The organism is Agrobacterium sp. 22-210-1 (assembly GCF_053522525.1).
The window spans coordinates 970,996-1,086,338 of record NZ_JBNWCI010000002.1; the positions used below are offsets into that span (position 1 = coordinate 970,996).

Here is a 115,343-nt window from a genome sequence, read left to right on the forward strand (position 1 = left end):
CGGCGATGGCGCAAGCACTCGTGACGTGATCGAGCGCGGCTTTGTAGGCGGCATCCCCGTCACCCTTTCGGATCGCCTCAACAATCTTTTCCATCTGCGCCGGACCGTCGGTGTCCCGGCTTTTCGTCTTGATGGTCATGGAGCGCAGGTGGTTGATCCGAACCGTCAGCAGATTGACGACGCCCCAGGCGACATGCCGGTCGATCTTGCTGAACAGCGTCTGGTAAAAGGACGAAGTATGCGCCAGCACGCCCGGCATATCCTTCGCAACATAACTTTCGCGGATGTGCCTCAGCGAAACTTCCAGCGCCTCGACGATGGCGGGATCGCGACGTTCGGCGCAAAGGCGCGCCGCCATTCCCTCCAGCGCACCGCGAATTTCGTAAATCTGCTTGGCCTCATCGAGATCGAGCAGCGCGACCATCGGACCCTTGTTCGGCAGGTTCGCCACCAGCCCTTCGGATTCCAGATGCCGCAGAACCTCGCGCACGATGGTGCGGGAAACACCGAGCTGGGCACAGAGATCACGCTCCACGAGACGGTCTCCCGGACGGAAGTACCCGTTCACGATGGCGTCCCGCACCTTGTCGAGCGCGAGTTCCCTCAGCGTCTTCGTCGGACGTTCAACGCGAATGGCAGTTCCCTGCAAAGCACCGGTCATGGTATCACCTCGTCTGGCACATCCCGCCTGCGCTCGCCGCACGCAGAAGCGGGTTCTGGCTCTTGATATTATGGCGTACCAACTTATTTAGCCGCGCATCATGTTTATGGCAACAGCAGACGTGCGGCAGGACCGCCTGCCGTAGCGCCATAAAACCTTATCCCATTCTTTCCGAGGCATAGGAGCCGGGACCGGGAAGAAACACCACGGTTCGACTGCCGTTGATGAAGGTGCGATGGTGGATATGCGCGTGAATGGCGCGCGCCAGCACCTGCGCTTCCACATCGCGGCCAAGCGACACGTAGTCTTCCGCACTCTGGGCGTGGGTGATGCGCACGATATCCTGCTCGATGATCGGGCCTTCGTCCAGATCCGCAGTCACATAGTGCGCAGTCGCACCGATCAGCTTCACGCCGCGCTGATAAGCCTGCTTGTAGGGGTTGGCGCCCTTGAAGGATGGCAGGAAGGAGTGGTGGATATTGATGATCTTTCCCGACATCGCCTCGCACATCCTGTCGGAAAGCACCTGCATGTAACGGGCGAGCACGATGAGTTCCGTTCCGGTGCTTTCGGCGATATCCATGATCCGGGCTTCGGCCTGCGGCTTGTTTTCCTTGGTCACCGGAATGTGGTGGAAGGGAATGTCGTGGTTGACGACGACCTTCTGGTAATCGAAGTGATTGGAGACGACGCCAACAATATCGATCGGCAGAGCCCCGATACGCCAGCGGTACAGCAGGTCATTCAGGCAGTGGCCGAAGCGCGAGACCATCAGCAGAACCTTCATCCGCTCGGACTGGTCGTGCAACGCCACCTCCATGCCGAATTTTTCGGAGATCGGCGCAAGCCCGGCCATGAGCGCATCGCGCTTTGCCCCCTCTTCGGAGATAAATCCCACACGCATGAAGAAGCGGCCCGTACCCAGATCGTCGAACTGCGAGCTGTCGACGATGTTGCACCCTTTGTCGGCCAGAAAGCCGGAAAGGGCGGCGACGATGCCACGGGTGGACTTGCATGTTACGGTCAGGACGAAATTCGTCATCTGGCGTTCTCTCTGTCATCAATAAGGGAAAAACCCGCGCTGTTTGACGAGCGCGGGAAGGGCCGCAAGGGCGGCGGGGAAAACCGAACTCAGACGTCGAGCGTGGTCTGATGCTCCCAGGCGGTGAACTGCGCGCAATAGCTGTTCCACTCACCCTGCTTGAGCTTGAGATAGGCTTTGGAGAATTCGACGCCCAGCGCCTGCTGCAATTCCGCATCCTTCTCATATTCGCGCAGCGCATCGAGAAGATTGAGCGGCAGCTTCGGGGCATCCGTGACCTTGTGACCCTCGCGATACATGTCGATATCGTAGTGCGGACCGGGATCGGCCTTGGAGCGGACACCGGAGAGGCCGGCGGCGATGATGATGGCCTGCAGCAGATAGGGGTTCACCGCTCCATCCGGCAGGCGCAGTTCGAACCGCCCCGGCCCAGGCACGCGCACCATATGGGTGCGGTTGTTGCCGGTCCAGGTGACCGTGTTCGGCGCCCAGGTCGCGCCCGAGATGGTGCGCGGTGCGTTGATGCGCTTGTAGGAATTGACCGTCGGATTGGTAACCGCTGCAAGAGCCGACGCATGTTTCATGATACCGCCAAGAAACGTCTTGCCTTTGGCGGAAAGCCCAAAAGGCATTGCCTTGTCGGCAAAGGCGTTGACCTTGCCTTCAAGGTCCCAGACCGAAATATGGGCATGGCAGCCATTGCCGGTCAGCCCCTTGAACGGTTTCGGCATGAAGGTGGCGCGCAGCCCATGCTTTTCAGCAACCGATTTGACCATGAACTTGAAGAAGGAATGTTTGTCGGCGGTCTGCAGCGCATCATCATATTCCCAGTTCATCTCGAACTGGCCATTCGCATCCTCATGGTCGTTCTGGTAGGGCTTCCAGCCCAGCTCCAGCATGTAATCGCAAATCTCGGCGATCACATCGTAACGGCGCATCACCGCCTGCTGGTCGTAGCACGGCTTTTCCGCCGTGTCGTATTCGTCGGAGATTTTCGCGCCATCCGGCGAGATCAGGAAAAATTCCGGCTCCACACCGGTCTTGACCCTTAACCCCTCGCCCGCTGCTTCCGCGATGAGTTTTTTCAGGACCACACGCGGCGCCTGTTCCACCGGCTGGTCTTCCATGACGCAATCGGCAGCGACCCAGGCGACATCCTTTTTCCAGGGCAGCTGGATGACCGACGAAGCATCGGGCAAGGCGAAAAGATCAGGATGGGCCGGCGTCAGATCGAACCAAGTGGCGAAACCGGCAAAACCTGCGCCGCCCTTCTGCATATCGGCGATCGCTTCTGCCGGAACCAGCTTGGCGCGCTGGCCGCCGAAGAGATCGGTATAGCTGATCATGAAATATTTGATGCCCTTTTCGGCAGCAAATTTGGAGAGGTCCAGTGTCACGTCATTCCCCTTTTTTTGGTATCAGACACTTCATCGAAAAAAGACGGACACATCCTCCCAAATGCGTCCGTCCGATCTTTTTGTTTTAAAAGCTGCCTTTCCCCGGGAACCAGTTTGTTCCCGCCAGCGGAACCTGCGCCATTGCCGCAGCCTCCATCGTCAGCGCCACCAGATCTTCCGGCTCCAGATTGTGGAGATGGTTCTTGCCGCAGGCGCGCGCGATGGTCTGCGCCTCCAGCGTCATGACCTTCAGATAATTGGCAAGGCGGCGGCCGGCGGCGACGGGATCGAGGCGAGCGGCAAGCTCCGGGTCCTGCGTGGTGATGCCGGCGGGGTCTTTGCCCTCATGCCAGTCATCATAAGCGCCTGCTGTTGTGCCGAGCTTCTGATATTCTGCTTCCCAATGCGGATCATTATCGCCGAGCGCCACCAGCGCCGCCGTTCCAATCGCAACCGCATCGGCGCCGAGCGCCAGCGCCTTGGCGACATCAGCACCCGAACGGATACCGCCGGAGACGATGAGCTGCACCTTGCGGTGCATGCCGAGATCCTGAAGCGCCTGCACGGCGGGGCGAATGCAGGCAAGCGTGGGCATGCCAACATTTTCGATGAAGACATCCTGCGTGGCGGCCGTGCCGCCCTGCATGCCATCAAGTACCACCACATCGGCACCGGCCTTCACCGCCAGCGCCGTGTCGTAATAGGGCCGCGCGCCGCCGACCTTGATGTAGATCGGCTTTTCCCAGTCGGTAATTTCGCGCAGTTCGAGGATCTTGATTTCGAGATCATCAGGGCCGGTCCAGTCAGGGTGACGGCAGGCGGAGCGCTGGTCGATGCCTTTCGGCAGATTGCGCATATTGGCGACGCGGTCGGAAATCTTCTGGCCAAGCAACATGCCGCCGCCGCCCGGTTTCGCGCCCTGGCCGACAACGACCTCGATGGCGTCCGCACGGCGCAGGTCTTTCGGGTTCATGCCATAACGCGAGGGCAGATACTGGTAAACCAGCGTCTGGCTGTGGCCGCGCTCCTCATCCGTCATGCCGCCATCGCCCGTCGTGGTGGATGTGCCGGCGATTGTCGCGCCACGGCCGAGCGCTTCCTTGGCGTTGCCTGACAGAGCGCCAAAGCTCATGCCTGCAATGGTGATCGGCGTTTTCAGCGTGATCGGCTTTTTGGCGAAGCGCGTGCCGAGTGTCACGGTCGTATCGCATTTCTCGCGATAGCCTTCGAGCGGATAACGCGAGATGGACGCGCCGAGAAACAGGAGGTCGTCGAAATGCGGCACCTTGCGCTTGGTGCCCGCACCGCGAATATCATAGATGCCGGTCGCAGCCGCGCGGCGGATTTCCGCCAGCGTATGGTCGTCGAATGTCGCGGATTTGCGCGGCGGGGTGAAGGGGTTGTGATAGCTCATCGGAAAATCCCTCGCCTCAATACGCGTCGGCGTTGTCGATGTTGAAATTGTAGAGCGTGCGGGCCGAGCCGTAGCGTTTGAACTCGTTGGGGCTAACATCGGTAACGCCGGCCTTTTCCAGAAGTTCGGCAAGCTTCTCCAGATGTTCAGGCCGCATTTCCTTCTCGATGCAATCGGCACCCAGGCTCTTCACGGAACCGCGCACGAAAAGCTTCGCTTCATAAAGGGAATCGCCCAGCGCATCGCCCGCATCGCCGCAGACGACGAGATGACCGGACTGGCCCATGAAGGCGGACATATGGCCGATATTGCCCTTCACGACGATATCGATGCCCTTCATGGAAATGCCGCAGCGGGAAGCGGCATTGCCCCTGATGACCAGAAGCCCGCCGCGACCGGTCGCGCCGGCATATTGCGAGGCGTCGCCCTCGATGACGACCGTGCCGGACATCATGTTCTCAGCGACACCCGGCCCGGCCGAGCCGTGCACGGTGACGGTGCCGCCATCATTCATGCCGGCGCAATAATAACCAACCGAACCGTGGACATCGACCGTCACAGGACTGTCGATACCGACCGCGACGGCATGATGGCCGCGCGGATTGACGACTTCGAATTCGGTGTCGTTCGCGCCCGAGGAAAGGCCGTGGAGCGCCTTGTTGAGTTCACGCAATGGCGTGTGAGAGAGATCGAAAACTGGCATGGATTATGACTTTCGCAATATACGCCGATGAACGGGTCTCAGGCGGCCTTTTCATGGTCCCAGAAATAGACGGTCGCCGGTTCAGGCTCCCAGACACGGGCATTTTCGATGCCGGGCAGATTGACCAGCGCGCGATATTCGGAGCCGAAAGCGACATATTGATCGGTCTCGGCCATGACAGCCGGCTTGCAGGCGATGGGATCACGCACCACGCCGAAACCGGATTTGGTACCGACGACGAAGGTGAAGAAACCGTCGAGGTCATCGAGCGCGCCGGTCAGCGCCTCGCCCAGATCCTTGCCCTTGGCCATTTCCGCCGTGAGATAGGCGGCGGCCACTTCCGAGTCGTTCTGGGTCTCGAAGCTCATGCCCTCGCGCACCAGTTCGCGGCGCAGATTATTGTGGTTGGAGAGCGAGCCATTATGCACCAGGCACTGGTCGGCGCCGGTGGAAAAGGGATGCGCACCAAGCGTCGTCACCGCCGATTCCGTCGCCATGCGGGTATGGCCGATGCCGTGGGTGCCCGCCATGGAGCGCACGTCGAAACGGGTGACGACATCCTTCGGAAGACCGGTTTCCTTGTAGATTTCGACGCTGTCGCCGGAACCCATCACGCGCACATTCGGGCGGATTGCGGAAAGAACCGCGCGGATCCCGTCCAGCTTTTCGGCGGGAATATCGAGGACCGCATGAGTGCTTTTCACCGTGATCACGGCATCGACGCCGCTTTCCTTCAGCGCTTCGGCGAGGCCGGAAAAATCGGCAGCCGGATCGGCCGACTGTATGGTCACTTTCGCCCGGCCATCGGCAACACTTCCGTAGATCGCGATGCCGGCGGAATCCGGGCCGCGATCGGTCATCGTGACCAGCATATCCGAAAGCAGCTGACCCAGCTGCGGTTCAAGGCTTTTGTCTTTCAGGAATAGTCCAACAATGCCGCACATCGACAGGCACCTCCATTCGTTTCTGAATGAAGGGCTAACATATGAAATTCCATTCCGTCAACTAACAGGAATATTTTTTTCTTCTAAGGCAAACTATCAATCATTGCCCAGCCGCCTTTGCGGATAGGAAATGATCGACAGATAACGGGCGGGAAGCTTCACCAATTCCTCCGGCCCGTGCGGCGCATCGGCGTCAAAAAACAGGCTGTCGCCGGCCTGCATGGTGAAAAGCTGCTCGCCGTGGCGGTAAACCACTTCGCCTTCCAGCATGTAGAGAAACTCCATGCCCTCATGCTGAAAGGTCGGAAACACATCCGAATCCTTGGTAAGCGTGATGAGATAGGGCTCGACGGTGACGCCGCTGGTATTGTTGTCGATATGGCCGAGCAGGCTGTATTGATGACCGGCGCGAGTGCCTCTGCGGTCAATGTTCACGCCCTGCCCCGCCTTGACGAAGGTGGCGCTGCGCGGTTCCTCGAAACCGCGGAAGAAGGCCGTGATCGGCACCCCCAGCGCCTTGGAGAGCGTCTGCAACGTGGTGAGCGACGGGGAGATATTGCCGTTTTCGATCTTGGAGAGCATGCCCACGGAAACGCCGGTGGCGGATGCGAGATCGGTAACCGTGATACCGAGCTTCTTGCGATAGGCGCGCACCTCATGGCCGATCGCCATTTCCAGATTGTTGACCCTCGGCTCACGAACGGCATGCGGATCCTGCGACAGGAACTGCGCTTGTTCGGTCTTGGGGGTGTCCTTCGCCATGGGGTTCTCCGGCATTATCGTGTTTTCTCTTCCTTACAGGAAAACTATTTTAATTCGGAGGAAATCTTTATCCGCAGTGCATTCGGTGTGTGACCAAAGCGAGCCTTGAAGCTTCCTGAAAAATGCCCCGCACTGGAGAAGCCTGTCGCGAAGGCAACTTCCGCGATGGAAAGAGGACTTTGCTCCAGAAGTCGCCGGGCGTGATCGAGGCGGATCGCGCGGTATGTTTCCAGAAACGTCGTTTTCAGATGGGTTGCGAAAAGCCGGTCGAGGTGGCGCGCGCTGGTTCCCGCCAGTTTCGCCATGGTCTGCCGGTCGAGCGGGCTTTCGATGGTCGTCTCCATTTTTTCCAGCACGGTCAGCAGGGCCGGATGGTTGGTGCCATGGCGTTCCGCCGAGGAGCCACGCTGCGGCGCGCCGGGTTCGGCCACCGCCGTGTGCAGATACCAGTCGCTGACGCGCCTTGCGAAATGAGCACCCATTCTCTGCGAGATCATCGCATGCATCATGTCGAGGGGGGCAACGCCGCCGGCGCAGGTGATGCGGTCTCCATCGAAAACAAACCGCGCCTGTCGGGGCGTGAGATGGCCGAAGGCCTCTTTCAGCACCGGCGCATGCTCCCAGTGAATCGTGAAATCGCGGTTTTCCAGCAATCCCGCCGCTGCCAGCACATAGGCGCCGCTGGAAATGCCCCCAATCCTGACACCCTGCCGCGCCAGCCGCCGTAACGTCCCGTAGGAATTTTCCGCAACGGTCCAGTCCTGCGGTCCGCCGCCCGCGCAGACGAAAATCGTGTGGCATCGCTCCCCTGCGGCGGCGAGTGCCTCGCAGCCAACAATGATGCCGGACGAACTCCTGACGGCTTCCCCGTCGAAAGACAGGGGAACCACGTCGTAAAGATCGGTTCCGGCGATCAGATTGGCGGCCCGTAGCGGCTCCGCCGCCGAGGCGTAGGACATCAACGCGAAATTCGTAACCAGGATGAAACCAATGCGCTGGGCGTTCTTCTGCTCGATTGTCGTCATGTCTCTTTTTTAAATCATAATGTCCCTAATCTGCAATGATCTTTCGAACGACGCCGATAAGCTTGCACGATATCGTTCGAGGTACGCCAGATGCGCTATTCCGCCTTTTCCATTTTCAAGAACGGCCTTTTTGGCAACAAAGCGTGGAAACCCGCCTGGCGGGATGTGTCGCCGAAACCGCATTATGACGTCATCATCGTTGGCGGCGGCGGGCATGGGCTGGCGACAGCCTATTATCTCGCCAAGGAATTCGGCGTCACCAATGTCGCTGTGCTGGAGAAAAACTACATCGGCTCCGGCAATGTCGGCCGCAACACCACAATCATCCGCTCCAATTACCTGCTGCCGGGCAACAACCCATTCTACGAGCTCTCGATGAAGCTGTGGGAAGGGCTGGAGCAGGATTTCAATTTCAACGCCATGGTTTCCCAGCGGGGCGTGCTGAACCTCTTCCATTCGGATGCGCAGCGCGATGCCTATACAAGGCGCGGCAATGCCATGCGGCTGCACGGTGTCGATGCCGAACTTCTGGATCGCGGCTCGGTCAAGGCAATGCTGCCGTTTCTCGATTTCGACAATGCCCGCTTTCCAGTTCAGGGCGGGTTGCTGCAAAGGCGCGGCGGCACCGTGCGGCATGATGCCGTGGCCTGGGGTTATGCACGCGGTGCAGACAGCCGAGGCGTCGATATTATCCAGGGCTGCGAAGTGACGGGCATTCGCCGCGAAAACGGCAGTGTCGTGGGTGTCGAGACCAACAGGGGTTTCATCGGCTGCGGCAAGCTGGCGCTGGCGGCAGCCGGCAACTCATCGCAGGTGGCCGCCATGGCCGGGCTGAAACTGCCGATCGAAAGCCATGTGCTGCAGGCTTTCGTCTCGGAAGGCCTGAAACCCTTCATCGATGGCGTCGTCACCTTTGGCGCAGGCCATTTTTACGTTTCGCAATCGGACAAGGGCGGCCTCGTTTTCGGTGGCGATATAGACGGCTACAATTCCTATGCCCAGCGCGGCAATCTTGCGACAGTCGAACATGTGGCGGAAGCCGGCAAGGCGATGATACCGGCACTTTCCCGCGTCCGGGTTCTGCGCTCCTGGGGCGGCATCATGGATATGTCAATGGACGGTTCACCGATCATCGACCAAACCCCAATCGACAATCTCTACCTGAATGCCGGCTGGTGTTACGGCGGCTTCAAGGCGACGCCCGCTTCCGGTTTCTGCTTCGCCCATCTTCTCGCACGCGGCACACCGCAGGAAACGGCGACCGCATTTCGGCTGGATCGTTTCCGGCGTGGATACCTCATCGATGAAAAGGGCCAGGGCGCCCAGCCCAACCTTCACTAAATCTGTAGCGGGATTTCAGGCGAAAAACCGCTCACACTTTTCGCCATCCCGCTATCTGGCGGATCAAGGACATCTGAAATGGCAAGTCTCGTGCCCTGCCCGCATTGCGGGCAAAGACCCAAGGAAGAATTCACCATCAAGGGTGCCGCCTTTCAGCGGCCGGCGGCGGATGCCGGCGCCGATGAATGGTTCGATTATGTCTATCTGCGCGACAATCCGCGCGGCGCCTATGAGGAATATTGGCACCATACCTCCGGTTGCCGCCGCTGGCTGGTCGTCGCCCGCGACACGATCACCCATGAGATATCCGCCTGCCGAGATGCCGCTGGAGAGAAGGAAGTGACAAGCCCATGACATCCAGCCGCCTGAAGACCGGCGGTCTGATTGACCGCACCCAGCCGCGTTCCTTCACCTTCGATGGCAAGGTGATGCAGGGTTTCGAAGGCGACAGCCTCGCCTCCGCCCTGCTCGCCAATGGCCAGCAACTCGTCGGCCGCAGCTTCAAATACCACCGCCCGCGCGGCATATTGACGGCGGGTGCCGCCGAGCCGAACGCCCTGATGACCATCGGCAGCGGTGGCCGTACCGAACCGAACACGCGCGCCACCATGCAGGAGCTTTATGCCGGGCTGGAAGCGAGAAGCCAGAACCGCTGGCCCTCACTCGATTTCGATATCGGCGCATTGACCGGCCTTCTTTCGCCCTTCCTCGGCGCGGGTTTCTATTACAAGACCTTCATGTGGCCCGCCGCCTTCTGGGAAAAAATCTACGAGCCCTTCATCCGCAAAGCCGCCGGTCTCGGCAAGGCGAGTTACGAGGCGGATCCGGATACCTATGACAAATGCTGGGCGCATTGCGATCTGCTGGTGATCGGTTCCGGCGCGGCGGGGCTGGCCGCTGCCCTTGCTGCAGGACGTCATGGTGCGCGCGTCATCATTGTCGATGAACATTCCATGGCAGGCGGCGGGCTCCTTTCCGAAACCGCGACAATCGGCGGCAAGAGCGCTGCCGATTTCGCGGCGCAATGTGTCGCCGAACTCGAAGCCTTGCCGAATGTGACGGTGCTGACGCGCACCACTGCCTTCGGCTGGTACGACGGCAATGTCTTCGGCGCGCTGGAGCGTGTGCAAAAACATGTGGCCCACCCGCAAGCGCATGTGCCGGTGGAGCGCCTGTGGCGCATCGTCGCCAAGCGTGCGCTGCTCGCCACCGGCACGGAAGAACGGCCGCTGGTCTTCGGGGGCAATGATATTCCCGGCGTGATGATGGCCGGCGCCATGCGCAGTTATCTCAACCATTATGCCGTAAGCCCCGGCACGGCGACGGCGATTTTCACCACCAACGACAGCGGTTATGCGCTCGCCCGCGATCTGGAAGCACAGGGTGTCACCCTCGCCGCCATCATCGATAGTCGCGAGCAGGGTAATTTGGGCTACGAAGGCAAGGCGCGTGTTATCAAAGGTGGAGTCGTCTCGAATGCAAAAGGCGGCAAGGCGCTGTCCACCATAGAGATTTATGCTAATGGCCGCACGGAGAACATGAATATCGATGCGCTGGCCATGTCGGGCGGTTTCAGCCCCATCATCCATCTTGCCTGCCATCGCGGTGGAAAACCGGTCTGGTCAGAAGACAATGTTGCCTTCCTTGCACCCGCCAGTCTCAAGGGGCTCGAACTCGCCGGAGCGGTGTCCGCGATAAACGGCATCGCCGCCTGCCTTGAGGATGGCGCGCGAAAGGGCGCGGCGCTTGCGCAGGATCTCGGTTTTGCAGCGACCACAACGACATTCGGCGTCGTGGAAAACGATGTTGTCGCCCGGCCCGCAAAGGCGCTCTGGTCCATCCCCGGCATCAAGGCCAAAGCTTTTGTCGATTACCAGAATGATGTCCATCGCAAGGATCTTGGCCTTGCCGTCAACGAAGGTTACGGCCATGTCGAACTGGCCAAGCGTTATACAACAAACGGCATGGCGACCGATCAGGGCAAGCTTTCCAACGTCAATGCCATCGGGCTGCTGGCCGAGGCGCGCGGCGTTTCCCCGGCGGATGTCGGCACCACCACCTTCCGGCCGTTCTATACGCCCGTCTCCTTTGGCGCACTGACGGGAGCCTATCACGGCCAGCATTTCCAGCCTGTGCGCAAATCGCCGCTGCATGGCTGGGCCGAAAAGAATGGGGCCATCTTCGTTGAAACCGGGCTCTGGTATCGCTCCTCCTGGTTTCCCCGCAGCGGTGAAAACGGCTGGCGGGAAAGCGTTGACCGCGAAGTTCTGAATGTGCGCGAAAATGCCGGCCTCTGCGATGTATCGATGCTCGGCAAAATCGAGATTTGCGGCAAGGACGCCGCCGAATTCCTCAACCGGGTTTATTGCAACGCTTTCCTGAAACTGCCGGTCGGCAAGGCGCGATATGGCCTGATGCTGCGTGAAGATGGCATGATCTATGATGACGGCACCACCAGCCGGCTGGAGGAAAACCGTTTCTTCATGACGACCACCACGGCCTATGCGGCAGGCGTCATGAACCATCTGGAATTCTGCGCCCAGACGCTCTGGCCGGATCTCGACGTGCGGCTTGCCTCCGTCACCGACCAATGGGCGCAGATGGCGATTGCCGGACCGAAGGCGCGTACCATTCTGCAGAGAATCCTCGATGAGGATATTTCCGATGAGGCCTTCCCCTTTCTTGCGGCCAAAGAAATCTCGCTGTTTGGCGGGCAATTGCACGGGCGCCTGTTCCGGATTTCCTTCTCCGGCGAACTGGCCTACGAGCTCGCCGTCCCCGCCGGTTACGGTGAAAGCATTGCCGATGCGCTGATGGAGGCGGGCAAGTCCGAGAACATCATGCCTTATGGCGTTGAGGCACTCGGTGTGCTGCGCATCGAAAAGGGCCACGTCACCCATAACGAGATCAATGGCACGGTGGTGCCCGCCGATCTCGGCTTTGCCAAAATGGTCTCTGCCACCAAGGCCGATTTCATCGGCCGGCGGATGCTGGAGCGCGAGGGGCTTTCCGCCGCCGACCGTCCGAGCCTCATCGGCGTCGTGCCGCTTGATAAAAACCAGTCCTTCCGCACCGGCTCGCATATTCTTGCGAAGGATGCAGCGGCAACGCTGGAAAACGATCAGGGTTATGTGACCTCCAGCGCGTTCTCACCCCATCTCGGTTCCACCATCGGCCTCGCCCTCGTCAAGAATGGCCCCGCGCGGGATGGCGAGGAAGTCGTGGTCTGGAACGGTCTGCGCAATGAATTCACCGCCGCGCGCCTGTGCAATCCGGTTTTCTTCGACCCTGAGAACGAGAAGCTCCATGTCTGATTTCAAGCCTGATTTCAAATCTGGTTTCCGGCCGACCCTGCGCCCGATGCTGGGCAAAAAGGGAGCAATTGCTTCCACCACCATCAAGCTCTCTCCCCTGCCGGAAGCCGCAATCATCCATGTGCTGGCCGCGCCCGGTGCAGCGGATATGGAAGTCCGCCTGTCCAGTCTCGCAAAAGGCGATGTGCGGGCGGTCTCTCCCGGCCAGTGGTTCATCGTCGGCGAACAGCCGCTCTCTCACGTGGACATGAAGACGTTTCTTGCGGCGCTTGAACCGCAGGCAACGGGTGTGGACCAGAGCCAGGGGCGCGTACGAATCCGAATCGAAGGCAGAATGGCCGAGCGGGTGCTGGCAAAAGGAACGGCGGTCGATCTTTCCATCGCCGCTTTTCCGGTGGGACGCTCCGCCACGACGCTGATCGGCCATATCGCCGCCCATCTCACCCGGCTTGACGGGCAGGTGTTCGAAGTCATCGTTTTGCGCGGTTTTGCCGAAAGCCTGTGGGACGATCTTGCCCGGATGAGCCTCGAATTCCAGTGATCCTATTGGCTATGTCCAGATGCTTTCGGGCGTCAGGATTTCAAACGGAACGATCCGCTGTTCGACGGAGGATGTGTCCCCATTCTCGACGCGCCGTAACATCACATCGATCAATTGCTGCGGCATCCTGTCGAGGGGAAGCGGCAGCGAGGCGGTAATCAGCCCTTCGTTCAGGCCCTTGCGCGTTTCCGGGCCGATATCGTTGCAGACGATCTTTATGCCGCGCTGCCTTTCCACCGGTAATTCCCGAAGTGCCCGAAGAACGCCGGATATACCACCACCATTGACATAGATCCCCCGGAGGCCGGGTTCAGCAGCGATCATGTCGCGGATGATAACATAGGCATTTTCAGGCTCTTCGAAAGTTAGCAGCGTTTCCGCCACCTGCAATTCAGGTGTGTTCTCGCGCATGTAAGAGCGGAAGCTGGCATCCGAAACATCCTGACACTGATAGCGGTTGCTGCCGATCAGCGGCACGACCACACCCTCGCCCTTCACCGTCTGGCTGAGGAACCATGCCGCAGTCCGACCGCGTTTCCAACTGTCGGTTCCGACGAAACCCGCGCGGCTCGCCGCCGATAGATCGGACACGTAAGTTACCACCGGAACCCCCATGCCCCGCAGCTCGTCGATCGCCTGGCTGACGAGCGGATGATCGGCCGTCACCACCGCAATGGCGCTGCAGGTTTTCCCCATCTTCAGGAGATTGGCGGAAACGGCCTCGGGCGAAAGATCGTCCTCGAAAACCACATCCGGCTCGATAACGCTGTCCGGCCTCTGGCGTGCAGCGGCGACGATCCCTTCCGCCCACAACCGGTAGAGCGGCCGATGGGATTGCTGCAGCAGGAAACCGAGCCTGTAGTGGGGCATGGCCTCACGACGCCGGTCCTTGATGGTGCCGAGACCATAAAAACCGATCTCCTCTGCAGCCTTGAGAATCTGGTCGATCGTATCCTGACGCACGGCGGTCGAACCGTGCAGCAGCCGGTTGACCGTGGAGATGCTGACGCCGGCGGCTTTCGCAAGATCGGTAATGGTGGGTCGGTTCATGGCGCCTCACAATTGTATCATCGATGAATGACACGGAATGATATGAAATGCAACATTAAATGAAATATAAATTCCATTCTCAGGAAAATGAAAGATATAAATCATCTTGTCATTTTGGCCCATCGGGAGAATGGGCAGGGAGGAAACAATGGCATATTTCAAGAAATTTCTTATAGCGGGCGCGGCATCGCTGTTGATGGCATGCGGCGCATCTGCGGCCAACATCGCCGTTGTCGGCGGTAAAAACGATGATGCGTTCTGGAACCTCATCAAAAAGGGCGTGGATGACGCGCGCCTCGTGGTCGAGGCGAATGGCGGCAAGGTCAATTACCTGCGTCTGCAGACCTATGACAATTTCGCGCCGGATGTCGTGCAGCTGATCCAGACCGCCATCAGCCAGAAGGTCGATGGTCTCGTCATTCCGAACTGGGTGCCGGAAGGCGAGGACCCGGCGATCCGCGAAGCCATCAAGTCCGGCATCAAGGTCATTCTCATGAATGCCGGCGGCCATGAAAAGGCGAAGGAACTCGGTGCGATCAACTATGTCGGCTCCGACGAATATCTGGCGGGCGTCGCCGGTGGCGAATATTTCGCCAAGCAGGGCAAGAAGAACGTCATCTGCGTCAACACCGTCCCGGGCGCCGCCAATCTCGAAGCCAGATGCAAGGGTGTTCTGGACGGCATCACCAAGGCCGGCGGCAGCGGCAAGCAGCTGCCGCTGCCCGCCACCAGCTTTGGCGATGCCACCGCGGTCGCCGAGGCGATCAAGGCGACGCTGCTTCAGGACAGCAAGATTGACGGCGTCCTCACCATTTCGGCGGGTGACGCGGATTCAGCCGCCATTGGCGTGATGCAGGCCGGCAAAACCGAAACGGCCCTGCTCGGCACCTTCGACCTCAACCAGTCCGGCCTCGACCGCATCAAGGACGGGACACAGGGTTTTGCAATCGACCAGCAGCCCTATCTGCAATCGCTGCTGGCGGTGACGCTTCTCGCCTCAGCCATCGATTTCGGAACCGATCTGCCGACCGCGCCGGTGCTGACCGGCCCCAACATCGTCGACAAATCCAACATCCAGGCCACGCTTGCCGGCGTCGCCAAGGGTGCGCGCTGAGCGATGATCCGCGCCCGATCCCGACACCCGGCAATGCCGGCGTTCGGGATCGGCAGGCAAGGGCATCCCCGCAAAACCCAGGGTCAATAGTGGAGTGAACGACGTGAAAAATCTCTCTTTGGGCGACCTTCTGCGTCGCCCGGAATCAGGTGCCTTTCTTGGCCTTGTTTTTGTTCTTGCCTTCTTTGTTGTCTTCGGCAGCATCGAATTCCTGAAACCGGCCGGCGCGGCAAGCTGGCTGAATGTCGCCGCCAATCTCGGCATTGTTGCCATTCCCGTCGGGTTGCTGATGATTTCCGGCGAGCTGGATATTTCCATCGGCGCTATGATCCCGGCCGGCGCGCTGACGGTCGCCATCATCACCGGTTATTATGGCATGCCGATCTGGCTTGGCATCATCGGCGCGCTTGGCCTTGGAGTGCTCGTCGGGCTGATCAACGGCTTTCTGGTGATACGGACCGTGGTGCCGTCACTGATCGTCACCCTCGGCACGCTGTTTGCGGTGCAGGGGCTGATCCTCGGCTTTTCCGTGCTGCTGACCGGCACAACCAGCGTGGCGCTCAGCCCCGCCCAATCCGGCCCCATCGCCAAATTCCTGTTCGGACAGTTTATCGGCGGCAGTTTTCAGGTGAGCATCATCTGGTGGCTACTGCTGACGGCGATCTATATCTTCTACGTCCATTATTCACCCTTCGGAAACTGGATTTTCGCCATGGGCGGCGACCGCGTGAGCGCCCGCAACGCCGGTATTCCCACTGACAAGCTGACGGTGACGCTTTTTGTCCTTTCCTCCGTCAGCGCCTCCTTCGTCGGTGTCTGTCAGGCGATCCTCTTCAATGTCGCCCAGGTTTCGGCCGGCATGACCTTCATCTTCAACTCCATCATCGCGGTCGTCGTGGGCGGGGTGCTGCTGACCGGCGGCTTCGGTTCGGTGATCGGCATATTTCTCGGCACCATCACCTTCGCCATCGTCAATCAGGGCATTTATTTCACCGCCTTTGACCGCAACTGGTCGAGCCTCATCATCGGCGTCATGCTGCTTTTGGCAGTGCTGATGAACAACACCTTCCGCGTGATGGCGCTCACCTATTCGCCGAAGAAGAAGTGAGGCAAGACGATGTCGACACCCATTCTCGAACTTAGAAACGTCAATAAATCCTTCGGCCCCATCGATGTTCTTCACGATATCTCGCTGAAGGTGCGCGCCGGCGAGGTGCTCTGCCTGCTTGGCGACAATGGCGCTGGAAAATCCACGCTGATCAAGACGCTGGCCGGCGTCTACCAGCCCAGTTCCGGCGAAGTGCTGATGGATGGAAAGCCGGTCGATTTCGACGGGCCGCGCGATGCGCAGCGCATGGGCATTTCCACCGTACACCAGTTCGGCGGAACCTTTCCGCTGATGAGCATTGGTCGCTCTTTCTTCATCGGCGCGGAACCGACCAAGGGTTTCTGGCCTTTCCGGATCTACGACCGCAAGAGAGCAAACGAAATCGCCGTCAAGGCGGTGCAGGAGTTTGGCATCACCCGCATCGATGACGGCGACCGCCTGATCGGCGGGCTCTCGGGCGGTGAGCGGCAATCACTCGCCATCGCCCGCGCGGTGCATTTTGGTGCACGCGTTCTGATCCTCGATGAGCCGACAGCGGCGCTGGGCGTGAAACAGGCGTCCCATGTCCTGCGCATCGTGCTGGAAGCGCGCAAGCGGGGCATCGCAGTGATCTTCATCACCCATCAGGTCACCCATGCGATTGCCGTCGGCGACCATTTCGCCGTGCTCATTCGCGGCGCGGTCGCCGCCAATTTCCGCAAGGGTGAAAAATCCCGCGAGGAAATCACCGATCTGATGGCCGGCGGTGAAGCGCTCGCCGACCTCGGCGCGGAGGTGGAAAATTACATGGCCAGCCATGACGGCCATCCGCCGCAGCCACCCTCGAATTAAGACATAAAGCAAGGATCAAGACCGATGAAGATCGCCATCGACCCCCACATGCATCGTTTCACCAGCCTCGATGAGCTTCCGGCCAAAGTGAAGGAACTCGGCTACGACTGGATCGAACTCAGCCCGCGCGCGGATTTCCTCGAATGGTTCAAGGCGCCGCGCGTCTTTCCCGAGCGGATCAGGTCTTTCAAGAAGGCGCTGAAGGACGCCGATGTCGGCATCGCCTCTTTGCTGCCCATGTATCGCTGGGCTTCCAATGATGAGACCGAACGGCAGGCGGCAGTGAAACACTGGAAGCGCGCCATCGAGATCGCCATCGAACTGGAGGTCGACACGATGAATTCCGAATTCGGCCGCGGACCGCATCCCGACAAGGGGTCATGTTATTGCTGCCATACCGGCTCGATGATCGAGGCCTGCGAGGATGCATGGTGGCGCTCGATGGAAGAGCTGGTGCCGATCTTCGAGCGCGAGAACATCAACCTGCATGTCGAGCCGCATCCCGAGGACTGGTGCGAGACATTGCAGCCGGCGCTGGACATCATCCGCACGGTCAATTCGAAGAATGTGAAGTTCCTCTATTGCGCACCGCACACCTTCTATTTCGGCGACGACACCAAGGCGATGCTGCGCGAAGCGAAGGATGTGCTGGCGCATGTGCATGTGGGCGACACCTTCAACCACAAGGCCAGCTCCGGGCTTCGCTATATCCTCAATCCGCCGGGCACACAGGCGCGGGTGCACCAGCACCTGAATATTGGCCAGGGCGAGGTGCCGTGGGACGATTTCTTCGGCACGCTCGCTGAAATCGGCTTCGACGGCATCATGACCTCCTGCGTCTTCGCCTGGGAGGACAGGGCCGATGAATCGAGCCGGTTCATGCGCGCCAAAATGCAGGACTATATCGACCTCTATTTCAAGAAATGACGCGGCAAACCGGCGCTGAGCCCGAGGCGGACCCCGCCTCCCGCCGCGGCCATTCGCAACATCAAATGGAAAGACGACTGACATGATCAACGGAGAAAGACTGATTTCGCGCCCGCTGCGCTGGGCCATGGTGGGCGGCGGACGCACGGGACAGGTGGGCTACAAGCACCGCACCGGCGCCCTGCGCGACGGCAACTACCAGCTCGTCGCGGGCGCCTTCGACCTCGATGCCGAACGAGGCAGAGACTTCGGCGTCAATCTCGGCGTGGCGGCGGAACGCTGCTATGCGGACTACAAGGCGCTGATTGCCGGCGAGACGACGCGCGAAGACGGTGTGGACGTCGTCTCCATCGCCACCCCCAATTTCACCCATTACGAGATCACCAAGGCCTGCCTTGAAGCCGGACTGCATGTCATCTGCGAAAAACCGCTGTTCTTCACCGTGGCGGAATGCGAAGAAGTGGCGCGGCTGGCCGAACAGAAGGGCCTCATCGTCGGCGTCACCTATGGCTTTACCGGGCATCCGCTCGTCCATCAGATGGCTGCCATGGTCAAAAAGGGAATGCTGGGCGACATCCGTATCGTCGACCTGCAATATACCCATGGTTTCAATGCCGGCGACGATGTGGGCGCGGGAGAGGCCGTCAAATGGCGCACCAACCCACGCACTGCCGGCCCGACCTTCGTGCTGGGCGATATCGGCACGCATCTCTATTATCTCTCGGAAGTCGTGCTGCCGCATATGAAGGTGGAACGGCTGCTCTGCGACCGCAAGGCCTTCATCCCCACGCGCGCGCCGCTGGAAGACCACGCCACCGTCCTGATGCATTATGACAATGGCGCGCGCGGCCGCCTCTGGGTCTCCTCCGTCAATGCCGGCAATATGGGGTCGCAGCGTTACCGTTTCGTCGGCTCCAAGGCGTCGCTCGAATGGTCCGATTCCCATCCCGACCAGCTGATCTACGAAGTTCAGGGCGAACCCGGCCGCATCATGCACCATGGCATGCCCTATCTGGAACAGGAAAGCCTCGCCATCGACCGCATGGGCGCGCTGCATACTGAAGGTCTCGGGGACAGCTGGTCGAACATCTATCTCTGGATCGCCCAGGCGATCGACGCGGCAAATCGCAGCGATCAGGCTTTCCTGAAAACCCACCATTATCCCGGCATCACGGCTGGCACGGAAGGCGTCCGCTGGTTGGAAAACTGCGTCCGTTCGGCCGATGCCGGCGCCGCCTGGGTCGACTTCGCATAACCAGTTTGGGGGCGCGCCGGACCACTCTCCCGTCCTCCTCCTCCTCAAGCGCGTCCCCATGCCTTTTTAGAAAGACGACACGATGAAACTCGCAATTTGTACCGACGTCATGGCAAACCTGCCCTTCACCGAAATGCTCGACAAATGTGTCGCGCTCGGCGTCGAGGGCATCGAGATGACTGGCGGCGGCTGGTCCAGCGGCCCACATTTCCGGGCGGACGAACTTCTGGCGGACAAGGGGCTGCTCAAGTCCAAACTAAAGGAAATCGAGGCCCGCGGCCTCGAGATCGCCGCGCTGAATTGCTCTGCCAATCCGCTCGATCCCGGCGATATGGGCAAGCGCCACCTGAGGGAAATGCAGGATACGGTTCGGTTGGCGGGCGAAATCGGCGTGACGAAGATCGTCACCATGTCCGGTCTGCCGGAGGCTGCACCCGGCGACACGGTGCCGAACTGGCTCGTGTACACCAAGAGCTGGCCGAACGAGATGCCGGAGCGCGACCGTTACCAGTGGGAAGACCGCGCCTTCCCACTCTGGCACGGGCTCGTGAAGCTCGCCAAGGAAGCGGGCGTTGAAAAATATGCGCTCGAGAATTTCTCGGCCATGCTCGTCTGGAACCCGGAAACCCTGTTTCGCCTGCGCAACGAGGTTGGCCCGACGGTCGGCATGAATCTCGATCCGTCGCACCTGATGTGGATGGGAGCCGACCCCATCGCCTCTGCCCGAGCCCTCGGCAGCGCGATCCACCATTGCCATGGCAAGGACACCCGCATCGAACGCGGCCTGGCGGATGTGAACGGTCTGCTGGAGCTGAAAGAGGTGACTGACGTCGCCAACCGCAGCTGGAACTATGTGGCTGTCGGTGCCGGCCATGACCTGCAATGGTGGAAGGAATTTTTCTCCGTGGTACGCATGGCCGGTTACAATGGCTGGGTGAGTCTCGAAATGGAGGATTTCACTATGTCCACCGAGGCAGGCATCCAGTCCTCCATCGATGCCCTGCAAGCCACCATCAGCCGCTGAAGCTAAGCCCCGGGCCGCAGAACGCGGCCCGGCACCAATCGCGCCACGAGGATGCCATGACCAACCCGATCACCATTACCACCGCTCCCTGCTGCTGGGGCGTCGATGACGTCAAAAATCCCCATCTGCCCCATTGGGAAAAGGTGCTGGATGAGGCGAATGCCGCCGGTTTCGGCGGGCTGGAACTTGGCCCCTATGGCTATCTGCCGCTCGATCTCAGCCGCGTTTCGCAGGCGCTGGACGAGCGCGGCCTTAAGATCGTTGCCGGCACGATCTTCGACGACCTGGTCTCACCTGACAACCGCGACAACCTGCTGCGCCAGACCGACGAAATCTGCGCGCTGATCACTCGCCTGCCAAAACCGGAAACCCATGCCGGCCAGCGTTTTCCCGCCCCCTATCTGACGGTCATGGACTGGGGCCATGACGAACGCGACTACGCCGCCGGCCATTCCGATCGCGCACCGCGCCTCGATAAAGCCGCATGGCGGGGGATGGTCGAAAACATCCGTGCCATCGCAACGCTCGCCCGCGACACATACGGCGTGCGTGCCACCATTCATCCGCATGCCGGCGGCTACATCGAATTTGCCGATGAGTTGCAGCAGATCGTTGAGGACATTCCCGCCGATCTCGCGGGCCTGTGCCTCGATACCGGCCATATGGCCTATTCCGGCATGGACCCCGTCACCGCGCTTCGCCGCTATTGGGACCGTGTCGACTATATTCATTTCAAGGATATCGACGCTGCGGTTTTCGAGGAGGTGATGGCAGAACGCATCCGCTTCTTCGACGCCTGCGCCAAGGGCGTCATGTGCCCGATCGGCCGCGGCTCTATCGATTACCCAGCCATTCGCAGCCTTCTGACGGAACTCGGTTACGGCGGTTACATCACCATCGAGCAGGAACGCGACCCGCGCAACGCCGGCAGCATTCTGGATGACCTTGCAGCCAGCAGGGTGTTTCTTGCCAAAAGCGGTTTCTGAACCGAACGGAGTAAAACCGTGACGCTTCGCGAGAAGTCGAGCCAACACACTACGGCAATCGAAATAATGGTCGTTTCCGGCACATAAGATGCCCTCAGCCTAAAAAGACATGCATTTATCCGTCACATCCATGTAAAAGCCACATTGGAATATGAGCTGAAGTTGCAAGACAATTTTAGCCTTGGTTGGCAATACCTCTGGGCAAACCCAAGGTGCGCACCCATAAGCTGAAGCGATCGTTTTCTTTGTATTTTCATGGTGATACGATGATGACCCGCCGCCAGACACTGCTTTTTGCCGCGGCTGCCACCGCCGGCCTTTCGTCCTCGGCCCAACAGGGCAGGACAGCAGGTCCGTCAGCCCGTGCCGCCGGTTTTTGGTATCCTGAGGAAACCGAACCACATGAACGCACTTTCATGCAGTGGCCGGTGAACCCTGCCGTGCATGACGATCCCGATTTTCTTGACGATCTTCAGAAAACCATCGCGAAAATCGCCAACACCATAGCCGAATTTGAGCCCGTCGTGATGCTGGCCGCAGCGCAGCACCATGGTGCAATCCGTAAACAGGTGTCGCGCAACGTCGACTTATGGGACATTCCGACGGATGATCTGTGGTGTCGCGATTCCGGGCCGTCCTTTGTTGTGGATGGCAAGGGTGGGCTCGCCATCACGCAGTTCAACTTCAACGGCTGGGGCAACAAGCAAACCCACAATGCCGACGGAAAGATTGCCGCGCGGATAGCCGAACGTATGGGCCTTTCGATTTTTGACGCAGGGCTGGTGGGCGAGGCTGGAGGAGTGGAAACCGACGGCCATGGCACCTTGATCGCCCATGAAAGCAGCTTCATCAATATCAATCGCAACCGGGGCGACAAGGCCGAAATCGAACGGCTGCTGCTCGACACGATGGGCGCGCGCAAGATGTTGTGGGCACCCGGAATCATCGGTGCCGATATCACCGATTACCACATCGATGCACTCGCCCGTTTCGTCAAGCCCGGCCAATTGCTGATCCAGATGGGAGACAAGATCGACCACGATGATCCGTGGTCGATCGCCGCCTTCGAAACCCATGACATTCTGGCCGCAGCCACCGATGCCGAGGGTCGAAAGCTGGACATGGTCATTTTGCCGGAACCCTACGACATTCGTGCTGACAGCGCCGATTTCGTATCTTCCTATGTCAATTATTATGTCTGCAACGGTGCGGTCATCGCCGCTGAATTCGGCGACCGGGAAGCCGACGAACGAGCCGCAGCCATTCTTGGCAAGCTTTATCCCGGCCGTGAGATCATCACGTTAAATATCGACCCGGTGGGTGAGGTAGGCGGCGGCATCCATTGCGCCACCCATGAGCAACCTAAAGTCTGATCACGCGCGGCTCATGTGCCTTTGACGGCCAGATGTATGGGAAGATCGAAGGCGGCAGGAAAATGGCGCCGATGACTAAAATGACTTCGACGCCACTCAACCAATCCACTGGCAAGAACCGGCACTTAGACCTTCAGGCTTCGACAGGCTCGTGAACATCATCCAGAAGAAAATGCACGATCACATAACGAGTCGTGTATTTCTGACCGCTGTCGGACACGCTCTCGACGCTGCCACCGTCGGAGGGATGCCATTTCTGGTAATGAGGGTTGTTGGCAATCAGCGTAATCGCCTTGCCCGAAAGCCGGCCGTTCAACCGATAGCGAGCTTCTGCCAGGGGCCAAATCTTCTCAAAATCCTGTTGGCTGATACGGGCTTTCAAGGCTCTTCTGGATATCGTTTCCCCGGGGGAACCATCTTTGTGCTCCATCGATGGAATATGCAGGTCAACCTCTTCCGCGCCGTCCAGCAGAAAGGCAAATTCGTCTGGCCACATCCGTCTCACGTATCGCTCCTCCCAAAGCTCGCCGTCCTTTACGACACAATTATGATAGCGCCTCCACCGCGAGAGGCAATGGCGGATATGAACCTGCGCGTGCCTGCGTCCCCCCTGTTCTTCCAGATCGATGCCGCGTGATCTCCAATTGTTATCGAAGATCACGCATCGGATGCCCTTGCATGGCATCGATCTTCACTAGGGGACGACGCATCCTCCCATCAACGGCTTCATATAGTCCGGAGGCATGGAAGTGCCGAGTATGGACATAGCCATTTCCAGCAGCATCAAAGATAGCATAAGTTCAAAAAATCGCGGGAAAACCTTGCTTGCCCAAGGCAAATTATGGCGGAGAGGGTGGAAGTCATTTCACCTCCACATATTAATCATGCACTTGTAATTATTATGCTTTTTATATTTCTATCAAGATTTAAAGTACCAAAAAATGTACCAAATTAATCAGGTCGCGTGAACTCCCAATACCAGCATTGAGTGACCTGCAACGCCGGCAGGAAACACTGAATTGCGATGTGAACGGAAGGTTATGAGCACAATACGCGGATTCGCCAGATATTGGACGATGTTTTCGTAATATATTAGCGTGTAGGCGATCATAACGCTTATGTAAGCGCATTATAAACGCAAACCATTATTCCATCAGCATGTACCAGTCTCGAATAGCCAATTTAAGACGAATAGCTTCTTCCTCTGGCAGAAAATTACAATGCGCTATGGGGCCACGCACAAGGTTCAAACGGTTGATTACTCTTAAGACACGGCTGCGAGTGGCATTGGAAAACATGCCGGAGAAAACATCCCAGTTCTCCTTCAGTATTTCGCCTAGTTCACCAAAGGTGGTGTAGTCCAGCATTCTGTCCGACCGGGGTGGAAGACCTTCTGCAGCCTCTTTGTCACTGTTCTTCTGCGCGTTATCTCGCACAAATTGGGGCACCGCTGTATGCCACCAGTCAGAACCTTTTCCCTCAACCATAGTCGCTTCGATAAGGTCTCGGATGTCATTTTCCAAAGCATAAAATAGCTTGTAGAATTCGCTCATACGCTCGGCATCCGCCAAGGTTTCAAAATCAACCTGCCGTAAGTACTCGTTTACTAAAGAGTCTGCCTGAGTTTCCAAGGCCCCACGTGCATTGCCAACTCTGTTCGATGTGAACGTAGCTCGAAGCTCTCTCGTGATCACCGCGTTCTTCAAAATGAACAACTCGATCTCGCGGTCGTCGCTCATCGCAGCAAGTTCTCTCTCAGACTTTTGAAAATGGCATTGAAAACCGCAATGTTCTCCGTTTCGGGTAATATAATGTTTAGTTGATAGGACAGTCCTAGTTTGAGTTTAGTTCCACTATGGTCTACGGCGCCTTGTTGTGATGTAGCGATGTCATCAGATTTTTCAACAACAGCTTTGCTCGGTTCACCATCGATAAAAGCTTTGATTGCCTCAAAAGTCGCATGCATTTGCCTGATAACTGGGTCATTTCTCTTCAGACCTGTTATTTCCACTAATACGTCTTTGATAGCGCCTTCATCAGCTCGGTAAATGTATTCGTTCCGCTTGAACAACTCACCAAATGAATTTTTCAACGCTTCATAAGCTGCTTGGCTTCTGCCACCTTCCGTTTTAAATTTCGAATATAATGCAGTAGGCGTACCGTCGGCACCAATAAACTGCATCTTCTTGAAGAGAGGTGGAACGGCACGAGAGGCGCCGCCGCGGATACCCAGAATTGTTTCCATAAAATTTGGATTAAACTTATCTGGGCGTTCGGCAGTGATTATCGTTTCGAGTGCCTTTTTGAATATCCCCGGTGAGGCTGTATAGGGTACACCGCCCTTTATCTCACGACGCTCCGTCTTTTCACTATTCCCGCTTGGAGGGTCAGCGGCAGCAGCAGTCGTCTTATCAGGTGAGTCTGCGTCTTTCGCCATTTGGGTCCTTTTCGTTTGTCACAGTGGTACGTTGATTTAGCGATCCTACAAGCAGAAGTTTTAAAGTAACTTCTATATCGACATCACAGAGCGCGTTGAGGACATTAAAGCCCAATCATCTGCTCTACCTATCGCGTTCACATCTAACGTCCGCACACCTTGATATTCATAAGACTAGCACTTCAATCTGAACATCAAACTTTCAGAGGCAAACCCTCGGAGCAACAGAGATATACAAAATGAAAACGATAGAAAAGTAAATTGCCTATTGCGCGTTAAACGGGCATATGCATTTTTACATTTACAGTTGAACATTAACTAATCAACCATAATCGCATTGAGCAACCGTATGAAGATCACTAAATCCTTATCCATAATTGATGAGCCAAAAGTCGTTGCGCGATTGGCAAAATTCGAGATTATTGGGCTATTTGGGCAGTTTAGTTACGAGATACCGCTCCAGATCGAGGAGCATGTCACAGCATTTATAGCGCCAAATGGGACAGGAAAGACGCTTTGCCTTAGGTTGATCGAGGCGCTTTTCTCAAAAAGGTGGTAACTCTTCTTAGAAGTTGATTTTGATCAGGCCGTCTATACATTCACTGATGGCTCGATAGTCGACGTGCGAAGAAAGCCCAAAACTGGCGAAAGCGATACGAAAATTTCTGTTTCGCTACGTGGGGCTAAAGGCAAAGCGGCGTGGTCCCCCCGGACCAACGAAGCCAAAAGAGTTGCACATGTCGAGCGCTATCTTCCATTTCTTACGCGTATCGGCCCGGAACGTTGGCGGCATGACCATTCTGGTCGGGTAATGAAGCTCGATGAAATCATTGATGAATTCGGCGAACGCTTGCCTGATGATTTGATCGAGCAATTTTACGGCGCATTGCCGAGCGAACTATCAATACTACTCGGCATCGAGTGCAAACTAATTGAAACGCAGCGTCTTCTTATTCTACATGAGCAAAATAGTGGTTATTACTACGACCAACCGCCAAGAAAGACAACATCAAATCTTGCCATTACTCGTAAATCAGAGAAAATCAAGCAAATTATTGCAGCGCAGATCAATGCTTATGCGACTCTTTCACAATCATTAGATCGTTCGTTCCCACGTCGAGTTATCAGTCAGGACAGCAACGTAAGCCCCGAAGGTCTCACTGATGTTTTGGCTGGCCTTGACGATAAACGTAAAGAACTGATGGCAGCAGGCATTCTCGACACAGAAACAGATGAGCCCGTTGAGCTTCCAGAGGGGCCCTTGAAGCGAGAAGTTGCAAGTGTACTTCACGTTTACGCAGAGGATACAAAGAAAAAACTAGCTTCACTATCTGACCTGCTCGCCAAGATTAAGCTCTTCAAAAAGCTCATAGATAAGCGCTTTGTTACGAAAGACGTCACAATCAACCGTAAGAACGGCATAGATGTTCGCTCTGGCGAGCGTGAAATCCCCCTAGAAAAACTTTCGTCTGGCGAGCAGCATCAGCTCGTTCTTTTCTTCGAGATGCTCTTCGAAATTAAAAAGAACTCGCTCATTTTGATAGATGAACCAGAGCTGTCTTTACACGTTGCTTGGCAAAGACAGTTCATAGGCGATCTTCTCAGCATAATTAAGCTTAATAAGTTTGACGTTATACTCGCCACTCATTCTCCTCAGCTTATTGGGGAGTGGGAGGAACTAGTAGTTGAGCTTGGCGACGTGGATGAGCTGTCAGAATTTAGCTACGAGGAAGAGGAAGAAAATCCAAAGTGAGCCTTTCAATACAAAGACATATGACCGGGCCAATGGTTGCCAGACACATTAGGATGGAAAGACAAAGCGATAAGTCTAGATCCATTGTCATGGTTGAAGGCGGCACTGACATAAAGCGTTTTAAGCAATATGTCGATAACAGCAAATGTATATTAGTAAACTGTTGGGGAAGGCCCAAAGCTCTAGAAGCGGTTTCTTTGCTTCAGCAAAAGCCACCGGCCGGTATTATCGCGATTCTTGACGCTGATTTCGACCGGATGCTCAACCGACTATCTAAGGACGTACGAGTTGTTTACTCTGACAGGCACGACTTCGATCTTGATTGGATAACACCTGATATTCTGGGTTTGTATTTAGAGCAAGTGGGCGAAGATAGCAAAGTAGTAGCACACGGAGGAGCGTCAGCGATCTTTGATAAGATTGTTGATGGCCTGCGCCCGATTTCATCGGCTCGACATCTAAATGCCAAACGCCTCATTCCATACAAAGTATCTCACTTGAATGCCGGCGATTATTTTTTGAACTTTTCCGTGAGATTGGATCGGTATATCGACGATCTCATAGGAAAAGCGACTATTAACGAGCAACAGAAGAAAGAATTAAGGGTTGCGATTGAGAGTAATGCTCAAGGTAACCATGATCTTCTCCAATTCACTAATGGTCATGATTTTCACTGCGCGTTAGGTGCCTCCCTCCGATGCGAATTAGGTGCCCGAAAGGAGGCGCAGAGCTATGGAAGTGAATGTGAACTCCACTTTCGGTTAGTATTTAATAATGATAAATTTAAAGAGACGAAGCTTTATAAAAGTATATTAAGCTGGGAGAATACAAACAACGGATTTTTTGTATTGAAAGATGAGCTTCGCCCTTCGCCGTCTTCAGGAAAAACGGTGCAGTAACGTCTGGAAGAGGAATTCCTAGTTTTTACCCCGCTCCAATGCGCCGCGGATTGAGGTACGGCTCTATTTTGTGACACAAGAAATAATCACCAAGGCCCCTCCGGTCTGACCGTACCACTCATCCGCGTGTTTCTTACAATCCTGAACGGACTTAACCTCCGGATATCCCTTGGCGCCGCCCTCATGATGACAGTCCGTGTAAAATCCCTCTTGAACGCCCTTCTTAGCCGTCGAATAGAGTTTTCTCTGCTGTGCGGCTGTGGTGGCAATTTCAACAATGTTGTCTAGCTCTGCCTCGCCCTCGTCGGTTGGGAAACATACGTAGACTGAAGGTTCAATCGTTGACGCCTCAACGGAGGTGGCCATTAAACCAAGGACGATCGCTGCATAAACGGTAGCTTTTTTCATTAATATCTCTCCTCATGGGTGCGTTTTCTCTGAAACTATGAATGAAGATGCCGCCCATCAATCTGCCAGTTTGGCGGGGGAGATATTCACGTTTCCCAAAGTGTAGCCATTGACGATACCTTTGCAGGTGATCAAATGGCCCGCGGCCAGTTGCCTGATCCTCTTTGCCTCGTTGTCATCGGACGGTCTGATTTTACAGAAAATCGCGATCTTACCCTGACTGGACGTCTGGATGACAAATTCCTCGTTCCGCTGCGAGACGTCCCAGACCGGCAGCTTCCACGCCACCAGCTTTCCGCGATAGGAATCCTTGATCTCGTTCTTCTGGACCTCGGTAAGTCCTGAAAAAAATGACAGTGCATTCACCAGATCGTCAGGAGGCGTGGTGCTGACCGGGGTCTCGTCCAAAACCTCTCTACCGGGGCTACCCGCGCCTTGAACGCCGATGAATGACGAAAGGATGAGACCCAAAAGGCTTCCAAAAACCGGCAAGCCAAGACCAACGATCACAATCCAGAACAATGATTTCCAGAAGAGCTTCATTTTGCTTCTGCGACAGTCGCTTTCTTTGCGCCGAAGACAGCAAGAATGCCGCCGATGAAAGCGAGGGCCATGAAAATGGCGACGAGGGTTCCACCCAGAACCGCTCCAAGGATTGCACTGACGATAAGCAATCCACCGGGAGTTTTGCTCGTCGCTCCCATGGCAACGGCCCCAAAGATATCGTGAGGAACGAGAAGAGGATACCGCCCCATCCTAAACCGACGACGGTAGATGCACCGTCGGCTTCCAGTCCAGCCCCGATACCACCGACGAACAATGTTATCGCTGCGGCAAGAATGCCGAAAATACCTGCGATGAGTGCGATAATTCCGCCTGCTTTTTGCATTGTTTGAAATCCTGATAAGTTAGTTTGAAGAAGGGCGATGGCCGACGTTGGCGATACCAGCCCAGCCGTTTTTGCCCAGAAACGATTGCTTGACGTCACCCAGCTTGACCGTCATTTTTTGCCGGGGAGCAAGCTTCGCTTCAACGTTTTGATCGGCAGGTGCACCGTCAACGAACAAACCTGTATTGGTATAAATCGCCACAGGTTCACGCGTATCGTTTTCGATTGTTACGGTCATGGACGCGTCCTCGAATTTCGGCCGTGCCATCATGTTAATTCTTTGAAGCTGCTGCTGAAGCGTTGAATAGGCTTCGGCGTTGAAGCGTACGACGATGAAGTTTGATTTGTCTTCTTTAAAAGTGCTGAAATGCAGCAGGAATTTCCCCGGCTCTACCTCGGGAGAGGTAGGTGCATCAAGGACTGTTCTTGCCTTGATCAGCATCCTGTCGTTGATGCTTCCGGAAATATCTTCACATCCAATCAGGCTTGCATTTTCGAATACTGACGCGACGGCATCAACGATCATTTTGCCTTCTGGCTTCGCGCACTGCTTATCAATCCCGGACTCGAGGACTTCGATTGTGATATCAACGGGAACGCTTTTTCCGTGCGTCTCAATCATTCCCTGAATGTCGCTGGTGTACAGCGTTGCTGTTACGTTCTGATCGCAACCGGACAAGGCAATTCCGGCGAGGAAGGGGTAGATGTATTTCGTTCTTTTCAGCATTGCTCATCCCAAGTGCTACTTCTGGCTTCAAATTTTGCGACGCGAACGCACCGACGGCATCGCTAGGGGTTGATCCACATTCTTTCCGATATCTGCTTTTGTTCGCTGCCCACGGCGTTGGCATAGATTGACGTGATCTCAATCGCTGAGTGGCCCATCCATTTTGACAGCATGTTCAAGGGAACACCGGAAGAGATGGCATTCACGCCATAACCGTGTCTCAGACCTTTGGGAGACGATTGCGGACCAGATGCTATTCCGGCATCTGTCATCACCGATTTGACGTATCGCCACCCTGTCGCTCTCGACCACGGCCACAGGCGACGATCCAGCTTTCCCGGCCGACGAATTTGATGGACAAGTTCAAGTGTGTTCAGAAGCTGTGAAGGGACCGGCACGGCTCGAAACACGCCGGAGCGTCGTTTCTTCAGAGTCTCGAAGATGACCGTCTCATTTTCGAGATCGATCCGGTCAACGGTCAGGTTGAGAGCCTCGGAAATACGGCATCCGGTAAAGTGCAGCGTTTCGCAGAAAGAACGGATCGCTCCGGGTCGTTTGATGGCGGCTTTCAGGAAAGCCTGTCGCTCTGACGAGGTAAGATAAAGTCGTTTTCCATTGCAATCATTGATCATTGCTGAGGTATTCCTTTACGTCTTGAAACACTTTATCAAGACGATAGATCGTGTAAACATCTGATTTTACCGTATAAATTAGATATTTTTTGGATTTATGAAGGACGCCAACTGCAACTGAACTTGCAGGATTATTGATATTTTTTGATCAACATTATTTTCGTTCATCATCCGATCTCACTTAAAAACATTGCCTTTGAAACCGAATAGATAATTTTGTTTCAGGAATGCTTTGAGCGAGCAAAATCTGAAATAGTTGTTGAAGAAGAGGTCGAAAGCCGCACTTCGCTGATCGAAACACTTCTTATACGAGGTGTTTCGAAATACCCAATCAGGGGTTGACTATTTGGTGCCGCAGGATATGAAAACGGCTAAATTGTGAAACCGAATTATCTATAGTGTTTCACGTTTCAATCCCGATAAAAGCAGGAGCCACGGGCTCCAAGTAACTTTCTTTCGATACGAACCGGGATTTTTGATCGGCTTTCCCTTATCAATCTACCGAACGCTACCTTTACGTTCGACTAGTGATTGTTGTGCAGCGATAATGTATGACCAAACAGGTTCCGGGATAGGGCAATTTCCGCCTGAATGAGGGAGAAACATGGAAAATCAGATATATGAAGCGGATCTCGACGGCGTGCTTCCGGATCCCGAGACCACACCGCTGAGAGATAGAAAGGTTGTCACCCAGCCATATGACCTTGCAATTGATGCGATTGTTGGACAGGTGAAATCGTCAATTCTCTTTCTCCGTCCTTTGAGTTCTCGACCAAAGTTTCAGCGCCAATACGTCTGGTCCGATACCTTAGCCTCGCGATTAGTCGAATCTGTCTTATTAAATGTTCCGATACCGCCGTGTTATCTTTCCGAAAACGAGGAGAGTGAACTCGATGTAATCGACGGTCAGCAACGAATATATTCGCTTTACAGATTTGTGGAAAACCAGTTTGCGTTGAAGGGGCTTGAGGCGCTTCCAGAGTTCGATAACAAGAGATTTTTTGAATTGCCAAGCAAAGAGCAGCGTAAGTTGCGAACGCACACACTCCGGTGCGTGGTTATCACAAATGAATCTCATCCCGAGATAAAGTTCGACGTATTTGAGCGCCTCAACACGAGCACTATGCCGTTAAATGCCCAAGAATTAAGAAATTGCGTATCCCGGGGTACCCTTAACGATCTGCTCGCGGAGTTGTCTTTCGACAAGAACTGGCTGTCTATTCGGGGCCGGAAGGCTCCCGATAGTCGGCTCGCTGACGAGGAAATGATCCTTCGTTTCTTTTCTTTCCAAATTCAACAGCTAAGCAGCTACAAAACTCCTCTCAAACATTGGCTAAATGATGCCGCAAAGGCTGGCAGAAAACTAGCTGATCATGAAATCGCTGATTTAAGAAGAAAGTGGCATTCAGCGATCTCCTCCTCGCTGACATGGTTTAGCCCAAAGACCTGCTTCCGTCGCCCTGATGGCACAGCAATAAATCGAGCGCTGTTCGATTTGACGATGTTTACCGCGAGTCGAGTAGATCAGCCCCTTGCTTTCGAGAAAGCTCCCGAATTTAGAGCGACCTACGTCGATCTTTGTGAAAATGAAGAGTTTCAAGACTTAATCAGTCGATCCGTGGACCATAAAAAAAGAACTGAACGTCGTTTCGAGATGTGGTTGCAACGCATGGCCCAGATTGGTTTATAATGACACGGTACACTCCGATTTACCGCGAGTTTGCCTCACGTATCGAAGAAGTTTCTTTACTTCGTAAGAAAGCAGCAAAGCTGGAGCGCTCAAAGAATTCGTTCGCTCATGGCCCAGAAATTAGTGCTCTTTGTAGAGCTTCAGTTGTTTTGCTGTCCAGTCACATAGAGGCATATATTAAGGAACTGGGAGAGCATACTCTCGACACTGCTCACCGTGTCGGAGTTTCCAGAAGTCAAATGGCGCCCCAATTTTTTTACTACGTTTCAAAGGATCGTATTGAGAATATACGTGGCAGTAGTCAACCAGACTCAATAGCAAAACACGTGCAGATTTTTTTCGAAACCGATGCGCCGTTCTGGCAAGTTGACGGTCCCTTACATGGTCCAATTTCGTCCAGCGACTTCAACTCTGGTTTCTCAAATCCAAAATTCGATAAAATCAAGGCTTATTTCGGCAGGTTTGGATACGCAGATTTTAGGCTTGATTTTATGCGCTTACTCACAAGGCGTGGACCAATCTTAGAAACCGGAATTGATACGATTGTTGATACTAGGAACGCCATTGCGCATGGAGATCCTTCTGCAACTAAGACCCCGGGGGAAGTTAAAGAGATGGAAGCGACAGCAAAAGAGTTCTGTAGAGCAGTAGATAATGTATTCTCGGTTTGGTGCAGAAACTCAATCTGCAAAATTCGGTAGTAGTAATCAATCAGCCTGCCACGCCGTTTCCATAAAAAGGGTAAATCTCCGCATCCAAATCCGGATACGACCAAAACGTCTTATCGATCCTCGCCTCTCGAAGAGTCTGGCGAGGATATTTTGACGCATAGGTCATCAGCGGCGTAACAGAGCCAAGTTGCGGCTCGAACTTGATTATATCGATGCCGGTAATGCGACTGTCGTTGGCTTCTTTCAGGACCCCGCTTTTCCTCAGCTTCTCAAACTCCGCCTGAGTGTCAGGATGAACGAGAAGCAAGGCATGGATATGCGGTATCTGAAACACCTTTGGAGCCATTTTGTAGCGGCTTCCTTCGACATCAAGGAAGGCCATGCTGAACGGCTGTAGCAGAGGTTTCTTGTTGAATTTTGGACCCAGCAGCTTCTTGCTGACGTTCAGGTGCCATTTCCTGTAGGCATCGAAAATCGCCTTGGTTTGAACAGGAGATTTTTCGTTGGCGATCTTGCAGATATCGGGTTTAAAATGGACTGTAATAAAGAACAGGTGATTATAAAAATGACTTAAGGATGCCTTACGGCATACATGCTTGACCTGAAGGTCAAACATGTATTTTTCATTAAATACTTGCTCTATAAAGAGGGAGAAAGAAGAGTCTAGACTATATTTAGAAGATTTATCCATATGATTTTATAATATATCCTATAAGTTATTCTATATTTAGAATATAATAAACAATTGGACCCGCTCGGCTCATCGCTCGAGTCCATCTAATAGCCACAATAAGACAGGCAGTCGAGGGCAAACTCACCCAAACACTACCTTTGCACGCATAACGTGTGCCGTCTATTATGTTATTTTAAAGGGGGGTGGATCAGGCCGCCTCAAGCCATAAAGGCCGGGTGTTTTCCCTTAATTCCTTGGCCTTTTTCCAATAAAAGTTGACCAAACGAACAATCTTCGGGTCTGAGTTTTTATGGGCCGTATTTCCTAACGAATACAACCCTTGGATGAACCACTCGAGTTCATCCTCATTCAAATCTGATTTCATTTTTAGGGATTTTGTCTAGCCGGATAGACTCTTTAAACTAACGGCAGTCATGCCTAAGCATCAGATTGAATATATTGTATTTATTGAAAAAAGTAAACCGTTATTTCCAGTCGGATTCGAGATTTTTGAGGTATTCGAGTGTGCTGGCGAGATCGTATCCCGTACCGTAACTTGCACCGATCATTGTGTTCTTGTGACCCATCAGGAAATTTTGCAGTTCCTCAGGAATCTTGTGCTTTCTCATCCGGTCCTTGAACATGTGCCGGAGACTGTAAACCGAGTGATCGTCAGTTTCGAGAAGCTTGTTCGTCTTCAGGTGCTTCATCAACACGGCTGACAGGGCGTCGGCCCCTGTTGGTCTCCTATATGCCGGAAAGCCCTCCGGGTTCGCCTGAAACGCCTTGAGGGCGTGGCCGATGAGGGGAATAGTTCGGCCACGATGATCGGTTTTGAGTTGTCGGTACTTGTTGGCCTGAACGACGATATGAGGAATTTCGGCATCTAGCCGAATTTCTGTCGCGTCCAGACCGATAATTTCCTTCGGTCCGCAACCGGTATCGATCATGGCGAAGAGTGCACCTCTGGCTTCGTCATTCAACGTCGCGAATGGATCACCTCGCAGCCAGTTCTGCTTGATGAACTCAAGCGAAAAGACAGGACGCGAGTTCTTCTTCCCCTTCAGCCGAATACCGGCGAAGGGATTGCTCATTTCGAGATCCATGTTCTCGATATAAAAGGTGATGATTTTGCGAAGGTGCATGATCGTCTTGTTGGCACTTTCGGCGGTGAGCTTACCTTTTTCAACAATCCCGATCAGGTGTGATTTGTATTCGTTTGCAGTCGAACGTTTGATTTCCTCCAGGGGAATGTCAGATCCGGCAAAATCCCTGAACCGCTTGACGGCGGCCTTGACCGGGCTTTGGCTTTTGCTGGCCTCCCGCGTGGTTTTTCCGATCATGTCCACTCGGGTATGTTCCTCGTAAAATTCGAGGACGTTCTGGATGGTAACAAGGTCCGGCAGCGACCCGAACAGTGCACTCATTTCCATGCCGGTGGGACGGCCAAGGGTTTCCCATTTTGCGAGACGTTTCATCATCGATCGCATGTCAGCTTTTTCCATCAGGTCATCGGCTGACTTGTAAGGGAGGTTGAACTCCTTTGCCTTGTTTTTCAGCTCTGCGAGAGACGGCATTTTTCGGCTCGACAAGGGGATGCCGTTTCTCAACTGTTCCAGAATATTTTCGTATTTGCTGTGAAGTTCACCGTAACGGAAGGTCGCCTTGACGGGATCGCGGGTCCTCAGCGATTCCTTGAATTCGGACTTTCGCCCGGCAAGCAATCGGAGCTGTGCGGGAATCGGGCGTCGATAGACGAAATTACCGTCACCACGGAGATACAGATATCGAGCTTCGAAGCCGGGAAGACGAGCTTTGTTCATCCACTTTTTGTACCAATAATTGTACCAAAAGTAAATTGCCGTACGATAAAATCGTGTAAAAACAATATGCTAGTAGGATTTTATGGCGGAGAGGGTGGGACTCTTCCCCAATTACAGCAAATCCAAGGGTTTCCGCCAACTCTCTGACGGAAAAGCCCGATTCCGATACTTCGAGCGATACATTGCGCGATACATTTTGGCAAGTCGACGTTTTTCGGGCGTTGTCTGACCTGATTTAATCTCGCGCTCGGGATGATCGTGGAGCCTGTCCGGCTCAGACCGGTGGCATTCTTCGTTTGCTGAGTGCTGCCTTGACCTGCGGCGGGTGCCACCTGCCCTTTGCCAGCCTGCGACGCACCTGCTGCGCGTGCGTATCGGCATCCAGCGGGCGCTTTGCCTTGTGTCGCGTTGCGTTGCAGAACCGACAGGCCGCCACGATGTTGGCCGCGACGTCCTTGCCGCCATCTCTTCTCGCCTCAACATGCTCGGCAGTGCATTGAAACCGCTTTGCCAGACCTGGCGAAATTCCATAGCGCACGATGAACTCCTGTGGGTTGGTGTCCCACATCGGCCGTTCACAATAGAAGCATCGTCCGCCTTGGCGCTGCGTAGCCTGCTTTCTCAGATTTTTCAGTTTGTTTTTTGATGGCATGAGTCCACGTCCTTTGCTTCATTGCTGAAGCGGACGTGCAATGGCCGGATACGGCCACCCCTCAGTTGGGAGGAAATCCTCGCACAAGACGACGTATACATACGTCACTCCGCAGTCTTTGAACGGTACGAGCGCCTTATTGGACATTTCGCTGACGAGTTAAAACTCCAGGCGAGCAAATCGTCTCGCCTCCATTCGACCTCAGCTTAACAAAAGTTCAGTGGGGATCAAGTCCAGGATTTGCGCCGTCCCGATCGGGAGGATTTCCCAGATGGATGGGGCTCCTTACTCTTCGGTAAGTTTTCATGGATTCTTTAAAATTCTTCCTGTACGGTAAGCGCAACATGGGGAAGGCTATATCATGATCCGTTCGGCCGCAGAATTCGGCGCACTTGTCCGCGAACACAGGAAAAAGCAGGGATGGACGCAAACCCAGCTCGCCGAGCGTTGTGGGACCGGTGAACGCTTCATCGTCGATCTGGAGAACGGTAAGCCCAGCTGCCAACTCGAAAAGTCGCTTATAGCGGCACGAACGGTCGGCATCGATCTCGGCGACCTGAAATCCGCAGCACCGCCGCCTGCGTCGGAAGCCGACGACGATCTCGGCTACCTGCCCCGTTTCTCCTGATCAGGCGTCGTCATGACCACGATTTTCTACGAGACCTGGCCCGTTGCTCATCTCATCGACCGCGATGGGATTTCGCTCGCCTATGAATCAAGCTGGGAACAACGGGCTTCGGCCTTCCCGATCTCGCTGACCATGCCCCTGCGATCCGGCACATACGGTGCTGAGCAGGTCATGCCCTGGCTTGCCAATCTTCTTCCGGAAACACACCTCTCCGAGATCGGTCAGCAGTTGAAGGTCTCGCCTCAGGACGTTGTCGGTCTTCTCACCCGCCTCGGCCGTGATACCGCCGGGGCCTTTTCGATCGGCGAACCGCGCCGAGACGGAAATAATTTCCGCGTCGTGCCGGATGAGGCGGCGCTCGAGCGCATTTTGAACGAACTGCCAGAGCGACCTTTCCTGGTCGGAGAGCAGGGCGTGTCGATGTCGTTGGCAGGCGTGCAGGACAAGCTGCCGGTCTACCTTGATGCGGATGGTAAGATCGCGATTCCCGTCGATGGCACGCCATCCACGCATATTCTGAAGCCCGACATCAGACGCCTGACCTGCAGTGTTCATAATGAAGCCTTCTGCATGACCCTCGCCAGGTTGTGCGAACTGGAGACGGCTGAGGTGACGACCGGTCGAGCCGGCAAGCGAGACTATCTGCTGGTCAAGCGCTATGACCGCATCGCCGACGCCCAGGGAACGATCCGCCGGATTCATCAGGAAGATTTCTGCCAGCTGCTCGGCCTGTTCCCGTCGGAAAAATACGAGCGGACTGGACTTGGCCAGCGGGGCGGCGCATCCCTCGCGCAGATGTTTGACGCGCTGGCGCGTTACGTTTCCCCCGCCGAAAGAGTGACGCTGCTCGACGCTGTCATTTTCAACGTTTTGATTTGCAACTCAGACTCCCACGCCAAGAACTATTCCGTTCTCGTCGGTGCCGCCGGAACAGCCAAACTCGCGCCGCTCTACGACCTGATGTGCGCGGCAGTCTACAAGCAGGTTGACCAGTCTCTCCCACAGCAGATCGCGACAAAGAGCAATGCCAACGAACTTCACGGCAATGACTGGCGGCAATTCGCATCGGCTGTTGGCCTCAGCCCTGCTGTCGTGACAAAACGGGTACGGGAGCTCTCCGACAGGGTTGCCTCAAAGCTCGAAGAGGCACTGGGGGAAACAGAGCACTATCCCTCTTTTCATCGAGATTTTGGGGTGAACATCCTGTTTCTCATTCGCAAGAGGTGCCAGCGGATAGGGCGACAGACTGGCGGGTAGCCCGTATTTGCCCCGCCTCGAGCTTTGAGTTCGGTTGGAGACAAGACAGAGGGTGGACTGATCTTGTTGGCTCCAAAAGCTATTCCGCGCGTGGTGGGGTGGAACCGGATTTTCCGAAGCAGCGGTGAAAAACGGGTTGCTTGGTCGTTGTCGATGAAAAGGTTTCGCGATCAATCGCAAACACGGCATTTGGGACGCGCTGCCTGGCTAGCAGAGGCGTCCGCGCCATACCCAAGAACACTGACAACAACCTTGTGGTGCATTAGTCGTTCCTTGATTGAAAATAATTTCAGAAAAAATGCGCACCGGAATCATTGAACAATTTCCGTCTCAAAATGGGAATAAATTCGGAGACTTTGCAGTTTACTATTGCTTTTCAATGCGTTGACAATGACGGTTGTAACGACTTTCGAAATTACATGTCATCATTATCTCACGGTCGCTAACGAAGACCGGATGAAATATGGAGATAAGAAGACATGGCGAAATACACGCAAAAGAAGATCGCTGCCAAGCTGGCGGCGAAGGCCGCGACCGACGCTGACGAGATCAGCCCGGAGCAGGAAGGCGAACTGAAAGCACTCGGCGAAGGTATCCTGTCGCTCGGACGCCGAACGACCGAGCAGGCCCTCGAACTCGGCGGCTACCTCGCGCGAGCAAAATCCATTCTTCCGGAGAGGGCGTTTGGCGCATGGGTGAAGGCCATCTGCAAGTTCACGTCGAAGACCGCGCGCAACCATGTCGCTGTCTACGAGAAGCTTTCCGATTACAGGGAGAGGCTGGTAGCGGCCAGCGTCGCACCGACAACGCTCTTCGTCCTCGCCTATGCGGACAAGGCGAAGGTAGAAAGCGTATTGATGGCGATCGAGGCCGGAGAGGAGCTCACCGTCGCCCAGGTCAAGGCGATGGTCGGGGTGGCCGCGAAGAAGAAGGTCGCTTCCTCCGACGACGCGCTCAATGTCGGCGGCCTCGCTGGCTTGCGTAAGGCCGCCGAGTTGAAGACCACGCAGGACGTTGACCAGTTCCACGGGCTGATGTCCGCCATCCTCAAGCGAGTGGAAAAGGCCATGGAGCCGTTTGCCAAGAGCAGGGCGGTGAAGAAGGGGATGCTCCAGGAGGCGATTGTGTACGATTGCCGTCACGCCCACGATCTTCTCAATAGCATCGCCGCGCCGATGAAGGCGGAGTTGGTTGCGCATGTGAACTGGCGGCCGGCACGTCTGCCTGAGGGCAGCGCGTGGCGGAAGGTGCAGGCGCTGCTTCACCGTATGGGCGGCGTCGACGGTTGGCCTGATCGGACCGAGTTTGTCGGCTGGCTTCGGGACGAGGTCATTCCGGCGCTACGCTTCGTGGTTCATGGGGAGGCGCTGACCTCGATGGAGGAGGAACCGGAGATCGCCGATGCGAGTGATCAGCTCGCAGCGCAGGAACAGGAAGGGGCCAGCGAATGGATGCAAACGGGAGAAGAAGCGACGCTGGCTCAGATCAACAGGGTATTCAATGGATTGATCGCGCCGACATCACCTACGGGCAAATCCCAGGAGCGCCGGTCCGTACCCTCGGCCGTTGCGGCGTAACGATCCCGGCAAAGACGACACCCATGGCCCCGCTCGCGCGGGGCTATTTTTTGTCCGCTGGCTGCCGCGTGTCCCGTTAACCATACCAGGGCTCTTTGTTCCGGATGCGTTCTGACCGGCTTGCCGGACACGATTCTCCGGGCTATGTCGACCCATATCTGCTTCGCTTCCGAACGGGAAGCTTCCCCGTCTCCTGATCCTGTTGATGACCGTGCGTCGCCGCGGCGCCGGTTGGCATGCTGTGAGCTCGCGCACGTCTCCGGTCTGGCGCTCGCCTGATCTCATTCAACTGATTGTCCCTGACTTCGAACGCGGCTTCGTTTGAAGCCAGCCGGCCACCGGATGCGGAAATCATTTCCGCGTCGGAGGTCGCGCGCTTGAAGTTTGAGGGCAGATCGCCACGTCAGCAGGAGCAGTACCATGACGACTATTCTATCCAGTGCGCCTGGCGCGCCAACCTATCCGCATGCCGCCGATCTCGACGCCCTTCAGCCGCGCTTCGAAGTCCTCATCGACGAGCTTTCGTCGCAACCGTTCTCGGCCGGCGCTCTTTCCAAGGCGCTTGCCGACGGTGTCTCTGACGCGGCCGCGATCCTGCGCGCCATTCCCATCCAGGAAGGGCGGCTGCTCGAGCGCGGGATTGGGATCATCGCCGACCTTAACCCGGACCTCGTGGTGCTGACGCAAAATCTACGGCTGCCGGTTACGAAGACAGCGCTCGAGTTGGTCGAGAAAAACGATCCGAAACACTTTCGATCGCTGACGCTCGATGCGGATACGGGCGGACGCAAAACCTATACGCCGGACTTGGTCATCGTGAACCGCAAGACGAAGCTTGCACACGTCATCGACGTCAAGCGTAGCCTCGGCTCGTACGAGGTCTCACGTATCAATGAGCTGAAGAGCCGCATGCTGGCCGCAGCCCTCGTCGTTCCCGATCTCCTCTACCGCGATCATCATCGGCTGGTGGCCGAAGAAGTTCGTGTCGTCATCCTGAACGCGGAAAACCAGCGCTCCGACATCGCCGGCGGCGTCTGGCCACTTAGTGATCTCGATCATCTCGTCGAGATCGGCGGGGCGGGGAAGGCGATCGGCATGCTGCGCGAACGCTTCCATGGTCGGATCGACGAGAACTGGAAGCTGGCTCGGAATGTCTTTGCCGAACCGAAGGAAGAACGAGTCCGTCGCGGTGCCTCGGCGGACATCATTGACGCGAACGGAAACGAGGTGTGTGACCCAGGCCCGATCACCGAGGTCCCTCAGCCAGCGGGTCGTGGCCAAATCCGTGTCGGCTTCGCCCGTATCCCACGGACCGGCACGGGCTGAGCAGCCCGCTCACGTTCCTTTCCCCTTTCTGTTCCATTCGTTCACGCCGAACCGTGCTGTTCGGCGACAGGAGACGTCTGTCATGAGCCGACACCCTTCCAACGTGATCCCTTTCCCAAACAACCCTGCGCACCAGGTACCTTTGACACCGAAGCCATCCAGCCGGCTGAAGCGACTGGCGAAGTTGCAGGATGTTACGAGCGCCGGCGTGACTTCCGGGTCACAAGCCATTCCACAGGCCATGGCCATGTGCGCGGCAACGTCCGATGCCTTGCCCGATCCGGCGATCGTCGCCCAGGTCGTGATTGGCTTCGCCCGACGCAAGGGGATCGCCATGACCAGCGTCCCGAAAATCTTCCGTGAGCAACTCTTCACGCTTTGCGCGGCCGGCGACCCGACGGCGCGGATGTTACGCGAGTGGCTCGAGGGCAATCGCAAGCTGCTGGACGTCAATGGGATGCCGACACCTCACGGTATTCATGGAACGGAGGAGGGCGTCTGATGGAAACCCTGACTGATCGCATCACGCGCTACCTTCTGGCCCGCATCCGCCGGCTGGCCATCCTCGATCTTTACGAGCGCGCCTCAGTCGTCGGATTGCTGGAGGCGGACTTCATCGTGGCTGGGGATGAGACGACCGGCACGGTGTGGCGCGGTTCGGATCAATCCTTGCGATTGCTCGACGCCGATCCGGTCAAGGCGCGCGCCGAGATCATGCGGCGTCTCGGGAAAGCGCCATACAGGACGACGACAATCGACGTGCTGATTCAGGACATTCCAGGAGAACCGCCCCATGAAAACGTCCGTTCCACCCCGAAAGACAGGACCGATCGGGAAGACCGTGCCGCAGGCCGCCGCCCGAAATCGGGACCTGTCGCTGCATCGAGCGCTTCTGAAGCACCATCGGCGTCCAGCAAATTCCTGGCGCTGCTTCGTGAGCAGCTTGCTCCGCCGAGCGTCGCCCATGTCGCTGTCGCCCTGCTGGTCGCCCGTGCGGTTGGCTCAAGCGTTCCCGACTTGTTGGCCCTGTCGGCCGTCCTTCGGAACCCTGGAGCCTTCGTGCTGATCAAAGCGCCGGTTGGCCGTTTCGAACGCCGCTTCGGTCTGATGCTCGAGGACGGCCTGATCGTTCCTTGCTGGACCAAGCTCGAAGACGTCCATCGCAGCAGCCCGCTCTCGGACGGATACGGTGATCGCCGCCGGGTCAAGACCCGCAAGACGATCAAGACACTCGCCGGCACCGATGTGCCGAAGGCGGTAGAGCGGTCGTTGAGCCGGTTCCTCGTGGATGTTCTGCTGGAGCGGTCAGCGCCCGTGGTTCTTGCCGATGAGACAAAGACCGCGCTTCCGCCCTTTGTGTCGATGACGGCCGATCTCGTTTTCGAGAGCGGTGGCCTCGATCATGAACTGATCGCGGAACTCCTGCAGACGTGTTGCGGTATCGCGCCGAAGCAGTCGCTGCGGCAGATGGAGAAGATGGCGCTTGATCTTGAAGGTCTCTCGATCGACGCGCTGGCGTTGGCAATTCGTCCCGGGCGCGGTCTCGAACACATCCTGTCGATCCTCGAAGTCCTCGGCGAACGGGCGCGATCCGCTGACAAGTCGGGCGATGACGATGATGACGGCCGCGGCTCCGGGCGCGGCAGCGATCGGTCGGGGCGGCCGAAGGTCAAGAGCCGCTTCCTGATCAAGGACGGTGATGACCCACCAAAATCCGTGGATGGGATCGATGTCGTTCAGCCGGAGAAGTCGGCGGAGACATCCGGGAAAGAGAGCAGCGGTAGCGCATCCGCTGGTCCGGCTAATCCGGAACACAGCCGGCTGCGTCAGCTGCGGGTCGAGACGCTCTTGGGTTATGGCGAGGCACGCGACTGGGCGCTCGACCTCAAGATCGACCTTCAGCTCTGGCGCGACGGTAGGCTGGCCTGGAGCGAGATGAGTACGAAACTTCTCCTGTCGGGACCGCCCGGTACGGGCAAGACGACCTATGCCCGCGCGCTTTGCAACAGTTTGCAGGTTCCGCTGCTGGTGACGTCTGTAGCCTCCTGGCTTGAGCCTGGTTATCTCGGTGACGTTCTCAAGCGCATGTCCAAGGCCTTCGAACTGGCACGGGAAAATGCTCCGGTCATCCTGTTCATCGACGAAATCGACAACATCGGAAGCCGGTCGGCAGGTCGACGAGAGCAGCATGATGACTACTGGCGCTCGCTGATCAACCGGCTACTTGAGCTTCTCGATGGAACCGCAAAGACCGATGGTGTCATCGTCGTTGCGGCGACAAACCTCCCCGAAAAGATCGATCCGGCACTGTTGCGATCCGGACGATTGGAAAAGCATGTTGCGATCCCCCTGCCGGATACGGAGGCGCTGGTCGGCATCCTCGCTCACCATCTCGGAGCTGATCTGGCTGGTGTGTTGGCATCTGCGCCGTCTGGCAGCCCCCAAACGATCGAAGCGACACGGCAGCGCCATGCCGATGTCGGCAGTGATGCGGACGTCATTGACCAATCCAACAGAGGAGCGCCCCACAATGTCTGAGCCGATCCACACGATCGCAACAACACAGCCCCATGAACTTCGACGGCTGGCTTTGCTGGCAACCGGCAGCACCGGAGCCGACATCGAACGACTTGTTCGTGAGGTTCGCAGGAAAACCAGAAGACAACAGCGGTCGCCGACCTGGGGCGATCTTGAGCATGCCTTGCTGGCCGGCCAGGTGAAACTCTCGGACGATGTGCGCTGGCGCACCTCCATCCACGAGGTCGGTCATGCGATCGCCTTCTGTGACATGGGGATCGCAGAGGTCATTACCGCAAGCATCGGGATCGGAGGAATGGGGCAGGTGGTCAGCCGGCAAGGTCAACATCTCCCGCAGACGCAGGACTGGCTGATGCGCAGCATCGCCTGCATGCTGGCCGGGCGGACGGCAGAGCTGCTGATCTTTGGCGACACGGTGGCCGGGGCAGGTGGATACGGTGATAGCGATCTGGCCAGGGCCACCGAACATGCGGTCGCCGCCGAGACCCGGCTCGGGTTCTCCGATCATCAGCCGTTGCTCTATCGGTCAGTGGCGGGAAGCATCAACGAGCTCAGTCTCGACCGGCAGCTGGCTGACCGGGTCAACAGTCGATTGATGGAAGCCGAAGCGATGGCACGCAGTCTGCTGGAGAACAGGCGGGACGCGCTGGTCGCCATCGCCACGCGGTTGAAGGACGTCGGGGTCATGACGGGCGAGGAGATCACGCGCCTGCTCATCGCATCCCCCGGTCCACCGGCCTGACGAAACCGGACGGGGAGCTCTGAAGCCGCGATTCCTGCCGGCACCACTGCGATTCACCGTTCCCGAATGCCGATTCCGAAGTCGCGGAAATCGATTCCGATCTGTGGCAGTTCGATTCCCGCCCCGGTACCAGCATCGTTGGGACGAGTTCGGGTGACCTGCCATCGGCAGCCGTCGGAGGTTCGTAGGCTGCAAGAGGCCGATGACGCGGTGCATCGCGTGACCCTCGATGCCTCACCACAATCTAGCCGCAGAGCTGGTTGGACAGGCCTCAGGGTACGTTATCGAGAGTTATGATGCTGTCCACCCCCGAAGTCGGCATCTCAACGTGGCTGCAATGCGCTTCACGCCTGATCAAGTCTTCTGCAAATCAACACCCATCAGATCAAAGCACCACACCTTGGTCTACGTTTCGGGCAACTCGAAACACATCATCTCAATTTACCCTTCCGCGATTCCTATCCCACATTTGTCGTTGCCAAAGTCGCGATCGGCGATTCCGGCAGATTGCGTTTGCAGGCCGCGCACCGTCCGGCTGGCGATTGGAGACGATCCGGCCCTCCCTGTCCGAAATGTCAACACAGGCAGCCCCGCTTGTTCCTTGCGTGGCCGGCACCGAGGCTGAGGCTCCACAACAAGGAGACAGGCAATGCCCCGGAAATCGAAGAAACAACGCAGTGCAGAACAAGTCGCCCGGCAGCAGCGGGTGAGGGATGCGGCCAAGGCCAGACGTCGGCCGTCTCGTGACGATCTGGCGAGGGTGCTGCTCTGGCAAATGATCACGGCCGCTCAGGGACGGAAAGATGCGCGGGTCGCCCTGGACAAGCTCTCCGAAGCCATCGTCGGCGAGCTGGAACGCCAGGGTTTTGATGTCCGGGAAAGCGAGGATGTCTTCGAAGAGCTTGCCGATCGTTATGTCGATGGTTTCGTTCCCTTCCGTCCCAAACGTCATCTGATGCCTGTCTAGCTGTCGCTCTGTCGGCATTCTCCTGCAAACGCTGTTTTGTTCTATACCCCCGTCCTCTCCCCATTACTCTTGATCACGGCGTTTGCAGAGGAATCGAAAAAACAGAGTCGTATCCTTCGGGCGGCAGCACGGACCTTAGAAGAGGTGCAGCCAATTCCGTGAGTGCTACCTTGCCTAGAAACAGGCTTGTGTAAGCGGTTGAAATAGATAAGTTTCATCGCATGATGGGAGACGCGGGAAACTTTGCTTTTCTAGCCGGAAACAGTCCGCAGCTTGCGCGGCTGGGTTCACTTGCCGAGCGCTATTTTCACGACGACCCGCCGACGTCCCTGGTGAAGCTACGCCAATTCGCTGAACTCGTCGCAAAGGACGTCGCCGCCCGCCAGGCGCTTCTGACAACTGACCGTATGTCGTTTGATGAAGTGCTGAGCGTTTTGCGCGCGCGCTCAGTTCTTCAGCGAGAGGTCGCCGAATATTTCTATCATCTGAAGCGTGCGGGCAATCTGGCTGCCCACGAAGACCGGGGCACCAGAAGCGATGCCTTGACTGCTCTCAAAGTTGCACGCGCCATCGGAGCGTGGTTCCACCAATCTTATGGGAATGCGCCGTCGTTTCGACCGGGTCCCTTCGTCCCACCTTCGCCACCCGCAGATGCCAGTGAAGCTCTGCGGCAGGAAATTGAACGTCTCCAAAAGGTCGTCACGGAAAGCACGCATGCTGAGGCCAAGGCACGGCTGGCGGCGCAGCAGGCAGAGGAGGCGCGCCGGGCACTGGAAGGCAGAGCCGCCGCCGAGGCGCAGGATCGGGCTTTCTGGGAAGCGCAGGCGCAGGAAACCGAAGCGGCCCTGCGGGACGCCGAGCGGGTTCTTGCCGAAACACAGGCCCGTGCCGCAGCCATGCCTGCCCAGCAACTTGACCTATTGGCTGAAGCGGCGGCGAGAAGCGCCGACCATATCGAGATCGACGAAGCGACGACGCGTGTCCTCATTGATGAGCAGTTGCGATCAGCCGGTTGGAAGGCAGATACTGCGCTACTACGCCATGGAAACGGAACACGCCCGGGCCAAGCTGAAGCCATTGCGATTGCCGAATGGCCGACGGACAGCGGTCCCGTCGATTACGCCCTGTTTATCGATGGCCGCTGCGTCGGTGTCATCGAAGCGAAGCGACAAATCCGGGATGTGCCGGGCCGTCTCGGTCAGGCGAAACGCTATGGCCTTGGCATCAAGTTGACTCCAGATGAGCAAGTCCCCGACAGCCCGTGGATCGATGGTCTTGATCAATTCCGCGTCCCCTTCATGTTTGTCACCAACGGGCGGCCCTATGTGAAGCAGCTCGCGACGAAATCGGGCACGTGGTTTTGGGATGCCCGAACTAAAGCGCCGCCGAGAGCACTGGCAGAATGGTTTTCCCCGCGAGACCTGATCGAGCGTCTGGAGCAGGATGTTTCTGACACCAACCCAGGCTTTGCGGACCGGGAGATTGGCGTCACCGGCCTTCGACCCTACCAGCAGGAAGCGATTCACGCCGTCGAAGACGCGATTGGACAGGGACAGGACCACATCCTGCTTGCCATGGCGACCGGTACAGGAAAAACCCGGCTTGCGATTGCCCTGATGTACGAACTCCTTCGTGCCAAGCGCTTTCGCCGCATCCTCTTTCTGGTGGACCGCAACGCGCTCGGGCGTCAGACGCTTGATGCTATGAGCACGACGGATACCAGTGGTTTCCTCAAGTTCGATCAGGTCTTTCCCGTTGCCGAAATGGCGCGCAAGCTGCCTGAGGCGACGGACCGCGTGCAGGTGGCAACCGTCCAGGCCATGATCCGGCGCATTTTCGACGACCCCAACGCCGAGCGACCGACCCCTGGAACCTACGATCTCATCATCGTGGACGAAGCCCATCGCGGCTACACGCTGGATGCGGAGCTGCGTGAGGATGACCTCGGCTTTCGTAATCTGGATGACTACCTCTCAGCTTATCGCCGTGTCCTCGATTATTTCGACTCCACCAAGATAGCGCTCACCGCCACGCCCGCCTTCCACACCCGGGAAATCTTTGGCGCGCCGGTCTTCCGTTATGGCTACCGGCAGGCGGTGATCGACGGTTATCTGATCGACCATCGCCCGCCGCGCCGCATCACCACCGCGCTCAGCCAAACCGGTATCTCCTTCGACAAAGGCGAAGAAGTCAACATCATCGATCCTCACACGGGCCAGGTCGATCTGTTCGATCTGGACGATCATGTGGATTTCGAGGTCTCCGAGTTCAACAAGAAGGTCTACACCCGCGCCTTCAACCGGGCGGTAGCCGCCGCTGTAGCGGCGGAGTGTCCGCCCGACCAGCCGGGCAAGACCCTGCTGTTTGCTGCGCGGGACGACCATGCGGATATCCTTGTCGAGGAACTGCGTGCAGCACTCGTCGAGGAATACGGTCCTCAGCCCCATGATCTCGTCGAGAAGATCACCGGGTCCGTCGATAAACCCGGAGACCGGATCAAGGCCTTCAAGAACGATCCGCGGCCCAAATATGTGGTCACCGTCGACCTTCTCTCGACGGGTATTGACGTGCCGGCTATCACAAATCTTGTCTTTGTCCGCCGCGTCAACAGCCGCATTCTCTACGACCAGATGATTGGCCGTGCCACCCGTCGCTGCGATGAGATCGGCAAGGAATATTTCCGCATCTTCGACGCCGTCGATATCTACGCGAACCTGCAGGAGGTGACGGATATGCGGCCGGTCGTGGTTGATCCCACCTTGAGTTTCGCGACGCTGGTCGGTGATCTCAACCGGGCGACCACCGATGAGGATCGTGCCTTCGTCCGTGACCAGATCGTGGTGAAGCTTCGCCAGCGGTTGAAACGGATCGATGACGATCAGCGGGAACGACTGGAGACGGTCCTCGGGCCTCTGGAGCCCTTGGTGGAGCGCCTGAAATCTGCGCCGCCCGCAGAGACCGCCGCCCTGTTCCAGCAATACCCCGCGCTGACGACTATCCTGGATGCGTCCCGCAAGGGCGTCCGTGGCGATGGCATCTATATTTCCGAACACGAGGACGAATTGATCTCGGTGGAGGACGATTTTGGCGGCAAGGCAAGCCCGGTCGATTACATCGAAAGCTTCGAGACGTTTGTTCGCAGCAACATGAACGCCATTCCCGCCATGGTCGCCGCCACCCAGCGTCCACGCGAGCTGACGCGCAAGGAGCTGAAGGAGCTGGCGATCCGGCTGGATGCGGAAGGGTTTTCCGAAGCCCGCCTCAGGCGTGCCTACGGCAGCGCCCGCAATGCTGATATCGCCGCCCATATCATCGGCTTCGTGCGCCAGGCAGCACTCGGCGATCCGCTGGTGCCCTACGAGACGCGCGTTGAAAACGGCGTGGAGAAGATGTTGGCAAGCCGGGCCTGGAGCCAGAAGCAGAAGCAATGGCTGACCCGTATCGGCCGCGCCCTGAAGGCTCAGCCGATCAGCGATCCCGAAATCCTGTCCGAACCGCTGTTTGCACAGGCCGGCGGGTTCGACATGGTGGACCGGGAGTTCGATTCCGGGCTAGGAGATGTGCTCAAGGATTTGAATGCCGCCATCTGGGATGGCGGCCAGGTAGCCTGACGAAAGTTTGCCATGAACCCCTCTGCCGATCTCGTGAACAAGCTCTGGCGTCTCTGTGCTCTGCTGCGCAAGGACGGCGTCACATATCAGCAATATGTCACGGAGCTGACCTATCTGCTGTTCCTGAAGATGGCGTCAGAGCAGAAGGACGAAAGCCGCATCCCGGAGCAATACCGCTGGGGCGCGCTGAAATCGGCCAGTGAAACCGAAGTGCTGCAACGCTACCGGCAGGCGCTGATCGATCTCGGCGACGGCACCAAGATCGCCGACCGCTCCGTGGTCGCCATCTTCCAGAATGCCGCCACCATCGTGCGCGAGCCCGCCAACCTGCGCAAGCTAATCGACGCCATCGACGGGCTGCATTGGTTCAGCGAGGAGCGCGACCGGTTTGGCGACGCCTACGAGGGCCTCCTGCAAAAGATGGCGGAAGAGACCAAGCGGGGCGCCGGTCAGTATTTCACGCCGCGCGTGCTAATCGAGGTCATGGTGGAGCTGATGAAGCCGCAGCCGGGCGAGGTCATCCAGGACCCAGCCGCCGGCACCGGCGGTTTTCTGATCGCCGCCAACAGCTATATGAAAGAGAAGACCGACGATTATTTTGCCCTGTCACCTAAGCAGCAGGCGTTCCAGCTGCAGGACGCATTGCGCGGCGTGGAAAACGTGCCGGACACCTTCCGCCTGCTGCTGATGAACCTGCATCTGCATGCCATCGACCCCAACCATATCGACCTCGCCGATACGCTGAGCCCGCGCGGCTCGGAGACAAAGTTCAAGAATGCCAATCTCATCCTCACCAATCCGCCCTTCGGACCCGCCGGCGGTCCGCCAACCCGCGACGACCTGACGATCACCGATCGTGTTTCGTCCTACCAGTTGCCCTTCGTTGAACATTGCATCCGCGCTCTGAAGCTGGGCGGCCGCGCCGCTGTCGTCGTGCCGGATAACGTGCTGTTTGATGATGGGCGCGGCAAGGAGCTGCGCCGCCGGCTGATGAGCTGGTGCAATCTGCACACCATCCTGCGTCTGCCGACCGGCATTTTTTATGCGCAAGGCGTCAAGACCAACGTGCTGTTCTTCACCCGCGCCACCGAGGAAGCGCCGATGGAGGATGCGACGAAAGCAGTGTGGATTTACGACGCCCGTTCCGGCGCGCCCTCCTATGGCAAGACCAATGCCTTCAAGGCTGCTGACCTCGAAGCCTTCGTAACCGCCTTCGGCGAAGACCCCAACGGTGCCTCGCCGCGTGAAGATCAGGGCGAAACCGGCCGTTTCCGCAGCTTCACCCGCGAGGAGATTACCACTCGTGGCGACAATCTCGATATCACTTGGTTGAAGGATACCAGCACGGAGGCCGAGGACGGGCTGGAGACGCCGGAAGATATTGTGCTTGCCATCGAGGGCCATCTGAAATCGGCGCTGGAGGAAATTGCGGCGCTGATGGCGGAACTGGAGGGAGGTGCGATTGAGTTGGTGGTACCGGAGGCAGCGGAGTAATGAGCGGAAGGGCAGCAACAGACCGCGTACTGCGGGGTCGCTTCGGCATTTCCGTGAATGATCCAGGGCATCCGACACCCCCGGGATGGGTTCGCACACCATTGACCGATATTGCCGACCTCGGGACAGGACATACGCCAAGTAGAAATCATCCGGAGTATTGGGACGGGGATGTTCCCTGGATCGGAATTCGCGATGCTGGCGCTCATCATGGAGGAATTATCAACACGACCGCTCAAACGATAACGCCGCTTGGGCTGGAAAATTCGTCGGCAAGGCTGTTGCCGAAAGAAACCGTCTGCCTCTCCCGAACAGCGTCAGTCGGCTACGTCGTCAAGATGGGCCGCGACATGGCGACTAGCCAGGATTTTGTTACATGGAGTTGTAGTCAGGCGCTTGATCCGGACTTTCTAATGTCCGCCCTCTTGGCAGAAGGGGACGATATTAGGAAGTTTGGAGAGGGATCGACACACACCACGATTTACTTCCCTGCGGTCAAGGCATTTCATCTCGACTTGCCTCCCATAACGGAACAACGCCGGATCGTTGCAAAGCTGGATGCGCTGACCGCCCGCATCGCTCGAGCCCGTGCGGAGCTGGATCGGGTGCCAAGACTCGCCGAGCACTTGCGGATTAAAGCGATAAGGCGGGAGTTCGCCCTCCACGATGAGTGTGAGATATCTGCGCTAGAAAGCCTTTGCCGAATAGGTACTGGTTCAACACCAAAACGTGGAGACGTCCGGTACTACGAGGGTGGAAGCATTCCTTGGATTACATCCGGTGCCGTAAACGATAGGTCAATCACGCAGCCATCCGAGCTAATAACCAACGCGGCGATCACAGAGACAAATTGCAAGGTGTTTCCGGCGGGTTCGCTTGTCGTTGCACTCTACGGTGAGGGAAAAACTCGAGGAAAAGTGGCCGAAATGCAGATCGCTGCGGCGACAAATCAAGCGTTGGCGGTCTTGCATTCTTTTGACCGATCTCGGATCGAGCCGGATTGGATCAGAATATTTCTGGAAGCAAGATACGAAGAGACACGGTTGGAAGCAGCGGGCGGTGTGCAACCGAATCTAAATCTAGGAATTATCAAAGCTATTCTAATACCGGTGCCGACATTATCCGCGCAACGCGCCGGCATTGAACGGGTGACAGAGTTGCGAGCGCGCGCCGACCGCCTCGAAGCCGAAGCCGCCCGCGCCCGCAAACTTCTCGACCGGCTGGAATCCGCCATCCTTGCCAAGGCCTTTCGCGGCGAGCTGGTGCCGCAGGACCCGAGGGACGAGCCGGCGGAAAAGCTCCTGGAGCGCATCCGTGCAGAACGTGATGCTGCGCCGAAGCCGAAACGCGGCCGCCGCGCCGCCTCCTGACCTCGGACAAGATCATGCCCATTCCCGATTACCAGTCCCTCATGCTTCCAGTCTTGCGGCTTGCCGCTAACGGCGAAACGCGCGTGCCGGAGGCGGCGAACAAGCTTGCCGATCAGCTCGGCCTTTCCGTTGAGGAGCGAGAGGAGATGCTGCCCAGCGGACGGCAGCGCCTGCTGCACAACCGCCTGCACTGGGCAAAATTCTATATGACCAGGGCGGGCCTGATCGACAGCCCGGCGCGCGGTCGTTTCGTGGCAAGCGATCTAGGCCGCAAACTCCTCGAAACCAAGCCCGCCTCCATCAACGTCGATACGCTGAAAGCCTATCCGGCATTCGTCGAATTCTACGCCTCCAGCAAATCCGGCTCCGGCAGTCCGGATGCGGCCGCAATCGGTGCGGGCGAGGCCATCGATGCGACCACCTCCGCCACGCCGGAGGAACAGATTGATGCCGCGCAAGCGCTCTTGAATCAGGCCCTGAAGGCGGACCTGCTGCAACGCATTCTGGCGCAGAGCCCAACCTTCTTCGAGCGCGCCATCGTCGATCTTCTGGTCGGCATGGGCTATGGCGGCAGTCACGAGGATGCGGCCCGACGGCTTGGCAAGACAGGGGACGGCGGCATCGACGGCGTGATCGATGAGGACCGCCTCGGCCTCGACCGCATCTATGTCCAAGCCAAGCGCTACGCCGCACATGTCGGCGTCGGCCGACCAGAGGTGCAAGGTTTCGTCGGCAGCCTCGTCGGCTTCGGCGCAACCAAGGGCGTCTTCGTCACCACATCAAGCTTCAGCACGCCCGCTAAGGATTTCGTCCGCCATCTCCCCCAGCGCATCGTCCTGATCGACGGCGACCGCCTCGCCGACCTTATGATCGAACACGGCGTTGGTGTCCGCGTGGCGCGCACGGTGGACGTAAAGCGGCTGGACGAGGACTTCTTCGTCGAGGAGTAATCGCGTGCTATAGCTGGAAATGCGGAAATCATTTCCGCATTCCAGCAGGTAAGACAGTCTACTCTGCGGCGATGGTCAGTTCGGCTTCGGCCTCGTCGCCTTCGACCTCGGCACTCTCAGGCAAGCCAGATTGTAGGCAGAACCATATCCTCGAACAGGTGCTCGATGAGAAGCACGCCAACATCCTTGCGCTGGCAGCCGAGTTGGGGAAAACAAAGGGTAAGAAGCCGGAGCTGAAGCTGTAGGGCTATGTCGGGCTCATTATTAGCGTCACGTCATCTGGCGTCATCGGCTCGTTCCCGCGCTTATCAAACTTTGAATGATAAATTCGGTTTCGTATGCCGATTTCAGCCACGATCTGGTCCACGTCTGATTTGCCGCCTTCCTTCAAGGCAGACCGGACGATTGCTGAAGTCGCGGCGCGATAATACTCCGCTGCGTTGATGATGACCGATTCAAGATAAGTCGGCGTGCGCCCGGAGTGAACCAACTGGTTACGGGCCCGATATATGCGGTGTATCTGCCAAGTGACACGATTGAGATGGTCGGTCAGCGCATCGTGCACTTTCTTAGGTGTGCCGTAGTCAGAGTGAAGCTTCCACGTCCGATGTAGCGCAAGCGGATTATTTGCGATCAAAGCGCACAGTTCCGTGCGCAGGCCTTCATGCTCAGGAAGCATGATCAATTTGGCAAAGGCGTTTGCTGCATCCGGCGTGCGGGATGGCTCGGCCCGCCATATCAGATCAAGAAAGCGGCGTCGGTAAATGACCAACAGCCCGTTGTAGACTGCCGCCATTTGCCGACGCGCATGCCGGTAGGCTATGCAGGGTGCAATCAGCTCGTTGTAGTGAACGATACGGGGAACATCCCGCGGATCGCTCAGAAGCACTTCGAAAGCCGACCACAGCGAAATCAACTGATTTTCGGGATTGGTAGAATTGGTGGCAAGGGCTGCGGTGTTAATGGAACTCAGAAGCCGTTCTGTTGAAGGAGCATCAAAGCTGGAATTGATGGCTTTCGCATGGTTGGCGATGCTCCGCCAGCGAGGCATACGCGAACGATTATAAGCCGGAAACCTTAGCATAAACTCGTTCCTGCCGACGCTGATTCCTGACTGAGCGCGAGGACGGGTGACATACATCCTGTCACCCCAGTCGCAATGCATGCCGTGAGGGTCAAGAAACGCGATAGCACGGTGCGAGCTGAGTGACTGGTATGCCTCATTCGCTGCGCCGTGCGGGTCAAGCTGCTCTGTCTCAAATTGTGTAAAAGACGGCGTTTGGCGGAAATTGGGGTTTCTGGTGAGCGCTGTGCTCTGAGCCGGCGTGAGGCGGCTGTTGTCATGGACGATGAAGTTCGATGCCACCAGATAATTGCTCAGTTCCTGCGTCACAGTCGCGTAGACAAGGAATTTTTTTTGCTTGCAGTCAAATTCCCTAAAGAATTTCGAGACTTTGGCCGCGCCCATGCGCTGGACCGGGTTGTCAAAGAAGTAGGCGTTTAGCGTCTGCAAAACATGTCCACGAAGGTAGCCAGCGTTGATCAGAAAACTGCAATAGAAGCCAGTCAGTTTTCGCAGGTTGATCGCGTCCCTCTGTCGACCAATCGATTCAACAATCTGCTGCTCAACGGTCTCCTTGTAAGTTGCGCCGACGAGTTTCATGATCAGCTTTAGGTGAGAAGCGAAGAGATCGAGCGGAAAGTTCGTTTTGGCTTTCTGGGCGACCACCGCCTTCAGGGACTTGATCTCAGATTCGGCTAACAGCCTAGCTACGGGGTCTTTGTCCAGCGACCAGTCGATTTCATCCATTATTGGATGCAATGTCGCCACGGGTATTCTGCCTCGCCTCACATCGTCCACCAGCACCAATGCTTCCTTCATTCGGGCTAGGGTATCGAGGGAGTAGACGCGGAAGCTCTCGAATGTGTTGGGCGTCAGCATCTCGCGCATCAGCTGCGCAAACATCAAGATCGATCGGTTGCCCTGAGTATCGGGCCAAGGATTAGTAGGTAGGCGCATCTGCGACTCACTTAGGTATGAGAAGTTGTAGAAACATAGCTGCGGGCTTTACTTTTGCGCTAGGCACCCTGACCGCCGATAAACAGCTTTTTCAGACGATTGACGCTGCACCAAGTTCCGATGACTCGTAGCTGCCAACTCTCCTTCATCGAACCACGATCCCCAGTGTTTCGTACTCCGCCCGGAACCGGGGGAATGCTCGGAACGCTTAATAAACACAGTTCTATCGCTGGTTCATTGACGGATAACCGTTGAATCGCAACCGTCCCGCGGACTGTTGTACAACACCGTCGTACACGAGTATCAGGTGATCGAGATTTGAAAGCCTCTCAACGGCTTGGAAATGGGCTGAACCCTTAGCCGGGAATCACGCTTCGGAGGGGCGCACGACCTAAGCACCTTTAATCTTACGTCCTCGCGTGCGTTCCTCCCTGGCCAACTTATCAAAATCCAGCCCCCGATATGGAGACAGATCGATGTCGGGAAGCGGCATGTATGCAATCTGTCGAGCTTTCGTTTCGGTCAACGTTTTGAAACCATAGAGCTCATGCTCATCTGCACCGAGTTCGTGGCCGGCCTGCAGTTTTCGATCACGGGTTTCGATGCCTTCGTCGCCGGAGGTTGAAATGAAGCCGCCCCTCAGGGAATGGTACACTTCCTGACGAACCTCTTTGATGCCCGCCCGCTCAAATAGCCGAGCCATATATGAAGAGGCGCTCTTACTTGGGTCAGCCAGCCTATTGAGTTCCTTGAAAATAAACTCAACACCTTGTTCTTTCGCCCACTGCGGAAACCCGATTTCGACGAGGAAATTGTGGAGAACGAAAAAGCTCACGCTGGCATTTGTCTTGTACGGAACTCGCCGCCAGACACCGTCGCCGTAGACGATGCCGCCAGTCTGCGCGACCCACACGCCTTCGAATTTTTCGCGGAAATCGATGCCTTGGAGATGCACTAACAAACCGAGCCGTCTTCCGGTCAGCAGGCCGAGGAGTGGCAGCATTGCATTGTCCAACAGACCCGACTGCACACCCGTGTTGAGCAGCAGCTCGACCTTCTTTTTCGACAGCGGTTCCGTCGGAACTGATTCCCGGGCGGAATCCGGGTAAACCAGTTTCGTGCCAGCAATCGGGTTGGAATAGTCATAGGTGGTTGTCCGGGACCCGAAGACCGTTTTGACGACCGCGACGTACCCTTCCTGCAACGTTTTGCGCGCCAAGGTTTCCAGATGGAAATCCTGGTTGCTGGCAATGATCTCGCGTGGTGTCAGGTTGCTATCTCGATCCTTCTGCTTAGCCGGCCAATATTTCATAAGGTCGATAAAGGCTTGCAAGTCCGTGGGCGTGTAGGTGTCGATGGGATGGTCGCCGATCAGGTCGACGAACAGGTTGAGACGGAATTCCGCAATGTCGAGGTCCGTGCTTTTCCCGGACTTGCCTGATTGACGCAGCGTCAGATATTCGGATGCGACCTGACTGAATAGAGGTTTCGTGGACGGCTTGCGCTCAACGGTTCGACGGTCTGCCTTGAACGCGGGCGTTTCCGAGCGTGAAATCGGCCCTTTCTTCGATCGCTTGATCGAAGGCGCAATTGGCATCGTGGTTTGTGCAGGTGGGACCGGTATCTGGGTCGATGAGTAGAGCTGCTCGAGAATCGAGACAGGTCCGGCCATTTCGTCATATTTGGCGATATGCCGTGTGACGAGCATGTCTGCGTTGTCGGCAATCATCTCATCATGAGATTGCCCCGATTGTTTCGCGGCAACCTCCCGACCGATGCGCACAAGCCCGCGCATCATCTCGAGACCTTTGGCCTCTTCAGAGGTCGGGGCGCGAGCGGGCTCGCGCAAGTCGAACAATCCGCCTTTGAGAATCAGCGTCGCGAATTCGAACGGCCAGTCGTCGGCAGGAATATCCTCATCAGCAAAGGCACTCACGATGTGCGCCAGATCGAGTCCCTCGTAGCCAGCCATTCTCTTTTCGATCTCCCTGAACACAGTTCGCGCCAAAGCAGCTAGCGCATCAGCAAACTCCCGTGCTTCCTGATGCGGGAGGGCACCGAGGCTGATCCGGATCGGTCGGGAGCCAGCGCCGCCACCGATGCGTTTCGGCAATCTGATCTGAAAAAGGTAGATGCCGCCGCTTCTGACCAGATAGAGCCCGGATGATCGCTTTTTAAGCTTGCGATTCCGTTTCTTCGCGGAAATCATTTCCGCATCCGGCGATACATCGGACTGTACATGGAGCGATACAATGCGCGATACATTCATGACTGAACTTCCCTTTTGAGGGCAATCGGTCAGGAATTTACGAGGAAACCCAAGGGCTTGCGGGTAATTGGGGAAGAGTGACCCAACGAATGGCGGAGAGGGTGGGATTCGAACCCACGATACCCTTGCAGGTATGCCGCATTTCGAGTGCGGTGCATTCGACCACTCTGCCACCTCTCCGCATGCGCGAACGCTTGCGTTGCGCGCTCCTCATAAACATCAATGGCCGGGCTGACAAGGGAAATTTCGTGTTTGTGTCACAAATTATTCGTCATGGACGATGGTGGAGAAACGCTTCGGCTTTTGGCGGTTTTCGTGAATGTTTTTAATGTGACGCGTCTCGGCCTGGAAGCATGCACCTCATGTCCGACCGCGGTGTTAGAGCCGTTGATAGCGCCGTAGGATTTCCATAATTCGGCCGTCCTGGTCCGGATCGGGCAACAGAGCCGGCTGACGGCTGGCGCCGACGGAGGGGTCTTGAAGATAGAGCGAGCGCTTGACCATGGCGGGCGCAAAACCGAGCGCGTAGAGGTCAGTGCGGAAGGCTGTGTAGATCGCCTGCTGGCGTTCAGCCTCAGTGACATTGCCGGCGTTGAATGCATTGAGAATGCCGGCAAGCACATCCGGCATGGCGTTGCCAAGGCCGGAAATACAGCCTGCCGCGCCGTTCTGCAACGACCACAGAACAAGGTGATCCGGGCCGGAATAGACCTCGAAACCGGATATTTCCTTCGCCACCTGGAGATAGGCCTCCAGCGTCTGCTGCGCGCCACCGGAATCCTTGATGCCGGCGATATTGCCATGGGTTGCAAGTCTGCGCGCGGTTTCCGGCTCTATGTGATTCTGGGTGCGGGCGGGGATATCGTAGAGATAGGTCGGGGTCTCAACGGCATCGGCCACCGTCGAGAAATGGCGGATCAGGCCGTCTTGCGTGCATGCGATGAAAAAGGGCGTGATAACGGCGATACCATCGACGCCGATACGGTCGAAGGCTTTGGCAAGCTGTATGGTCTCGAATGTGGCGGGCATGCCGGCATTGACGATGACTTTGGCGCGACCGGCCACTTCGTCCACCACTTCTTCGGTCAGGCGGATTTTTTCTTCATGGGTCAGCGCGGTAAAATCGCCGTTGGTGCCGGCGCACATGATGTTGTTGCCGGCCGCCACCTGGCGGCGCACCTGCGCGCGCGTGGCTTCGTAATTGATCGTTTCGTCCTCGTTGAAACAGGTGACGAGCGCGACGAAGGCTTGTTTGGTCATGAAAGAACTCCACTTGAATTTCCGATGACATGGCCGGCATCCGCCGGGCTGCGCGCGGAATGCATATCGGGGTCGGGATCGAGGCTCGCCGAAAGCAGCGCGCGGGTATACTCCTCGCGCGGCGCCTCGAAAACCTGCCGGACGCTGCCGAATTCCACTACCTCGCCGCGCTGCATGACCATGACGTGATCGGCGAAATCGCGAACCACCGGCAGGTCATGGGCGATGAAGATGAAGGAGAGGCCCATTTCGCGGCGCAGCTTGTCCAGAAGCGCGATGACCTGCGCCTGAACCGAAACGTCAAGCGCCGAGACCGCCTCATCGCAGATGATGAGCTTCGGCTCAAGCGCCAAGGCACGGGCAATCGCGATCCGCTGCCGCTGGCCACCGGAGAACTGGTGGGGATAACGGCGCATATGTTCCGGAGACAGGCCGACCTGATGCAGCAATTCGGCGACCCGCTCGCGCCATCTTGCCTTGGGCAATATCTCCGGATGGATAACCCAGGCCTCGGAAATCAATTGGAACACCGTCATGCGGGGATTAAGCGACTGGGTGGGGTCCTGAAACACCATTTGCAGATCACGCCGGAGCGCAAAGAGTTCCGCAGGCGGAAGCTTGAAGAGATCGCGGCCCTTCCACAAGGCGCTGCCCGAATCCGGCTCATCGAGCCGCAGCAGAATGCGCGCCAGCGTTGACTTGCCGGAACCACTTTCCCCAACGACAGCAATAGTCTCACCAGCCATCAGATCAAAGGAAACCCCCTTCAGCGCTTCGAATGCGCCGTACCGCTTGCGCACGTCACGCACGCTGAGCAGCGCTTCGCCCACCGCCTGCGGCTCGTGCATTTCGCCCCGGCCGGGGGCGGCGCTGATAAGCTTGCGGGTATAGGGGTGCTGCGGATTGCGATAGACCTCGCGAACCGTGCCGGCTTCCACCAGCACGCCCTTTTCCATCACCACTACCCGGTCGGCGATTTCGGCGACGACGCCGAGATCATGGGTGATGATGAGTACGGCCATACCGGTTTCCCGCTGCAGCTCCTTGAGCAGGGACAGCACCTCCGCCTGCACCGTCACGTCAAGCGCGGTGGTCGGTTCGTCGGCGATCAGCAGGTCGGGCTGCAGCGCCAGCGCCATGGCGATCATGACGCGCTGGCGTTGGCCGCCGGAAAATTCATGCGGATATTTCCTCAAGGCGCCATCCGGATCGGGAATGCCGACACGCGCGACAAGCCGCTTTGCCTCCGCCTCAGCTTCCGCCTTGCCCATGCCATGGGTGGTCATCGCCTCACGGATCTGCCAGCCGACAGTATAGACGGGATTGAGATGGCTGAGCGGATCCTGAAAGATCATGGCGATGCGCCGGCCGTTGACCTCGCGGCGCGCTTCTGCCGGCATGGTCAGAAGGTCTTTGCCGTCAAGCAATATCTGGCCGCTGCTGATATGTCCGGGCGGCATGTCGATGAGGTTCATGATGGCTGAGGACGATACCGATTTGCCGGAGCCGCTTTCACCGAGGATCGCCAGCGTTTCGCCACGGTCGATATGGTAGGAAACATCCTTGACCGCATGGACGACACCGCTTGCGGTGTGAAACTCCACGGAAAGATTGCGCACGTCGAGAAGATGGTCAGCCATGCTTGCGGCCTTTCATTTCCAGCCGCCAGCGTTGCACGGGGTCAAGCGCGATGCGCAGCCAGTTGGAAAGCAGGTTGAGCGACAGGGTGGTGAGGATGATGGCAAGGCCCGGCCAGAAGGACAGCCACCAGGCATTGGTGAGATATTGCCGCCCCTGCGAGATCATCAGGCCCCAGGTGATTTCCGGCGGCTGAATGCCGATGCCAAGGAAAGACAATGCGCTTTCCGCCAGCATTACATAAGCGAAATCGAGCGTCGCAAGCGTCGTCAGCGTTGGCAGCACCACGGGCAAGATGTGGCGGAACAGAATGCGTTTGCCCGATGCGCCCATCACCCTTGCCGCCTGCACGAACATGCGCTCGCGCACCTCCAGCACCTCGGCCCTTGTGGTGCGGATGTAAACGGGAATGCGGGTGATCGCCAGAACAAGCATCAGGTTGAGGATGGAGGAACCGAGCAGATAAAGCACGATGACCGCGATCAGCAGCGACGGAAACGACATGATCACATCGGCAAGCCGCATGATGATCTGGCCGACGCGGTTTGAGGAAAAACCGGCGATGAGGCCAAGCACTGTGCCGGTGACAGCGGAGAGAAGCACGGCGCCGGCGGCGATCATCAGCGTGTTTTGCGTGGCGGCGATGATACGCGCCAGAAGCGAGCGGCCGAGCGCATCCGCTCCCAGCCAGAAGTACCATTCACGCTGCCAGTCGAAGGGGGCGAGATTGCGTCCGCGCAGGTTCTGTTTCGTCGCGAGATCGCCAAGCCAGGCCGGGCCGACAAAGGCAAGTATGACGATGACGATGAGGAAGATCGCGGCACAGAGCGCGAATTTATCCGCCCACAACATGTGCAGCATGCGCGTTGCAAAGGACGGCTCGTCGATGATCTCAGTATCGGCGTTCAAAAGGCTCATGGCTGAATGGCCTCCTCAGTGCCGGATACGCGGATCGAGCAGCGCATAGGCGATATCGATCAGCAGGTTCATCAGGAAGATCGCCAGCGCCGTCACGAGAATGGCGGCCAGAACGACGTTGAAATCGCGCTGAAGAATGGAATCGATCATCAGCTTGCCGACACCCGGAAACCCGAAGATGGTTTCAACGATGACGGCGCCATTGAGAAGGCTTGCGGCCTGATCGCCGATGACGGTGATGACGGGAAGCATGGCGTTGCGCAGGGCATGGATGAAGATGATCGGCCCGGATTTCACACCCTTGGCGCGCGCCGTTTTCACGTAAGCCGACGACAAAGCCCCGATCATCGAGCCGCGCACCACCTGCACGATGATACCGAAGGGGCGCACGAACAACACCGAGATCGGCAATATCCAGTGCAGCACCGAGCCCGTGCCTGATGTGGGCAGCCATGCGAGATTGACGGAAAAAACGACGATCGCCACGATGGCCAACCAGAAATCCGGAACCGAAGCGCCGACGAGCGAAATAGTCGAGGCCATGCGGTCGAAAAAGCCACCGGACCGGAAAGCCGCAAGCGAGCCGACAACGATGGCCGCAGTGGTAACCAGCGACATGGTGATGACCGCGAGCCAGAGCGTCCAGTTGAAAGCCTCCAGCACCACATCCAGCGCCGGGCGGGCTTTTCGGAGCGATTCACCCAGATCACCCGTCATCACATCACCCGCATAACGCAGGAATTGCACCATCAGCGGATCGTTCAGCCCATGCAGCGCGCGAAACTGCTGCTTCAATTCCTCCGAAGCCTCCACCGGCAAAAACAGCGCGGCCGGATCACCCGTCAGGCGGGACAGGAAGAAAACCATCACGATGAGGCCGATCAGGGAGATCAGGCTCGCAACGGAACGTTTTCGGATGAAGCTCAGCATGGTTGCCTCCGGGTTTCAACGCGGCGGCAAGGCTTTCGCCCTGCCGCCGCTCATTGGCTTAAGGTTCGGGGCTTTATTTGATGCCGATTTCCGAAAGCTGCAGCATCGAGTTGGTGGCAATGGTGGGCTTGAAGTCCAGACGTTCGGAAACGCGGGAGAAACCGACCATATGGAACAGCAGCACATCGGCCACGACATCATCATGCAAATAGGCGATGAGTTCGGACCAGAGCTTGGCGCGCTCGTCACCAACAGCTGCGGAGGCGCGTTCGATCAGGTCATCCACCTTGGGGTCCGAGAAGCCGGACTGCGTGCCCTTGGTGGCATATTTGAAGAACATGGTGAAAGACGGATCGCCCTTGGAATTGTCGTGCATCGCGGCGACGATCTGCGGTCCACGACCTTCCTTGAAAGGCTTGGAATAATAGCTCTCGTGTTCGGCCACTTCCACGAATTTCAGGTCGATCTTGAAGCCGACATCCTGCAATTGCTGCTGGATCGCCTCCATGATTTCGGTGACATTCGGGAAATTCGCCGTGCGTGCGATGATGGTGATCGGCGTATCCACCTTCACACCGGCAGCTTTCGCTTCTTCCAGCAGCTTCTTTGCGCCGTCAGGGTCGTAAGGGAAAACCTTGACGTCGGGGTTCCAGCCAAGCGTCGTCGGCGGAACGAGCGCCGTGGCCAGCACAGCACCTTCCGGAACCAGCGTGCCGAGGAAGGCCTGACGGTCGATGGCGAGGTTGAGCGCGCGACGCACCCGCACATCGTTTAGCGGCGCGATGTTGTGGTCGAGGCGCATATAGACCGTCTCGCTATCGAGATAGGAAAAATCGGTCTTCGAATTGGTCGCGTCGAGCTGGGAAATGGAGGGCGAAAGATCGGCCTCGCCGGTCTGCACCATGGCAGCGCGAACCGAAGGATCGGCACGGAAAAGATATGTCGCTTCCGTCACCTGCGGCTTCTTGCCCCAATAATCGTCACGTGCAGTCAGAACGATCTGCTGGCCCGGCGTCCAGTTGGTCAGCTTGTAAGGTCCGGTACCGACAGGCTCGCGGATGAATTCCATCTTGGTTTCTTCAGGAACGATGGTGACCAGCGACATCAGCAACGGCAGAATGGGCTGGGCCGGGTCTGTCTTGAAGTCGATCGTGTGGTCGTCAACAATCGAAGGCGTCACCGTCATGCCACCGAAATAACGGCGGGATTCGCAGGCGTTCTTGTCGCTCATGATACGCTCGAAGCTGTGCTTCACGTCCTTGGCGTCGAAGGTGGTGCCGTCAGAGAACTTCACGCCTTCACGCAGATGGAAGCGCCAGCTTCCATCGGCATTCTGCTCCCATTTTTCGGCAAGCCGCGGCTGAACGCCGTTCTTGCCGCGCACATCAAGCTCGGTCAGCGTCTCGCTGACATTTTCCATGATGATGCGGCCAATGTTGGAGCGGGTCGCCATGCAGGGCTCCAGCAGGTCAGCCTCTTCCGCCAGCACGATCTTGATCGGCCCCGATGCCGCAAGCGCCGGCGAAACCGCGGCGCTGAGGGAACCCAAAACAAGGGCGCCCGCAATCAATGACTTCTTCATTCCGTTCTCCTCCCAGATCAGAAATTCAGCAACATGGCGGCGTGCCGCAAGGGGTTTTAAAAAAAGCCCCGCCTCCTGCATCGAGGAGCATGGCGTGCGGATGATCGTCTCCTCCACCCGTGAACAGAGCATCGACGCTATCACATTTTTTGTCAATTTATTTTTCGTAAGCATTTTTTATTCGCGCCATAATAACAATTTTTATTATTTTAAAACAGATAATTAGATAAAATAATCAAAACCTATAAGATCCGTTTTTTGTCTAAATAAACTTGACAACTTTTCAAATATGCCATTTTCATCAGGCCAAGAGGAGACCACGATGACCCCTGATGACATCGCTCACGCCATGACCGGAGCCATCCGCGCCACGTCAGAAAAACGGCAGGAAGCGCTTCTGCCGTCGCCGATGATCCAGAACCACGCGAGCTTTCTGCACTTGGCTGATGACGGCGCTTTGCTGTGCGCGTGGTTCGGCGGCACGCTGGAAGGAAAATCGGATATTTCGATCTTCGCTTCCGTGCTGATGCCCGGCGCTACCAGCTGGGGCGCACCACAGCGCCTGAGCCACGATCCTGCCCATTCCGAACAGAACCCGGTTCTTTTCACCGCGCCGGATGGCGCCCTCTGGCTGTTTCACACCGCCCAGCCCTCCGGCAATCAAGACGAATGCCGCATCCGCATGGCGCGTGTTACCCGTGATGCGACGGCACCGGAAAAGCTCATCTCCGAAGAGGGGCGTTTTCTCGATCTTCCGAAGGGCTGCTTCATCCGCGCGCCGCTGCGCATTCGTGATGACGGCGCCTGGCTGCTGCCGATCTTCCGCTGCATCCAGCGCCCCGGCCAGAAATGGAACGGCAGCCATGATACGGCAGCGCTTGGCATATCCAAGGACAATGGCCTGACGTGGCACTTGCAAGACCTAGGAGATTCGACCGGCTGCGTGCATATGAGTCCTGTTGCGGGCAGTAATACGCGCTATTCCGCCTTCTTCCGTCGCCGGCAGGCCGATTTCGTTTATCGCACGGAAAGCGCCGATGGCGGCCGCTCCTGGTCAAAGCCACAGCCGACCGACGTGCCGAACAACAATTCCTCCATCGCCGCAATCAGGCTCGGTGACGGTCGGCTGGCGATGATCTGCAATCCCGTCAGCGCTGCGCAATCGAGCGACCGGCGCGCCTCGCTTTATGACGAGCTTGGAGAGGATGACGGCAGGCCGGAGGCCGATCCGACAGGCGGATGTGTGCCCGTCTGGGGCGTGCCGCGCGCGCCGGTTTCCATCTGCATCTCCGATGACGATGGGCGCAGCTTCCCCATCCGTATCCTGATCGAAGATGGTCCAGGCACCTGCCTGTCGAACGATTCGACTGACGGCCGCAATCTGGAAATGTCCTATCCATGGCTTCTGGAAGCGCCGGACGGTACGCTGCACGCAAGCTACACCTATCATCGCCGCGCAATCAAATATGTCCGGCTGGCGCCCGGCTGGGCCGAGGCCAAGGACGAGGAAAAAAGATGAGCAATATTATTGGCATCACCATGGGCGACCCCTGCGGCGTAGGCCCTGAGGTCACCGTCAGGGCGCTGGCTGAAATGTCCGCGCCTGACCGGGCCGCGACGCGGATTTACGGCAACCTCGCCACGCTTCTGGCGGCGCGGGATGCGCTTGGCGTTGACATTGATCTCTCGCAGCATGTGGTTGACCTGCCCATCGAGGGCGCGCCGCTGCCCTGGGGTACACTGTCGCCGGTCGCTGGTGACGCCGCTTTCCGTTTCATCGAAAAGGCCGTGCGCGATGCCGAAGCGGGCGCAATCGGCTGTATCGTCACCGCACCGATCAACAAGGAGGCGCTTAACCTTGCCGGTCACCATTATGACGGCCACACCGGCATGCTGCGCAGCCTCACCGGCTCTTCGGCCGCCTATATGCTGCTTGCCTCCGAACGGCTGAAGGTCATCCACGTATCGACCCATGTCTCCCTGCAAGACGCCATTCGCCGGGCGACGACAGAGCGGGTGCTGGCGACCATCCGCGCCGGCAATGCCCACCTGAAACGCATCGGTTACGAGCGGCCGCGCATCGCGGTTGCCGGCATCAATCCGCATTGCGGTGAAAACGGTCTGTTCGGCACCGAAGATGACGATCAGATCGCCCCGGCGGTCGCCGCCGCACGCGCCGAAGGCATCGAGGTGCAGGGACCGATTTCCGCCGATACCGTGTTTCACCGGGCCTATTCCGGCGCTTTCGATCTCGTCGTGGCGCAATATCACGATCAGGGCCATATCCCGATCAAGCTCGTGGCCTTCGATACCGCCGTCAACGTTTCGGTCGATCTGCCGATAGATCGCACCTCCGTCGATCACGGCACGGCCTTCGATATTGCCGGCAAGGGCATCGCCAATCACGGCAACATGAATGAGGCCATCGCCTATGCCCGCAAGCTCGTGGCGGGCAAGAGCGCGAAAGGATAAACACCATGTCCATAGCTCCCATTCTCCTCCATCAGCCACGCAGACTCGCCGTTGGCGCAGGCACCATCGCGCAGGTCGGCGCCTTCGCTGGCAAAACCGCGTCGACCCTGGTGATCGCCACGCCACTGACGGCGAAATTCGTCGACCGTCTGCAATTGCAGGGCCCATTCACGGTCTTCGATGCCATTCCCGGCGAGCCGGACACGGCGACACTCAATGCAGCATTGACGGCAGCACGCGCCGCCAAACCCGATCTCGTCATCGGCCTCGGCGGCGGTTCCGTGATGGATGTGGCAAAGCTGGTCTCCGCGTTGTGGAATTCCAACCAGACGCTCGAACAGGTGGCCGGACCGAACAGGGTCACAGGGCGCGATACACGGTTGGTGCAAATAGCCACCACTGCGGGCACCGGCTCGGAGGCCGGTATCCGCTCGCTGATCACCGATCCCGTCAAGGGCAACAAGATCGCGGTCGAAAGCCCCTATCTCATCGCGGATTTCGCCGTTCTCGATCCGGAGCTGACCTATTCCGTGCCGTCAGCCGTGACGGCAGCGACGGGCGTGGATGCCATGGCCCATTGTGTCGAAGCCTTCACTAACCGCAAGGCTCACCCGATGATCGACGGGTTTGCCCGCATGGGCTTTGCGCTGGTCGGCAAATATCTGGCGCGCGCCGTTCGCGATGGCGCGGATACTGAAGCCCGTGAGGGAATGATGCTTGCCTCCTATTATGGCGGCATCTGCCTCGGCCCGGTCAATACGGCGGCCGGCCACGCCATCGCCTATCCGCTCGGCACGCTTCTCAACCTGCCACATGGACTGGCGAATGCCATAGTTTTTCCGCATGTTCTGGCCTTCAACCAGCCTGCGGTTTCAGCAAAAACAGCGGAAGTGGCAGATGCGCTGGGGCTTCGCGAGCATCTTTCGCCTGATGATCTGCGCAAGGCGGCAACGGATTTCTGCGCCGGGCTCGGCATCGAAATGTCGCTGGCAAGGCATGGAGCGACAGAGACCGATCTTCCCCGTTATGCCGAGGACGCACACGCCATCCGCCGGCTGATGGACAATAATCCGGTCGATATGAGCCTTGAAGATGTACTCGGCATTTACCGCCGCGCCTTTTGAAAGAATGGCCGGCGCGCCTCCGGGCGCATCGGCCTCAATCCGAATGCGAAGACTCGAACAGACGGTCGCGCGATCCCGTTAGATGCTGGAGCATCAACTGACGCGCCGCCTCGGCATCTCCATCGGCTATAGCCTTCGCAATGGCCTCATGCTCGGCAAAAACGCGCGTCAGGCCGGAGGCCTCGCGCTTTACCGACATGCCGTGGAACTTCATTCCCATCGCGATATGATCTTTCAGAGCCTCCATCGCGGTGGAGAAATAACTGTTCCTGGCCGCCCGCGCGATGGCGAGGTGGAACTGGTAGTCGGCATCCTCACGGTGGGACTGGCGATTGGTGGCGTCCCGCATCAATTCGAGCGCCTTTTTGATCGCCGCAAGCCTCTCGCCATCATGCCGTAATGCCGCCGCAGCGGCCGCGGCCGGCTCCAGCGTCAGCCGGAATTCGTAACAATTCAGAAGGTCGGCGACATTTTCCAGCTGGCCGAAGCCGAGCGGCTCGCGCAGGCCGAAAGCCCGCACATAGCTGCCGGACCCTCTTCGGGAATAGATAAATCCCTGCTCGCGCAGCCGCCGCAGCGCCTCACGCACCACCGGCCTTGAGACCTCGAATTCCATCGCGAGTTCGTGTTCTGTCGGCAGCCGTTCGTCCGGCTTGTAAGCACCGGATTTGATCGCCCTGTGCATTCTCTCGAAAATAATGTCCGGAAGTGCCTTGCGCGCCGTTTCTTTCATCAACCCCATCTGGTCAGCTCTCTCCAGCGTCGTTTACGCCAAGCATCATTTTCGCAATGTGTTTCAACGTGTCAGCTTGCCCAAAACCGCCGGACTTCGCAATGATGCATTGGTCGCCACACCAGCCGACGCCCAGGCCCGGCAGACATTCGCCGGCAAGACGCAGCCGCGAAATGCCCATGGCGCGCAGCACGGCTTCGGCCGTGGCCCCGCCCGACAGAAGCAGCCTGCCGGCACCTGCGGTGAAGTGCGGCACAACGCCCTCCGCCAGCCGATCGGAAACGATAAGCGGTGAAAGATCTTCTGCCCCTTGCGTTGCACGAACAAGTGTCAGGCCGGAACCATCATGTGCATGGGAAGGCACCGCACCATTGGGCGCATCGATAATCGACGCAAGCCCGGCACGCTCAAGCGCTTCGATTTGCTCTACCGTAATCGGATCACGCGAACCAACGACGAAAAGTCCCTTGCCGGCCGGAATGATCGCCGTCTCGGGAACAGTCCGCCCCGTCATTGCCTCGGCCAGCGCCTCGGCAAGCCCGCGCGCGCCGACCAGAAGATCGACGCCTTTAGCCTGTGCGGCGACAAGAGCTTCCCGGATGTCGCCCTGCGATCGCGTGTCGGGTATCGTGCAGCGACCAGCATGTCCGCCGAGCTTCTCATGAACCGGAATGACGACATCAATGCCAAAGCCGGATACGGACCCGCCAACAACGATACGTCCAAAATCAGGGATGGCGGGCGCGACAAGCGCGTGCCGATAGGACATCGCATCCATTTCAACCGCAATATGCCCCTTCAGCCGGGAATCGACCTTCTTGAACAGGATGGTATCCGCTGGAACCAGCGCCAATAGTGACCGCGTGCGGTGCCCGGCTTCATCCGCATCACCGTCACGACAACCCAGATTGACGCTGAGAACAGCAGGCGCATCCGCCAGTGCTGCGGGTACACCGTCAAGCCCGATCGCAACCTCAGTCGCCAGCCCACGCCCGGCAAAGGGTGCGGCGGCGTCGAGAGCGCCTGTCAGATCATCGGCGAAAATCAGCAGCACGGGCGGAGCTTTCAAAAAAGTTGTAATGTTTTACCTCAATAAATTTATTTATAATCAATAGATAAAGAGATGTGAATAACAAAAATTATTATGCAGGCTCTCGGATTGGCCTGCTGGCCATGAAGAGGCCCGCCGGGCCGTCGCCGAATTCAGAAACGATGGAGACAAACGGCAAACGCGGCCCGCCGGCATGCAGATCTGCAGGCAAGGCGAAAGACGACAAACAGGATGTCGCCGCTAGATGAACCGGAAAGGCAGCCCTGAGATAAGCGCTTTGACAAAACGCTTCTTTTGAAAGCGCCCGTTCAGCGAAACACGCGGCAACTGCGTTGGCTTTTCGAGGCTGTGAGGGCCAAGAACACCAGCCTGCGTGGTGACCGCCACGGAAAACCCCGCGTCAAGCACCGCCTGCGCCTCACGCTCTGCCACGGCCTTTGTCCAGCCATAGGGATAAGAAAAGGATTGTGGCCGACGGCCGACATAAGCCTCTAACCGGCGGGTCGATTCCCTGATCTCTTGCGCCAGACGCGCGGCATCTATCTTGCGCATATTCACATGCGTCATGGTGTGTGCGCCGAAATGCACGAGAGGATCGTCCGACAGCGCCCTGAGTTCGTCCGCATCCATGACAAGCTCATCCACGATCGCTATGGGATCGATGCCGTGCTGCCTCGCGACGCGGTCGATCCTTTCCACTGCCTCATCCTCTGAAAAGTTCTGCACGAAATTCTCCAGGCGCGTGAATGCTTCCGCCTTCTGCTGAGGCGTGGCGGATGTCACAGGCTCCGACCCAGAGCCGAAATCGAAGTCAAACGATGCGGCTTTTTGCGTCAGCGCAGCCGCGGTTTCCCACCACAGGCTGCGCGTCCGCTCAACAAAACCCGGTGTGATGAAAATCGTGTAGGGAACGCCATATTTGCGGAAGACCGGCGCGGCATGATCGGCATTATTGCGATAACCGTCATCAAGCGTGAAGGCGCAAAAAGACCGGCCTTCGCGATTGTCGGCAAGCAGCGCCGGTAAATCGTGCAGGTGGACGGGAACGAGACCACATTCGAGTGCGGCCTGTATCGCCTCTTCCAGAAACTGCGGCGTGACGGACAATTGCACATTGGGCGCAAAAGGCGAGATGGCCGCCCCCGGGCGCACATGATGAAGCGTAAAGATCACGCCACGCCCGGCAAGGGACGGAAATGCGGCGCGGACCACGGGCAGAGAACTCGCCTCCAGCCCGGCCCTTATGGCTCCGTATTTCAAGAGGCGCTTTACCGGCTGCCAGGAAACCGTTGCGGATTGTTTTGACTTCAGGCCGGGTAGAACCCGTTTTTTGACGACTCTCCACGCGGTGAGCGGCAGATCGATAAGACCCGGCAAGGGATCATTCAGTGCAAAAGCGGCCCAGCTGCGGATTTTGCCCAGAGACGCAACGTAGTCGCCGATATCTGCCTTGCCGCGCCGGCTTAATGTAAAGGCGGCAACCGCATCACGGACAAGATAGGACCACGACACGCCTTGTCGCACAGTCTGGGACTGGCCGGCGGGTACGTCATTGGCAACCTGCCACAATAACGCGCCAAGATCGACGCCCGCCGCCGAACTGAGCCCGAACCACGACCATGGGCGCGGATTGACATCGAGAAGCTTCAGCGAACCATCCCTGCCGTCGAATTTGAATTCCACCTCGACCAGACCGCTGTGGCAGGCCGATTTTAATATCGTCCGGGCCGCCTCGGTCGCCTGATGGTTGTCGACAACCTCGACGCAGGTGCTGGTATATCCGAAATCAACGGGATATTGACGCGTGCGCCGGGCGGTGAATTCGGCAACCGGTTCTCCGTCGCGCCACAGCGCCGCATAGGAAAACTGGCTTTCTCCGCCGCCAGGAATGAGTTCCTGCACAACGACATTGCCTGCGCCTATCTCTGCGCTCGCATCGGCAAAGGCAGTTTTCAGCGCCTGCCGGTCATCAGCGCGAACGACCTTCGCCCGGGAGATCACAGTATCGCCGCCACCCATATTCGGCTTGAGAATGACGGGAAACGTCGCGTCCAGCGCGTCGATGTCAGCGGTCGATGTCAGCGCATAGGTTCGGGGAAAGCTGACGCCAAGCGCCGCCGCGCGTTTGTAGAGCAGCGGCTTCTCACACAACCATTGCAGGGATTGCCAATCCGGCAGGATGATTTTGTAAAGGGCGGAGAGTTCTTCGCGATGTTGTGAAACGAGCTGTACCTCGCCATCCCCGGATGGCACGAGCAGACAGCCCTTCAGATGATGCTTTTCGGCCATTTCCCGCAAAAACGGCAACGCCCCGGCATCGTGCGGGCCGGCCCAGCGGATCGTTTCCCGCACGAAACGCGACCAGCCCGGCAGGGGTGAATCATGGGTGAGATAATAAACAGGCACATTCAGGGCGCCAAGGCTGCGGGCAAGGGCAAGCGTGCCGTGAGCGCCGCCGACAATAACAACACCTGGAATGGTCAAAGCCTGATCCCCGTCCTATTCCGTACCTTGATCGCAAAAATTGATAAATAAATTGGATATTTCTAAAGTATTGAGCGGTGGACGATCGAACTGCCGGAGCCGAAGCGCTTCTTACTCTCCTGAGCTTCTTTCAGCGCTTCGGAATTTGCTTCGAACTGAACGGGAACCGCCTCACGCGTCTTTGCGGACGGGGCGCGGCTCGCCATTGTCGTCCACCGCGACCATGATGAAGACCGCTTCCGTGACCTTTTCGCGCGAATCCTGATAATGCCTGCGGGTCCAGGCCTCGATCTTGAGCGTGACGGAGGTACGCCCAACCTTCTCTATCCGGGTATAGACGCACAATGTATCGCCGATCTTGACCGGCTTCTTGAAGACGATTTCATTAACAGCCACGGTCACGGTGCGGCCGCCGGCCACATCATTGGCGCGGACGAAAGCGGCAAGGTCCATTTGCGACATCACCCAGCCGCCGAAAATATCGCCGGCCGGATTGGCGTCGGCGGGCATCGCAAGCGTTCTGAGGGTGAGTTCCATATCGGCGGGCGGTTGCTGATCCATATGTCAAATTCCTTTCACAAACCTCCCGCTGCCGGACTTAGACAACAGCGCTTCATCAGCCAATAGCTGATTTATCGCGGCAGCCCTTCCAAAACAGCAAGGAATCACAAAGCCATCGTAAGCTTCGGTTAACCATGATGGGGCACGATTCCAAAAAACGCGAGGGCGTGCGAATGGCCTATGACTGGAGTGGGAACAACACGATACAGCAACGTTACGACCGCATCATCGTGGTGGTCGCAAGCGTTATCGCCGTTAGTCTGGCGACCGGAACCATTGCCCTGCGCTCGCAGGCGGGACCGGAGACCACCATAAATCTCGCCAAACAACAGCGGCTCGACCTGGAAAAGTGGCATTTGCGGCTGTGATCAGCAGCGACCAACGCAAAGGGTAACATAGCGAGACGACTATTGCGGATTGCCATCGCGCTTGGCGATATTTTCCTTCGGTACGGCGTGGTCCAGATGGGCGACAGCCGGGGAAAGAACCGACAGAAACGTCTCAGAGCGACCGATATAGATGATCGCCGCGCCGTCGATGCCGTTCAAAACCTCGGCCAGCGTATCCTGCGTCTGTTTCTCCAGCCCTTCCAGCAAATCGTCGATGACAACGAATTTCGGCTTCAGCAACAGGGCATTGGCGACGCGGATGCTGGCCTGTTCGTCCGGATCCAGTTTCTTGTCCCAGCGGATGTTTTCATCGAGACGGGGCGCCATATCGCCAAGCCCGCACGCGATGAGCGCCGCGACATAATCCTCCTCGGCAAACCGCTGCGGCGCACGTGGGTAGGCCAGAATTTCGCGCAGCGAACCCGTCGGCAAATAACCATGTTGGGCAATGAACAGCGTGTCGGATTGTTCGGGCATTTCTATTCTGCCCTGCCCCCAGGGCCACAATCCCGCCATGGCGGCAAATAACAGCCGCCGGTTCACGCCCTGCTCGCCATTGATCATCAGCCGCTCGCCCGGCCCGATCTCCACATTCTCCTCACGCAGTCTGAAACCGCGCTCCACATCCTGCCCGCCTGCATCACGGCAGATCGTGACCGACCGAAGGCGGATCTTTTCATTCTCCGCACTCCGTTGCAGATCAATCGCCAGCCCGTGCTGTTCGACGCTGTCCATCTGGATCAAGGCGTTGCGAAACACCGAGACGCGCTGCAATGTCGCCTTCCAGCTGGCAATCGGGCCGAAATTGTCGATGTACCAGCGAAGCGCGGTATTGACCTGGTTGAAGGCGCCGACAGCCATCATCAGCCCGCCAAAGGTAAGGTTGCCGGAAAAATAGACCGGGGCAGCGATCAGGATCGGCGCAACAACCGCCAGCCAACCATAGCCCGACGAAACCCAGGTCAGATGCGTCAGTGCCATGGCCAGCCCCCGGATCACACCGAGCACGGCATCAATATCGACACCGATCCGCCGCCGTTCATTCTTTTCACCGCGGGCCAGCGCAATCGCGGCCAGATTTTCGCTGGCGCGCATCAGGGAAAAGCGCAGTTCAGCCTCTTTCGAATAACGTTCGGCGTTCAGCCCAACCAGACGATAACCGACAAGGTTGCTCAGCAAAGACGCAGAACCGGCATAAAGGATCGCGGCCCAGACCATATACCCGGGAATAGGGACAAGATCGCCATTGATGGTGATGGAGAAACCCGCCGACAGGCCCCAGAGAACACCGATAAAGCTAATAAGCAGGATCGTTGCGTTCACGAGACCGATGGACAGCGCCGTGCTGCTTTCGGCAAGGTTGCGGACATCGTCATGCAAACGCTGGTCCGGATTGATGGCGATCGTGCCGAAACCGGCAAGACGGGCGGCGCGGCCCGGTTTCAGCCATTGGTCCACCATATCCTTGGCAAGACCCTCGCGCATGTTCAGCGCCGTCATCTGGTTGAGCCAGGTCTGGATGACGTTGAGCAGCAGCAGCAGCCCGGCAATGATCGCGAAGACCTCGAGCTGGTGAATGAAGGCATCAAGATCGCGCCGCTCCAGCGCATTATAGAATGGCGCATTCCACTCGTTGAGGCGGATCTGCCCGTAGGCCGTCAGCAATATTACCGTAAGCAGAGCAAACGACAGCAATATCAGCCGGTTACGCACCGGCGATGTCCAGAAGGCATTGCCCATCATGCGCAATTGCGCAGGAAAATCGAGATCGAAACCCGAAGGGTTAGCCGCGCTCTTGCGCTGATCGTCGGTCACGGTTGTTGCCATTCATTCCATTCCGAAACGTCAGTCGGCAAAGAAAGCGGGTCGCGATTCTGCGCCTTGCGATGCCAAGCAATAACACGCTGTTCGACCTTGTCCACAATCCCGGCGAAATCCCGGCGGCGGCGATTGAAAAGCGCGGATAGATCTTCGCGCGGGCAAACCTCGCGGCCCGTAGCAACAATGCGGATGTCCCCGGAAATGATCCTTGCTTTCTTTTCCTGCATTGCACAAAATCCGAATAATTTCAGAGGGGCGGATAAACCGCATAGACCGGAAAAACCGGGCAAGGCAGATTAATGGCGATCAAAGCGAGCATCTATCATCTGACGCATTATAAATATGACAATCCGGTTCGCCTTGGACCACAAATCATCAGATTAAAGCCCGCATCGCACTCCAGAACCCGTGTTATCAGCCATTCGCTCAAGGTTTCGCCATCCAATCATTTCGTAAACCTGCAGCAGGATCCTTACGGCAATTACCTTGCCCGCTTTGTCTTTCCCGAGCCGGCAACGGAATTTAAGATCGAGGTCGATCTTGTCGCCGATATGACGGTCTATAATCCGTTCGATTTCTTCGTCGAGGAAGAAGCGACCAAATGGCCGTTCGATTATCCGCAGGAATTGCGGGACGACTTATCCATCTACATGAAACCGGAGCCAACCGGCCCGCTGCTCGCCGCCTTCATGGCGACCGTCGACCACACGCCCGGCCAGCCGACGGTCGATATGGTCGTGGGCCTCAACGCCCGTCTGCAACAGGAAATCGGTTATGTCATTCGCATGGAACCGGGCGTCCAGACGCCGGAGGAAACACTGGCCTCCGGCAAGGGATCGTGTCGCGACACCAGCTGGCTGCTCGTACAGGTTCTGAGGCACCTTGGTCTCGCCACGCGTTTCGTATCCGGATACCTCATCCAATTGACGCCCGATCTGAAGGCGCTGGACGGCCCTTCCGGCACCGAGGTGGATTTCACCGATCTGCACGCCTGGGCCGAGGTCTATATGCCCGGCGCCGGCTGGATCGGTCTTGACCCCACATCGGGGCTTTTGACGGGTGAAAGCCATATTCCACTGGCGGCAACACCGCATTATCGCAACGCCGCACCGATTTCAGGCGGTTATTTCGGCCACGCCAACACGGAATTCGCTTTCGACATGCAGGTCCGGCGCGTTGCCGAAACCCCGCGCATCACCAAGCCCTTTTCCGACGATAGCTGGGAAGACCTCAATACGCTTGGCGAAGCGGTCGATGACGTTCTGAACGCCCATGACGTCCGGCTTACCATGGGCGGCGAGCCGACCTTCGTTTCCATCGACGATTTCGAATCCGACGAATGGAACACTGGCGCGGTTGGACCCACAAAACGCGAAAAGGCAGACGCCCTGATACGCCGCCTGCGTGAGCGTTTCGCGCCGGGCGGCTTTCTGCATTATGGGCAGGGAAAATGGTATCCGGGCGAAAGCCTGCCGCGCTGGACCTTTTCGCTCTACTGGCGAAAGGACGGGCTGCCGATCTGGCAGAACCCGGCGCTGATAGCCGAAGAAGGCGCAGATGCCGGCGTCGAGGCCGAGGATGCGCAGAAGCTGCTCAGCGGCATCGCCACCCACCTCGGCATCGAGAAGGAACTGGTACTGCCCGCCTATGAGGATCCGGCCGAATGGATCATCAAGGAAGGCAGCCTTCCCGATAATGTCGACCCGTCCAATTCCAAATTGAAGGACCCCGAAGAGCGAAACCGCATAGCCCGCGTGTTCGAACGCGGGCTTACGACACCGACGGGCTATATTCTTCCCGTGCAGGCGTGGAACGCCAGAGCCGAAGGCAAACGCTGGGTCAGCGAAAAATGGAAGACGCGGCGCGGCAAGATTTTCCTTGTTCCGGGTGACAGCCCGGTCGGTTACCGCCTGCCGCTCGGTACCCTGCCATATGTGCCACCCTCTGCTTACCCCTATATCCACGAGGCCGATCCATCGATCCACCGCGGGGCCCTTCCCGATCTCGCTTCGCCGTCTGGCCGCGCCCTGCCGGCAGCGTCCTTCCATGTGGATGAGGCTGCCGCCCAAGCGCGTGTCGAACAGACGCTTGGAGAAATCGGCGGTGCGGTGCGTACCGCTCTCTCCGTAGAGCCGCGCGACGGCCGTCTCTGTGTTTTCATGCCGCCGGTCGAACGCATTGAAGACTACCTCGAGCTAGTCGCAGCGGCGGAAGCCGCGGCGGCAGAACTTGGGCTGCCCGTTCATATCGAGGGTTATGCGCCGCCGCATGACGAGCGCATCAATGTCATCCGCGTCGCGCCCGATCCCGGTGTCATCGAGGTCAACATCCATCCCGCCGCAAGCTGGAAGGAATGCGTCGATATCACCTCGGCGGTTTATGAGGAAGCACGCCAGACACGCCTCGGTGCTGACAAGTTCATGATCGACGGTCGCCACACCGGCACCGGCGGCGGCAACCATGTGGTCGTGGGCGGCGCCAACCCCAATGACAGCCCCTTTCTGCGCCGACCCGATCTTCTGAAAAGCCTCGTTCTGCACTGGCAGCGGCACCCGTCGCTTTCCTACCTCTTCTCCGGGCTGTTCATTGGCCCGACCAGTCAGGCGCCCCGCATTGACGAGGCCCGCCACGACAGTCTCTACGAGTTGGAAATCGCACTCGCACAGGTGCCTGCTCCCGGTGAGGGCGCGCCGCCGCTGCCATGGCTGGTCGACCGTCTGTTCCGCAACCTGCTGACGGATGTAACGGGCAACACCCACCGCGCCGAAATCTGCATCGACAAGCTGTTTTCGCCTGACGGACCGACCGGTCGCCTCGGCCTTGTAGAATTCCGCGGCTTCGAAATGCCGCCGAATGCCCGCATGTCGCTGGCCCAGCAATTGCTGGTGCGCGCGCTTATCGCCCGCTTCTGGAAAAACCCCGCCGGCGGCAAATTCGTGCGCTGGGGCACGGCGCTCGCCGACCGCTTCATGCTGCCGCATTACATCTGGGCGGATTTTCTGGATGTGCTCGCCGATCTCAGGGAAAACGGCTTCGATCTGAAACCCGAGTGGTTTACCGCCCAGCAGGAGTTCCGTTTCCCCTTCTTCGGCGAAGTGGAATATGAAGGCTCGAAACTGGAGTTGCGTCAGGCGCTGGAACCCTGGCATGTGATGGGCGAACAGGGCGCCATCGGCGGTACCGTGCGTTTTGTCGATTCCTCGGTCGAACGTTTGCAGGTGCGGCTGGAAACCTCCAACCCCGCCCGTTACGCCGTGGCATGCAACGGCCGCGCCGTTCCGCTGACCCCGACGGAGAACCGCAGCGTCGCGGTTGCCGGCGTGCGCTTCAAGGCATGGCAGCCCGCTTCCGGCCTGCATCCCGTTCTGCCCGTCAATTCACCCTTGACCTTTGACATTTATGATACATGGTCGAGGCGATCGATCGGCGGATGCATCTATCATGTTGCTCATCCGGGCGGGCGCAATTACGAGACGTTTCCCGTCAACGGCAACGAGGCCGAGGCACGCCGCCTTGCCCGTTTCGAACCATGGGGACATACGGCAGGGCAATATCCGCTTCATGCGGAAACCGTGTCGCCAGAATTTCCGCTGACGCTCGATCTGCGTCGGCCATACGGAGTGTAAATTGTCCAAAGCCCCGGCAACGGAACGCAAGACGGAAACCGGCGCGCCGCTGCGCGGGCTTGGTTATTCCACTTTGCCGGGCGTGGCCGACGAAATGCTCGATACCGACGGCAAGGTCAGGCCGGTCTGGAAGCACCTCCTCGGTGCGCTCTCGCGCATGTCGGAACGCGAATTGCACGAGCGCTTTGCCCGCACCGACCGCTATCTGCGCGACGCGGGTGTGTTCTACCGCGATTACAGCAAGGGTAGCAGCGAACGAAACTGGCCGATCTCGCATATTCCAGTGCTGATCGACGACAGGGAATGGACGGTTCTCTCTGAAGGGCTGAAACAGCGCGCCGATCTTCTGGAGGCCATGGTCGCCGATTTTTACGGCGAAAACCGGCTGGTGAACGAAGGTTACGTGCCGCCGGCGCTGATCGCCTCCAATCCGGAATATCTGCGTCCAATGGTCGGCGTCAAACCGGCAAGTGGCCATTACCTGCATTTCTGCTCATTCGAAATCGGACGCGGACCTGATGGAAACTGGTGGGTGCTGGCGGACCGGACGCAGGCGCCTTCCGGCGCGGGCTTTGCCCTGGAAAACCGGGTGGCGACCACCCGCGCGCTTTCCGATATCTATGCCGAAACCCATGTTCACCGTCTCGCCTCATTTTTCGGCGCTTTCCGCGACACGCTGCAGGCCCACAGGAAGCATCCTGACGATCGCATCGCGGTGCTGACGCCCGGCCCCGCCAACGAAACCTACTTCGAACACGCCTATATCGCCCGTTATCTCGGCTTCATGCTGCTGGAGGGCGAGGACCTGACTGTCGTCAACGGCCGCGTCATGGTTCGAACCGTGGCGGGGTTGAAGCCGATCGGTGTGCTCTGGCGGCGTCTCGACGCCTCCTATTCCGATCCGCTGGAACTCAACCAGCAATCCCATATCGGCACACCCGGCATGGTACAGGCGCTGCGCAACGAAGCGCTCACCATCGTCAACGCACTGGGAAGCGGTATTCTCGAAACGCGGGCGCTGCTTGCCTTCATGCCGCGCATCTGCCGCCACCTTCTGGGCGAGGAGCTGAAGCTGCCGTCGATCGCCACCTGGTGGTGCGGACAGGAATCGGAACGCCGCCACGTTGCCGGCAATATCGAAGGCATGGTCATCGGCCCGGCCTATTCCCGCCTGCCCTTTTTCGACGACAACGGTCAATCCGTGCTCGGCTCGTCCCTGCGCGAGACGGCGAAGGAATCGATCAGCGACTGGCTGGCCTCCGATGGTCACAAGCTGGTGGGCCAGGAAGTCGTGAAGCTTTCAACCACGCCGGCCTATATCGACAACAAGCTGGTGCCGCGTCCGATGAGCCTTCGTGTGTTTGCCGCCCGCACGCAGAATGGCTGGCAGATCATGCCGGGTGGCTTTGCACGAATTGGAAGCGGAGATGACGTTTCCGCCATTGCCATGCAATCGGGTGGCAGCGCGGCGGATGTCTGGATCGTCAGCGAAAAACCGGTGGAACGCACGACCCTCCTGCCGGCGGAAGAGAGCTTTACCCGCAATATGCCGGGCAGCCTGCCAAGCAGGGCTGCCGATAACCTCTTCTGGCTCGGCCGTTATATCGAACGTTCTGAAGGCGCATTGCGCATCCTGCGTGCCTGGCACGGGCGTTATGCCGAGTCGGCCGATCCGCGCCAACCCCTGCTCGCCCATGTGACGCGGTATCTCGAAGCGCTTGACGTGGAGATGAACGATGCCGTGCCGGAAAGCCTGCTGAACAACATCAACAGCGCGCTTTATTCCGCCAGCAATATCCGTGACCGCTTTTCGCCCGATGGCTGGCTGGCGCTGAACGACCTTGCCAAGACAGCCCGCCGTTTCCACGCGAAAGTGGCGCCAGGCGACGATGCTACCCACGCCATGACGATCCTTTTGCGCAAGCTTGCCGGCTTTGCCGGTCTCGTGCATGAAAACATGTACCGCTTCACCGGATGGCGTTTCCTGTCGATCGGCCGTTATCTCGAGCGCGGCCTGCATATGACGCGACTTCTCGGCCACATGACCGGGCCGGACGCGCCTGACGGTTCCTATGACATGTTGCTCGAAATCGGCGACAGCGTCATGACCCATCGCCGCCGTTACAATGTCGCTACGGCAGGTCTGACCGTCACCGATCTTCTGGCGCTTGATCCGCTCAATCCGCGCTCGATCCTGTTTCAGCTGAACGAAATCCGCACCGAGGTGGAACAGCTTCCAAATGCCTTCGTGAACGGCCAGATGTCTCCTTTTTACCGCGAAACGATGCGTCTGCATTCCGGACTCGCCGTCATGACTCCGGAAAACATGAACGGTGCGGTCTATCGCCAGCTCGAAACCGACATGGAACATCTGTCCGATGTTCTGGCCCGCACCTATCTCGGATAGCCTTATGCTTTACGATCTTTCCCTGCATATGGGTTACACCTACGACACGCCGGCCCATGGCGCACGCCACATTATCCGCGTGCTGCCGCTGTCGATCCCGGGTCGGCAGAGATTGGTCGCAGGTTCCATCGACGTTTCGCCCGTGCCGGAAGAACGTGCCGTCTTTGACGATTTCTTTCATCAATCGTCTACCTCGGTGCATCTGCGCGCGCCGCATGAAAAGCTGGATATCCGCATGCAGGCGCGGGTGATGGTGGAAGCGCCGGCCATGACGGCCGATTTTTCACCCGAGCTTTCCCGCCTGCCGCAAGACCTTGCCGATGTCTGGTCCATCGATTTCCAGTCACCGCATCATTTCATCGGCACAAGCCCGAGAATAGGGATGGATGCGGCGATCTCGGCCTATGCGCGGGAATTGCTGAAACCGGGAATGACCATCCGCGAAATCGCGCTGGCCATGTGCAAACGCATCCACAAAGACTTCACCTATGATGGCGAGGCGACCACCGTGGATACGACACCATCCGAAGCCTTTAAATTGAAGCGCGGCGTGTGCCAGGATTTTTCGCATATCATGATCACGGCGCTGCGCAGCCTCGGCATTCCCGCCGGTTATGTCAGCGGTTTCCTGCGCACCATTCCTCCGCCGGGCAAGGAACGGCTGGAAGGCGCCGATGCGATGCATGCCTGGGTCCGCATCTGGTGCGGAGAAGCGGCCGGTTATCTGGAACTGGACCCTACCAATGATATCGTGGCCGGCAGCGACCACATCGTCGTCGGTTATGGCCGCGACTATTCGGATGTTGCACCGGTGATCGGGGTCCTGAAGAGCTACGGCAACCAGCAGATAAAACAGGCCGTGGATGTGGTTCCCGTCCAGCAATGACACACTGTGTGTTATTTCAATCTTCCAACCCATTAATTCTTGAAAATACTTCGAAAACTGCGCCAATTTGAACGGTTTATAAAATTATAATCTTCGTGTTAGCGGATTTTACATCCTTTGCGGGTTTCCTGCGCTTAATCGAATATTCTAATCGGTGAGCCCCATCATGACCGCCTCCACAGACAAAAAACTGAAGCGCCGTTTCCTTGCCGATACCAGCGGTAATTTCGGCATCATGACGGCAATATTGCTGCCGGTGTTGTTGGGCGTGGCCGGAGCCGGTTTGGAGCTGGCAAATGTGATGCAGGTGAAAGCCGACCTGCAGAACACGGCAGATTCTGCGGCGCTCGCTGCAGCAACCGAGGCGCGCCTGAAAGAAGGCGATGCCACCGACGAGCAAATCAAGGAAATCGCCAAGGCTTTCATCGCTGCCCAGATGGAAAAGAACCTGACCGAGGAAGAGAAAAAGGAACTGGAGAAGAACTCCTCAGTCGCTATTTCTGCAAAGGAAGATGCACGCGGCAAGACCTACACCATCGAGACCACGTTATACCGTCAAGTGCAGCTCAACCCGCTGCTGGGGTTCGTGGGTGTGAAGACACTCGATATCGCGGCAACCGGTACCGCGAAGAGTACCGTCAACAAGGGCGCACCGATCTCCATGTATCTGGTGCTCGACCGCTCCGGTTCGATGTCCTTCAAGACGGACAGTGTCGACAGCACTAAAACGTCCTGCCAGAACTACACATCCGATAACTGGGGCAAGTATCCCAATCTCGGCAAGACATCGCCCTGCTATGTCAACAAGGCCGCATCGTTGAAGACCGCCGTCGGCTTTCTCGTTGCTACATTGAACAAGGCCGATCCGACCTACACCGCGAGCGGCGGCTCCCAGCTCGTTCGCACCGGCGCATCGGTATATACACATGAGACCTATGCGGCTCAGGCCATCAGCTGGGGTACGAGCAGCGTTGTCAGCTACGTCAATAAACAGATTCCGGAATTTCCCACTGGCGGCACGGATGCCCGCAGCAGCCTGAACGCCGCATATAACGCCCTTAAAAAAACGAATCCGGACGAAGCGACGGCACATAAGACACAGGAAAACGAATCCTTCGAGCGCTATATCGTCTTGATGACCGATGGTGAAATGACTGGAAACAGCGCCTCGTGGAGTTCCAGCATCGACCAGTCGGTGCGCACCACCTGCGAGACCGCCAAGAAAGACGGGATCAAGATTTTCAGCGTCGCCTTCATGGCGCCGGACAAGGGCAAGTCGCTGCTGCAATATTGCGCTTCCAGCCTGGACAATTATTACGCGCCCGAAAACATGGAGCAGATTGTCACCGCCTTTGGCGAAATCGCCCGCAAGGCAGCCGGCAGCATAGCCACGCTGACCAACTGACGAAAATTCGGCAGACGAAGACGCAAACATATCGCTTCCGGGGTATTTGCCCCGGAGGCCAGTGTTCTCAGGCTCTGCATGGCTGACAAGACATGCGCGGCAGGTGACAGCGGCGGCGACCCGTGGCATAGGAGGGCCGCTCCCATTCATAGGCCCTGTCATGATCCGCATCGAAAATATCAGCAAGTCGAACAGTCACCGCATTCTTTACATCGAGGCCTCCGCCGCGCTCAATCGTGGCGAGAAGATTGGCCTTGTCGGGCCGAACGGTTCCGGCAAGACCACGCTGTTTCGGATGATGACCGGCGAGGAGCAGCCCGATGAGGGGCAGGTCGTCGTCGAAAAGGGTATGACGGTCGGCTATTTCGATCAGGATGTCGGTGAAATGTCCGGACGCTCCGCGGTCGCCGAAGTCATGGAAGGCGCAGGCCCGGTCAGCGAAGTGGCGGCGGAACTGCGGGAGCTGGAAGCCGCCATGTCCGATCCCGACCGGATGGACGAAATGGACGCTATCATAGAACGTTACGGTGAAGTGCAGGCGCGTTACGAAGAGCTTGATGGCTACGCACTGGAGGGCCGCGCCCGTGAGGTTCTGGATGGCTTGAGCTTCAACCAGGAAATGATGGACGGTGATGTTTCAAAACTGTCCGGCGGCTGGAAGATGCGTGTGGCGCTCGCCCGCATCCTTTTGATGCGCCCGGACGTGATGCTGCTTGACGAACCGTCGAACCATCTCGATCTCGAAAGCCTGATCTGGCTTGAGGATTTTCTGAAGAACTATGACGGCGCATTGTTGATGACCTCGCATGACCGCGAATTCATGAACCGCATCGTCACCAAGATCATCGAGATTGATGCTGGCAGCCTCACCACCTATTCCGGCGATTATGGATTTTACGAACAGCAGCGGGCACAGAACGAAAAGCAGCAGCAGGCGCAATTCGAGCGTCAGCAGGCCATGCTCGCCAAGGAAATCAAGTTCATCGAACGCTTCAAGGCGCGTGCCTCGCATGCCTCGCAGGTGCAGAGCCGCGTCAAGAAACTTGAAAAGATCGACCGCGTCGAACCGCCAAAACGGCGTCAGACGGTCGCTTTCGAATTCGCACCGGCCCCAAGATCGGGTGAAGATGTCGTGGCGCTGAAGAAGGTTAACAAGGCCTATGGCAGCCGCACGATCTATGGCGAGCTGGACTTCATGGTGCGGCGCAAGGAGCGCTGGTGCATAATGGGCGTCAATGGTGCTGGAAAATCGACCTTACTGAAGCTGGTGACCGGCACGACCGAGCCGGATTCCGGCAATGTCACGCTAGGCGCCAGCGTCAAGCTCGGTTATTTCGCCCAGCACGCCATGGATGTTCTGGATGGCGACAGCACCATTCTGGAATGGCTGGAGGAGCGTTTTCCAAAAGCCGGGCAGGCGCCTCTGCGTGCGCTTTCCGGCTGTTTCGGCTTCTCCGGCGACGATGTTGAAAAACGCTGTCGTGTTCTTTCCGGCGGCGAAAAAGCCCGTCTCGTTATGGCGGCCATGCTATTCGATCCACCGAATTTCCTCGTACTGGATGAGCCGACGAACCATCTAGATCTCGACACCAAGGAGATGCTGATCAAGGCCCTGTCGGATTATGAGGGTACGATGCTGTTCGTTTCTCACGACCGCCATTTCCTCGCTGCCCTTTCAAACCGGGTACTTGAACTGACCCCGGATGGTATTCACCAATTTGGCGGCGGCTACACGGAATATGTCGAAAGCACCGGGCAGGAAGCACCGGGCCTTCGCAGCTGAGGAGACTTACCAGACGCATGGTCTCCGCAACGGTAACTTTCGTACTCGATACTGGAGAAGCAGATGCGGATCGTGGTTTACAGCGCCAAGCCCTATGACAGGCAGTTCCTTGACGCCGCCGCCGGGCCGGGCATGCGGATACAATATTGCGAAGCGCGCCTGTCGCTTGAAACGATGGCCCTGGCGGAGGGAGCCGATGCGATCTGCGCCTTCGTGAATGACGACCTGTCGCGGCCTGTGCTCGAAAAGCTGGCGGAAATGGGTGTGCGGCTCGTCGCCCTGCGCTGCGCCGGCTTCAATCAGGTCGATCTTGCGGCCGCCGAGAAGCTGGGCCTCACCATCGCTCGCGTCCCCGCCTATTCGCCCTATGCGGTTGCCGAACACACAATGGCGCTCATCCTGTCACTCAACCGCAAGATCCACCGCGCCTATAACCGCGTCCGCGAAGGCAACTTCGCCCTTGATGGCCTGCTTGGTTTCGATCTCCACGGCAAGACCATCGGCATCGTCGGCACGGGAAAGATCGGCGCGATTTTTGCGCGTATTGCAGCCGGCTTCGGCTGCCGTCTCATCGGTCACGATCTTCATGCGAATCCTGATTGCGAGGCGTTGGGCATGGCCTATGTTACGCGGGAGGAATTGTTTCGGACATCGGACATTCTTACGCTGATGTGCCCCCTCACACCGGAAACCAGGCACCTGATCCGCAAGGAGACGCTGCCCCTCCTCAAGAAAGGCGTGATGCTCATCAATACCAGCCGCGGCGCGATCATCGACACGCGGGCCGCGATCACGGGTCTGAAAGATGGCAGGATCGGTTCTCTCGGCATCGATGTCTATGAGGAGGAGGGCGATCTCTTTTTCGAAGATCTTTCCAATGACGTGCTGCGCGACGATGTCTTTGCGCGGTTGCTGACCTTCCCCAATGTTCTGGTAACCGGTCATCAGGGGTTTTTCACGGAGGAAGCCCTCAAAAACATTGCGGACACCACGATCGGCAATATCGAGAGCTTCATCAGCACTGGCAAAGCGCTGCATTCGGTTTCCACCGGGCAGCTTGCAAGCCCCGTTTAGCGCTGCCGCCGGTGACAGGACATTCGTAACCCCGGTCGCACGTAACCTTTGGATGAAACATGTATTTTCATCCTTCCCGACTGTGGACACGGAAATGTGGATGTCGGTTCTCCGGCTTTCGGCGAAGCACCTCGCTCCAGGAGCTGCCGCCGCCGCCCCGACCCTGAATTATTCATGCTTCGAGCCTGCGGAAATCGTCGGCAGGCCGATTGCCCGCCCCAAATCGCCGGTATAGGTTTCGAGCAATCTTTTCAGAGCTTTCAAACCGGACCGGTCGAGCGACAGATGCAACTCAAAGACTGCTATAATTTCCACGATTTTCGCCGCATGGCCAAACAGCGTCTTCCCGGGCCGATCTTCAACTACATAGACGGCGCCGCCGATGACGAGGTAACGTATCGGCGGAACACGGCTGCGTTCGAAAATTGCGATCTTGTTCCGGATGTGCTGCGCGGCGTGTCCGACGTGGACATGTCGGTCACCGTCATGGGGCAAAAGCTCTCCATGCCGGTCTATTGTTCCCCGACAGCGCTGCAGCGCCTCTTCCACCATCAGGGAGAGCGAGCGGTCGCGGCCGCGGCGGGGAAATTCGGCACGATGTTCGGCGTCTCCTCGCTCGGCACCACCAGTCTCGAGGAAGCGCGGCGGATCAGCGGCGGGCCGCAGGTCTATCAGTTCTATTTCCACAAGGATCGTGGCCTCAACCGCGATATGATGGCACGCGCCAAAAGCGCCGGCGTCGAGACAATGATGCTGACCGTGGACAGCATTACCGGCGGAAACCGCGAGCGCGACAAGCGCACCGGTTTTGCCATCCCCTTCAAGCTCAATCTCTCCGGCATCGCGCAATTCGCCATCAAGCCGGCCTGGGGCATCAATTATCTGACACATGAGCGCTTCAGCCTGCCACAGCTCGACGGCCACATCAAAATGGATGGCGGGGCTCTGTCCATCAGCCGCTATTTCACCGAGATGCTGGACCCTTCCATGAACTGGGACGATGTGGCGCAGATGGTACGAGAATGGGATGGGCCTTTCTGCCTCAAAGGCGTCATGTCGGTTGACGACGCCCGGCGCGCCGTCGAAATCGGCTGCAGCGGCATCGTGCTCTCCAATCATGGCGGCCGCCAGCTCGATGGTTCCCGCAGCGCCTTCGACCAGCTGGCAGAGATCGTCGATGCGGTTGGCGACCGGATCGATGTGATGATGGATGGCGGCGTACAGCGCGGAACCCATGTCCTGAAAGCCCTGTCTCTGGGCGCAAAGGCTGTGGGGCTCGGCCGCTATTATCTTTTCCCTCTCGCTGCCGCCGGCCAGCCCGGGGTGGAAAGGGCGCTGGAAATGATGCGTATCGAAATCGAACGCGGCATGAAGCTGATGGGCTGCACCACTGTCGAGCAGCTGACGCGACGAAATCTACGGTTTCACGGCTAGAGCCGTATTCCGTATTTCCAAGCAAGCTCACAGCTTCCCGCTGTAATCACAGGCCATTTCCACCGCGTTTCGCCGATATTCCAGGAGCGCTGCACCGATATTCCAGATAAGCGCCAAGGATACCAGCACGCAAATGCTACCGGAAATCAATGAGCGGTGGCGTTTGGCACCCGACAGAAACAGCCAGCCGATGATGGCATAGGCTGCAAGCGCTGGTACGGCAGGCATCAGAACCGATATTGGCCCGTCGCAATCTGCCGCCTCGATGCCGATGGCGCGATACTCAGCCGGCGTTGTCACGACACCGAGGACGGCGACGGGCAACATCGCAGCGAGAACGGCATAACGGAAGAAACGAGGCGTATCGGGCATATCGGCTCCATAGCCGGATAATTAAATGTTGCGACTTGCCCGCAAACTTCCATACGGACTGCTTTAATGGTGTTTTCTCGAAAGCCGCCGTTCAGCAACGTCATGTTGGCGTTCCCGAACGGGAGCTTGCCCTATTTTACAGAGAAATCCAGCATTTTACGGAATCCAAACTTGGCAGACAGCGCAGAATGTGATTATGGTTGCATGATGCAACCATAATGGATTTAGCATGCCCAAACAGTCCCTTCCCATAAATGACATCCGCTTCACCTCGCGCCGGCTTGTCCGTGAACTCGGCTTCATGGGCGGGGATTTCGCCGGCACCGATCTGCCGCCCTCTGCCGTGCATGCCCTGATCGAGATCGAGACATGCCCGGGCATCACGGCGCGCGATCTGGGGAAGCTTCTGCGGCTCGAAAAATCGAGTGTCAGCCGCATGCTTCGCAAACTCATTCTGTCCGGAGATGTTCTGGAGGCGGCGGACAGTGAAGATAACCGCATCAAGCGGCTCTATCTGGCCGGACGAGGGCAGGATCGGGTCGGTGCCATTCACGCCTTCGCAAACCGGCAGGTATCGAACGCCCTTTCACGACTTGCCCTGGCGGATGGCCGCGCCATTCTGGAAGGGCTTCGTCTTTACGCCGACGCGCTGGAAGACCGGAGCGATGCCGCGGTGCCCACCGTGGAGATCGTAGAGGGTTACAGGCCCGGTCTCATCGCCCGCATCACGCAGATGCATGCGCTTTATTACGCCCGGACATCCGGTTTTGGCCAGCCTTTCGAATCCGTTGTGGCTGAGGGTCTCGCCTCCTTTTGCAACCGGCTCGAAAAACCACAAAACGCAATATGGGCCGCAATGCGCGGGCAAGAGATTATCGGCTCCGTCGCCATCGACGGCGAAGACTTGGGATCGGACATCGCGCATCTACGCTGGTTCATTGTTGATGACGGCGTGCGCGGTGGCGGTGTAGGGCGCAGGCTGCTCGCCGCGGCACTCGCCTTTGCCGACAGAAAGGCTTTCGCCGAAACGCATCTATGGACATTTAACGGTCTTTCGGCCGCACGGCACCTTTACGAGAGCCATGGTTTCGCCTGTGTCGAGGAACGTCCCGGCAGCCAATGGGGAAGCGAGGTTCTGGAGCAGCGTTTCGTCAGGCCACGAGAGCTTTGATCTCACAGACACCCTGCAGCCAAACCGATGGCCGCACTTAAACACTGCTGAGCAGGAGGCTGGTTTCGCTGTTCGAGACGCCGTCTATCATACGGACCTCCCGCAGCACCCGGTCGAAATCCGAGAGGCTGCCGGCGCGGATATTCGCCACCAGATCCCAATTGCCATTGGTGGTATGGAGCGAGGAAATCTCGGCAATGCCACGAAGCTTGCGGATAACCTGCGTGGTCGATTTTCCCATGACCTCGATCATCATCACCGCATGGACCGCCCGGTCATCATAATCCTCGCGCACCCGCACGGTAAATCCAAGCAGTGTGCCGGTTTCCGTCAGCCGGTCCAGCCTGTTCTGTACCGTGCCGCGCGCGACACCCAGCGCATCGGAAAGTTTGGCAAGCGACGCCCGGCCATCGACCCTGAGATGGGCGATGATTTGCCGGTCGAGTTCATCGGGTATGTATTTTGCAATACTCATGGAATCTGACCGATTTGACAATTGGATTGAACATATTGTTCAAAATGACTTCAGAAACAACAAGCTTCTGCGATTTCGGTTGAACAGGCCCGGCAGCTATCTTCGTTCCAGCAAGCGAGGAGTTGCCCATATGCCCCTGTCCCCGTCCCCAAAAGCCCTTATTCCTTTCGTCAGCGTCGAGAACATGATGCGCCTGGTGCATCATATCGGCATAGAGCAGATGCTGGTTGAGCTTACAGATGCCATCGAGGCGGATTTTCGCCGGTGGCCATGCTTTGACAAGACGCCGCGCATCGCCTCGCATTCGCGCGAAGGTGTCATCGAACTGATGCCGACCTCCGACGGGGAGATTTACGGCTTCAAATATGTGAACGGCCATCCGAAAAACATGGCGGAAGGGCTTCAGACGGTCACCGCCTTCGGCCTGCTCGCATCCGTCTCCACCGGTTATCCGGTGCTCTTGACGGAGATGACCCTTTTGACGGCGCTGCGCACTGCCGCCACCTCGGCAATGGCCGCCCGGCATCTCGCGCCGAAGGGTGTGAAAGCCATGGCGATGATCGGTAACGGAGCTCAGGCGGAGTTTCAGGCGCTGGCGATGAAGGCGGTGCTCGGCATTGAGGAGGTACGCCTCTACGATATCGATCCCCGCGCTACCGAAAAGACCGCCGCAAACCTGAAGGAAAGCGGCCTGACGGTGATCCCATGCAAATCGGCACAGGCTGCAATCGAAGGGGCCGGCATCATCACCACCTGCACCGCCGATAAGCAATATGCGACCATCCTGACCGACAATATGGTCGGCGCCGGCGTGCACATCAACGCCATCGGCGGCGATTGCCCCGGCAAGACGGAATTGCACAGGGATATTCTGCTGCGCGCCGACACCTTTGTCGAATATCCGCCGCAGACACGCATCGAAGGTGAAATCCAGCAGATGGACGCGGATTATCCGGTGACCGAGCTTTGGAAAGTGGTTCTCGGCGAGGCCGAAGGCCGTCAGGACACACGCCAGATCACCCTGTTCGACAGCGTCGGTTTCGCCATAGAGGATTTTTCCGCCCTGCGTTACGTGCGTGGCAAACTCGAAGGCTCGAGCTTCTATCAGGAAATCGACATCATCGCCGATCCCGATGATCCGCGTGATCTCTTCGGCATGTTGCAACGCGCCCGGACCTGAGGAGTAGAATGATGAAAAAAAACTATTCCATTCAGGCGCCGGCCGCCGTCGTCATGGTGCGTCCGCATCATTTCACGGTCAATACAGAGACCGCCGCTGACAACCGGTTTCAGGCAACACCCGACAGCGGCGAGGACTTCAGCGCCATCGCCCATGCGGAAATCACCCGAGCGGCACAGACACTGGAAAGCCATGGCGTGACGGTGCATCTATTTGAAGACGAAGGCACACAAACACCCGATTCCGTCTTTCCCAACAACTGGTTTTCCACCCATGCCGGCGGCCATGTCGCAATCTATCCGATGAAGGCCGAAAGCCGCAGGCGCGAGCGTCGGCACGATGTCATCGAGATGTTGAAGAGCCGCTATCGCGTTCAGGACATCATCGATTATTCCGGCCTGGAACCGGACGGTCTTTTTCTGGAAGGCACGGGCGCCATGGTTCTCGATCATATCGACCGTGTCGCTTATGCCGTGCGGTCCGACCGCACCGACCCGATCGCGCTCGAGCGCTTCTCGACGCATTTCAATTTCGAGCCGATGGTGTTCGATGCCCGTGATGAGGCGGGCGTGCCGGTCTACCACACCAATGTCCTGATGTGCATCGGCACGGATTACGCAATGATCGGCCTCGACATGATCACCGACGAAGGCCGGCGCGCGGAAATCGTCGCCCGCCTCGAACGATCGGGACGACGGGTCATCGCGCTCACCAATGCCCAGATCCGTGACTTCGCCGGCAACGCGCTGGAGTTGCAGGGGCGGGACGGCCGCATCCTCGCCCTTTCTAACACCGCTTACGCTTCGCTCACCGCGGCGCAGAGGGACACGATCCGCGAAAGCGCCGTCCCAGTCGCGCTTGACATACCGACCGTCGAGAAGGCCGGCGGTTCAGTTCGCTGCACGCTTGCCGGCATTCACCTGACACCACGATGATGGGATCTCAGGCCGGGATTTTGAGCGAATGTCGATTTCACCAATGCGACTATACAAATCGCTCAAAATGCCTGCAGAAAATGCGCTGAAATGCCATTTTTTATAGCCGTTCAACTTCGCTAGACTGTTTTTTATCGATGCAGCGGCGGTCCTTTCATCTGGGCCGCCAGCGCATCTCTCGTCATCCAAAGGCTTGGGAGGGCCTTCCTCATGAAGATAAAAATAAAGAAATCACTGCTCATGTTCTGACGTTCGTCGCCAGAAGAAGCCCCGTGCCGTCTCTATGATCCGCGACAGCAAAAGGGCGTTTCCTCAACATATATTCCCCGTTGTTTTTCACCTTCGTGCAGCGCGTTCCGCTGTCCGCAGCCAGATGGCTGCACGCTTTTTATACGGAGTTTTCCCATGTCGATCCTCAAGAAAATAGCTCTTGCCGGGCTGGCCGTCGCGGCGTTGGCATCGGCCTTGCCGGCCTCCGCCGACGATCTGGCCAAGGTCAGGGAACGCGGCACTTTCAGCTTCGCCATGAGCGGCAGCTTTCCACCCTTCAGCTTCGTCAACGACAAGAACGAAGTCGTCGGCTTCGATGTCGATATCGGCAATGAACTGGCAAAGCGCCTTGGCGTGAAGCCGGTTGTGGTGACGACGGCATGGGACGGCATCATCGCCGGCCTGATTTCCGGCAAATACGAAGCAGTCGTGGGATCCATGACCATCACGCCGGAACGCGAAAAGGCCGTCGCCTTCGCCGGCCCCTATTACCATAGCGGCAGGGCCGTCTTCGTCCCCGAGACATCCCCGGCAAAATCCCTCGATGACCTGAAGGACAAGAGCGTCGGCGTCACCCTCGGTGAAGTCAGTGACAAGTGGGCGCGCCAGCGCGGCGACTGGACCGTGCGGACATACAAGGCTCTGTCGGAAGCGCTGCTCGACCTCCAGGCCGGCCGCATCGACGCCATCGCCGCCGATTCCATTCCCGTTCTCGTGGCCTCGAAAAGCAGCGGGCAGAATGTACGGGAAATCGCCATTCCCGATGCCGGAAACGGCGACAGTATCGGCATTGCGTTGCGCAAGAACAGCGGCGAACTCAAGGAGGCGATCCAGAAGGCGCTGGAAGACATGCGCGCCGACGGCACCTACGAAAAGATTTCGATGAAATGGGTCGGCCGCGACATTCGCTGACAGCCGCCCCGACGCAAACCGTGGAAGGAAGGTTCCCTCCGTGGACCTTCCCTTTCCTTTCTCAGTTCGAGAGGAGGCACAATGGGCTTCTCCTTAATGACGCAGGTGTTTCCATTTTTTCTGGAAGCCGCGCTCGTCACGCTTGAAATCACCGTACTCGCTCTGGCGCTCGGCCTCGTCCTCGCCACGCTCGCAACAGCGGCGCGCCTTGCCCGGTCTAAGCTTCTGCGCTTTGTCGGGAGCGCCTATGTCAGCGTTTTTCGCGGGACGCCCTGCCTGCTGCAGCTTTTCATCCTCTATTACGGCGGCCCGCAGATCGGTATCGATCTCGACCCCTTCACTGCCGGCGCGATCGGCCTCGGCATCAATGTCGGTGCCTATCTTGCCGAAGCCATGCGCGGTGCGATCCTGACCGTAGACAAGGGGCAAACGGAAGCGGCCCGGTCGATCGGTTTCGCCCGCGGGCAAACAATGCGGCTCGTGGTGTTGCCGCAAGCCGGTCGATTGATGATCCGTTCCATCGGCGTCAATACGATCATGCTGCTCAAGGGCTCTTCGCTGGTCTCCGCCATCTCGGTCGTGGAACTGACCTATACCGCCCAACGCTTCATCGGCTCGACCTATCGTCCCTTTGAAATCTTCGCCGTCTCGGCAGCCATATACATGGTGCTGGTCTATCTGCTTGCCCGTCTGATCGACGCGCTCGATGCCCGTTTTGCGCTGAAATAGGAGGTATTCCATGCTGGATTTCACCATCGTTCCGCCCTTTGCCGCCGCGATCCTCACCGGCGCGCTGTGGACGGTCATCATCGCCGCAAGCGCCGCCGTCATCAGCTTTGCCGGCGGCGTGCTCATCGCGCTCGCCACGCTTTATGCACCGCGTATCGCCCAATATCCCGTACGTTTCGTCAGCTGGGTGCTCATGGGAACGCCGCTGCTACTGCAGCTCTATTTCATCTACTACGGCCTTTCCCAGATTGGGGTGAACATTCCGGCAATATGGACCGGCATCATCGGCCTCGGACTGCATTTCGCCATCTACAATGCCGATATCATCCGTGTCTGCATCCTCGGCATCGATAACGGCCAGACGGAGGGCGCCCGCAGCATCGGTTTCAGCAAGGTGCAGACGCTGCGTTACATCATCGTGCCGCAGGCCGTGGTCCGCGCGCTGCCGCAAATCGGCAACAACATGATCGCCATGCTGAAGGACACCGCCGTGGTTTCGGTTCTCGGCGTTTCCGAACTGGTTCTCGCCTCCCAGCAGGCGATCAGCGAAACCTATCGCCCCTTCGAATTCTATCTCGTCGCCGCCGCGATCTACTACGCGATCAATCTGACGCTGGAATTCGCATTGCGCAGGACCGACAAGAAAATGGAGTTTATCCGATGAGCAATTCCCAGCCGATGGTCCAGCCCACCGTGGACGTGCGCAATGTCGCAAAGTCCTATGGCGACCTCGAAGTTCTGAAGAACATCAATCTTTCGGTAGCAAAGGGCCAGATCGTCGCGATCATCGGGCCGAGCGGCTCCGGCAAGAGCACGCTACTGCGCTCCATCAACCATCTGGAAACGGTCAACTCGGGAGAAATCTACCTCGAAAGCCTGCAGGTCAACCAGCCGCTCACGGGCCGCGCTTTTGAACGCCACATCAATGCCGTGCGGCAGGACATGGGCATGGTCTTCCAACATTTCAACCTGTTCCCGCATCTCAGCGTGCTGGAAAACATCACACTGGGGCCGATCACGCTCAAGAACATGACCAAAGGCGCGGCGACAGAGCTTGCCCTTTCGCTGCTGGCCAAAGTGGGGCTGGATGCCAAGGCCGCCGCTTATCCTTCCATGCTCTCCGGCGGCCAGAAACAGCGGGTTGCGATTGCCCGCGCGCTCGCCATGCGGCCGAAAGTCATGTTGTTTGACGAGGCAACCTCCGCTCTCGACCCGGAACTGGTGGAAGAGGTCAACCAGGTCATGAAACAACTGGCGCGCGAGCATATGACGATGCTGATCGTGACCCATGAAATGCGCTTCGCCGCGGAAGTCGCCGACCGCGTAGTGTTCATGGACAAGGGGCTGGTGGTGGAGGAAGGCCCACCATCCGAAATCTTCGTCCGGCCGCAGCAGGAGAGGACGCGCAGCTTCCTCAAGACCTATTTGAACAATTGAGCGTCCGAGCGAAACCACAGGCGCAAGCTATTGCGCCTGTGTTCTCAAGGCCGGGCCACGCCGACAAAATTAAAAGGCGAGCTGAACCTTCATGGATTTGCTCCTGTCACCGGCGGTTTCAAATGCCGTGACTGCCTCTTCCAATGGGAAAGTTCCGGTCAGCAGAGGTTTCAGGTCGACACGGCGTTGGTTGATGAAATCGACGGCAAGTCCGAATTCCTCATGGAAACGGAAGGTGCCTTTCATCTCGATTTCCTTGGCGACCACCATATTCTGCGGAATGGACACATCGCCGCCAAGACCGAGCTGCACCACGGTGGAGCGCGGTTTCAGCGCTTCAAGACCCGAACGGACGGCTCTTTCATTGCCGGACGCCTCGAACTGGACGTCGAAATAACCCTTGTTTGCCGAATAAGCGGAGAGCGCATCCGGGTCGCTAGCGACATTGATGACGCGGTCGGCGCCAATGGCGAGCGCCTTTTGCAGAACCGCATCCATGACATCGGTCGCGACAATTTCCCGGGCGCCATGGGCGCGGGCGGCGATGATGGCAAGCGCCCCGATCGGCCCACAGCCGGTGACCAGAACACGTTTGTCCGTTAGTGCGCCGGCGCGATTGACGCCATGCAACGTTACCGCGAAAGGTTCCGCCATGGCCGCTTCATGAATGGAGATACCGTCCCGCACCTTGTGGCACTGATACGCCTCGGCGACGAGACGCTGACGAAACGCGCCCTGAATATGCGGCATGGGCATGGCGGAGCCGTAAAAGCGCATGTTCAGGCACTGGTTCTGCTGGCCCTTCAGGCAGAATTCGCAATGGTTGCAGGGCCGGCTCGGCGATACGGCAACCCGGTCGCCAACGGCGAGACCGGAGACACCCTCTCCCAGAGCCTTGATGGTGCCGGCCACCTCATGGCCGAGGATCATAGGCTCCCGCACGCGCACCGTGCCGAAGCCGCCGTGATTGTAATAATGCAGGTCGGAGCCGCAGATGCCACCCGCTTCGATAGCAACCTCGACCTGCCCCGGACCGGGCTGCTCGGTCTCCCGTTCCTCGATCCGCAGATCCTTGGCCGCGTGGATGACAACCGCTTTCATAGTCTCTCCTCCCTTGAGGGTTTGGCTCGGCGGCTATTGCCGCCAGGCCTTTCCTCGGATTTTTCTCAGATATCGACAACGAGGCCCTTGGCTTTCAGAACCGGCTCAAGCTTGCTGACCTCGATCACCGACTTGCCCTGCTTGTAGGCTTCGATGTAACCGGCCTCGGCATCTTCGCGGGCCTGCGAAAGCTTGGCCGCTTCCTGCGCTTCCTCGCGCCTGACGACGACAAGACCATCGGCATCACCGACGATGATATCGCCCGGATTGATGATTTCGCCGCCGACAATCACCTGGTCGTTGACCGCAGCAATGGTCTCCTTGACCGTGCCCTTGATGCAAACGCTGAGCGAAAAGACCGGAAAACCGAGGTCCCGCAGTTGCAGCGTGTCGCGCACGCCGGTATCCGTCACCAGACCGCCGATGCCTTTTGCGAGGCAGGCATTGGCGAGAACGTCGCCGAAGGAACCCGCTTCTTCATATTCGCCGGCGGAAACGACGATGATGTCACCCGGCTTGGCATAGTTGATGGCGAGCTGCAGCATGATGTTGTCGCGCGGCGCGCATTTGACCGTGAAGGCCGGGCCGCAGAGCTTCATGCGATAATCGACCGGCTTCAGCCGCGAAGACAATGCGCCGCGACGCCCCTGCGCCTCATGGATGGTCGCAGGAGAGAATTTGGCAAGGGCTTCGACATCGGCCTTGGCCGGACGCTGCGCGATATCTTTAATGTGGATCATGAAAACCTCCCACGTTGAAGCTGTCGGCGAGAGCGTCTCGCCGACCGATAGTGTTGAAGAGTTGGAAAATTTGACCGAGGCTGAGCCGAAGCTCAGGGGATCGGGTCGAACTTCAGTTCGGACAGAGGCACGACCTTGTCGGTGCGTGTCATCTTGTATTCGGTGTTCGGGCCAAGCCACTTGTCCCAGATGCGGTTGATCTCGCCATCCGCATCGAGCTTGCGCAGGATTTCGTTGATCTTCGCGGTCAGCGCCGGATTGTCCTTGGCCATGCCGATGCCGATGGGCTGGAAGAGCATCGGCTCTTCGATCATGCGCATCTGCTTGCCCTTGGTCTTGGATTCATTGACGAACTTGGTCATCGTCATGGTGTTGCCAACGATGCCGCGCGCCTTGCCCTGCTGGACGGCGAGATAGGCCGACGCCGTATCCTGGAATGTCAGCGGCTCGGACTTGTTGAGCTTGACCGAGAGTTCCGATGTCGAGCCCTTACTGGAAGCGATGCGCTGACCGACGAAGTCAGACTTCTTGGTGCCGGGGTCATCGACCGGAACGATCAGCATTTCCTTAGCCAGATAATAAGGGTCGCTGAACTGGATCTGCTCGGCACGGCTCTGGGTATAGGCGAGGTTGGCGACCGAAAGATCGACGCGGCCGAGCTTGACTTCCGGAACCCGCGCTTCGACCGACACCGGCTTGACCTCGGCCTTGACGCCGAGTTCCTTGGCGATGGCGCCGCACAGATCAACATCGAAGCCGGCCATTTCACGCGTCTTCGGATCCGGCGAGGCGAAAGGCGGTACGTCGGCGAAAGTGGCGCAACGCAGCGTCTTGTTCGCGATGATCGTATCGAGCTGGTCGGCCTTGGCCGGCATGATGGCAGCCGAGGTCGCCAAAGCGGCGGTAAGAGTAATGCACTTCCAGTTCATTTCAGTTCTCCCTGTTATTATAGAGGTTTGGGTTGATAGTTCGGTCCTGAGCGGGATTTCAGGCGAAAACCGCTCACACTTTTCGCCATCCCGCCCTAGTGCCTGAGATCAGCGAGAAAACGCTGGGCACGGGGATGTTGCGGATTTTTGAAAAACTCGTCCGGCTTAGCCGTTTCGAGAATGCGCCCGGCGTCGATGAACCAGATGCGGTCGGCCACTTCACGGGCAAAGCCCATTTCGTGTGTGACGCAGAGCATGGTCATGCCTTCGGCTGCGAGGCTCTTCATGACGGCGAGCACCTCACCCACCATTTCCGGATCGAGCGCTGAGGTCGGCTCATCGAACAGCATGACCGGCGGCTCCATGGCGAGCGCCCGCGCGATTGCGACGCGCTGCTGCTGGCCGCCGGAAAGCTGTGCGGGATAGGAATTGGCCTTGTCGGCAAGGCCGACGCGATCGAGAAGCTTCAGCGCCTTGTCATGGGCGACGGCCGGAGAAACACCCTTCACCCGGATCGGCGACATGGAGACATTCTCCACCACCGAAAGATGCGGGAAGAGGTTGAAGCTCTGGAAGACGAAACCCACCCGGCTGCGCAGCGCATTCAGCTCCTTTGCGCGCATCTGGGCATGGATGTTCCTGCCATCGAGCATGATCGAGCCGCTGCTGATCTCCTCCAGACGGTTGATCGTGCGGATGAGGGTGGACTTGCCGGAACCCGATGGCCCGCAGATGACAACGACTTCGCCACGGGTGACGTTTTCGTTGACATCCTTGAGCACCTGATAATCGCCATAGCTTTTGCAGACCTGCGAGAGCGTGATGGTGTAGGGATCTTGAGTGGCGGAAACTGGCGCGGTCATAGCTGCTCCGTAACGATATTGGCGGGGGCCGGGGCCGTGTCTGCGGCAAGCTTGCCACGCGGGCCAGCCCGCCGGCGGGCGATACGCCGCTCGAGAAGATTGGCGACATGGGTCAGCGACCAGCAGATGATGTAATAAACCAGCGCCAGAATGAGGAAGACCTGGAAAGGCTGGGTCAAAAGCTGGTTGTTCACCTGGTTCGCCGCAAAGGTCAGATCAGGCACATTGATGACGTAGCCGAGCGTCGTATCCTTGATGGTGGACACGAATGTCGAGATCAGGCTCGGGATCATGTTGTAGAGCGCCTGCGGCAGGATGATATAGCGCATCGCGCTGAAATATCCGTGCCCCAGCGCACGCGCCGCATCCATCTGCCCCGCGCCAAGCGACACGATGCCGGCGCGGACAACCTCGCTCATGAAAGCGCCCTGATAGATGACGAGCGTCGCCAGCATGGTAACGAAGCTCGGCACATCGGCGCCGGTCCACAACGGAACGAGGAAGTAGCTCCAGAGAATGAGCATCAGCAGCGGCACGCCACGGGTGAAATATACCACGGCGGTGACCGGCCAGCGCAAGAGCCGCCATTTCGACAGCCGCGCCAGCGCCATCAGAATGCTGACGGGAAAGGCAAGCGCGATGCTGAGCGCAGAAAGGATGAGCGTGTTGGCAAGACCGCCCAGCGGCCCGTTGGGATATTGGCCGATCAGGAGAAGCAGCCAGTAATCCTTGATGATTGCGATCATGTCGTGGATCATGCCCGCGCCCTCCGCAGTGGATCGGCACGCATGGAGATATAGGCTCCGAGACCCATGATCAGCAGCGAGAAGAACAGATAAAGCACTGTGGCGACCAGATAGACCTCAAACGTCCGGAAACTCAGATTCTCGACTTCCTTGACCGCATGGGTGAGTTCGGGCGCGCCGATCAGAACGCCGAGACTGCTGTTCTTGAAAAGCGAGGTGCTGTGGTTGATCAGCGGCGGCAGCGCGTTGCGAACGCCCTGCGGCATGATGACGAAACGCATGGCCGAGACATAGCTATGCCCGAGCGCACGCGCCGCTTCCATCTGGCCGGGGTTGATGGAGCGCACGCCGGAACGCAGATCTTCGCTGAAATAGGCGGCCTGACAGAGGCCGAGGCCGATAATGGCGAAGATCGCTTCCGCATTATGGCTGGAAAGCCAGCTGGCCAGCCCGCTCGGCAACAGCGTGAAGACGCCGAAATACCAGAGCATCAGCTGCACCAGCGTCGGAACGTTCCGGTGATAGGAAACGTAGGCCGCCACCAGCGGATCGCCGAAGCGGAAGGGCGACAGGCGGATGGCGAGAAGCACGATGGCCAGCGACATGGCGAGAAGCCACGAGCCGGCATAGATGATGAACGTCATCTGGATGCCATGCAAAAGCATCGAGACGTAATCTGCATTGCTCAGAATTGCCCAGAGGTCAAAACCGCTCACGCGAGTTTTCCTCCGGAACCGCCCGCAGCTGCCTGATATTCGGCGGTCTGGGGCTTGGCCGTCTGCAGCCCGCCCATGACCTGAAGTGTCGGGGTGATTTCCATGTGGCCGATATTCATGGCCACGGGTGCGGCGATGGCAAACGCAATCGCATCGGCGATATCGGATGCCTGCGGCAGCTCGAAACCATCGATGAAACGTTCGCGAATGCTCGGATCATCGCCATGCACATGATTGAAAATATCAGTCGCGACGCGACCGGGGCAGATTTCCGTCACCCGCACGCGCTTGCCGAAAGCATCGATGCGCAACTGGTTGGACAACATCGCCACGCCGGCCTTGCTGGCATGATAGGTGGAGTTGCCGCCGAAATTATAATTGCCCGCGATGGAGGAGATGTTGATGACGTGGCCGCGATCACGCGCCACCATGCCCGGCACCACCATGCGGCACAGATGCAGCACGGCCCGCAGATTGACGTCGATCAGGAGATCGATATCGCTCTCATCCGCTTCCAGGAACTTCTTCGGGCGGTCGACGCCGGCATTGTTCACGAGGACATCGAACGCAACCTCACTGGTGAGTTTTGCAAGCGCCGGCCGGTCCGTCACATCGATGGCATGGGCAAAGCAGCCCGTGCGCTTCGCTAGCTTGTTGAGAGCGTCCGCGCTTCTGGCAACCGCATGCACTTCCAGCCCTTCACGGCAAAGGCGCTCAACGACGGCGGCGCCAATTCCGGAAGATGCGCCGGTAACGAGTGCGGTCTTGTAGTCTGAGAATGGCATGTTTGTCCCCTATCGTTGAGCAAACATTAGTGAAGCTTTCATCGCTTGCCTAAGACCGATTTTTTTTGGAGTAATAAGCAACTTGTATGGATGACGGATGCGAACGCTACTTTCGGCACTGCGTCAGTCCGGCTGGCGAAAGGGCACACCTGCCCCGTCACCACCCGAACCGCCTAGACGACCGGCGTCGGCAAATCTTTCCCCGCAAAATGCGCATCCAGATTGGCGAGAACCAGAGCGCCCATTTCCAGCCGCGTCTCATGGGTCGCAGCGCCGATATGCGGTGCGAGAACCACATTGCGCATGCCGAAGAGTGCCTCGGGAACATGCGGTTCGTTCTCGAAGACGTCGAGCGCCGCACCTTTCAACCCACCCGCCATGAGAATATCGACCAGCGCCTTTTCATCCACCAGCGACCCTCTGGCGACATTGACTAGAACCCCATCCGGCCCCAGCGCCTCCAGCACCTGGCGGTTGATGGCATGTTTCGTCTCCGGCGTCGCCGCAGCCGCGACAATCAAGACGTCACAGGCACGCGCGAGCGACACCGCCGTCGGATGATATTCATGGGCCACATCCTTTTTTTGCCGACTGAAATAGGAAATTTCCGCATTAAAGGCTTCCAGCCGTGCCGCGATGGCCCGGCCTATGCGGCCGAGCCCGTAAATGCCGTAACGCCGGCGCGACGCCTTGTTGCCGAGCGGCATCTCGCCTCTTTTCCATGCGCCAGAGCGGACATGGTGATCCGCATTGACGAGTTGGAGCAGCAGCATGATGGAAAGTCCAATGGCGAGATCGGCGACGTCCTCGGTCAGCACGTCCGGCGTGTTCGTCACCCTGAAGCCGCGCGCGCGGGCCTGATCGAGATCGACCTTGTCGAAACCGACGCCGTTGATGGCGACGATTTCGAGAGCCGGCAGGCAGGCGGCGAGATCAGGGGCGACACCGATATGGCCGCCGGTGACGACAGCCTTTATCGACGCCGCCTCCGCCTGCAAAAACGCCTGTTTGTCGGATATTTCGTGCCAGCGATGGACCCGGAAGCGCTTTTGCAATTCGGCTTCTATCTGTGGCTGAAGCGGGTAGGTTTGCAGAAGATCGGGCTTCATGCGCGCTCCTTAGCCGCGACCGACGAAAGGCATGCCGCTCGCCATCACCGTCATGGTCAACACATTCGCTTCGAGCGGCAGCGAGGCCATATGCACCACGGCCCGGGCGACGATACTCGCATCGATGGTGGGTTCGATGGCGGTGCTGCCATCCGCCTGCAACACACCGGTGGCCATGGCGCGCGTCATTTCGGTGCTGGCATTGCCGATATCGATCTGCCCGCAGGCAATGTTGAATGCCCGGCCATCCAGCGCGGCCGACTTGGTAAGGCCAGTGACCGCGTGTTTGGTCGCGGTATAAGGCGCCGAACGCGGCCGCGGCGTGGTGGCCGAAATCGAGCCATTATTGATGATGCGCCCGCCCTGCGGCGATTGCGCCTTCATCTGGCGAAATGCCGCCTGGGTGCAGAGGAAGGCACCCGTGAGATTGGCCCCGACCACCGCGTTCCAGGTTTCGAACGGCACGTCTTCGATATGGACAGCCGGCGCCGACATGCCGGCATTGTTGACCAAAAGGTCGAGGCGGCCGAAACGTCCGGTGACCTCCGCAAACAGGCGTTCGACATCGGCCGGAACGGAAATATCGGCCGCGACGGCCAGAACGCGGTCTCGATGTTCGCGCCATTCGCCGACAGCGGCGTCCAGAACCTCCCGCCGTCGCCCGGTGATCGCGACGCTATAACCATCGTCCAGGAGCGCTTTGGCAATCGCCTTGCCGACTCCTGTTCCTCCGCCCGTGACGAGCGCGATCTTTCCATCACTCATGCTGCTTTCCCCTCCAGCTCATCTTCCACATGCGCCTGAATGATTTCGGCAAAGGACGTTTCCGCCCTGAAGCCGAGCGACAGAGCCAGTTGCGGATCGTAATCCTCGGCCCAGCCATCGACGATCCGGATGATCCGCTCGTCGGGAACGCGTTTGATAAGCGCCACAGCCTTCTCCCCGGCAAAGGCGCGCAGGGCCTCGATTTCATCGGCCACCGTGGCAGAAAGCCCCGGCATGATGAGATTGCGGCGAACGCCAAGCCCGGAGAGATCAACACTCGCGGCGCGCAGCAGGAAAGCGACGGCCGAGCGCGGGCTGGCGAACCAGTGGCGCACGGTATCGGCGACAGGCAGCACCGCTTCCTGGCCCACCAGCGGTTCGCGCAGGATATTGGAGAAGAAGCCGGAGGCGGCCGCATTCGGCTTGCCGGGGCGGATGCAGATGGTGGGCAGGCGGATGCTGACGCCATCGAAGAAACCACGACGGCTATAGTCCGCAAGCAACAGCTCCACGATCGCCTTCTGCGTGCCGTAGCTGGTCAGCGGTGCAGGCAGGAACTCGTCGCCGATCACCTTGGGGAATGGCGATCCGAAAACCGCGAGCGACGAGCAGAAGACCACACGCGGCCGGTATCCATCCTTCTGATGCTCCAGCCGGATGGCTTCGAACAGTGAACGTCCGCCATCGAGATTAATGCGATAGCCTTTCTCGAAATCGGCCTCCGCCTCGCCCGAAACCACGGCGGCGAGGTTGAAGATCACATCCGGTCGCTTGGCGATCAACTTTTCGGCGACGCCGACATTCGACAGATCGCTACGCTCGATGGTCACTGCGCCGCCGAAGCCTTTCGGCGCAACCGGCTCGAAAACATCCGTCAGCGTCATTTCAGTGATCTTTACACCGCCAAGCGTTCCGTCAGAGGCGAGACGTTGCGTCAATTTGCGGCCGATCATTCCGGCCGCGCCGATTATCAGAATATGCATATTTCACCTTTGTTTGGCCAGCCGTGCCGGCTCGATTGAATGTCAGTCGTCGTCACCCTGAAACACCACCTCGCGACGGCGCATGATCGCTGGCATCGCCATCATGATGACGACCATGCCAGACAAGGCGAGCAGGGTGGCGCTGATTGGGTGAGTGACGAATGTCGAAAAGTCGCCCTGCGAAATCAACAGCCCGAGGCGCATGTTCTGTTCCAGAAGCGGACCGAGGACGAAGCCCAAAACCAGAGGCGCGGGTTCGCAGCCGATCTTGCGCAGGAAGAAGCCGACAATGCCAAAGACTGCGCAGAACAGAACATCGACGACGCTGTAGGACAGGCCATAGGCGCCGATGGCGCAGAACATCAGAATGGCGGGGCACAAAAAGCGGTAAGGAATGCCGAGAAGCCGCACCCAGATGCCGATCAGCGGCAGGTTCAGCACCAGCAGCAGCAAATTGCCCACCCACATGCTGGCGATCAGCCCCCAGAAAAGGTCGGGCCGCGATTGCATAACCTCCGGTCCCGGCGTAATGCCCTGGATCATCATCGCGCCAACCATCAACGCCATCAGGCCGTTGGCGGGAATACCAAGCGTCAGAAGCGGAATGAAGGAGGTCTGCGCGCCGGCATTATTGGCGCTTTCCGGCCCTGCCAGCCCTTCGATTGCGCCCTTGCCGAAACGGGATGGATCCTTGGCGATCTTGCGCTCCAGCGCGTAGCTCGCAAACGAACTCATGATCGCACCACCACCGGGGAGCACGCCGAGGAAAGAGCCGAGTGCGGTGCCGCGCAACACAGCGGGAAAGGCCTGTTTGAAATCCTGCCGGGTCGGCATCAGCGATCCGGTCTTTGCCGCGCCCGCATCGCGCTCCACGCCCTGCTGCAGATTGAAGAGAATTTCGCTGACGCCGAGCAGCCCGATGGCCAGCACCACGAAATCGATACCGTCGAACAGTTCCGCCATGCCGAAGGTGAAACGCTGCTCACCGGATGTCGGATCAATGCCGACGAGGCTGAGCGCGATACCGAAGGCGACCATGCCGACCGCCTTGACCGGCGATCCGCTGGACAGAAACACGGCGAACAGAAGCCCGAAGATCACCAGACTGAAATAATCAGCCGGCCCGAAGGCAAGCGCAATGGCCGAAAGCGGCTTTGCGACAACGACGATCAGGACCGTCGCCACCGTGCCGGCAAAAAACGACCCGAGCGCCGCCGTGGCCAGCGCCACACCCGCCCTGCCCTGCCGGGCCATGGCATATCCATCGATGCAGGTGACGACGGACGAGGATTCGCCCGGCAGATTGACGAGGATCGCCGTTGTCGAACCGCCATATTGCGCACCATAGAAAATGCCCGCAAGCATGATCAGCGCCGCCGTATCGGGCATCGTATAGGTAATCGGCAGAAGCAGTGCGACGGTGGCGGAAGGACCGATGCCCGGCAGGATGCCGATCATCGTGCCGAGCGTGACACCCAGCAGGCAATAGAAAAGATTGACGGGCGTGACTGCCACGCCGAAACCGAGGACGATATTGGAGAGAAGATCGGTCATGGCAGCAACGGTATCCTCTGTCCGAGGCCCACAATGAAAATGAGGATGCAGGCGAAGATGAGCACCGCGGAAAGCAGCAGAACCTCAATCGGGCGGATCCTGCCATAAGCGATGCAGGCGAGCACGATCAGTACGAAGGCGGCGGCGATGAAGCCCAAAGGCTCGATCAGCAGCGCAAAACCGGCAATGCCGGCCACCGCCAGAAATGGACGCATCTTCGGCGCCACCCAGGCTTCCGATGGTGTCTTTCCCAGAATATCCTGTAAAAGCAGCGCGATACCCAGCGCAAACATCAAGGCTGCGATGACCGTCGGCATATAGCCGGGTCCGGGCTGGAAATTAGTGCCCATGCTCAGCGGCCGCGCGCCGTAATAAAGCCCGGCGGCGGCCGCCAGAAAGAAGGCCCCCGACAGAATATTCGCGGTTAGTTTCGAGCCGTTTGCGGCCATGATTATCTCCCCTCATCGGAAATACGCCGCGCCTCCCGACACGACGTATCCAACGTTTAATCACAGGCTCAATCGGCCCAGACACATCCCTTTGAGCGCATCATGTCGTAGCGATCCTCGATATCCATCTTGCCCTGACGGTGCAGTTCCATCATGTGGTTCTCGTGGTCGTCACGCTCCTGGCAGGCCTTGACGAGTTTCGGGATATCCTTCTCGCGAACGACGACGACGCCGTCATCATCGCCGCAGACGATATCGCCGGGACTGATCAATTCGCCGCCCACCACGACCGGATGGTTGATGGTACCGAGCGTGTCCTTGGAGGTGCCCTTCATGCAAAGCCCGAGCGAGAACACCGGGAAACCAATTTCGCGCAGACCCTTGCCATCACGCACGGCGGCGCTGACCACAAAGCCGACAATGCCCTTGCCGATGCAGGCGGCGGCCAGCACATCGCCAAAGCCGCCCTGATTGGGATTGTCGCCGCCATCTATGACCAGCACATCACCGGGCTTTGCCAGATTGATGGCCTCGAAGATCATCAGATTATCGCCGATATGGCATTTTGCGGTGATTGCCGGGCCGCAGATTTTCAGGCCGGGCTTGATCGGCTTGATGCGATAATCGAGAGCACCGAGCTTGCCCTGCGCCTCGTGAATCGTGGCGGGGCTGAATTTGCTGATCGCCTCGATATCGGCTCTGGAAGGGCGTTGGAAATTGCGGATGACATGGGCCATTGGCCGGATTCCTTTCAACAGTGGGTCATAGCCGGGCCGCAGGCCGGCCCAGGCGTCATTTTGGTTAAGGGTGAGAGAAGCGGTCGGTGCCGGCCGCTTATTTTGTCCAGGGTTTGCTTTTCCAGAGCTCGGCCAGATTGGCGTTGCCCTTCTTGAGCGCCTCGGCAAATTCGGCCTGGGTCAGCGGCAGCGTCGTCAGTTCGCGCTTCTTGGCGTCGGCAAGATAATCCGGGTCCTTCAGCGCCTTCTGGAAGGCATCGACCAACTTTGCCTCCACATCCGCTGGCAGGCCTTTAGGCGCACCGAAACCGGCAAGCAGGCTGAACTGAACATTGTAGCCGGCTTCCTTGAAGGTCGGCGCATCAGGCGAGAGCGGCGAACGCTCTGCACCGGAGGTCACGAGCACACGCAGCGCGCCCGAACGGTTGTCGGCAAAGACCTCGTTGAGGTTCATGAAACCGAGCGTCACGTGGTTGCCAAGCATGGCGAGCCTTGCCGGCCCGCCACCGTTGAAGGGCACAAAATTGAGCTTCACGCCCGCTGCGTCTTCAAACAGCAGGGCGGTGATCTGGCTCGGATGGCCGATGCCCGTCACGCCGACGACGACCGGGTTCGCCTTGGCCGCCTCGGCAAATTCCTTGGCGGTCTTGATCGGCGACGCCTTGTTGACTGTCAGCGCCAGATCGCCGCCGATCTGGTTGGCGAGCGGCGTGAAGGCATCCTCCTTGTAGCTGGCATTGCCCTGCACGATCGGCGAATACATGGACGGGAAATTCAGCGCGCCGATGGTGTAACCGTCAGGCTTGGCATTGGCGATATAGGTCGCTCCGATCAACCCGCCGGCACCTTCGCGGTTTTCCACCACGACCGACGTGCCGAGATATTTTTCAAGATAGGGCACCAGCGCCCGCGACTGGATATCGGTGCCGCCGCCGGCCGGATAACCGATGACGAGCGTCACCGGCCGCTCCGGATATTCCGCCGCCGCCCCTCCCGCAGCCAGCATTCCCGCCGCCGCCAGCATGCCAAACAGAGATGTCTTCAAACGCATATCTTTTCCTCCCCGATACGCTTTCACCGGGGATGCTAGGAAGAAGCCATCAACAACACAAATACCGAGTTTTCAAATTACCCATACAAATCTTTTATGGGTTGAGCGAAGGCTCACGCCTTGCGACCGACCGCAACAGGTCTCGAAACAGCCTGAAGGTGCGCTCGTCCACCTCCCTGCCCTTCAGCAGATGGATGGAGCGATAGATAACCGGATCGGTTATATGCGCGGCCTGAAGCTGGCCAGCCTCCTGCTCCTGCTGAACCGAATTCCATGACAGAATCGTCGCACCGATGCCGGCGCTGACGGCGCGTTTGATCGTATCCTGCCCGTCAATTTCCATAGTCACGTTCAGTATAATGCCGGCACGGGCGGCAGCCTCGTCTATCGATACGCGCAGCGGATTGTCCTTTGGCGGCAGAATAAGGTCGAGCTTTGCGGCCCCCTCAAGCGGCATCGCCCTGCCGAGTGGCCTTGACGACACGGCAAACAGGCTCTCCTTGACGATAAGATCGTCTGCCTTTTCCTCCGCACCGACAAGCGCGACCGCCATATCCACCTTGCCAAGACGGATGAGGCGCAGCGATTCATCATTGCGCGCCTCTATCAGCCGCAATGAGACCTTGGGCATCGAAGCGGCAACCTCGCTGATGATGCTCGGCGCAAAGGCGGTCGCCCAGGAGGGAATGAGGCTCAGTCGGACCACCCGCTCATCCAGATAGGCCATGGCGCGGATTTCCGCCTCCGCCTGCCGCACCCTCTCGGTAATCTCCCGCGCATGGGAAAGCAGGATTTCACCCTTCTCCGTCGCCTTCACGCCGCGCGCCAGCCGGTGCAGCACGGGAAACCCCACCAGCCTTTCCAGTTCCGTGATGTGGTGGCTGAGCGCCGGCTGGGCGATGCCCAATTGCCGCGCCGCAGCCGACATGGAGCCGCAATCGGCAATCGCGACCAGATATCGCAGCCTGCGCAAATCCAACATGCCCGCTTAAACCTCCCGCCAGTTCGAGAGGTGATCATGACACCAAATCGCCGCCATGACCTAGGGCAAAAAGCCCTTTTCCGCGAAAGGTGGGCAATGGGCCAAGTGATGGGGTAAGACAAGATTCTTATGACAGCGGGCCAAGGCTTTTCTCCGCTTCTTCCCCATGACACGGTCTCGGCTGCGATGGGGAGCGGGATGGATCCTAAGACCGGTATTTTGCTCAAGCTGACGGCCATGCTGGCATTCACAGTCATGTCCGCCTGCGTGAAGGGTTTGGACGGGGCGATCCCGGTCGGCGAAGTCGTATTCTGCCGGGGATTTTTTGCGCTCATTCCCCTCTGTCTCTGGTTCGTCGCCTCGTCCGAGCGGATAACCGTGCCCGCCACGAAGAATATAGGCCGCCTGCTTGCCGGAAGCTCGGCCGGGCTCGGCGGCATGTTCTTCGGCTTTCTGGCGCTCGCCTATCTGCCGCTGGTGAATGTCACGGTGCTGAGCTACACAACGCCGCTTTTCACCATCATGCTGGCGGCGCTGCTTTTGCGCGAAAAGGTGCGGATTTACCGCTGGTCCGCCGTGCTCACTGGCTTCATTGGCGTCTTTATTACTTTATCACCCAATCTGGTCTTTGATGCCGCATCAGGCCCCGCCCGGATCGACGGCGTTGCGATGATCGGAACCGCACTGGCGCTGACCGGTGCGCTTTGCGCCGCCTTTTCCTCCATCGCCGTCCGCCATCTGAACAGCATCGAAAAGCCGTCGCGCATCGTTCTCATCTATACGCTGACGGGTGTGATGGCCGGCCTCGCCACGCTCGGATTCGGATGGAAGATGCCGGATTTTCACCAGTTCCTGCTGCTCGCTGGCGGCGGCCTTGCCGGCGGCATCGGCCAGATCGCCATGACGCTCAGCCTGCGCCACGCCCAGGCCTCGCTGCTGGCGCCGTTCGACTATACGACGATGATATGGGCAATCGCCCTCGGTTATCTCTTCATGGCCGAAGTGCCGACGGGTGCGACCATCATTGGCGCCTTGACGGTCATCGCCGCCGGACTTTTTGCCATGTGGCGCGAAAACCGGCTGGCGAAACAGGCCCTCAGGGAGCCGAAAGCGTCAGCTGTTCCGTAACGCGCTTTTTGTGCAGCCGTCTTTCCCGCCACAGCGTGAACAAACCGGCGGCAACCACGATAGAAGCCCCCAGAATGGTCGTCAGGGCCGGAACCTGATCCATGAAGGTGTAACCGATCAACAGCGCCCAGATCATCGTGGTGTAATCGAACGGCGCCAGCAGCGAGGCCTCGGCATAACGCAGGCTGAGCGTCACCAGTATCTGCGCGGTTCCGCCAATGAGACCGGTGCCGATCAGCAGGGTCCATTGCCACGCGGTCGGCATTTTCCAGCCCATGCCGATGCTCGCGAAACCAATGACGGTGGTGAGCAGGGTGAAATAGAAGATGATTGCGCCGGTATTTTCCGTCTGCGTCAGATGTCGGATCTGAATCATCGATATGGCGGAGAAAAGAGCCGCCGCCAGACCGAACAGGCCGCCGAGCATGGCTACGCCGGAACCGGAAGCGACATCCGAAACATCGAAGGAAAAATGCGGCGACAGGATCAGCACGATGCCGCACAGCCCGACGACCACCGCCGTCCAGCGGTAAATCCTGACGACTTCCTTGAGAAGCAGCACCGCCAGAATGACGGTAAAGAGCGGTGTCGCGTAGCTGATGGCCGTCGCATCGGCCAGCGGGATATAGGCGAGCGCCAGATAGCTGAAGACCATGCCGCCGGTGCCGGAAAAACTCCGCACCAGATGGCCGCCAATATGGCTGGTGGCCACCTGCCTTCGGAAACTGCCCTGCACCGCCATCCATAGACAGAGCGGCAGCATGGCCACCGCCGACCTGAAGAAGACGACCTGCCCGATGGGTATCTCGCCCCTGAGGCTGCTGATGCAGGCACCCATCAGCACCAGAGCGAGCGCTGCGGAGATTTTGAGGAGAATGCCTTTGCGGGAATCCATGGTTCGTTCCTTCGGACGTCTTTGAACCGTTTCACCACGCGGCGGCGGGATATCAAACCGGAAAGCAATGTCCATAGGAACTTCGTCTGACCCCATCAATCCCGCCCCCATGGTAGCTATTGCTGATGGACAGGGTGCGGATTCCGCTCCGCCCGCCGCCGTGGGGACAAAAAAGACGTTGGAAACCAATATGGATCTGGAAAAGATCAAGAAACTGATCGAGTTCGTCGGCTCTTCGCGAGTGTCCGAATTGACCGTGAGCCAGGAGGGAACCACGGTCCGGATCATCCGCGAAAACAATGCTGTTTCACCGCAGGCGCCATCATCGCAGCCTCGGCCCGTTGCGGTAGCCGAAACGGCATCCGAGACACCCCGCGCCGAAGAGCAGGCGCCGGCATCCGCCGCAGCCGTACCGGCGTCATCCGGCATCGTCGCGGCACCCTCATTCGGCCTTTTCCATCGCGCCCCGAGCCCGGGTGCGGCGCCTTTCGCCGAAGCCGGCGATGAGGTCAGGCAAGGACAGGAACTCTTCATCATCGAGGCGATGAAAGTGTTCAACACCGTGAGGGCCGAGCGAAGCGGCAGGATCGCCAGATTTATCGCCAATGACGGCGAAGACGTCGAACTTGGACAGCCGGTGCTGGAGTTCGAATGATGGATGCGACACTCCCAAAGGTGGCTGAGCCAAGAACATTCGATAGCGTCCTGATCGCCAATCGCGGCGAGATTGCCTTGCGGGTGCAGCGCGCCTGCCGTGAACTCGGCCTGAAGACGGTCATGATCTATTCGGAAGCCGATAGGGATGCCGACTATCTGAAGGCGGCCGATACCGCCATCTGCATCGGCCCGGCATCGCCCGGCCAGAGCTACCTCAACGCGCCGGCCATACTGCTTGCGATGGAGCTGACCGGCGCTGGCGCGGTTCACCCCGGTTATGGTTTCCTGTCCGAAAGAGCATCTTTTTCGGAAGCCGTGGAGGCGGCAGGGGCGGTCTTCATCGGCCCGCACGCCGACGCCATCCGCACCATGGGTGACAAGATCGCGGCGAAGCGGGCGATGATGGAAGCAGGCGTGCCCTGCGTTCCCGGCCCAGATTCCGCCCTGCCGGATGATATGGCGGAGGTTTCGAAAATCGCCGCCGAAATCGGTTATCCCGTCATCGTCAAGGCGGCCGGCGGCGGCGGCGGGCGCGGCATGCGTGTCGTGCGCGAAGCCTCCGCCCTTCAGGATGCCGTTCTCGTCACGCGTGAAGAAGCGAGCCGGGCCTTCGGGACACCGGAACTCTATATCGAGAAATTTCTCGAACATCCGCGCCATGTCGAAATTCAGGTTCTCTGCGATGGTCAGGGCGGCGGGGTCTGGGTGGGACTGCGCGACTGCTCCATGCAGCGCCGCCATCAGAAGGTCGTCGAAGAAGGCCCAGCTATCGGCATCCCGCCTGATGTCGCGGCTTTCGTCGGCAATCGCTGCGTCGAAGCCTGCCGCCAGATCGGTTATCGCGGTGTCGGCACCTTTGAGTTTCTCTACGAGAATGGCGAATTCTATTTCATCGAGATGAACACCCGCCTGCAGGTCGAACATCCGGTCACGGAAATGACCTCGGGCGTGGATCTGGTGCGCCAGCAGCTTCTCGTCGCTCTCGGCCATCCGCTGGAAATTTCGCAGGAGGATATCGTCTGCGAGGGCCATTCGATCGAATGCCGCATCAATGCCGAAGACCCTTACAACTTCATTCCCTGCCCCGGCCTGATCACGGCCCTTCACCTGCCGGGCGGCCCCGGCGTTCGCGTCGATACCCATGTGACGGCGGGTTATCGGGTTTCGGCTCATTACGATTCGCTGATCGCCAAGCTCATCGTCCATGCGCCGACCCGCGAGCAGGCGATCCTGCGCATGCGGCGCGCGCTTGGCGAAATGCGCATCGAAGGCGTTTCCACCAACCTGCCGCTGCACCGGGAAATATTGCAGGACCCGGCCTTTTCCGAAGGCGGCACGGATATTCATTACCTCGAGCATTGGCTTGCAGCGCGGAGTGCAAAGTGAAGCGACAGCCTGTTTCCATATCCCGCTACAGCGAGCCCGGCACGATTGCCGATCTTGCCGCTCACCTCGAACGCAACAACGTCTCCGCCATTGAAATAGAGACGCCGGATGGATCGTTGAAGATCGTCACCATGGCAGGCGGTCAGGCCCCTGCCGCACAGCGGCCCATTGAAGCGGCCAAAGTGTCGGCAAAGGCGGGGGATATTCTTGCCCGTGCACCGATGGCCGGCATCTTCACACCCGCACATCCGCAGCGCCCCGACCGGGTGGTTCAGGCCGGACAATCCGTGGTGAAAGGCGAGATCGTCGCATTTATCGCGGCCGGACCCGTGATCGTTCCAGTTATCGCCGAAAAAGCCGGCACCGTCAGCGAAATCGTGACGGAAACCGGCGCGCTTGTCGGCTATGGCTCCACCCTTCTCAAGACCGAAACATGATGGTGACGTCGATGAGCAACCTCCCGCTGAAAACGCCCCACCTGACCCTCGCCCATCTGGGCCTGCCGAAAATCTCGATGATCGGCAACAAGACGTTTCTGATCGAGGCGCCCGGCGAGCTGGACCTGCCCGCCCAGAGGCGCATCTGGGCACTGACACGCGCTTTGAAGGACCGCCCCGAGGTGCTGGAACTCATACCCGGCATGACCAACCTGCTGATCGTGCTACGCGGCACGCCTGAAGATGCCGGGCGTTTGCAGGACGAGCTTCTCGACATCTGGCAAACAACCGCGGAACTCGATCTTCTCGGCAAGACCATCGAGGTGCCGACGACCTATGGCGGTGAACACGCCATCGACCTTGCGGCGATCTGCGATTATTCCGGCCTGCCGGACAAGGAAGTCGTGCGCCTGCATTTCGAGCGGACCTATACGGTTTTCGCCGTCGGTAGTGCGCCGGGCTTCGGTTATCTCGGCGGCCTTGATCCGCGCATTTTCATGCCGCGCAAGAAAGTTCCGTCGCTTCGCATGTTGAAGGGCATGGTGACGATCGGCGGCATGCAGTCCGGCATCTCGGTTCTGACCGGGCCGAATGGCTGGAATTCGCTAGGTTTCACCGAAATCACCATGTTCGATGCCACCGCCGAACAGCCGGCGGTGCTGGCGCCCGGTGACCGCGTTCGTTTCCTTCCCGAAAGGATCGAACTATGATCCATATTCTTGCCTGCGGACCGCTGAACACCGTTCAGGATCTCGGCCGCGCCGGTTATCGCAATATCGGCATCACCGCCACGGGCGCGATGGACCCGATTGCGCTCAGGGTCGGCAATATTCTCGCCGGTAACGGCGAGGATGCCGCCGCGATTGAAATCCAGACCTTTCCGTTCCGCATCGAATTCGAAGAAGCGCTGACCTTCGCCGTAACCGGTGCGGATTGCGCCGCACGGCTCAATGGTACTGATCTGCCGCCTTACTGGTGCGCGCGGGCAGAAAAGGGTCAGATCCTCGAATTTTCGACGCCGCTTAAGAATGCGCGCGCCTATCTCTGCCTTCAGGGCGGCGTCGATGTTCCTGTGGTGATGGGATCGCGCAGCACCTCGCTTCGCGGCTCCTTCGGTGGCCATGAGGGACGCCATCTCACCACCGGCGACAGGCTGTCCGTTCTGCCATGCGAGCCACCGGCGCTGCCGGCAAGCGGCCTCGGCGTCATGCCGCTTGCCGATGCGATGCCGGATATGTTTCCGGTGTCCGACAATGGCGAATTGCTGCTGAGGGCCATTCCCGCCGCCGAACACGATCTTTTCGGCGAAGGTGCGGAACGTTTCTGGTCCGAAGCCTGGAAAATCACCTCGCAGAGCGACCGCACCGGCTATCGGCTGGCCGGCACGCCACTTATGCTTTCGGCTCCCGTGGAACTGCGCTCCTATGGCGTCATACCGGGTGTGGTTCAGGTACCGCCGGGCGGCGAGCCGATCATCCAGATGAGCGACGCCAACACCGCCGGCGGTTATCCCAAGATGGCGGGTATTATCGACAGCGATCTTTGGCGGCTCGGACAGGCGCGCATCGGCAGCCGCATCCGTTTCGTTCAGGCGACGGTGCGCGAGGCGCTGGAAGTCGAACAGGCGATCGACGCCTATTTCGCCGATATCCGCAAGACCCTGCCGCTGGTCACCGCCGCACTCGGCACGCTCGCAAAACGATAATCCTGAAGAACACGGAGAGGGAACCATGAAGATCGATGTTAATTCCGACATGGGCGAAGGTTTCGGCGTCTATAAGGTCTGCGACGACGAGAAGCTTATGGAAGTCGTCTCTTCGGCGAATATCGCCTGCGGCTTCCATGCCGGCGATCCGGAAATGATGGCGCGCATGGTGCGTCTCGCCAAACAGAACGGCGTCGGCGTCGGCGCACATCCGGGCCTCGCAGATCGTCTCGGCTTCGGCCGCCGCGAAATTCCCGTCGATGCGGAAGAAATGGAACAGCAGGTTCTCTACCAGCTCGGCGCGCTTTCGGCGATTGCCAGGGCGCAGGAGGTTGCGCTCTCCCATATCAGCTTCCATGCCGCCATGGGCAACATGATCAACCGCGATGCGGCGCTTGCCGAACGGATCATGAAAAAGATCAGGGCGGTCGATCCCAATCTCATCGTCTTTTCGATGCCTGATATGCTGATCGAAAAGGCGGCGCTGGATTGCGGGCTGAAGGTGCTCAACCTCTTTCTCGCCGACCGGGCCTATGATGTGAAGGGCCAGCTTGTGCCACGCAAGCTGCCAAATTCCGTCATCAAGGAAGAGGGAAAAGTTCGCGCGCGGGTGCGCCAGTTTCTGCAAAAAGGCACGGTCACGACCATCGAGGGCGAGACCATTCCCGTTCGCGCCAGATCGATCCTCGTTCATAGCGACACACCTGGCTCGCTGGAGCTTGCGCGCACGGTGCGCAGCGAGGTGGAGGCCTGTGGCGGTAGTGTCGTGCCGGCTCGCGAAGTGGTCGCCTGAAGCGGGATACGCCTCATATTCTGAAGCACAAAAATTACGGCACCGCATTCCATGTCTGGAGCGCGGTGCCGTAATTTTGTCGGCTATGGAATACGGCAAGGATTTCGATCCGTCGCCAGCCGGGCCGCCTGAGCGACCCGGCCGCGAAATCGTCAATTCAGCTGGATCACGTGATTGCTGTCGCTCATCCAGCTCAGTCTCACCCGGTCGCCAGCGGCGCTGACGGCATTGGTGAAACCTTCCGTCTGGGTCTGCCGGTAGGCGATCATCGGCTCGCCATTGTCCAGCCGCAGGTAATAATGCAGCATGAAACCGCGATAAACGACCTGCTCCACCCGCGCCGTGGTGGAATTGCCGGCGTTTTCACCTGCGTCCACCGCAAGCGGTGAGACCGAGATTGCTTCGGGGCGAACGGTCACGACGACCTTGTCGCCCTGAACCGCCCCCATATCCTCGACATCGAGCCGCACGCCGGAACCGGTGACCAGCCTTGCGGAACGACCATTGCGCTCCGCCACGCGCGCCTCGAAGAAGTTCGAGGCGCCGATGAAACCGGCGACGAAGCGGGTCAGCGGCTTCTGGTAGATTTCACCGGCCGGGGCGATCTGCTCGAGATTGCCGTCACGCATCACGGCGATCTGGTCCGCCATGGTCAAGGCCTCATCCTGATCATGCGTCACCATGATGGTTGTCAGCCCTAACCGCTGCTGCAGGCTGCGGATTTCAACCTGCATGCTTTCCCTCAGGCCCTTGTCGAGCGCGCCGAGTGGCTCGTCGAGAAGCAGCATCGAAGGTTCGATCACCAGCGCACGCGCCAGCGCCACACGCTGCTGCTGGCCGCCGGAAAGCTGCGCCGGCAGCCGGTCGCCGAAGGTGTGCAGCTGAACGAGATCGAGCGCCTGCTTCACCCGTCCTTCCCGATCTGCCTTCGAGATACCCCGCATTTCGAGACCGAAGG

The 115,343-nt window shown here is 58.2% G+C and carries 105 protein-coding genes and 1 tRNA gene (2 of these 106 only partly in view); 53 read left to right on the plus strand and 53 right to left on the minus strand.

Annotated elements, in window-relative coordinates:
- From ACQZ5F_RS17490 to ACQZ5F_RS17525, 8 genes are all read right to left on the minus strand, one after another.
- A protein-coding gene (locus ACQZ5F_RS17490) for a GntR family transcriptional regulator (protein ID WP_137087015.1) crosses the window boundary here: on the minus strand, positions 1-661 show its 5' portion. Its footprint begins 35 nt before the window's first position; 661 of the gene's 696 nt are visible here — the first part of the coding sequence; its start codon is at positions 659-661; its stop codon lies off the left edge, out of view.
- A gap of 157 nt (positions 662-818) precedes the next feature.
- Complete coding sequence (gene purU, locus ACQZ5F_RS17495) at positions 819-1,703, minus strand: formyltetrahydrofolate deformylase (RefSeq protein WP_225338810.1); 885 nt, start codon at positions 1,701-1,703, stop codon at positions 819-821.
- A gap of 89 nt (positions 1,704-1,792) precedes the next feature.
- Positions 1,793-3,100: a type III glutamate--ammonia ligase gene (glnT, locus tag ACQZ5F_RS17500; protein ID WP_225338811.1), complete on the minus strand. Its 1,308-nt coding sequence runs from the start codon at positions 3,098-3,100 to the stop codon at positions 1,793-1,795.
- Between the two features lie 85 nt (positions 3,101-3,185).
- On the minus strand, positions 3,186-4,514 hold the full coding sequence (locus ACQZ5F_RS17505) for an FMN-binding glutamate synthase family protein (protein ID WP_046799983.1): 1,329 nt from the start codon (positions 4,512-4,514) through the stop codon (positions 3,186-3,188).
- A 16-nt stretch (positions 4,515-4,530) separates the two neighbouring features.
- Positions 4,531-5,217 (minus strand): GltB/FmdC/FwdC-like GXGXG domain-containing protein, encoded by a 687-nt coding sequence (locus ACQZ5F_RS17510; protein WP_225244050.1) that lies wholly within the window; start codon positions 5,215-5,217, stop codon positions 4,531-4,533.
- A gap of 38 nt (positions 5,218-5,255) precedes the next feature.
- A complete protein-coding gene (locus ACQZ5F_RS17515; RefSeq protein ID WP_225338812.1) occupies positions 5,256-6,161 on the minus strand; it encodes a class II glutamine amidotransferase in 906 nt (301 codons plus the stop codon).
- A 96-nt stretch (positions 6,162-6,257) separates the two neighbouring features.
- The gene (locus tag ACQZ5F_RS17520; RefSeq protein ID WP_046799986.1) at positions 6,258-6,938 is read right to left on the minus strand and encodes a helix-turn-helix domain-containing protein; all 681 of its coding nucleotides are present in this window, start codon (positions 6,936-6,938) and stop codon (positions 6,258-6,260) included.
- Between the two features lie 29 nt (positions 6,939-6,967).
- Positions 6,968-7,948: a GlxA family transcriptional regulator gene (locus tag ACQZ5F_RS17525; RefSeq protein ID WP_225338813.1), complete on the minus strand. Its 981-nt coding sequence runs from the start codon at positions 7,946-7,948 to the stop codon at positions 6,968-6,970.
- 90 nt (positions 7,949-8,038) lie between these two features.
- Between ACQZ5F_RS17525 and ACQZ5F_RS17530 the strand changes: the two genes are divergently transcribed.
- From ACQZ5F_RS17530 to soxG, 4 genes are all read left to right on the plus strand, one after another.
- Positions 8,039-9,289 carry a sarcosine oxidase subunit beta family protein gene (locus ACQZ5F_RS17530; RefSeq protein ID WP_225338814.1) on the plus strand — a complete coding sequence of 417 codons (1,251 nt, stop codon included), beginning with the start codon at positions 8,039-8,041 and terminating at the stop codon, positions 9,287-9,289.
- Positions 9,290-9,367: 78 nt separating this feature from the next.
- Positions 9,368-9,643 carry a sarcosine oxidase subunit delta family protein gene (locus ACQZ5F_RS17535; protein ID WP_225338815.1) on the plus strand — a complete coding sequence of 92 codons (276 nt, stop codon included), beginning with the start codon at positions 9,368-9,370 and terminating at the stop codon, positions 9,641-9,643.
- A complete protein-coding gene (locus ACQZ5F_RS17540; RefSeq protein WP_225338816.1) occupies positions 9,640-12,603 on the plus strand; it encodes a sarcosine oxidase subunit alpha in 2,964 nt (987 codons plus the stop codon). Before ACQZ5F_RS17535 ends, ACQZ5F_RS17540 begins: the two co-directional genes overlap by 4 nt.
- Positions 12,596-13,144: a sarcosine oxidase subunit gamma family protein gene (gene soxG / locus ACQZ5F_RS17545; RefSeq protein ID WP_225338817.1), complete on the plus strand. Its 549-nt coding sequence runs from the start codon at positions 12,596-12,598 to the stop codon at positions 13,142-13,144. The genes ACQZ5F_RS17540 and soxG overlap by 8 nt, the downstream gene beginning before the upstream one ends.
- A 9-nt stretch (positions 13,145-13,153) precedes the next feature.
- Here soxG and ACQZ5F_RS17550 read toward each other — a convergent pair whose 3' ends face one another.
- Positions 13,154-14,194, minus strand: a complete 1,041-nt coding sequence (locus tag ACQZ5F_RS17550) for a LacI family DNA-binding transcriptional regulator (protein ID WP_225338818.1) — start codon at positions 14,192-14,194, stop codon at positions 13,154-13,156.
- A 148-nt stretch (positions 14,195-14,342) separates the two neighbouring features.
- Here ACQZ5F_RS17550 and ACQZ5F_RS17555 point away from each other — a divergent pair, with 148 nt between their 5' ends.
- The 8 genes from ACQZ5F_RS17555 to ACQZ5F_RS17590 all read left to right on the plus strand — a co-directional run bounded on the left by ACQZ5F_RS17555 (position 14,343) and on the right by ACQZ5F_RS17590 (position 22,812).
- Positions 14,343-15,308, plus strand: coding sequence for a substrate-binding domain-containing protein (locus ACQZ5F_RS17555; RefSeq protein ID WP_137087031.1), 966 nt, complete (start codon positions 14,343-14,345; stop codon positions 15,306-15,308).
- A 103-nt stretch (positions 15,309-15,411) separates the two neighbouring features.
- Positions 15,412-16,416 carry an ABC transporter permease gene (locus ACQZ5F_RS17560; protein ID WP_046800041.1) on the plus strand — a complete coding sequence of 335 codons (1,005 nt, stop codon included), beginning with the start codon at positions 15,412-15,414 and terminating at the stop codon, positions 16,414-16,416.
- A 9-nt stretch (positions 16,417-16,425) separates the two neighbouring features.
- Positions 16,426-17,247, plus strand: a complete 822-nt coding sequence (locus ACQZ5F_RS17565) for an ATP-binding cassette domain-containing protein (RefSeq protein ID WP_052819391.1) — start codon at positions 16,426-16,428, stop codon at positions 17,245-17,247.
- 24 nt (positions 17,248-17,271) lie between these two features.
- On the plus strand, positions 17,272-18,174 hold the full coding sequence (locus ACQZ5F_RS17570; RefSeq protein ID WP_052819390.1) for a sugar phosphate isomerase/epimerase family protein: 903 nt from the start codon (positions 17,272-17,274) through the stop codon (positions 18,172-18,174).
- Positions 18,175-18,256: 82 nt separating this feature from the next.
- The gene (locus tag ACQZ5F_RS17575; protein WP_225338819.1) at positions 18,257-19,429 is read left to right on the plus strand and encodes a Gfo/Idh/MocA family protein; all 1,173 of its coding nucleotides are present in this window, start codon (positions 18,257-18,259) and stop codon (positions 19,427-19,429) included.
- A gap of 82 nt (positions 19,430-19,511) precedes the next feature.
- Positions 19,512-20,453 carry a sugar phosphate isomerase/epimerase family protein gene (locus tag ACQZ5F_RS17580; RefSeq protein ID WP_137087037.1) on the plus strand — a complete coding sequence of 314 codons (942 nt, stop codon included), beginning with the start codon at positions 19,512-19,514 and terminating at the stop codon, positions 20,451-20,453.
- 56 nt (positions 20,454-20,509) lie between these two features.
- Positions 20,510-21,439: a sugar phosphate isomerase/epimerase family protein gene (locus ACQZ5F_RS17585; protein ID WP_046799998.1), complete on the plus strand. Its 930-nt coding sequence runs from the start codon at positions 20,510-20,512 to the stop codon at positions 21,437-21,439.
- 266 nt (positions 21,440-21,705) lie between these two features.
- The gene (locus tag ACQZ5F_RS17590) at positions 21,706-22,812 is read left to right on the plus strand and encodes an agmatine deiminase family protein (protein WP_225338820.1); all 1,107 of its coding nucleotides are present in this window, start codon (positions 21,706-21,708) and stop codon (positions 22,810-22,812) included.
- Between the two features lie 133 nt (positions 22,813-22,945).
- On the opposite strand, the gene ACQZ5F_RS17595 is transcribed toward ACQZ5F_RS17590, so the two are convergent.
- The 3 genes from ACQZ5F_RS17595 to ACQZ5F_RS17605 form a co-directional block, all read right to left on the minus strand.
- Positions 22,946-23,308 (minus strand): hypothetical protein, encoded by a 363-nt coding sequence (locus tag ACQZ5F_RS17595; protein ID WP_225338927.1) that lies wholly within the window; start codon positions 23,306-23,308, stop codon positions 22,946-22,948.
- A 649-nt stretch (positions 23,309-23,957) separates the two neighbouring features.
- Positions 23,958-24,551 carry a Swt1 family HEPN domain-containing protein gene (locus ACQZ5F_RS17600; protein ID WP_448730589.1) on the minus strand — a complete coding sequence of 198 codons (594 nt, stop codon included), beginning with the start codon at positions 24,549-24,551 and terminating at the stop codon, positions 23,958-23,960.
- Positions 24,548-25,249 carry a DUF5343 domain-containing protein gene (locus tag ACQZ5F_RS17605; RefSeq protein WP_225338822.1) on the minus strand — a complete coding sequence of 234 codons (702 nt, stop codon included), beginning with the start codon at positions 25,247-25,249 and terminating at the stop codon, positions 24,548-24,550. The genes ACQZ5F_RS17600 and ACQZ5F_RS17605 overlap by 4 nt, the downstream gene beginning before the upstream one ends.
- 622 nt (positions 25,250-25,871) lie before the next feature.
- On the opposite strand from ACQZ5F_RS17605, the gene ACQZ5F_RS17610 reads away from it, so the two are divergent.
- Together ACQZ5F_RS17610 and ACQZ5F_RS17615 are read left to right on the plus strand one after the other, a co-directional pair.
- Positions 25,872-27,002, plus strand: a complete 1,131-nt coding sequence (locus ACQZ5F_RS17610; protein WP_448730588.1) for an AAA family ATPase — start codon at positions 25,872-25,874, stop codon at positions 27,000-27,002.
- Positions 26,999-27,901: a hypothetical protein gene (locus tag ACQZ5F_RS17615; protein ID WP_225338824.1), complete on the plus strand. Its 903-nt coding sequence runs from the start codon at positions 26,999-27,001 to the stop codon at positions 27,899-27,901. The genes ACQZ5F_RS17610 and ACQZ5F_RS17615 overlap by 4 nt, the downstream gene beginning before the upstream one ends.
- A gap of 63 nt (positions 27,902-27,964) precedes the next feature.
- On the opposite strand, the gene ACQZ5F_RS17620 is transcribed toward ACQZ5F_RS17615, so the two are convergent.
- The 5 genes from ACQZ5F_RS17620 to ACQZ5F_RS17640 form a co-directional block, all read right to left on the minus strand.
- Positions 27,965-28,309, minus strand: a complete 345-nt coding sequence (locus ACQZ5F_RS17620) for a hypothetical protein (protein WP_225338825.1) — start codon at positions 28,307-28,309, stop codon at positions 27,965-27,967.
- Between the two features lie 57 nt (positions 28,310-28,366).
- Positions 28,367-28,852, minus strand: a complete 486-nt coding sequence (locus ACQZ5F_RS17625) for a hypothetical protein (protein ID WP_225338826.1) — start codon at positions 28,850-28,852, stop codon at positions 28,367-28,369.
- Positions 28,849-29,013, minus strand: coding sequence for a hypothetical protein (locus tag ACQZ5F_RS17630; RefSeq protein WP_448730587.1), 165 nt, complete (start codon positions 29,011-29,013; stop codon positions 28,849-28,851). The genes ACQZ5F_RS17625 and ACQZ5F_RS17630 overlap by 4 nt, the downstream gene beginning before the upstream one ends.
- A 204-nt stretch (positions 29,014-29,217) precedes the next feature.
- Positions 29,218-29,925, minus strand: a complete 708-nt coding sequence (locus tag ACQZ5F_RS17635; protein WP_225338828.1) for a DUF7424 family protein — start codon at positions 29,923-29,925, stop codon at positions 29,218-29,220.
- Positions 29,926-29,987: 62 nt separating this feature from the next.
- Positions 29,988-30,557, minus strand: coding sequence for a tyrosine-type recombinase/integrase (locus tag ACQZ5F_RS17640; RefSeq protein ID WP_225338829.1), 570 nt, complete (start codon positions 30,555-30,557; stop codon positions 29,988-29,990).
- 604 nt (positions 30,558-31,161) lie between these two features.
- Here ACQZ5F_RS17640 and ACQZ5F_RS17645 point away from each other — a divergent pair.
- On the plus strand, positions 31,162-32,247 hold the full coding sequence (locus ACQZ5F_RS17645; protein WP_225338830.1) for a GmrSD restriction endonuclease domain-containing protein: 1,086 nt from the start codon (positions 31,162-31,164) through the stop codon (positions 32,245-32,247).
- Positions 32,247-32,948 (plus strand): MAE_28990/MAE_18760 family HEPN-like nuclease, encoded by a 702-nt coding sequence (locus ACQZ5F_RS17650; RefSeq protein ID WP_225338831.1) that lies wholly within the window; start codon positions 32,247-32,249, stop codon positions 32,946-32,948. Before ACQZ5F_RS17645 ends, ACQZ5F_RS17650 begins: the two co-directional genes overlap by 1 nt.
- Positions 32,949-32,958: 10 nt before the next feature.
- Here ACQZ5F_RS17650 and ACQZ5F_RS17655 read toward each other — a convergent pair whose 3' ends face one another.
- The 3 genes from ACQZ5F_RS17655 to ACQZ5F_RS17665 all read right to left on the minus strand — a co-directional run bounded on the left by ACQZ5F_RS17655 (position 32,959) and on the right by ACQZ5F_RS17665 (position 36,066).
- Positions 32,959-33,534, minus strand: coding sequence for a hypothetical protein (locus tag ACQZ5F_RS17655; RefSeq protein WP_225338832.1), 576 nt, complete (start codon positions 33,532-33,534; stop codon positions 32,959-32,961).
- 542 nt (positions 33,535-34,076) lie between these two features.
- The gene (locus tag ACQZ5F_RS17660) at positions 34,077-35,414 is read right to left on the minus strand and encodes a DUF6538 domain-containing protein (protein WP_225338833.1); all 1,338 of its coding nucleotides are present in this window, start codon (positions 35,412-35,414) and stop codon (positions 34,077-34,079) included.
- A 274-nt stretch (positions 35,415-35,688) separates the two neighbouring features.
- A complete protein-coding gene (locus ACQZ5F_RS17665; RefSeq protein WP_225338834.1) occupies positions 35,689-36,066 on the minus strand; it encodes an HNH endonuclease in 378 nt (125 codons plus the stop codon).
- Positions 36,067-36,427: 361 nt separating this feature from the next.
- On the opposite strand from ACQZ5F_RS17665, the gene ACQZ5F_RS17670 reads away from it, so the two are divergent.
- The 12 genes from ACQZ5F_RS17670 to ACQZ5F_RS17725 all read left to right on the plus strand — a co-directional run bounded on the left by ACQZ5F_RS17670 (position 36,428) and on the right by ACQZ5F_RS17725 (position 52,526).
- Positions 36,428-36,694 (plus strand): helix-turn-helix transcriptional regulator, encoded by a 267-nt coding sequence (locus ACQZ5F_RS17670; protein WP_225338835.1) that lies wholly within the window; start codon positions 36,428-36,430, stop codon positions 36,692-36,694.
- Between the two features lie 12 nt (positions 36,695-36,706).
- Complete coding sequence (locus ACQZ5F_RS17675) at positions 36,707-37,951, plus strand: type II toxin-antitoxin system HipA family toxin (RefSeq protein ID WP_225338836.1); 1,245 nt, start codon at positions 36,707-36,709, stop codon at positions 37,949-37,951.
- Between the two features lie 479 nt (positions 37,952-38,430).
- Positions 38,431-39,528: a hypothetical protein gene (locus ACQZ5F_RS17680; RefSeq protein ID WP_225338837.1), complete on the plus strand. Its 1,098-nt coding sequence runs from the start codon at positions 38,431-38,433 to the stop codon at positions 39,526-39,528.
- 420 nt (positions 39,529-39,948) lie between these two features.
- On the plus strand, positions 39,949-40,854 hold the full coding sequence (locus ACQZ5F_RS17685) for a hypothetical protein (protein ID WP_225338838.1): 906 nt from the start codon (positions 39,949-39,951) through the stop codon (positions 40,852-40,854).
- 82 nt (positions 40,855-40,936) lie between these two features.
- Complete coding sequence (locus tag ACQZ5F_RS17690) at positions 40,937-41,356, plus strand: hypothetical protein (protein WP_225338839.1); 420 nt, start codon at positions 40,937-40,939, stop codon at positions 41,354-41,356.
- Positions 41,356-43,392, plus strand: coding sequence for an AAA family ATPase (locus ACQZ5F_RS17695; protein ID WP_225338840.1), 2,037 nt, complete (start codon positions 41,356-41,358; stop codon positions 43,390-43,392). The genes ACQZ5F_RS17690 and ACQZ5F_RS17695 overlap by 1 nt, the downstream gene beginning before the upstream one ends.
- Positions 43,385-44,134: an ATP-dependent metallopeptidase FtsH/Yme1/Tma family protein gene (locus tag ACQZ5F_RS17700; protein ID WP_225338841.1), complete on the plus strand. Its 750-nt coding sequence runs from the start codon at positions 43,385-43,387 to the stop codon at positions 44,132-44,134. The genes ACQZ5F_RS17695 and ACQZ5F_RS17700 overlap by 8 nt, the downstream gene beginning before the upstream one ends.
- 649 nt (positions 44,135-44,783) lie before the next feature.
- Positions 44,784-45,101 carry a hypothetical protein gene (locus tag ACQZ5F_RS17705; RefSeq protein ID WP_225338842.1) on the plus strand — a complete coding sequence of 106 codons (318 nt, stop codon included), beginning with the start codon at positions 44,784-44,786 and terminating at the stop codon, positions 45,099-45,101.
- A 221-nt stretch (positions 45,102-45,322) separates the two neighbouring features.
- A complete protein-coding gene (gene hsdR, locus ACQZ5F_RS17710; protein WP_225338843.1) occupies positions 45,323-48,712 on the plus strand; it encodes a type I restriction-modification system endonuclease in 3,390 nt (1,129 codons plus the stop codon).
- Positions 48,713-48,724: 12 nt separating this feature from the next.
- The gene (locus tag ACQZ5F_RS17715; protein WP_225338844.1) at positions 48,725-50,206 is read left to right on the plus strand and encodes a class I SAM-dependent DNA methyltransferase; all 1,482 of its coding nucleotides are present in this window, start codon (positions 48,725-48,727) and stop codon (positions 50,204-50,206) included.
- On the plus strand, positions 50,206-51,576 hold the full coding sequence (locus ACQZ5F_RS17720) for a restriction endonuclease subunit S (RefSeq protein ID WP_225338845.1): 1,371 nt from the start codon (positions 50,206-50,208) through the stop codon (positions 51,574-51,576). The genes ACQZ5F_RS17715 and ACQZ5F_RS17720 overlap by 1 nt, the downstream gene beginning before the upstream one ends.
- A 14-nt stretch (positions 51,577-51,590) precedes the next feature.
- The gene (locus ACQZ5F_RS17725) at positions 51,591-52,526 is read left to right on the plus strand and encodes a restriction endonuclease (protein WP_225338846.1); all 936 of its coding nucleotides are present in this window, start codon (positions 51,591-51,593) and stop codon (positions 52,524-52,526) included.
- 247 nt (positions 52,527-52,773) lie between these two features.
- Here ACQZ5F_RS17725 and ACQZ5F_RS17730 read toward each other — a convergent pair whose 3' ends face one another.
- The 8 genes from ACQZ5F_RS17730 to ACQZ5F_RS17765 form a co-directional block, all read right to left on the minus strand.
- Positions 52,774-54,492, minus strand: coding sequence for a hypothetical protein (locus tag ACQZ5F_RS17730; RefSeq protein ID WP_448730586.1), 1,719 nt, complete (start codon positions 54,490-54,492; stop codon positions 52,774-52,776).
- 445 nt (positions 54,493-54,937) lie between these two features.
- Positions 54,938-56,815: a hypothetical protein gene (locus tag ACQZ5F_RS17735; RefSeq protein ID WP_448730585.1), complete on the minus strand. Its 1,878-nt coding sequence runs from the start codon at positions 56,813-56,815 to the stop codon at positions 54,938-54,940.
- 90 nt (positions 56,816-56,905) lie between these two features.
- Positions 56,906-56,995 (minus strand) — tRNA-Ser (locus ACQZ5F_RS17740).
- 198 nt (positions 56,996-57,193) lie between these two features.
- Positions 57,194-58,075, minus strand: coding sequence for a dihydrodipicolinate synthase family protein (locus tag ACQZ5F_RS17745; RefSeq protein WP_225338849.1), 882 nt, complete (start codon positions 58,073-58,075; stop codon positions 57,194-57,196).
- The gene (locus ACQZ5F_RS17750) at positions 58,072-59,715 is read right to left on the minus strand and encodes an ABC transporter ATP-binding protein (protein WP_225338850.1); all 1,644 of its coding nucleotides are present in this window, start codon (positions 59,713-59,715) and stop codon (positions 58,072-58,074) included. Before ACQZ5F_RS17750 ends, ACQZ5F_RS17745 begins: the two co-directional genes overlap by 4 nt.
- Positions 59,708-60,631, minus strand: coding sequence for an ABC transporter permease (locus ACQZ5F_RS17755; RefSeq protein ID WP_225338851.1), 924 nt, complete (start codon positions 60,629-60,631; stop codon positions 59,708-59,710). The genes ACQZ5F_RS17750 and ACQZ5F_RS17755 overlap by 8 nt, the downstream gene beginning before the upstream one ends.
- 15 nt (positions 60,632-60,646) lie before the next feature.
- On the minus strand, positions 60,647-61,561 hold the full coding sequence (locus ACQZ5F_RS17760) for an ABC transporter permease (protein WP_052819382.1): 915 nt from the start codon (positions 61,559-61,561) through the stop codon (positions 60,647-60,649).
- A gap of 73 nt (positions 61,562-61,634) precedes the next feature.
- On the minus strand, positions 61,635-63,143 hold the full coding sequence (locus tag ACQZ5F_RS17765; RefSeq protein WP_046800045.1) for an ABC transporter substrate-binding protein: 1,509 nt from the start codon (positions 63,141-63,143) through the stop codon (positions 61,635-61,637).
- A gap of 322 nt (positions 63,144-63,465) precedes the next feature.
- On the opposite strand from ACQZ5F_RS17765, the gene ACQZ5F_RS17770 reads away from it, so the two are divergent.
- The 3 genes from ACQZ5F_RS17770 to ACQZ5F_RS17780 are packed head-to-tail and all read left to right on the plus strand — an operon-like array spanning position 63,466 to position 66,739.
- On the plus strand, positions 63,466-64,662 hold the full coding sequence (locus tag ACQZ5F_RS17770; protein ID WP_052819381.1) for a sialidase family protein: 1,197 nt from the start codon (positions 63,466-63,468) through the stop codon (positions 64,660-64,662).
- Entirely contained in the window at positions 64,659-65,615 is a 957-nt protein-coding gene (gene pdxA / locus ACQZ5F_RS17775) for a 4-hydroxythreonine-4-phosphate dehydrogenase PdxA (RefSeq protein ID WP_046798990.1), read from the plus strand. The genes ACQZ5F_RS17770 and pdxA overlap by 4 nt, the downstream gene beginning before the upstream one ends.
- Positions 65,616-65,620: 5 nt before the next feature.
- Positions 65,621-66,739: an iron-containing alcohol dehydrogenase gene (locus ACQZ5F_RS17780; protein ID WP_082178867.1), complete on the plus strand. Its 1,119-nt coding sequence runs from the start codon at positions 65,621-65,623 to the stop codon at positions 66,737-66,739.
- A gap of 34 nt (positions 66,740-66,773) precedes the next feature.
- Here the strand turns inward: ACQZ5F_RS17780 and ACQZ5F_RS17785 are convergent, their stop codons facing one another.
- From ACQZ5F_RS17785 to ACQZ5F_RS17800, 4 genes are all read right to left on the minus strand, one after another.
- Positions 66,774-67,481, minus strand: coding sequence for a FadR/GntR family transcriptional regulator (locus tag ACQZ5F_RS17785; RefSeq protein WP_046798992.1), 708 nt, complete (start codon positions 67,479-67,481; stop codon positions 66,774-66,776).
- Between the two features lie 4 nt (positions 67,482-67,485).
- Positions 67,486-68,526, minus strand: coding sequence for a four-carbon acid sugar kinase family protein (locus ACQZ5F_RS17790; RefSeq protein WP_225338853.1), 1,041 nt, complete (start codon positions 68,524-68,526; stop codon positions 67,486-67,488).
- Between the two features lie 237 nt (positions 68,527-68,763).
- Positions 68,764-71,007, minus strand: coding sequence for a polysaccharide deacetylase family protein (locus tag ACQZ5F_RS17795; RefSeq protein WP_225338854.1), 2,244 nt, complete (start codon positions 71,005-71,007; stop codon positions 68,764-68,766).
- A 171-nt stretch (positions 71,008-71,178) separates the two neighbouring features.
- A complete protein-coding gene (locus tag ACQZ5F_RS17800) occupies positions 71,179-71,568 on the minus strand; it encodes an acyl-CoA thioesterase (RefSeq protein ID WP_046798994.1) in 390 nt (129 codons plus the stop codon).
- A 134-nt stretch (positions 71,569-71,702) separates the two neighbouring features.
- Between ACQZ5F_RS17800 and ACQZ5F_RS17805 the strand changes: the two genes are divergently transcribed.
- The gene (locus ACQZ5F_RS17805) at positions 71,703-71,936 is read left to right on the plus strand and encodes a hypothetical protein (RefSeq protein WP_080842860.1); all 234 of its coding nucleotides are present in this window, start codon (positions 71,703-71,705) and stop codon (positions 71,934-71,936) included.
- A 39-nt stretch (positions 71,937-71,975) separates the two neighbouring features.
- Here ACQZ5F_RS17805 and ACQZ5F_RS17810 read toward each other — a convergent pair whose 3' ends face one another.
- Complete coding sequence (locus ACQZ5F_RS17810; RefSeq protein ID WP_225338856.1) at positions 71,976-73,784, minus strand: ABC transporter ATP-binding protein/permease; 1,809 nt, start codon at positions 73,782-73,784, stop codon at positions 71,976-71,978.
- The gene (locus ACQZ5F_RS17815; protein WP_046798996.1) at positions 73,769-74,005 is read right to left on the minus strand and encodes a hypothetical protein; all 237 of its coding nucleotides are present in this window, start codon (positions 74,003-74,005) and stop codon (positions 73,769-73,771) included. Before ACQZ5F_RS17815 ends, ACQZ5F_RS17810 begins: the two co-directional genes overlap by 16 nt.
- A 72-nt stretch (positions 74,006-74,077) precedes the next feature.
- Between ACQZ5F_RS17815 and ACQZ5F_RS17820 the strand changes: the two genes are divergently transcribed.
- The 7 genes from ACQZ5F_RS17820 to ACQZ5F_RS17850 all read left to right on the plus strand — a co-directional run bounded on the left by ACQZ5F_RS17820 (position 74,078) and on the right by ACQZ5F_RS17850 (position 86,393).
- Positions 74,078-77,404 (plus strand): transglutaminase family protein, encoded by a 3,327-nt coding sequence (locus tag ACQZ5F_RS17820; RefSeq protein ID WP_225338857.1) that lies wholly within the window; start codon positions 74,078-74,080, stop codon positions 77,402-77,404.
- Position 77,405: 1 nt separating this feature from the next.
- Positions 77,406-79,811, plus strand: a complete 2,406-nt coding sequence (locus tag ACQZ5F_RS17825) for a circularly permuted type 2 ATP-grasp protein (protein ID WP_225244026.1) — start codon at positions 77,406-77,408, stop codon at positions 79,809-79,811.
- 4 nt (positions 79,812-79,815) lie between these two features.
- Complete coding sequence (locus tag ACQZ5F_RS17830; RefSeq protein WP_046798999.1) at positions 79,816-80,697, plus strand: transglutaminase family protein; 882 nt, start codon at positions 79,816-79,818, stop codon at positions 80,695-80,697.
- A gap of 166 nt (positions 80,698-80,863) precedes the next feature.
- Entirely contained in the window at positions 80,864-82,102 is a 1,239-nt protein-coding gene (locus ACQZ5F_RS17835; protein ID WP_046799000.1) for a vWA domain-containing protein, read from the plus strand.
- Between the two features lie 160 nt (positions 82,103-82,262).
- The gene (locus tag ACQZ5F_RS17840; RefSeq protein WP_225244025.1) at positions 82,263-83,885 is read left to right on the plus strand and encodes an ABC-F family ATP-binding cassette domain-containing protein; all 1,623 of its coding nucleotides are present in this window, start codon (positions 82,263-82,265) and stop codon (positions 83,883-83,885) included.
- Between the two features lie 63 nt (positions 83,886-83,948).
- Complete coding sequence (locus ACQZ5F_RS17845; RefSeq protein ID WP_225338858.1) at positions 83,949-84,959, plus strand: 2-hydroxyacid dehydrogenase; 1,011 nt, start codon at positions 83,949-83,951, stop codon at positions 84,957-84,959.
- A gap of 285 nt (positions 84,960-85,244) precedes the next feature.
- Positions 85,245-86,393 carry an alpha-hydroxy acid oxidase gene (locus tag ACQZ5F_RS17850; protein ID WP_046799003.1) on the plus strand — a complete coding sequence of 383 codons (1,149 nt, stop codon included), beginning with the start codon at positions 85,245-85,247 and terminating at the stop codon, positions 86,391-86,393.
- 27 nt (positions 86,394-86,420) lie between these two features.
- Here ACQZ5F_RS17850 and ACQZ5F_RS17855 read toward each other — a convergent pair whose 3' ends face one another.
- On the minus strand, positions 86,421-86,765 hold the full coding sequence (locus ACQZ5F_RS17855) for a hypothetical protein (protein WP_046799004.1): 345 nt from the start codon (positions 86,763-86,765) through the stop codon (positions 86,421-86,423).
- Positions 86,766-86,994: 229 nt separating this feature from the next.
- Between ACQZ5F_RS17855 and ACQZ5F_RS17860 the strand changes: the two genes are divergently transcribed.
- Complete coding sequence (locus tag ACQZ5F_RS17860; RefSeq protein ID WP_225338859.1) at positions 86,995-87,936, plus strand: MarR family winged helix-turn-helix transcriptional regulator; 942 nt, start codon at positions 86,995-86,997, stop codon at positions 87,934-87,936.
- A 37-nt stretch (positions 87,937-87,973) separates the two neighbouring features.
- Here the strand turns inward: ACQZ5F_RS17860 and ACQZ5F_RS17865 are convergent, their stop codons facing one another.
- Positions 87,974-88,411 carry an Lrp/AsnC family transcriptional regulator gene (locus ACQZ5F_RS17865; protein ID WP_046799006.1) on the minus strand — a complete coding sequence of 146 codons (438 nt, stop codon included), beginning with the start codon at positions 88,409-88,411 and terminating at the stop codon, positions 87,974-87,976.
- 130 nt (positions 88,412-88,541) lie between these two features.
- On the opposite strand from ACQZ5F_RS17865, the gene ACQZ5F_RS17870 reads away from it, so the two are divergent.
- The 6 genes from ACQZ5F_RS17870 (at position 88,542) to ACQZ5F_RS17895 (ending at position 93,874) form a co-directional block, all read left to right on the plus strand.
- Entirely contained in the window at positions 88,542-89,591 is a 1,050-nt protein-coding gene (locus ACQZ5F_RS17870; RefSeq protein WP_046799409.1) for an ornithine cyclodeaminase, read from the plus strand.
- 11 nt (positions 89,592-89,602) lie between these two features.
- Positions 89,603-90,526 carry a citrulline utilization hydrolase CtlX gene (gene ctlX, locus ACQZ5F_RS17875; RefSeq protein ID WP_432704565.1) on the plus strand — a complete coding sequence of 308 codons (924 nt, stop codon included), beginning with the start codon at positions 89,603-89,605 and terminating at the stop codon, positions 90,524-90,526.
- A gap of 405 nt (positions 90,527-90,931) precedes the next feature.
- On the plus strand, positions 90,932-91,708 hold the full coding sequence (locus ACQZ5F_RS17880; RefSeq protein ID WP_225338861.1) for an ABC transporter substrate-binding protein: 777 nt from the start codon (positions 90,932-90,934) through the stop codon (positions 91,706-91,708).
- 81 nt (positions 91,709-91,789) lie between these two features.
- Entirely contained in the window at positions 91,790-92,437 is a 648-nt protein-coding gene (locus tag ACQZ5F_RS17885; RefSeq protein WP_052819367.1) for an amino acid ABC transporter permease, read from the plus strand.
- Between the two features lie 10 nt (positions 92,438-92,447).
- The gene (locus ACQZ5F_RS17890) at positions 92,448-93,101 is read left to right on the plus strand and encodes an amino acid ABC transporter permease (protein WP_046799009.1); all 654 of its coding nucleotides are present in this window, start codon (positions 92,448-92,450) and stop codon (positions 93,099-93,101) included.
- Positions 93,098-93,874, plus strand: coding sequence for an amino acid ABC transporter ATP-binding protein (locus ACQZ5F_RS17895; protein ID WP_225338862.1), 777 nt, complete (start codon positions 93,098-93,100; stop codon positions 93,872-93,874). The genes ACQZ5F_RS17890 and ACQZ5F_RS17895 overlap by 4 nt, the downstream gene beginning before the upstream one ends.
- Positions 93,875-93,943: 69 nt before the next feature.
- Here ACQZ5F_RS17895 and ACQZ5F_RS17900 read toward each other — a convergent pair whose 3' ends face one another.
- From ACQZ5F_RS17900 to ACQZ5F_RS17970, 15 genes are all read right to left on the minus strand, one after another.
- Positions 93,944-94,975, minus strand: coding sequence for an L-idonate 5-dehydrogenase (locus ACQZ5F_RS17900; RefSeq protein WP_225338863.1), 1,032 nt, complete (start codon positions 94,973-94,975; stop codon positions 93,944-93,946).
- A gap of 65 nt (positions 94,976-95,040) precedes the next feature.
- On the minus strand, positions 95,041-95,715 hold the full coding sequence (locus tag ACQZ5F_RS17905) for a 4-carboxy-4-hydroxy-2-oxoadipate aldolase/oxaloacetate decarboxylase (RefSeq protein WP_046799012.1): 675 nt from the start codon (positions 95,713-95,715) through the stop codon (positions 95,041-95,043).
- 92 nt (positions 95,716-95,807) lie between these two features.
- Positions 95,808-96,644 carry an ABC transporter substrate-binding protein gene (locus ACQZ5F_RS17910; protein ID WP_052819364.1) on the minus strand — a complete coding sequence of 279 codons (837 nt, stop codon included), beginning with the start codon at positions 96,642-96,644 and terminating at the stop codon, positions 95,808-95,810.
- Positions 96,645-96,739: 95 nt separating this feature from the next.
- Complete coding sequence (locus ACQZ5F_RS17915) at positions 96,740-97,507, minus strand: amino acid ABC transporter ATP-binding protein (protein WP_046799014.1); 768 nt, start codon at positions 97,505-97,507, stop codon at positions 96,740-96,742.
- Positions 97,504-98,265, minus strand: a complete 762-nt coding sequence (locus tag ACQZ5F_RS17920; RefSeq protein ID WP_052819363.1) for an amino acid ABC transporter permease — start codon at positions 98,263-98,265, stop codon at positions 97,504-97,506. Before ACQZ5F_RS17920 ends, ACQZ5F_RS17915 begins: the two co-directional genes overlap by 4 nt.
- Positions 98,262-98,969: an amino acid ABC transporter permease gene (locus ACQZ5F_RS17925; protein ID WP_127755469.1), complete on the minus strand. Its 708-nt coding sequence runs from the start codon at positions 98,967-98,969 to the stop codon at positions 98,262-98,264. The genes ACQZ5F_RS17920 and ACQZ5F_RS17925 overlap by 4 nt, the downstream gene beginning before the upstream one ends.
- A complete protein-coding gene (locus tag ACQZ5F_RS17930) occupies positions 98,966-99,754 on the minus strand; it encodes an SDR family oxidoreductase (protein ID WP_046799017.1) in 789 nt (262 codons plus the stop codon). The genes ACQZ5F_RS17925 and ACQZ5F_RS17930 overlap by 4 nt, the downstream gene beginning before the upstream one ends.
- Before the next feature lie 173 nt (positions 99,755-99,927).
- On the minus strand, positions 99,928-100,863 hold the full coding sequence (locus ACQZ5F_RS17935; protein WP_448730584.1) for a 2-hydroxyacid dehydrogenase: 936 nt from the start codon (positions 100,861-100,863) through the stop codon (positions 99,928-99,930).
- A 9-nt stretch (positions 100,864-100,872) separates the two neighbouring features.
- On the minus strand, positions 100,873-101,628 hold the full coding sequence (locus ACQZ5F_RS17940; RefSeq protein ID WP_225338865.1) for an SDR family oxidoreductase: 756 nt from the start codon (positions 101,626-101,628) through the stop codon (positions 100,873-100,875).
- A complete protein-coding gene (denD, locus tag ACQZ5F_RS17945) occupies positions 101,625-102,611 on the minus strand; it encodes a D-erythronate dehydrogenase (RefSeq protein ID WP_225338866.1) in 987 nt (328 codons plus the stop codon). Before denD ends, ACQZ5F_RS17940 begins: the two co-directional genes overlap by 4 nt.
- A 42-nt stretch (positions 102,612-102,653) precedes the next feature.
- Complete coding sequence (locus tag ACQZ5F_RS17950; RefSeq protein ID WP_225338867.1) at positions 102,654-104,165, minus strand: tripartite tricarboxylate transporter permease; 1,512 nt, start codon at positions 104,163-104,165, stop codon at positions 102,654-102,656.
- On the minus strand, positions 104,162-104,614 hold the full coding sequence (locus ACQZ5F_RS17955; protein WP_225338868.1) for a tripartite tricarboxylate transporter TctB family protein: 453 nt from the start codon (positions 104,612-104,614) through the stop codon (positions 104,162-104,164). The genes ACQZ5F_RS17950 and ACQZ5F_RS17955 overlap by 4 nt, the downstream gene beginning before the upstream one ends.
- Before the next feature lie 68 nt (positions 104,615-104,682).
- A complete protein-coding gene (locus ACQZ5F_RS17960; protein ID WP_225338869.1) occupies positions 104,683-105,351 on the minus strand; it encodes a 4-carboxy-4-hydroxy-2-oxoadipate aldolase/oxaloacetate decarboxylase in 669 nt (222 codons plus the stop codon).
- Between the two features lie 97 nt (positions 105,352-105,448).
- Positions 105,449-106,402: a tripartite tricarboxylate transporter substrate binding protein gene (locus ACQZ5F_RS17965; RefSeq protein WP_225338870.1), complete on the minus strand. Its 954-nt coding sequence runs from the start codon at positions 106,400-106,402 to the stop codon at positions 105,449-105,451.
- Positions 106,403-106,496: 94 nt separating this feature from the next.
- Positions 106,497-107,384, minus strand: coding sequence for a LysR family transcriptional regulator (locus ACQZ5F_RS17970; protein WP_225338871.1), 888 nt, complete (start codon positions 107,382-107,384; stop codon positions 106,497-106,499).
- Between the two features lie 198 nt (positions 107,385-107,582).
- Between ACQZ5F_RS17970 and ACQZ5F_RS17975 the strand changes: the two genes are divergently transcribed.
- Positions 107,583-108,512, plus strand: coding sequence for a DMT family transporter (locus ACQZ5F_RS17975; protein ID WP_448730583.1), 930 nt, complete (start codon positions 107,583-107,585; stop codon positions 108,510-108,512).
- On the opposite strand, the gene ACQZ5F_RS17980 is transcribed toward ACQZ5F_RS17975, so the two are convergent.
- Positions 108,481-109,407 (minus strand): DMT family transporter, encoded by a 927-nt coding sequence (locus tag ACQZ5F_RS17980; protein WP_225338873.1) that lies wholly within the window; start codon positions 109,405-109,407, stop codon positions 108,481-108,483. The two genes, ACQZ5F_RS17975 and ACQZ5F_RS17980, sit on opposite strands and share 32 nt — an antisense overlap.
- A gap of 190 nt (positions 109,408-109,597) precedes the next feature.
- Between ACQZ5F_RS17980 and accB the strand changes: the two genes are divergently transcribed.
- The 6 genes from accB to ACQZ5F_RS18010 are packed head-to-tail and all read left to right on the plus strand — an operon-like array spanning position 109,598 to position 114,385.
- A complete protein-coding gene (accB, locus tag ACQZ5F_RS17985) occupies positions 109,598-110,062 on the plus strand; it encodes an acetyl-CoA carboxylase biotin carboxyl carrier protein (protein ID WP_225338874.1) in 465 nt (154 codons plus the stop codon).
- On the plus strand, positions 110,059-111,450 hold the full coding sequence (gene accC / locus ACQZ5F_RS17990) for an acetyl-CoA carboxylase biotin carboxylase subunit (RefSeq protein WP_225338875.1): 1,392 nt from the start codon (positions 110,059-110,061) through the stop codon (positions 111,448-111,450). Before accB ends, accC begins: the two co-directional genes overlap by 4 nt.
- Positions 111,447-111,887 (plus strand): acetyl-CoA carboxylase biotin carboxyl carrier protein, encoded by a 441-nt coding sequence (locus ACQZ5F_RS17995; RefSeq protein ID WP_225338876.1) that lies wholly within the window; start codon positions 111,447-111,449, stop codon positions 111,885-111,887. Before accC ends, ACQZ5F_RS17995 begins: the two co-directional genes overlap by 4 nt.
- Positions 111,884-112,597 (plus strand): 5-oxoprolinase subunit PxpB, encoded by a 714-nt coding sequence (gene pxpB, locus ACQZ5F_RS18000; RefSeq protein ID WP_225338877.1) that lies wholly within the window; start codon positions 111,884-111,886, stop codon positions 112,595-112,597. The genes ACQZ5F_RS17995 and pxpB overlap by 4 nt, the downstream gene beginning before the upstream one ends.
- Positions 112,594-113,592 carry a 5-oxoprolinase subunit C family protein gene (locus tag ACQZ5F_RS18005; RefSeq protein WP_225338878.1) on the plus strand — a complete coding sequence of 333 codons (999 nt, stop codon included), beginning with the start codon at positions 112,594-112,596 and terminating at the stop codon, positions 113,590-113,592. Before pxpB ends, ACQZ5F_RS18005 begins: the two co-directional genes overlap by 4 nt.
- Before the next feature lie 25 nt (positions 113,593-113,617).
- A complete protein-coding gene (locus tag ACQZ5F_RS18010) occupies positions 113,618-114,385 on the plus strand; it encodes a 5-oxoprolinase subunit PxpA (RefSeq protein WP_225244009.1) in 768 nt (255 codons plus the stop codon).
- 152 nt (positions 114,386-114,537) lie between these two features.
- Here the strand turns inward: ACQZ5F_RS18010 and ACQZ5F_RS18015 are convergent, their stop codons facing one another.
- Positions 114,538-115,343 carry the 3' portion of an ABC transporter ATP-binding protein gene (locus tag ACQZ5F_RS18015; RefSeq protein WP_225338879.1) on the minus strand. It continues 298 nt past the right edge of the window, so only the last 806 of its 1,104 coding nucleotides appear in the window; its start codon lies beyond the right edge, outside the window — the gene reads right to left on this strand; its stop codon occupies positions 114,538-114,540.

Bases quoted from the DNA above. Each gene is read 5' to 3' on its own strand.
- purU (WP_225338810.1), bottom strand. From the start codon at position 1,703: ATGACGAATTTCGTCCTGACCGTAACATGCAAGTCCACCCGTGGCATC.
- ACQZ5F_RS17505 (WP_046799983.1), bottom strand. From the start codon at position 4,514: ATGAGCTATCACAACCCCTTCACCCCGCCGCGCAAATCCGCGACATTC.
- ACQZ5F_RS17510 (WP_225244050.1), bottom strand. From the start codon at position 5,217: ATGCCAGTTTTCGATCTCTCTCACACGCCATTGCGTGAACTCAACAAG.
- ACQZ5F_RS17515 (WP_225338812.1), bottom strand. From the start codon at position 6,161: ATGTGCGGCATTGTTGGACTATTCCTGAAAGACAAAAGCCTTGAACCG.
- ACQZ5F_RS17520 (WP_046799986.1), bottom strand. From the start codon at position 6,938: ATGCCGGAGAACCCCATGGCGAAGGACACCCCCAAGACCGAACAAGCG.
- ACQZ5F_RS17525 (WP_225338813.1), bottom strand. From the start codon at position 7,948: ATGACGACAATCGAGCAGAAGAACGCCCAGCGCATTGGTTTCATCCTG.
- ACQZ5F_RS17530 (WP_225338814.1), top strand. From the start codon at position 8,039: ATGCGCTATTCCGCCTTTTCCATTTTCAAGAACGGCCTTTTTGGCAAC.
- ACQZ5F_RS17535 (WP_225338815.1), top strand. From the start codon at position 9,368: ATGGCAAGTCTCGTGCCCTGCCCGCATTGCGGGCAAAGACCCAAGGAA.
- ACQZ5F_RS17540 (WP_225338816.1), top strand. From the start codon at position 9,640: ATGACATCCAGCCGCCTGAAGACCGGCGGTCTGATTGACCGCACCCAG.
- soxG (WP_225338817.1), top strand. From the start codon at position 12,596: ATGTCTGATTTCAAGCCTGATTTCAAATCTGGTTTCCGGCCGACCCTG.
- ACQZ5F_RS17550 (WP_225338818.1), bottom strand. From the start codon at position 14,194: ATGAACCGACCCACCATTACCGATCTTGCGAAAGCCGCCGGCGTCAGC.
- ACQZ5F_RS17555 (WP_137087031.1), top strand. From the start codon at position 14,343: ATGGCATATTTCAAGAAATTTCTTATAGCGGGCGCGGCATCGCTGTTG.
- ACQZ5F_RS17565 (WP_052819391.1), top strand. From the start codon at position 16,426: ATGTCGACACCCATTCTCGAACTTAGAAACGTCAATAAATCCTTCGGC.
- ACQZ5F_RS17570 (WP_052819390.1), top strand. From the start codon at position 17,272: ATGAAGATCGCCATCGACCCCCACATGCATCGTTTCACCAGCCTCGAT.
- ACQZ5F_RS17575 (WP_225338819.1), top strand. From the start codon at position 18,257: ATGATCAACGGAGAAAGACTGATTTCGCGCCCGCTGCGCTGGGCCATG.
- ACQZ5F_RS17580 (WP_137087037.1), top strand. From the start codon at position 19,512: ATGAAACTCGCAATTTGTACCGACGTCATGGCAAACCTGCCCTTCACC.
- ACQZ5F_RS17585 (WP_046799998.1), top strand. From the start codon at position 20,510: ATGACCAACCCGATCACCATTACCACCGCTCCCTGCTGCTGGGGCGTC.
- ACQZ5F_RS17590 (WP_225338820.1), top strand. From the start codon at position 21,706: ATGATGACCCGCCGCCAGACACTGCTTTTTGCCGCGGCTGCCACCGCC.
- ACQZ5F_RS17595 (WP_225338927.1), bottom strand. From the start codon at position 23,308: ATGTGGCCAGACGAATTTGCCTTTCTGCTGGACGGCGCGGAAGAGGTT.
- ACQZ5F_RS17600 (WP_448730589.1), bottom strand. From the start codon at position 24,551: ATGAGCGACGACCGCGAGATCGAGTTGTTCATTTTGAAGAACGCGGTG.
- ACQZ5F_RS17605 (WP_225338822.1), bottom strand. From the start codon at position 25,249: ATGGCGAAAGACGCAGACTCACCTGATAAGACGACTGCTGCTGCCGCT.
- ACQZ5F_RS17620 (WP_225338825.1), bottom strand. From the start codon at position 28,309: ATGAAAAAAGCTACCGTTTATGCAGCGATCGTCCTTGGTTTAATGGCC.
- ACQZ5F_RS17625 (WP_225338826.1), bottom strand. From the start codon at position 28,852: ATGAAGCTCTTCTGGAAATCATTGTTCTGGATTGTGATCGTTGGTCTT.
- ACQZ5F_RS17630 (WP_448730587.1), bottom strand. From the start codon at position 29,013: ATGGGAGCGACGAGCAAAACTCCCGGTGGATTGCTTATCGTCAGTGCA.
- ACQZ5F_RS17635 (WP_225338828.1), bottom strand. From the start codon at position 29,925: ATGCTGAAAAGAACGAAATACATCTACCCCTTCCTCGCCGGAATTGCC.
- ACQZ5F_RS17640 (WP_225338829.1), bottom strand. From the start codon at position 30,557: ATGATCAATGATTGCAATGGAAAACGACTTTATCTTACCTCGTCAGAG.
- ACQZ5F_RS17645 (WP_225338830.1), top strand. From the start codon at position 31,162: ATGGAAAATCAGATATATGAAGCGGATCTCGACGGCGTGCTTCCGGAT.
- ACQZ5F_RS17650 (WP_225338831.1), top strand. From the start codon at position 32,247: ATGACACGGTACACTCCGATTTACCGCGAGTTTGCCTCACGTATCGAA.
- ACQZ5F_RS17655 (WP_225338832.1), bottom strand. From the start codon at position 33,534: ATGTTTGACCTTCAGGTCAAGCATGTATGCCGTAAGGCATCCTTAAGT.
- ACQZ5F_RS17660 (WP_225338833.1), bottom strand. From the start codon at position 35,414: ATGAACAAAGCTCGTCTTCCCGGCTTCGAAGCTCGATATCTGTATCTC.
- ACQZ5F_RS17665 (WP_225338834.1), bottom strand. From the start codon at position 36,066: ATGCCATCAAAAAACAAACTGAAAAATCTGAGAAAGCAGGCTACGCAG.
- ACQZ5F_RS17670 (WP_225338835.1), top strand. From the start codon at position 36,428: ATGATCCGTTCGGCCGCAGAATTCGGCGCACTTGTCCGCGAACACAGG.
- ACQZ5F_RS17675 (WP_225338836.1), top strand. From the start codon at position 36,707: ATGACCACGATTTTCTACGAGACCTGGCCCGTTGCTCATCTCATCGAC.
- ACQZ5F_RS17680 (WP_225338837.1), top strand. From the start codon at position 38,431: ATGGCGAAATACACGCAAAAGAAGATCGCTGCCAAGCTGGCGGCGAAG.
- ACQZ5F_RS17685 (WP_225338838.1), top strand. From the start codon at position 39,949: ATGACGACTATTCTATCCAGTGCGCCTGGCGCGCCAACCTATCCGCAT.
- ACQZ5F_RS17690 (WP_225338839.1), top strand. From the start codon at position 40,937: ATGAGCCGACACCCTTCCAACGTGATCCCTTTCCCAAACAACCCTGCG.
- ACQZ5F_RS17695 (WP_225338840.1), top strand. From the start codon at position 41,356: ATGGAAACCCTGACTGATCGCATCACGCGCTACCTTCTGGCCCGCATC.
- ACQZ5F_RS17700 (WP_225338841.1), top strand. From the start codon at position 43,385: ATGTCTGAGCCGATCCACACGATCGCAACAACACAGCCCCATGAACTT.
- ACQZ5F_RS17705 (WP_225338842.1), top strand. From the start codon at position 44,784: ATGCCCCGGAAATCGAAGAAACAACGCAGTGCAGAACAAGTCGCCCGG.
- hsdR (WP_225338843.1), top strand. From the start codon at position 45,323: ATGATGGGAGACGCGGGAAACTTTGCTTTTCTAGCCGGAAACAGTCCG.
- ACQZ5F_RS17715 (WP_225338844.1), top strand. From the start codon at position 48,725: ATGAACCCCTCTGCCGATCTCGTGAACAAGCTCTGGCGTCTCTGTGCT.
- ACQZ5F_RS17720 (WP_225338845.1), top strand. From the start codon at position 50,206: ATGAGCGGAAGGGCAGCAACAGACCGCGTACTGCGGGGTCGCTTCGGC.
- ACQZ5F_RS17725 (WP_225338846.1), top strand. From the start codon at position 51,591: ATGCCCATTCCCGATTACCAGTCCCTCATGCTTCCAGTCTTGCGGCTT.
- ACQZ5F_RS17730 (WP_448730586.1), bottom strand. From the start codon at position 54,492: ATGTTTGCGCAGCTGATGCGCGAGATGCTGACGCCCAACACATTCGAG.
- ACQZ5F_RS17735 (WP_448730585.1), bottom strand. From the start codon at position 56,815: ATGAATGTATCGCGCATTGTATCGCTCCATGTACAGTCCGATGTATCG.
- ACQZ5F_RS17745 (WP_225338849.1), bottom strand. From the start codon at position 58,075: ATGACCAAACAAGCCTTCGTCGCGCTCGTCACCTGTTTCAACGAGGAC.
- ACQZ5F_RS17750 (WP_225338850.1), bottom strand. From the start codon at position 59,715: ATGGCTGACCATCTTCTCGACGTGCGCAATCTTTCCGTGGAGTTTCAC.
- ACQZ5F_RS17755 (WP_225338851.1), bottom strand. From the start codon at position 60,631: ATGAGCCTTTTGAACGCCGATACTGAGATCATCGACGAGCCGTCCTTT.
- ACQZ5F_RS17760 (WP_052819382.1), bottom strand. From the start codon at position 61,561: ATGCTGAGCTTCATCCGAAAACGTTCCGTTGCGAGCCTGATCTCCCTG.
- ACQZ5F_RS17765 (WP_046800045.1), bottom strand. From the start codon at position 63,143: ATGAAGAAGTCATTGATTGCGGGCGCCCTTGTTTTGGGTTCCCTCAGC.
- ACQZ5F_RS17770 (WP_052819381.1), top strand. From the start codon at position 63,466: ATGACCCCTGATGACATCGCTCACGCCATGACCGGAGCCATCCGCGCC.
- pdxA (WP_046798990.1), top strand. From the start codon at position 64,659: ATGAGCAATATTATTGGCATCACCATGGGCGACCCCTGCGGCGTAGGC.
- ACQZ5F_RS17780 (WP_082178867.1), top strand. From the start codon at position 65,621: ATGTCCATAGCTCCCATTCTCCTCCATCAGCCACGCAGACTCGCCGTT.
- ACQZ5F_RS17785 (WP_046798992.1), bottom strand. From the start codon at position 67,481: ATGGGGTTGATGAAAGAAACGGCGCGCAAGGCACTTCCGGACATTATT.
- ACQZ5F_RS17800 (WP_046798994.1), bottom strand. From the start codon at position 71,568: ATGGATCAGCAACCGCCCGCCGATATGGAACTCACCCTCAGAACGCTT.
- ACQZ5F_RS17805 (WP_080842860.1), top strand. From the start codon at position 71,703: ATGATGGGGCACGATTCCAAAAAACGCGAGGGCGTGCGAATGGCCTAT.
- ACQZ5F_RS17810 (WP_225338856.1), bottom strand. From the start codon at position 73,784: ATGGCAACAACCGTGACCGACGATCAGCGCAAGAGCGCGGCTAACCCT.
- ACQZ5F_RS17815 (WP_046798996.1), bottom strand. From the start codon at position 74,005: ATGCAGGAAAAGAAAGCAAGGATCATTTCCGGGGACATCCGCATTGTT.
- ACQZ5F_RS17820 (WP_225338857.1), top strand. From the start codon at position 74,078: ATGGCGATCAAAGCGAGCATCTATCATCTGACGCATTATAAATATGAC.
- ACQZ5F_RS17830 (WP_046798999.1), top strand. From the start codon at position 79,816: ATGCTTTACGATCTTTCCCTGCATATGGGTTACACCTACGACACGCCG.
- ACQZ5F_RS17835 (WP_046799000.1), top strand. From the start codon at position 80,864: ATGACCGCCTCCACAGACAAAAAACTGAAGCGCCGTTTCCTTGCCGAT.
- ACQZ5F_RS17840 (WP_225244025.1), top strand. From the start codon at position 82,263: ATGATCCGCATCGAAAATATCAGCAAGTCGAACAGTCACCGCATTCTT.
- ACQZ5F_RS17845 (WP_225338858.1), top strand. From the start codon at position 83,949: ATGCGGATCGTGGTTTACAGCGCCAAGCCCTATGACAGGCAGTTCCTT.
- ACQZ5F_RS17850 (WP_046799003.1), top strand. From the start codon at position 85,245: ATGCAACTCAAAGACTGCTATAATTTCCACGATTTTCGCCGCATGGCC.
- ACQZ5F_RS17855 (WP_046799004.1), bottom strand. From the start codon at position 86,765: ATGCCCGATACGCCTCGTTTCTTCCGTTATGCCGTTCTCGCTGCGATG.
- ACQZ5F_RS17860 (WP_225338859.1), top strand. From the start codon at position 86,995: ATGCCCAAACAGTCCCTTCCCATAAATGACATCCGCTTCACCTCGCGC.
- ACQZ5F_RS17865 (WP_046799006.1), bottom strand. From the start codon at position 88,411: ATGAGTATTGCAAAATACATACCCGATGAACTCGACCGGCAAATCATC.
- ACQZ5F_RS17870 (WP_046799409.1), top strand. From the start codon at position 88,542: ATGCCCCTGTCCCCGTCCCCAAAAGCCCTTATTCCTTTCGTCAGCGTC.
- ctlX (WP_432704565.1), top strand. From the start codon at position 89,603: ATGAAAAAAAACTATTCCATTCAGGCGCCGGCCGCCGTCGTCATGGTG.
- ACQZ5F_RS17880 (WP_225338861.1), top strand. From the start codon at position 90,932: ATGTCGATCCTCAAGAAAATAGCTCTTGCCGGGCTGGCCGTCGCGGCG.
- ACQZ5F_RS17885 (WP_052819367.1), top strand. From the start codon at position 91,790: ATGGGCTTCTCCTTAATGACGCAGGTGTTTCCATTTTTTCTGGAAGCC.
- ACQZ5F_RS17890 (WP_046799009.1), top strand. From the start codon at position 92,448: ATGCTGGATTTCACCATCGTTCCGCCCTTTGCCGCCGCGATCCTCACC.
- ACQZ5F_RS17895 (WP_225338862.1), top strand. From the start codon at position 93,098: ATGAGCAATTCCCAGCCGATGGTCCAGCCCACCGTGGACGTGCGCAAT.
- ACQZ5F_RS17900 (WP_225338863.1), bottom strand. From the start codon at position 94,975: ATGAAAGCGGTTGTCATCCACGCGGCCAAGGATCTGCGGATCGAGGAA.
- ACQZ5F_RS17905 (WP_046799012.1), bottom strand. From the start codon at position 95,715: ATGATCCACATTAAAGATATCGCGCAGCGTCCGGCCAAGGCCGATGTC.
- ACQZ5F_RS17910 (WP_052819364.1), bottom strand. From the start codon at position 96,644: ATGAACTGGAAGTGCATTACTCTTACCGCCGCTTTGGCGACCTCGGCT.
- ACQZ5F_RS17915 (WP_046799014.1), bottom strand. From the start codon at position 97,507: ATGACCGCGCCAGTTTCCGCCACTCAAGATCCCTACACCATCACGCTC.
- ACQZ5F_RS17920 (WP_052819363.1), bottom strand. From the start codon at position 98,265: ATGATCCACGACATGATCGCAATCATCAAGGATTACTGGCTGCTTCTC.
- ACQZ5F_RS17930 (WP_046799017.1), bottom strand. From the start codon at position 99,754: ATGCCATTCTCAGACTACAAGACCGCACTCGTTACCGGCGCATCTTCC.
- ACQZ5F_RS17935 (WP_448730584.1), bottom strand. From the start codon at position 100,863: ATGAAGCCCGATCTTCTGCAAACCTACCCGCTTCAGCCACAGATAGAA.
- ACQZ5F_RS17940 (WP_225338865.1), bottom strand. From the start codon at position 101,628: ATGAGTGATGGAAAGATCGCGCTCGTCACGGGCGGAGGAACAGGAGTC.
- denD (WP_225338866.1), bottom strand. From the start codon at position 102,611: ATGCATATTCTGATAATCGGCGCGGCCGGAATGATCGGCCGCAAATTG.
- ACQZ5F_RS17950 (WP_225338867.1), bottom strand. From the start codon at position 104,165: ATGACCGATCTTCTCTCCAATATCGTCCTCGGTTTCGGCGTGGCAGTC.
- ACQZ5F_RS17955 (WP_225338868.1), bottom strand. From the start codon at position 104,614: ATGGCCGCAAACGGCTCGAAACTAACCGCGAATATTCTGTCGGGGGCC.
- ACQZ5F_RS17960 (WP_225338869.1), bottom strand. From the start codon at position 105,351: ATGGCCCATGTCATCCGCAATTTCCAACGCCCTTCCAGAGCCGATATC.
- ACQZ5F_RS17965 (WP_225338870.1), bottom strand. From the start codon at position 106,402: ATGCGTTTGAAGACATCTCTGTTTGGCATGCTGGCGGCGGCGGGAATG.
- ACQZ5F_RS17970 (WP_225338871.1), bottom strand. From the start codon at position 107,384: ATGTTGGATTTGCGCAGGCTGCGATATCTGGTCGCGATTGCCGATTGC.
- ACQZ5F_RS17975 (WP_448730583.1), top strand. From the start codon at position 107,583: ATGGATCCTAAGACCGGTATTTTGCTCAAGCTGACGGCCATGCTGGCA.
- ACQZ5F_RS17980 (WP_225338873.1), bottom strand. From the start codon at position 109,407: ATGGATTCCCGCAAAGGCATTCTCCTCAAAATCTCCGCAGCGCTCGCT.
- accB (WP_225338874.1), top strand. From the start codon at position 109,598: ATGGATCTGGAAAAGATCAAGAAACTGATCGAGTTCGTCGGCTCTTCG.
- accC (WP_225338875.1), top strand. From the start codon at position 110,059: ATGATGGATGCGACACTCCCAAAGGTGGCTGAGCCAAGAACATTCGAT.
- pxpB (WP_225338877.1), top strand. From the start codon at position 111,884: ATGATGGTGACGTCGATGAGCAACCTCCCGCTGAAAACGCCCCACCTG.
- ACQZ5F_RS18005 (WP_225338878.1), top strand. From the start codon at position 112,594: ATGATCCATATTCTTGCCTGCGGACCGCTGAACACCGTTCAGGATCTC.
- ACQZ5F_RS18010 (WP_225244009.1), top strand. From the start codon at position 113,618: ATGAAGATCGATGTTAATTCCGACATGGGCGAAGGTTTCGGCGTCTAT.